Below are 112,940 nucleotides of genomic sequence, written 5' to 3'. Positions count from 1 at the left end.
GGCCTTGGGCATGCCGCGCGCGTTGTCGCGCCGGTCGAACGACAGATCCTCGCGCGGACTTCCGGTGCGATAGGCGAAATGCGCGTCACTCCAGACCAACCGCCCGGAAAGCCGCTTGGCATAGGGGTCGAGCAGCAGCTTGTTGGCGTTGAAGCGGTGGCCCTGCTCGGGCTCGTAGGGGCCATGCACGCGGTAGCCGTAGAGCTGGCCCGGTGAGACGTCGTTGAGATAGCCGTGCCAGACATCTTCGGTGCGCTCCGGCAGCTCGACGCGCTCGAGTTCGCGGCGGCCCTGCATGTCGAACAGGCACAGCTCGACCTTCTGCGCGTTGGCGGAGAACAGCGCGAAATTGGTGCCGCGTCCGTCCCAGCTTGCGCCGAGGCGTGCGGGCGATCCAGCAGTCAGGCGCATCGTTCAGCTTTCCGGAACGAGGAAGATCGCGGCGAGCGGCGGAATGGTGAGCCGTAGCTCGCCATTGACGGCGTGGACTTCGCCGATGTTGCCGACATTGCTGCCGCCGTAATGGGCGGAGTCCGAGTTGAACACTTCCTTCCACTTGCCGCCGAAGGGCGCGCGAACGCGGTAGTTTCGATAGACGTTGGGTGAGAAGTTGACGATCACCATGCACCGGGCCTGCTCGTCAAATCCCTTGCGCAGCCAGGCGAACACGTTGCGGTCGGCGTCGTCGGTGATCAGCCATTCGAAGCCGGCCGGCTCGCAGTCCATCTGGTGCAGGGCGGGCACCGCGCGATAGAGCCGGTTGAGATCGCGGATCAGCGCCTGGATGCCTGAATGGGGCTTGTACTCGAGCAAGTGCCAGTCGAGCGACTGGTCGTGATTCCATTCGCGGCTTTGCGCGATCTCGGCGCCCATGAACAGCAGCTTCTTGCCGGGATGGCCGAACATGAAGCTGTAATAGGCGCGCAAATTCGCGAAACGCTGCCATTCGTCGCCGGGCATGCGCCCCAGGATCGAGCGCTTGCCGTGCACGACCTCGTCATGCGACAGCGGCAGGACGAAGTTTTCCGAAAAGGCGTAGTGCAGGCCGAACAGGATGTCGCCGTGATGATGCTTGCGGTGGATCGGGTCCTTGCTGATGTAGTTCAGCGTGTCGTGCATCCAGCCCATGTTCCACTTGTAGCCGAAGCCGAGCCCGCCGAATTCGACCGGACGCGAGACCTGCGGCCAGGCGGTGGACTCTTCGGCGGCCGTGGTCGCCTGCGGGAAACGCGCGAACAGCTCGGTGTTGAAGCGGCGCAGGAACGCGATCGCCTCGATATTCTCCCGGCCGCCATGCTGGTTCGGAATCCACGCGCCGGGCGGACGGCTGTAGTCGAGGTAGAGCATGGAGGCGACGGCGTCGACGCGCAGTCCGTCGATCGCGTAGCGCTCAAGCCAGAACAGCGCGTTCGACACCAGGAAGTTCGTCACTTCGGTGCGGCCATAATTGTAGATCAGCGTGCCCCAATCGAGGTGACGGCCCTGGAGCGGATTAGCGTGCTCGTACAGCGCTGTGCCGTCGAAACTGCCGAGCCCGTGCGGATCGTCCGGGAAGTGGCCGGGCACCCAGTCGAGCAGCACGCCGACGCCCTCGCGGTGGCAGGCATCGACCAGCGCGGCAAAATCCTCCGGCGTGCCGAAGCGGCTGGTCGGCGCATACAGGCCGGTCGGCTGATAGCCCCACGAGCCATCGAAGGGATGCTCGCTGACGGGGAGGAATTCGAGATGGGTGAAGCCCATGTCACGGGCGTAGGCCGGCAGCTGCTCTGCCAGCTCGCGATAGGTCAGCCATTCATCGCCGTTCTTGCGCCGCCACGAGCCGAGATGCACCTCGTAGATCGACATCGGCGCGGACAGCGCGTTGATGCCGTCGGGCGCCGGTCGCGGCCGCGGCAGATGCGCTTCGTCGAACACGATGGAAGCGGTCTTCGGCCGCACCTCGCTCGCGAAGGCCATCGGATCGGACTTCAGCGGAAGCAGATGGCCATGCGGTCCGATGATTTCGAACTTGTAGTGGTCGCCGGCCTTGGCGTGCGGGATGAACAATTCCCAATAGCCCGCGCCGCGCACCCGCATCGGATGGCGCCGCCCGTCCCAGAAGTTGAAGTCGCCGACCACGGAGACACGCCGGGCGTTAGGCGCCAGCACCACGAAGCCGATGCCATCGATGCCTTCGAGCCGCATCGGATGTGCGCCGAGCTTGTCGTAAAGGCGTTGGTGGGTGCCTTCGCCGAGCAGATAGAGGTCGAAATCGGTCAGGATCGGCGGAAAGCGATAAGTGTCCTCGAATTCGATGACGTTGTCGCCGAACTTCGCGCGGAGCTGATAGTGCTTCGCGCCGTTCGGCAGAGCGCCGATGAACAGGCCGGAATCATGGACGCGATCGAGCTTCGCCACCTCGCCGTGCTCGCCCACCGCTTCGACGTTGGAAGCATCGGGAAGAAACGCGCGCACCACGCTCTTGTCGCCCTCGGGATGCAGCCCGAGATAGTGGAAGGGATCGGAGTGGCGACCCTCGATGATCGCATAGGCCTCGGCAGGGAGTTTAGGCATGGGCTTCGCTCTCGATACTGGACAGAATGCGAAGCAGTCCGGACAGCGGCGCATGGAGCCCCTCAGGCCGGTTGGACAGCTCGTACTCTACTTCCTTAAACGCATGATCAAGCAGGAAAAAGCTTAACAGGCCTGCCGCGGATTGCGGATCTTCCGGCCACAGCCGCCGATCGGTCATGGCGTCGCGGTAGGCGGTGAGGAACGTCGCGGTGGTGCGCTCGCGCCATTCGTCGAGCGCAGCCGTAAGCCGGCCCTGTTCGTCGGAGGCGCCCGTGAGCGCGCGATGGAGCGCCGCGTTAACCGAAAGATCAATCGAGCGGATCAGGCCGGCAACGTCGCGCGCCGCAGGCAGCTTGCGCCGCTTGTCGGCCTGCGGCAAACGCGGATCTCCGTCGAAGTCGATGATGAAGATATCGTCCTTCACGATCAGAGTTTGCCCGAGGCGGAAATCGCCATGATGACGGATGTTCAACCCGCCGATCTCGGAAGGTAATAGCGCATTGAGCCGGCCGGACAGGGACGCGCGCTCCGCGACGAGCTGATTGATCAGCGGTCGATCCGCCTCCCGCAGGCCGTCGGTGCTGGCGGCCAGCCGCTCGAAGACGCGCTCGGCCCGTGCCTTGAGCTCGGATGACCAGCGCTTGATTTGTGCGGAGCCAATCGGCTCCGGCGCGAGATCGCCGGGCTTTGCGGCGGCCAGAGCCACATGCAGCTCGGCGAGCCGCCGGCCGATCTGCGTAATGAAGTGCAGATAGGGCGCTTGCTCCTGGGTCTCGCGGGGCATCTCGCCCGGAGGCAGCACCCGCTGCTCGTCGATATAGCGGTCGAGATAGCCCGCGGTGACGCCCCAGCCGTCGCCCTGGTTCTCGACATAGGCGTGCAGCACGCCGACCGCGCTGCGGCGGTCGTCTTCGACCAGCTCGACGCTGCCGAGCAGTGCCGGCGTATTGGCAAAGCGGGCGATTTCGGTGAGATAGGAGCCGATCTCGATCTCGGGATGGATACCGGCTTCGAGCTGGCGATAGATCTTGGCGACATACTGGTTGTCGACCAGCGCGGTGCTGTTCGACTGTTCGATCGCGCGGATGCGTTCGGGCTCCTTGATGGTGTACTCGGCAAACCGGCTGGTCGCCTTGAACTCCAGCCGCAGATTGTTTTCCTCCACCACCAGGTTCTGCGACAGATTGCGCAGGAACAGGCCAATGAAGATCTGCTCGGTTGCCACATCCAGCAGCGTGCCTTCGCGGGCACCCTGGCGTACGGCGGCGAGCGCCCTGGGATTGAAGCGTTCGCGGTCGAAGCGAACCCATTCGATCTGCATCGGCAGCACGTAGCGCGTGGTGACGTCGCCCTGCGCCGCCTCGAAGAACGCGATCCAGGGCCTGTTGTCGCCGATGTCGCAGAACGGCACCGCCGAGGTCAGCGTCGGTTTGATGTGCTTGGGATTGTGCTCCGGATACCAGCGTGTGCGCGACAGGAAGCCCGGCAGCACCTCATGCTCGAACACGCCGCGCTCGCGCGCCAGCGACACCCAGGTCGAGTTCACCGGCACCACCAGCGTCTCGAATTCCGGCACAGCGCGCGGTGTCACCGGCTCGGACTTGTCGCGCTCGGCGAGCTGGAACCAGTAGAAGCCATAGGGCCCCAGCGTGACCATGTAGGGCAGTTCGCCGATCGCCGGAAAACGCGTGCGGCCGAGCATCTCCTGCGGGATGCGGTCCTTCCAGGGCGACAGATCGAGCTCGGTCGCCTGGGCTGCGCGCGACAGATTGGCGACGCAGAGGATCACCTCGTCGCGGTACTGCCGGACATAGGCCAGCACGGCGCGGTTGTCCGGACGGATGAAGGTCATGGTGCCGCGGCCGAAGGCGAGCGTCGATTTGCGCACCGAGATCAGGCGCTTGGTGGCGCTGAGCAGCGAGGACAGGCTGCGCGACTGCGCCTCCACGTTCACTGATTCATAGCCGTAGACGGGATCCATGATCAGCGGCGCATAGAGGCGGGCAGGGTCGCAGCGCGAGAAGCCGCCATTGCGGTCCGGGCTCCACTGCATCGGCGTGCGCACGCCGTTGCGATCGCCGAGATAGATGTTGTCGCCCATCCCGATCTCATCGCCATAATAGATGATCGGCGTTCCCGGGAAGGACAGCAGCAGCGAGTTCATCAGCTCGATCTTGCGCCGGTCGTTGTCCATCAGCGGCGCAAGGCGCCGGCGGATGCCGACATTGATGCGGGCGCGCGGATCGTTGGCGTAGGTGGTCCACAGATAGTCGCGCTCGACGTCGGTCACCATCTCCAGCGTCAGCTCGTCATGGTTGCGCAGGAACAGCGCCCATTGGCAGCTCGCCGGAATGTCCGGCGTCTGGCGCAGGATGTCGGTGATCGGAAAGCGGTCCTCCTGGGCGATCGCCATGTAAATGCGCGGCATCAGCGGGAAGTGATAGGCCATGTGGCACTCGTCGCCGCGGCCGAAATATTCCTGCACGTCCTCCGGCCATTGATTGGCCTCGGCCAGCAGCAGCTTGCCCTTGGAGTAGGAATCCAGCTCGTGGCGCAGCCGCTTGATGATGGCATGCGTCTCCGGGAGGTTCTCGTTCGAGGTGCCTTCGCGCTCGCAGAGATAGGGAATGGCGTCCAGACGGAAGCCGTCGACGCCGGCGTCGAGCCAGCGCTTCATCACCTGGATCAGGGCGCTGACGACGCGGGGATTGTCGAAATTGAGATCCGGCTGGTGCGAGAAGAAGCGGTGCCAGTAGAACGCGCCGGCCTCGTGGTCCCAGGTCCAGTTCGACTTCTCGGTGTCGGTGAAGATGATGCGCGTGCCCTGGTATTTCTGGTCGGTGTCGCTCCAGACATACCAGTTGCGGGCGCTCGAGCCCGGAGGGCTGCGGCGCGCGCGCTTGAACCAATTGTGCTGGTCCGAGGTGTGGTTGACGACGAGCTCGGTGATGACGCGCAAGCCGCGCTTCTGCGCCTCCTGGATGAAGCGCTTGAAATCCTTCATTGTCCCGAAATCGGGATTGACCGCGCCGTAGTCGGCGATGTCGTAGCCGTCGTCGCGGCCGGGCGAAGGATAGAACGGCAGCAGCCACAGCGCGGTGACGCCGAGCTCCTGGAGATAAGGCAGCTTCTCGGTCAGCCCGGCGAAGTCGCCGATACCGTCCTGATTGCTATCGGCAAACGCCTTGACGTGGAGCTGATAGATAATGGCGTCCTTGTACCAGAGCTCATCCACGATCTCGGCAGCCTCGGCTTTCTTGGTGTCGACGGAAGACAATACGTTCATGGCGTGCGCCCTTACGCCAGGCAGCGGAACAGCAGCGCCGGATCGCGCTCGGGATCGATACGCAACCTGATCCCGCCCCATTCGATGCGGGCCTGTTCGCCGGTGAGGAGGTTTTCGAGTGCCGACACATGGTGTCGCTTCCCGCCGGCGTCAACCGTGACGTCGCCGAGCGGCAACCAGAATTCGCGAACGTCGCGCGAGAGCGCAACCACGGCCACGACGATGTTGGCTGGGTCGGTCGCTTCCTTGACGAAGGCGATCGTCTCGCCGTCTTCGATGCCGAGGAAGCGCAGGTTCGCCGTCTGCTGAAGCGCAGCATTCTCATTGCGGATGCGATTGAGCTCCGTGATGTAGGCCTTGATGTTGCCGGGCTTGTTCCAGTCGCGCTGCTTGATCTGGTATTTCTCCGAGTCGAGATATTCCTCGCGGCCGGGGACCGCGTCGTGCTCCAGCAACTCGAATCCGCTGTAGACGCCGTAACTGCCGGACAAGGTCGCCGCCAGCGCGAGGCGGGATTTGAACGCCCATGTCTCGCCGCCCTGGAGATGATAGGGCAAAAGATCGGGCGTGTTCACGAACAGGTTCGGCCGATAGAAGTCACGTTCGGGATAGCGCGTCAGCTCGCCGAGATATTGCTCCACCTCCCACTTTGCCGTGCGCCAGGGGAAATAGCTGAAGGATTGTGCAAAACCGAGCTTGGCGAGCCCCTTCATCAACTTCGGGCGCGCGAACGTCTTGGAGAACAGGATCACCTCGGGATGCCGGCGGCGGATGTCACGGATCAGCCACTCCCAGAAGGCGAGCGGCGCGGTGTCGTGATTGTCGATGGCGAAGATGGTGACGCCGTGGTCGATCCAGAACAGCATGGCGTCGCGAAACGCGTTCCACAGTCCAGCCCGGTCGACGGACGTGAAATCGGGGATGACGATATCCGAATAGGGCCCGTCAGCCGTCCGCACCGAGCGATCCGGGCGCCATTTGAACCATTCCGGATGTTGCGTCAGCCACGGGTGGTCCGGCGAGCATTGCACGGCGAAGTCGAGCGCGAGCTCGAGGCCGTATTCCAGGCAGGTCGCGACCAGCGCGCGAAAATCCTCGATCGTGCCGAGTTCGGGGTGCAGCGCATCGTGCCCGCCCTCGATGGCGCCGATCGCATAAGGCGAGCCGGGATCGCCGTCGCCCGCCACCGGCATGTTGTTGCGGCCCTTGCGCCGGGTGCGGCCAATGGGGTGGATCGGCGTGAAGTAGAGCACGTCAAAGCCCATCGCGGCGATGTCGGGCACGCGCGCGATGCAGTCGCGGAGCGTGCCATGCTGTCCCGGCACCACGCTCTGGCTGCGCGGCATCATCTGATACCAGGCGCCGAAGCGCGCCTTGTCGCGGTCGACGAACAGCGGGAATAGCGCCGAGCGCGAGAGATCAGGCCGCGACTGGCTCTCGGCCATGGCTTCGCCGAGCTCGGTTGCCAGCAGGGGGGCAACGTCGCCGGTTTGAAGATAGTCCTCGCATTGCCTGACGATGAGAGCGGCGGCGTCCTGCTGCGCGCCATGCGCCTTGGTCAGAAGGCCGGCGCCCTCGATCGCATCGAGCGTGACGTCGGCGCCGGAGCGCTGCTTGCGCGCGACCCCGTGCGACCACGTCGCGAACTCGTCGGTCCAGGCTTCGATCGCATAGACATATTTGCCGGGCTCGACGGGTGTGAACGCGCCGGACCAGCGGTCATTGCCGTGAGGGATCATCGGCTCGCTCTGCCATTCGCGGTCCTGCTCCTGTCGCCAGATCAGCGCTGCGCCGATCACGGCGTCGCCGTCGCGGTAGATGTCGGCCCAGACCTCGACCGGTTCGCGCGCAATCCGCTTCACCGGGAAGCGCCCGCCGTCGATCAGGGGATAGACGTCTTCGATGAGGAAAGTGCTGCCCGCTGCGGCACTCTCGACAGTTTGAATTGTCTTGTTCACGGTGATGCCATTGACAAGAAAGCAGGAGCCCGTTTCCCTTGCCGGGAACCTACGCTTGATACCACTATAGAAAGCCGCTTGTGTGTCATTGGTTCCGTTGGGAACGGCAGGCGCGGCTCGCGAGTTAACCCTGACTAACCTCTTCCGCGACCTCGTTAAAATCGATGCCCCCGGCCAAAAAATGGCCTGCAAGCTGCGTGCCGAATGGATCTTTTAGCTCAAGCCCGGATCAAGGGCGTTCAATCCGAATTCGTCGATGCCCTCGGAAAGCTGCGGGTCACCGATCCCGTGGCCCTCAAATCCATCCTCGACGCCCTGCCGGAGAAGCGGGTTTACCGCTTCGTCGGCGGGCCCGTGGTGGTGCGCGCCTTGGGACATCCGCGCACCGAATTGGTGACGATCGGTACGCCGCCGCTCAAATGGAAGATCAGCGGCAACGGCAATTTGATCGCGCAAGGCGAGACGCGCGAGCCCGTGATTGCCTGGCCCGCCGGCCTGCCGCTCGGCTATCACCGCCTGACGCTGACCGATGCCGAAGGCGTGACCGAAGAAGTGCCGATGATCGTGGCGCCGGAGCGGGCCTTTGGCGGCGATTTCGACCGCGGCTGGCTGCTTGCCGTGCAGCTCTACAGCGTCCGCTCGGACCGCAATTGGGGCATCGGCGATTTCACCGACCTCGCAGGTCTCGTCCGGCTCGCCAAGCAGTTGGGGGCCGACGGCGTCGGGCTCAATCCCCTACATGTGTTGTTCGACGACCATCCGGCGGACTGCAGCCCCTATTCGCCGAACAGCCGGCTGTTTCTCAATCCGCTCTATATCGACGTCGAGGCGATCCCGGAATTTTCTCCCGACCTCGTCCCCGACGCGGCCGCGACCGCCGCGCGGCTCCGTAAAGGCGATCGTGTGCCGTATCCGGACATGGCGGCCTTGAAATGGTTGGCCTTGCGTGCCGCCTTCGACAGCTTCGTGAAAACCGCGAGCGGCGTCCGCCGCAACCAGTTCGACGCCTTCCGCGCGGCTCGCGCCCCGCTGTTGTCCCGTTTTGCCTGCTTCGAGGTGCTCCGTCATCGCTTCGCGGCGCCGTGGTGGGAATGGCCGATGGAATGGCAGCAGCCGGACGAGGCGAAATGCGCCGAGCTGCGCAGCGGGCCCGACAAGCACGAGGCCGAGTTCGTCGAATTCGTGCAATGGACGGCCGATAGCCAGTTGCATGCGGCCAAGGAGCTGGCCGGCCAGCTCGGCATGCGGGTCGGGCTTTATCTCGACGTTGCCGTCGGCGTGCAGTCGAACGGCTTCGATGCCTGGAACGAGCAGGGGGCGATCTCCCGTCATCTCGCCGTCGGCGCGCCGCCGGACGTGCTCAACACCGTCGGCCAGGATTGGGGCCTCGCCGGCTTCAATGCCGGCGGCCTGGAGGCGCAATCCTTCGTGCCGTTCGCCGATATGCTCGCGGCTTCGATGCGCCATTCCGGGGCGATCCGTCTCGATCACGTGCTGGGCCTGAAGCGGCTTTATCTGGTGCCGCGCGGCTTCAAGCCCGACAACGGCGCCTATGTGCAGATGCCGTTCGAGGCGCTGCTGGCGACCGTGGCGCGCGAGAGCGCGGCCCATAAGTGCATCGTGATCGGCGAGGACCTCGGCACGGTGCCGGAAGGATTTCGCGAGACCATGCAGGATTTCGGCATCTGGTCCTACCTTGTCATGATGTTCGAGCGCGACGATGCCGGTCACTTCCGGCCCGTCGATCACTACCGGCCCAACGCGCTGGTGACGCTGAACACCCATGATTTGTCGACCTATGCCGGCTGGCGCTCCTTCAGCGATCTCAAGATGAAGCGCTCGCTCGGGCTCGATCCCGGCGAGAACGATCAGGCCCGCTGGGATGCGCTCGGCCTGCTCGACGAGATCCTGCGTGCCAACGGCATCCGTGCCAATGATGTCTATTCGGTGCTCGCCTTCCTGTCGCGCACGCCCTCGCGGCTGCTTGCGGTGTCGCTGGAGGATCTGCTCGGCGTGATCGACCAGCCGAACATTCCCGGCACGATCGACGAGCATCCGAACTGGCGCCAGCGCCTGCCAGTGACGCTCGACAAGATCGCCTCGAAGGTCGATCTCGCGGCCTTGAAGGCCGCCACACGCGAACGCTCGTTGCCCGGCGGGCGTTGATCGCCGGGTCGTCCAGGACGCCGTTTTCGAGGCTCGCACGACATTGTCTCAGAAAATCGAGGACTATGCGCTGATCGGCGACTGCGAGACCGCGGCGCTGGTCGGCCGCAACGGCTCGATCGACTGGCTGTGCTGGCCGGCCTTCGATTCCGACGCCTGCTTTGCCGCGCTCCTCGGCACGCACAAGAACGGCCGCTGGCTGATCGCGCCGGGCGAGGACCTGACCGCGACGTCCCGCCGCTATCTCGGCGACACCCTCATCCTCGAAACGCGCTTTGAGACTGACAGCGGCACGGTTGCGCTGATCGACTTCATGCCGCCGCGCGGCAAGGCCTCCGACATCGTGCGGCTGGTCCGCGGCGTCAGCGGCACGGTGAAGATGCGGATGGAGCTCGTCATCCGCTTCGGCTTCGGCGTCGACATCCCGTGGGTGCGGCGGATCGACCATTCCCTGCTGGCGGTCGCCGGCCAGGACATGACCGTGCTGCGGACGCCGGCGAAGACCCGCGGTGAGGATCTGACCACGGTTTCCGATTTCGAGGTCAAGGCCGGCGAGACCGTACCGTTCGTGCTGACCTACGGCCCCTCGCATCTCGAGCCGCCCCCGCCGATCGACCCGGAGCTCGCGCTCCAGGAGACGGAAAAATTCTGGCAGGACTGGTGCAGCCACTGTAATCGCGATGGCGACTATCGCGACCTGATCGTGCGCTCGCTGATCACACTCAAGGCGCTGACCTTCGGTCCGACCGGCGGCATCGTCGCGGCGCCGACCACCTCGTTGCCGGAGAAGCTCGGCGGCGCCAGGAATTGGGACTACCGCTTCTGCTGGCTGCGCGATGCCACCTTCACGCTGCTGGCGCTGATGAACTCGGGTTACACCGAGGAAGCCTCGGCCTGGCACAATTGGCTGTTGCGCGCGGCGGCAGGCTCGCCGTCGAACATGCAGATCATGTACGGCATCTGGGGCCAGCGGCGGCTGCTGGAATGGGAGGCGACCTGGCTCGACGGCTACGAGGGCGCGCAGCCGGTGCGCGTCGGCAATGCCGCGCATGCGCAGCTCCAGCTCGACGTCTACGGCGAACTGATCGACGCCTTCCACCAGTCGCGGATGGCCAAGCTCAAGCTCGACGACGAGAGCTGGGCGCTGGAATGCGCCGTGCTCAAGCATCTCGCCGAAGTCTGGGACCAGCCCGATCATGGCATCTGGGAGCGGCGCGGACAGCCGAAGCACTATGTCTTCTCCAAGGTGATGGCCTGGGTCGCCTTCGACCGCGGCATCAAGAGCGCCGAGACCTTCGGCTTCAAGGCGCCGCTGCTGCACTGGCGCACCTTGCGCGACGCCATTCATCGCGACGTCTGCAACCAGGGCTTCGACGCGGAGGAGAATGCCTTCGTGGAGTCCTACGGCTCGAAGCTGCTCGATGCCAGCGTGCTGCTGCTGCCGTCCGTCGGCTTCCTGGAAGCGTCGGATCCGCGCATTCGCGGCACCATCGCGGCGATGGAAAAGCACATGATGCCTGACGGCTTCGTGCTGCGGCACGATCCGCGCGAAATGTCCGAGGAGAAGCAGCCGATCGAGGGCGCCTTCCTCGCCTGCAGCCTGTGGCTGGCCGATGCCCATGTGCTGTCGGGCGATCTCGACAAGGCGCAGATCCTGTTCGACCGCATGGTCGGTATCGCGAACGATGTCGGGCTGCTGGCCGAGGAATATGATTCAGGCGCCAGGCGTCAGACCGGAAATTTCCCGCAGGCGCTGACCCATATCGCGCTGGTCAACACCGCGCATAATCTGTCGGCGGCAAGGCAGGGCAGCCAGAAGCCTGCAATGCAGCGGTCGAAGTAGTGACCTAGGCGACTCCGTTCCGCTTCAAGATCATCTCCATCGCCTCGGCAAAACCGTCCTGCTCGTTGGACGCGGTGACGTGGGTCGCCTGGTCCTTGACGTTGTCGGCCGCATTGCCCATCGCGATCGAGGTGCCGCTGACGCGGAACATTGCGAGGTCGTTCTGCATGTCGCCGATGGTGGCGACTGCGTCCGTTGAAATGCCGAGGCGCTTGGCCATGGCTTGCACGAATGTGCCCTTGTCGAAGCCGGGCGGGGTGATGTCGAGATAATAGGTTTGCGAACGCACGGCGGTCGCCTCGCTGCCGAGCGCCTGCTGCATCGCCTTCTCGCAAGCTTCGAGGCCAGCTGCATCGGCGCTGGCGCCGACGATCTTGCAGGCGCTCGCAAGGTAGGGCGAGAAGTCCGTCACGATGGTGGGATCGGAGCGGATCGTGTGCTGCTCGTGAGCGACGTATTGGCCATCAGGCTTGTCGATCAGCCATTGGTCCGTGGTGAACAGCCAGATGTCGGCGCCGAAGTCCCGGAGAATTTGCAAGCTTCGCTCGGCCGCGCCGGCCGGGATGAGATGCTGTTCGACCGGATTCATCTCGGGGTCGACGATCGAGGAGCCGTTGAACGGGCCGACCGGCAGCCAGAGCGCCAGCGGCTCGATCAGGAAGCGCATGCCGATCGCGGGGCGGCTCGACGTAATCGTGAAGCCGATGCCGGCCTGGTGCAAACGCTGCACCGCGGACCTCGCGCGGTCGGTCAGCGTCTTGTCCTTGGTCAGCAGCGTACCGTCGACGTCCGAGACGACGAGTGAGATTTTTGTCATGGCGGTCCCTTGGGTGTTTGGCCTCAGCGTTTCGCGCCGCCCAGTTTCAACTGCCGCACCGCGCCGTCCACGATCGCTTCCACGGATTCGTCGATCGAGACGGTGATCACGTGCTCGCCAGCCTCCGGCGGCTCCAGCGTGTTGAACTGGCTCGTCAGCAGGCCGGGCGGCATGAAGTGCCCCTTGCGTTGCGCGAGGCGGGCGGCGATCAGCTCCTTCGTGCCCCTCAGGAACACGAAGCGGACGTCGTCGCGTCCGCGCAGGAGCACGTCCCGATAAGTATGCTTCAGCGCCGAGCAGGCGATGATCACGTGCTCGCCCTTGTCGCAGACCCGCGCGATCTCGTCGGCAATGGCATTGAGCCAGGGCCAGCGGTCCTCGTCGGTGAGGGGATGGCCGGCCCGCATCTTCTCGACATTGCTGGCGGGATGAAAGCTGTCGCCGTCCTCGAAGCGCCAGCCGAGGCGCTCGCCGAGCGCTTTTGCAACCGTACTCTTGCCCGAGCCCGACACGCCCATCACGATCAATGCACAAGGTGCTTCAACGCCCGCCACGAATTCCCTCCGGAAGCGCGGCTTGGTCGACCAGCCAGACGGTCTCGCCATTCGAGCGCGCGCGTACAGCCGGCAGAGTCTCGCCATTGAGCAGGCGCGTCAAGATCGGCTGCTTGTCGTGCCCCGCTATCTCGAACAGCATTTCGCGGCAGGACGCCAGCGCGGGCAGGGTGAGCGAGACCCGCGGCACGAAGGGGGCAACATTGGTCTTGGGCACGCCGACCACCCAGCGTTCCGTCTCCCCGATCGCGGGGTAGCCTGGGAAGAGCGAAGCCGTGTGGCCGTCCGGGCCCGCGCCCATCAAAACCATGTCGAACAGCGGCCGTGCCGGATCCAGGCGTGCAGTGCCGTAGAAAGACTGCAGCTCGCGCGCATAGGCCTCGGCGCTCTGATCAGGGTCGTTGGCCGCGGTCGGGATCGGGTGAACATGGCCGGAGGGCGCGTTGCGATCGAGGAAGGTCGCGCGCGCCACCGCCATGTTGTTGAGGGGATCGCTTTCGGGCACGAAGCGCTCATCACCGATGAACCAGTGCACGCGCTCCCACGGGATCTTTTCGCGCCAGGCGTCGCTGCCGAGCAGCTGATAGAGCCTCTTTGGGCTGGAGCCGCCGGTCAGGCAGATCGCGATCCGCCCGGAATTGGCCGCGATTCGCGCCATCACCCGTTCGGCCGCGGCCCGCGCGAGAGCCTCGGCGTCGGCCTCGACGATCAGCTTCGGCTGTTCGGCCGCCGTCACGAAAACTTACGCCAGCTTCGGCCGTCGCGGCGGAGCAATTCATCGGCGCAGGCGGGGCCGTCGCTGCCGGCTTGATAGGTCTCGATGCCGTTGCTGCCCGCCTTCTTCCAGGCGTCCAGGAATGGCTGCACCGCCTGCCATCCGGCTTCGATGCCGTCGGCGCGCTGGAACAGGATGTTGTCGCCGATCATGCAGTCGTAGATCAGCGTCTCATAGCCGGTCGAGGGATCGGCCCGGAAATAGTCGCCGTAGCGGAACTTCATCTCGACGCCGTCGATGGTGACGCTCGGCCCCGGGACCTTGGCGTTGAACTGGAGCTCGATGGTCTCGGTCGGTGCGATGCCGATGGTGAGGAAGTTCTGCGAGAGGCGATCGACAGCCGTGCCTGAGAACATCGACAGCGGCGCCTGCTTGAACTTGATCGCGACCTCGGTGCGCTTGTGGCCGAGTGCCTTGCCGGTACGCAAATAGAACGGTACGCCGGCCCAGCGCCAATTGTCGATCATCAGCTTCAGCGCGACATAGGTCTCGGTGGTGCTGCCGGGCTTGACGTCCTCGGTCTTGCGATAGTCCGGGATCTCGTCGTCGCCGATGCGCCCCGAGAGATATTGTGCGCGCACCGAGCTCTTCAGCGCCTCCTCTTCGCTCGGACGCTGAATCGAGGTCAGAATTTCGGCCTTCTCGGAGCGCACGGAATGGGCGTCGAAACGCGCCGGCGGCTCCATCGCGACCAGCGACATTAGCTGGAACAGATGGTTCGGCACCATGTCGCGCAGCGCTCCGGTGGCGTCGTAAAAGCCGCCGCGATGGCCGACGCCGAGCTTCTCCTCCACCGTGATCTGGATGTGGTCGATATGGTTGCGATTCCAGATCGGCTCGAACATGCCGTTGGCGAAGCGCAGCACCAGGATGTTCTGCACCGTCTCCTTGCCGAGATAGTGATCGATCCGGTAGATCTGGTGCTCGTCCATGATCTTCAGCAGTTCGCCGTTCAGCGCTTGCGCGGAGGCGAGGTCGGTGCCGAACGGCTTTTCGATCACCAGCCGCCGCCACGCGCCGTTCTCCTTCATCATGCCGGTGCGGCCGAGCTCACGCGCGGTCGGCGCGAACGCAGCCGGCGGGGTCGCGAGGTAGAACAGCCGGTTGCCGCCGGTACCTTCCGAACATTCCAGCTGATCGAGATGCGCGCGCAGGCGGTCGAACGACGGCGGGTCCTTGGCGTCGGCCTCGACGAAGGTGACGCATTGCAGGAGCTGCCGGGCGACGACGTCGTCTACGGGGCGGGTCGCGAACTCGCGCAGGCCTTTCATCAGGCTGTCGCGCAATTCGTCATCCGACTGGCCCTTGCGGGCCACGCCGACGACGCAGAATTTCTCCGGCAGCATTTTCTCGGCCGCCAGATTGTAGAGCGAGGGCATCACCAGCCGATGGGTGAGATCTCCGGTCACGCCAAAGATGACGAAGGCGCAATTTTCCGGCTTGCGCTTTGGCTGCGGGTCTTTTGTCACGAACTATTGGCCTTCGCTTGTTACGTTTTACTTCGGCTCGCTATTTGGGCTTCGAAGCAGCCGGCTGTTTCGGCTCCTTGTGGCCGCCGAAGCCGGCTCGCATCGCTGAGAGAATTTTCTCGGCGAAGGTGTGTTCCTTGCGGGAACGGAAACGTGCGAACAGCGCCGCGGTCAGGACTTCGGCCGGCACGGCCTCGTCGATTGCGGCGTTCACGGTCCAGCGTCCTTCGCCGGAATCCTCGACGAAGCCGGAATACTCCGTCAGTGCCGGGCTGTCGGCGAGTGCGGTCGAGGTGAGATCGAGCAGCCAGGACGGGATCACGCTGCCGCGCCGCCACACTTCGGCGATATCGGCGAGATCGAAATCGTAACGATGATCCGCCGGCAAGGCCTCGATGTTGGCGTTCTTGAGGATATCAAAACCTTCGGCATAGGCCTGCATCAGGCCATATTCGATGCCGTTGTGGATCATCTTGACGAAATGCCCGGCGCCGACGGGGCCGGCATGGATGTAGCCCTGCTCGATGCGGGGATCGCGCCCCTCGCGTCCCTCGGTGCGTGGAATGTCGCCGGCGCCGGGCGCGAGCGCGGCGAAGATCGGATCGAGCCGATCGACCACCTGTTTCTCGCCGCCGATCATCATGCAATAGCCGCGGTCGAGGCCCCAGACTCCACCGGAGGTGCCGACGTCGACATAGTGGATGCCGCGCTCCTTCAGCGCCTTGCCGCGGCGCACGTCGTCCTGCCAGAACGTGTTGCCGCCGTCGATGATGACGTCGCCGTCCTGCATCGCGCCCGCGATCGTGTTGATCGTGGTCTCGGTGATGTGGCCGGCCGGCAGCATCACCCAGGCCGTGCGCGGCCGCTCCAGTTTCGCAATGAACTCTTCGAGCGTCGCCGACCCGACAGCGCCGTCTGCGGCAAGGCCCGCGACGGCCTTGGCGTCCTTGTCGTAGACCACGGTCGAATGTCCCTGGCGCATCAGCCGGCGAACGATGTTGCCGCCCATCCGGCCGAGGCCGATCATGCCGAGTTGCATTTGAGGAATTCCCTTAATTCAGTGCGTCGTTGAGCGCCGCATTGAGCGCCGCGAGACCCTTCTTGAGCCCACCCTTCAGGTGGACCCGCAGCGCGCGCCGGCCGCGCTCGGTGAGCACGTCGAAGTCGCCGCGCGCCTGCGCGGCCTTGATGACGCCGAAGCTGGCCTTCTGACCCGGCACCGGCAAGTCCTTGGCATCGTCGGCGGTGATCTGGAGGAACACGCCGCTGTCGGGGCCGCCCTTGTAGGCCTGTCCTGTCGAGTGCAGGAAGCGCGGTCCGAACTCGGCGCAGGTTGCGACATGTCGCTTCTCGCGGACTTCGAGCCGCATGGCCTGGAGTGCGTCGATCGTCGCCTTGTCGCGGGCGATGTAGCCGAGCAGGGCGACGTAATCGCCATGGTTGGAGCGCGACAGATGCGCTTTCAGCCATGAGGTGAGGTCGCCGTTGGCGCCGGCGGCGCGTAGGGCCGCGGCATTGGTCTCGTCGGTGTAGAGATCAGCCTCGGTGGTGCTGACCACCGGCCGTTCGGCCGGTAGCGAGCCGGTCTTCTCGAACGACGCCGTGAGCTCCCGGGTCTTGATCTTGGCCGCTTCCACGTCCGGCTGGTCGAACGGGTTGATGCCGAGGATGCTGCCCGCCACCGCCGTTGCCATTTCGAAGCGGAAGAACTCCTGGCCGAGATGGTCGATCGACTTCATCACGATGCGCACGACGGGATGGCCGGCCGCTTCGATCGCAGCAAGCTGTGAGTCATGGGCGGCGTCCGCTTCGCCCTCGATACGGATGTCGATGAAGAGCCGGTCATTGCCGTAGACCGCGGGCTCGCCCAGCGGCTCGCCGTCGATCGGGATCAGGCCCTTGCCGTCCTTGCCGGTCGATTCCGCGATGAGCTGCTCGGCCCAGGCGCCGAAATCGGCGATCTTCTTCGACGACAGGATCGTCACCTTGTCGCGGCCTTCGAGGGCTGCATGGCCCATGGCAAGGCCGAGCTGCACGCCGGGGTTCTCGGCTGGCGGCACGTCCGGTCCGCAGGAGCGGGCCATCGCAAGCGCATGCTTGACGAAGGTCTTGATATCGATGCCCGCGGTTGCCGCCGGCACAAGGCCGAACGGCGAGAGCACTGAGTAGCGTCCGCCGATGGAGGGCTCGCCGTGGAAGATGCGCGCATAGTTCAGCGTCTTCGCCGCCTTCTCCAGCGACGATCCGGGATCGGTGACCGCAATGAAGCGATGGCCGGTCTTGACCTTCGGCCCGACGGCCTGCGCGACGCGCTCGTGGAAATAATCCTTCATCGCATTCGGTTCGGTGGTGCCGCCGGATTTGCTGGAGACGATGAACACGGTGTTGGCGATGTCGATCCTGGCCTCCATCGCCCCCACCTGCGCCGGATCGGTGGAATCCAGCACGTGCAGCTTCGGGAACCCGGGCTTCTTGCCGAAGGTCTCGGCCAGCACCTCCGGCCCGAGGCTTGACCCGCCCATGCCGAGCACGACGGCGTCGGAAAATTTCTGGCCTTTCACGCGGCTGGCATAATCCTCATAGTCGGCGACGTCGGCCTTGGCGGCGCTGTCGAGCCAGCCGAGCCATTTGTCCTCGTCGGTGCCGGTCCAGACCGATTTGTCGCGTTGCCACAGCCGGCGGATCTTTGCCGACGCACGCCATTCCTCGGTGCTCTTGGCCACGGCCTTGCCGAGACCGTCGCCGAGCGAGAGCAGCTGGCGGTCGATCGCGGGCCCGAGCACGGTGACGCGCTTGTGGGCGACCGCGCCATAGAGCTTGTCGGCGGCGTCGGCAAACTGCTTGACGCCGTCCTTGACGAGCTCCTCGGTGATGGCATCGAGCGAGACGCCGGAACGCTCCAGCTCTTCCAGCACGCGCCTGGCGTCGTCGACATTCTCTTCCAGGCTGTCGCGCGGGGTGCCGTGGTCGCGGAACGCATCGAGCGTCGCCGGCGGCACGGTGTTGATGGTGTCGGGACCGATCAATTCCTCGACATAGAGAACGTCGCTGTAGTCCTTGTTCTTGGTGCCGGTCGAGGCCCACAGCATGCGCTGCGGCTTGGCGCCTTTGGCCGCGAGCTTGTCCCAGCGGGGACCCGAGAACAGGCGCTTGTAATCCTGGTAGGCGACCTTCGCATTGGCGATCGCCACCTTGCCCTTCAGCGCGGCGAGCCGTTCCTTCTCACTCGGGTCGTTGGCGCGGGCGATCTTGTCGTCGAGCTGCTTGTCGACCACCGAGTCGATGCGGCTGACGAAAAAGCTCGCCACGCTCGCCACGTGCGAGGGGTCGCCGCCACCTGCGACGTATTTCTCCAGACCGGCGAGATAGGCCTCGGCGACCTGCAGATAGACGTCCCTGGAGAACAACAGCGTGATGTTGATGCTGATGCCGTCGCCGATCAGGGTCTCGATCGCCGGCAGGCCCTCCGGCGTTGCCGGCACCTTCACCATCAGGTTCTTGCGATTGACGTCCTTCCAGAGCCGCCGCGCCTCGGTGACCGTGCCGCTGGTGTCCATCGCCAGATAGGGCGAGACTTCCAGGCTGACATAGCCGTCGCCGCCCTTGAGGCGGTCGTAGACCGGGCGCAGCACGTCGGCGGCGTTCTGGATGTCCTCGACCGCGACGGCCTCGAACAGGTCGGCGACCGACCGGTCGCCGCGCTTCAAGGCCTTGCCGATCGGCGCGTCGTACTCGTCCGAGCTGCCGATCGCTTTCTCGAAGATCGAGGGGTTGGAGGTGACGCCCTTGACGCCATCGGTGTCGATCAGCCGCTTCAGGTCGCCCTTGGCGATGAAGCCACGGGCCAGGAAGTCCAGCCAGACGGCTTGTCCGTGCTTTTCCAGTTCTTTGACGGGATTCATGATGCTAATTTATCTCCAAGCCTGCGGGCGAGGGGTTTCCGCGCCGGTCCTGACGCGCTATCCTCTAGCTTACATGCTTCCTTGAGGGAACCAATCAAGGGTATGGGCGTCATATCCTCCAGTGTAACTCCGTCGCGATCATGGCGATCGGCGTAGAGGTAGCGCAAGTTGCGTAAAGGGTTGTCGGCCGTGAGGAATCGGCCGGGCCTCGTTGTGTAACGTCAGCAGCCTCGCCTCGCCGCTAGCGGCTGCGCGGAGTACTCATCAGCGGATTCCGGTCCGCCTGATGCATTGTGGCTCGGTCGCGAATGGCCATGCTGGGGGAAGGCATGCAAGCACATCATGACCGTCCGGCGCTCGCTGTCACGGACAGACCCCGATCGGTCACGTCGACCGGATGCGTCGATGCGTCCCACGATCTCGAAATCGGTCCATGTACGACCCGACTGCGGCTGCTGGTCGTAACGGGCTTCGCCATGACGCTGCTCAGCGCAACGCTCGCCTTGGGCTGGTGGAATGCTTTTGGCCATTACGACACGATGCTCGGCTATGCCGGCGTGGTGGTGTTCGCCCTGATGACCGGTGGGCTGATCTGGGTGCTCCCCGCCGAACGGGGATCGGTGGTGATCGTCACCCCCTACGGCATTCGCGATCTCCGCATCGGCAATGAATTTCTGCTGTGGGACTCGATCGCGGAGATTTCGGCTGAAGAACGCCGCGGGCGCAAGGTGATCGTGCTGACCCCGACGCCGGCTCTGCAGCGGCAGCTCAGCAGCATCCGCGGCTTGGCCCGCTGCGTGAGGGACGACCGCATCGTCATCCGGTCGGAGGGCCTGGCGACCGATTTTGATACACTGCTGCGCGCTTGCCGCGACTGTCACGCCGCCAGCGGTCCACGCACCGCATTGCAGCAGGAAGATGAACGCGGCACCCAAGGCTTCGCCGTACAAGCGTCATAAGATCGCCGTTCGCAGACGGCTATGATGCAGCGCCGGATGAACGCATCCCCGGTAATGCCCGGATGTTGCGAGCGAGTGACATTTTCTGGAAATGAGCCAATATAGACAAAGATTCGCTCAAATATCAGGCAGGTGCCTGTTCGTAACTCACCCTGTGCCTACGTTGTGCGTTGCGCCGAGAAGGCGCCCGGGTGTCGAATGATCGTCATGTGCTCACGCTGATTCGAGAGTGGCGCTAAGGAACGGTCCGGTCGCTGCTTTCGTTCAATTGTGTAGCGGAACTCACGCGGAGAGGGATCATGTATAACGATTCTCTATTCAACGCTTTCGCTAAGTCGTTCGAGGCGAGAAGCCAACACGACATGTCGATGGCGGAATATCTGGAATCGTGTCGAAGCGATCCCATGAAATACGCGAACGCGGCCGAACGACTGCTAGCAGCGATCGGTGAGCCCCAGACGATTGACACGGCCAAGGACCCACGCCTTGGCCGTATTTTTTTGAACCGCACGATCCGCACCTATCCGGCCTTCGCCGGCTTCTACGGCATGGAAGAAACCATCGAGCGCATCGTCGGTTTCTTCCGTCACGCGGCGCAGGGCCTCGAAGAGCGCAAGCAGATCCTGTATCTGCTCGGTCCGGTCGGCGGCGGCAAGTCCTCGCTCGCCGAGCGGCTCAAGTCGCTGATGGAAGTGCATCCAATCTACGTGCTCAAGGCCGGCGACGAGCTCTCGCCCGTGTTCGAAAGCCCGCTCAGCCTGTTCGATCCGGATCAGCTCGGCCCGATGCTGGAAGAGAAATACGGCATTCCGCGCCGCCGTCTCACCGGCCTGATGAGCCCGTGGTGCTACAAGCGGCTGGAAGCCTTCGGCGGCGACATTTCCCAGTTTCGGGTCGCAAAGATCCAGCCGTCGCGGTTGCGCCAGATCGGGATCGCCAAGACCGAGCCGGGTGACGAGAACAACCAGGACATCTCCTCGCTGGTCGGCAAGGTCGACATCCGCAAGCTCGAAACCTACGCGCAGAACGATCCCGACGCCTACAGCTATTCCGGCGGCCTCAATCGCGCCAACCAGGGCGTGCTCGAGTTCGTCGAGATGTTCAAGGCGCCGATCAAGATGCTGCATCCGCTGCTCACCGCGACGCAGGAAGGCAACTACATCGGCACCGAGAATATCGGCGCTATCCCGTTCACCGGCGTCATCCTCGCGCACTCCAACGAGGCCGAGTGGTCGAGCTTCAAGGCCAACAAGAACAACGAGGCCTTCATCGACCGCATCTGCGTGATCAAGGTGCCTTATTGCCTGCGGATCACGGAAGAGCAGAAGATCTACGAGAAGCTGATCCAGGGCTCCGAGCTCGCGGCCGCGCCTTGCGCGCCCGCGACGCTGGAGACGCTGGCGCGGTTCTCGGTGATGTCGCGCCTGCGCAAGCACGAAAATTCCACGACCTACGCCAAGATGAGGGTCTACGACGGCGAGAGCCTGAAGGAGACCGATCCGAAGGCGCGCAGCGTCCAGGAATATCGCGATGCCGCCGGCGTCGACGAGGGCATGGACGGTGTCTCCACCCGCTTTGCCTTCAAGATCCTGGCTGCGACCTTCAACCACGATCCGCAGGAAGTCGCCGCCGACGCCGTGCATCTGATGTACGCGCTGGAGCAATCGATCAAGCGCGAGCAGCTGCCCGAGGAAGTCGAGAAGCGCTACCTCGAATTCATCAAGGCCGACCTTGCACCGCGTTATGCCGAGTTCATCGGGAACGAGATCCAGAAGGCTTATCTCGAATCCTACTCGGATTACGGCCAGAACCTGTTCGACCGCTATGTCGACTACGCCGATGCCTGGATCGAGGACCAGGATTTCAAGGATGCCGACACCGGCCAGCTGCTTGACCGCGAACTCTTGAACCAGGAGCTGACCAAGATCGAGAAGCCGGCGGGCATCGCCAACCCGAAGGATTTCCGCAACGAGGTGGTCAAATTCTCGTTACGGTCGCGCGCCCAGAACGGTGGCAAGAATCCGACCTGGATCTCCTACGAGAAGATTCGCGATGTGATCGAAAAGCGGATATTCTCCCAGGTCGAGGACCTGCTTCCGGTCATCTCCTTCGGGTCGAAGAAGGACGGCGAGACGGAGAAGAAGCACGGCGAGTTCGTCGCACGCATGGTGGAGCGCGGCTACACCGAGCGTCAGGTTCGCCGGCTCGTCGAATGGTACATGCGCGTGAAGCAGGCCGGTTGAGGCGGATGGAAAAGTGCCGATTCACATTATTGACAGGCGCCTGAATCCAGGCGGCAAGAGTCTCGAGAACCGGCAGCGGTTCTTGCGTCGGGCCAAATCCCTGGTGCAGGGCGCCGTCAAGAAGACCTCGCAGGAACGCGACATCAAGGACGTCCTGGAGGGTGGCGAGGTCACCATTCCGCTCGACGGCATGCACGAGCCGCGTTTCCGCCGCGACGGCGGAACGCGCGACATGGTGTTGCCCGGGAACAAGAAGTTCATCGAGGGCGACTATCTCCAGCGCTCCGGCCAGGGCAGCGCCAAGGATTCCGGTCCCGGCGAAGGCGACAGCGAGGACGCCTTCCGCTTCGTGCTCAGCCGCGACGAATTCGTCGATCTCTTCCTCGATGATCTCGAACTTCCCGATCTCGCCAAGCGCAAGATCGCGCAGACCGAGAGCGAGGGCATCCAGCGCGCCGGCTACACCACGTCGGGCTCGCCCTCCAACATCTCGGTGAGCCGGACGGTTCGGCGCGCAATGGCGCGCCGTATCGCGCTCAAGCGTCCCAGCAAGGAGGAGATCGAGGAGCTGGAAGCCGCCATCGCCGCATGCGCGGATGAGGACGAGCGCCTGGTGCTGCTGGCCCAGCTCGAAAAACTGAAGGCGAGGTCCAAGCGCATTCCCTTCATCGATCCGCTCGACATCCGCTATCGCCGCTTCGAGACGGTGCCCAAGCCCGTTGCCCAGGCCGTGATGTTCTGCCTGATGGACGTGTCGGGCTCGATGTCCGAGCACATGAAGGATCTCGCCAAGCGCTTCTACATGCTGCTCTACGTATTCCTGAAGCGCCGCTACAAGCATGTCGACATCGTCTTCATCCGCCACACCGATCGCGCCGAGGAGGTGGACGAGCAGACTTTCTTCTACGGCCCGGCTTCCGGCGGCACGCTGGTCTCAAGCGCGCTGCAGGCCATGCACGAGATCGTGCGCGAACGCTTCAGCCCGTCGGACTGGAATATCTACGCCGCGCAAGCCTCCGATGGCGACAATTCCTATTCCGACGGCGAACTCGCGGGCATGCTGCTCACCGACAAGATCCTGCCGGTCTGCCAATTCTTCGCCTACCTCGAGGTCGGCGAGTCCGGCGGCAGCGCCTTCGATCTGTCCGATTCCTCGCTCTGGACCCTCTACGAGCGCCTGCGCAACAGCGGCGCGCCGCTCTCGATGCGCAAGGTCAGCGAGCGCAGCGAGATTTTTCCGGTGTTCCACGATCTGTTCCAGCGCCGCGACACTGCCCAGGAGAAAGCCGCTCCATGACGGAACGCTTGTTCGAAGGCGCCGATTGGGATTTCCACACCTTGCAGCGCATCACGGATGCCTGCGAGGAGGTGGCGACGAAAGATCTTGGGCTCAACGTCTATCCGAACCAGATCGAGGTGATCACCGCCGAGCAGATGCTGGACGCCTATTCGTCCGTCGGCATGCCGCTGTTCTACAAACACTGGTCGTTCGGAAAGCACTTTGCATATCACGAGGCCTCATACCGCAAGGGCCTCATGGGGCTCGCCTATGAGATCGTGATCAACTCCTCGCCCTGCATCTCCTACCTGATGGAGGAGAACACGGCGACGATGCAGACCCTGGTGATCGCGCACGCCGCCTTCGGCCACAATCATTTCTTCAAGAACAACTATCTGTTCAAGCAATGGACCGACGCCGACGGCATCCTGGACTATCTGGATTTCGCCAAGAACTACGTCATGCAATGCGAGGATCGCTACGGCCGCGTCGAGGTCGAGCGCACCCTCGATGCCGCGCACGCGCTGATGTCGCACGGGATCGACCGCTATCCCGGCAAGAAGAAGCTCGATCTCCGCGCCGAAGAGAAGCGGGCAGGGCGCCGCCGCCAGCATGAGGAGGAGGTCTTCAACGACCTCTGGCGCACCGTGCCGGCGGGAAAGAGCAAGACCCGGTCCGCGCTCAGCATCGAGCGCCGCCGCAAGCTGCTCGGCCTGCCGCAGGAAAACCTGCTGTATTTCCTCGAGAAGAGTGCGCCGCGGCTGGCGCCCTGGCAGCGCGAGCTGTTGCGCGTCGTCCGACACATCGCGCAATATTTCTATCCGCAGAGCCAGACCAAGGTGATGAACGAGGGGACGGCGACCTACGTCCACTATCGCATCATGACCAAGCTGCATCAGCAGGGCCGCATCAGCGACGGCAATTTCCTCGAATTCCTGCAGTCGCATACCAACGTCGTGTTCCAGCCCGAATTCGACGACCAGCGCTTCTCCGGCTTCAACCCCTATGCGCTCGGCTTCGCCATGATGCAGGACATCGAGCGCATCGTCACCCGGCCGGAAGACGAGGACCGCGAGTGGTTCCCGGACATCGCCGGCAAGAACGACGTAATGGGCGTGCTACGCGACGTCTGGGCCAACTACCGCGACGAGAGTTTCATCGCCCAGTTCCTGAGTCCGAAGCTGATGCGGCACCTCCGCATGTTCCACTTGCATGACGATCCCGAGGAACGCGCCGGCATCCGGGTCGACGCCATTCACGACGAGCGCGGCTTCCGCCGCGTCCGGCGCGAGCTGGCACGGCAGCACGATGTCGGCTACATCGACGCCAATATCGAGGTGGTCGACGTCGATCTCTCCGGCGACCGGCGGCTGATCCTGCATCACCATGTCATCAAGGGCGCGCAGCTCAACGAGACCGACGCCAAGCGCGTGCTCCAGCATCTGGCCGATCTCTGGACCTACGACGTTGCGCTGATCGAGGTCGACGCCAACGACAAGGTGCTGCGCGAATATGTCGTGAGCCCCCGCCCGATCACCGCGGCGGCCTGACGCTGCTGACAATGCGGAACAATGCGCGTTGATGTGCCCTCGCCCCTTGTGGGAGAGGGCGGCGACGCCGGGAGACACAAGCTCACTGCGGTGAGGGGTATCTCTCCACGTTTCCTGTGCCGATAGAGACCCCTCATCCGACGCTTCGCGCCACCTTCTCCCACAAGGGAAGAAGGAAAGCGTTCTGGCTCTACAACGGCTGTTCTATCCGGAACGTTTCGCTGGCTTCTTCTTGGCTTTGGACGCATTCAGCCCCACGGCCGCGCGGATCAGCGCCTTCAACGCCTTTTCGTTGATCTTCTCGCCTTCGCGAATATCGATCGCGCGGCGCACGTTGCCGTCGAGGCTCGAGTTGAAAAGGCCGGCGGGATCCTCCAGCGCGGCGCCCTTGGCAAACGTCATCTTCACCACGGCCTTGTAGGTCTCGCCGGTGCAGATGATGCCGTCGTGCTCCCACACCGGCACGCCGCGCCATTTCCATTCCTCGACAACATCAGGATCGGCCTCCTTGATCAGGGCACGGATTCGCCCGAGCATGTCGCCGCGCCAGTCGCCGAGCTCCTTGATCCTGCCGTCGATCAGCTTGGAGGGCGACGATCCATTCGCGTCCTTCTTTGTCGCGGTCGCGGCCTTTGTCACGATCACGCCTCCTGTCGCGTGCCGTCGCGTCGGCCGAGATAGGGCTGCGCGAACATATAGAGCCCGGTCGCGAGCAACGGGATCAACGGGACGAGCGCGAGAAAGCCGATCCAGATGGCCTGGAGCTGCATGGTCATGGCGACGATGTTGGCGATGACGGCCAGCGTGAAAGCGATCGACAGCCAGCGATGGATCTGCCGAACCCACATGTTTCCGGTCAATGAAACCTCCTCTTGAGATGATCGAATGAAGGCCGGTGGCCGAGCTAGTCTGCCCTTGCCAGCAGTTCGTCCAGCTTGGCGAAAAACTGCTTCCAGCCGGCATGCGCGCCGCCAAAAGCCTGCTTCTGCGTCGGGCTGAAGCCCGCTTGCTCGACACGTAAGTGAGTGCCTGCGCCCGTCGGCGTCAGCGTGAAGGTCACGACGCTCTTGAGATCGAACGCCGCGTCGTCATGCGAGAAATTCCAGGTGTAAGCGAGCGTCTTCTGCGGCTCGATGGTGAGGACCTCGCAGTCCAGCACGCCGCCCCACTCGCCGCGAAGGTTGAAGCGGTGGCCCACGTTCGGCTTGAAGTCGTTCTTCATCAGCCATTCCTCGATCAGATGCGGCTGCGTCAGCGCGCGCCAGATCCGCTCTGCCGGAAAGGCAAATTCGCGCTCGACGACGACAGATCGGGTTTCGGCCGTGGATTCGTTCATTGGTCCATCCTCTTCAGGAGATCGTCGAGCGCGTCGAGCCGGTTCTGCCAGAACCCTGCCATCTGGCTGGTCCAGTCGATCAGCGGATTGAGCGCGCCGGGCTGGGCGCTGTAATGCGTCTGCCGTCCTTGATGCCGGTCGCGCACGAGGCCAGCCTGCTTCAGCGCGCCGAGATGCTTTGAGACCGCCGGCTGGGACACGCCCGACAGTGCCGTCAGGGCCCCAACCGTCTGTTCGCCCTCGCGGCACAATCGCTCGAAGATCGCCCGACGGGTCGGGTCGGCGAGCGTCCTGAACAGAAGGTCGTGAGCGGCAGCGGGCATACATTCATAACCTGTGAGTTATGGATACATTCATAACCGTGGAGTTATGGGTAAGTCAAGCGCGTTGCGAGGCAGTGGCACTCGCTCGCGCAACCCGCTCCGCCGTCATTGCGAGGAGCCCTTGCGACGAAGCAATCCAGTCTGCTTCCGCGGAGGGACTGGATTGCTTCGCTCCGCTCGCAATGACGGACAACGTAGCGGCGCCTCCCGCGCCCCTACGGCCGCAGATAGAGATAGCCCTGCGACTGGAGCTCGGCCAAACGAACCACGCCGCCTTTCTCCGCGCTGACGAAGCCCGGCAGGAGATCCGTGAGCGTGACGTTCTGCGCCTTCATCGTGTTGCCGCAGGCGGCAAGCTCGACCCCATCCTTGGAGAAATCGCCGACGCGCTTGCTGATGTCAGGGTTGGCTTGCGCCGAGTGAAACGCCTTCAGCGCCGGCCCGTGGATCACCAGCGCAATCGTCACATGGTCCGGACCGCCGACGCCGTCGATATGGTTCTGGATGTTGCCGAGCACGAAATTGACTTTTTCGGCATCGCTCAAATGATAGACCACCTTCAGCTTATTGCCCGTGCCGGCTTCGGTCGCGGCCTTCGCGCTGGAGGCGCCAAGCGCCGCGCCCAGACCCGAGACGGCGCTCCACAACATGTTCCGCCGGTTCATGATGATCTCCCTCGATTGCGCCGGACACATATCATTTGTGGCGGAGCGCGGCGAGTTCCTTGCGGTCGGTCACGAGTGAGGCGCATTCCTTGTTGTCCGTTCGATCTAGGCGGAAAATCCCGTCGTCGGCCCCGGCGACCAGTGACAGTTCGGCATCCTCATCCGGCTTGTTGTTCTGCCAGACCCTGACCTGCGCCAGCCGCACGATCGCCGATTTGTCGTCCTTTGAGAGCGCGACGCCGATGCCGCCGCCCTCGCAGTCGACGCCGCAACCGAGGCGGATTTCGGTGCCGTTCTTGGTGAACACGGCGTGATGACAGGAGCCGCTGGAATCGAAATCGCCGGAGCGGTGACGATATCTGAATCCCAGGCGGAAGGAGTTGTGGAGCTGCTTGTCCTCCGTGTCCAATTCCGCCGAGATCAGCAACTTCATCGAGGCGACCTTCTGCTTCGGATGGCGCGCCAGATGCTCGGCATCGTAGCGCCGCACGAAGCAGGCATAGGCCTTGTTGCCGGGTGCACCCGCATACATGCGCGCGTTGAAGGTCTCGGCTTCGGCCTTGCTGGCCTCACGGATATCGTCGGCCTCTTCGCCGTAAGCAGCGCCGCCAAGCGCGGCAAGGAAGACGGCAGCAAAAAGAGAAAGCTTCATGATGGCCTCGCGTGCAGCAGCTGAGCTGTACGCTGTAGACGCGGCCCGGGTGCGACGCGTTCAACGTCCGCACATCTGACAGGATCATCGCTGGGCGGAGCCAGGTGATCAGTTCCACGCCGGGCTTTAGTCATCGGTGGGGTCATGAAGGTTCATTCGACGTGACCCCTTCGCCTTTCGGAACCTGACGCCCTGCGGTTCTTACGAGATTACCCGACGTCATCGATGTGATAGCCTTCACAGACGATCGCCTCTGGCGGTCGTAGGCTGGGGCTTGCCTTGTAAGTTTGTGGAGTCCCCCCGCGATGGGCGAAATTCGCAACTTCAGATCCGGGAATGACGAGCCGCCTTCGCACGGCCCTATGCCTCGTCGCCTCGCGGCCATCATTGTCGGTGACATCGCTTCCTACAGCCGCCTGATGCAGGCCGACGAGGAGGGCACGCACGTCCGCGTCAAGCGGATCGAGCGGGATCTCATCCGGCCCAGCATCGTCGAGCACAATGGAAGTCTGGTGAAGACGACGGGCGATGGCTTCATCGCGATTTTCGACAGTCCGGTCGAGGCCGTCCGATGCAGCATCGTCATCCAGCAGAATCTCATCGGCCGCAACGCCTCGCTTCCGAAGGAGACCCGGATCGAGTACCGGATTGGCGTCAACCTCGGTGACGTCATCGTGGAGCCGGACGACGTCTACGGCGACGGCGTCAACATCGCAACGCGCATCGAGGGCATCGCCGAACCAGGCCAGGTCTTTATCTCCGGCGCGATCTACGAGCAGATCAAGCACAAGGTCGTGTGCGGTTACGAGTCGCTCGGGGACCGCAAGGTCAAGAACATCACCGATCCCGTGCGCGTCTATAAAGTGCTGCCGGATGCAGACGCGGTCGGCAGGACGCGGGGGCGGCGCGAGAATACTCTGATCTTTCTCCTGGGTATCACGCTGTCGGTGATTGCCGCCGGTGTGCTGTGGTATCTGCTGGCTCAGACACCGGGCAGGGTGAGCGAGCAGGCCGCCGTCACTACCGTTTCTCCTGCCGCATCGCCAAGCCCGCAGCCTCCGCCGCGCGAAGCCGCGCCGCAGACGCCGCAGCCTTCTCCCTCGTCGGCTTCGTCATCCCCGTCGCCCGCTCCGGCGCCAACTCCATCGCCAATTCCCGTCCGCGAACCCGAAATGGTCGCCATCCGCGGCGGCAGCTTTGCGATGGGAAGCAACGACGACCCGACCGAGCGTCCTGTCCATCAGGTGACGGTGAAGCCGTTCTCGATCGGCAAATATCCGGTGACCGTGCAGGAATGGAACGAGTGCGCCGCTGCAAAGGCGTGCGGCTTCACGGCCATCGGCAAGGACGATGCGCCGGTCAGTAATGTGAGTTGGACCGACGCGCAGCAATATGCGGCCTATCTCGCTCAGGCGACAAAGAAGACTTATCGGCTTCCGAGCGAAGCCGAATGGGAATATGCCGCGCGGGGCGGAACGCAGACCAAATATTGGTGGGGCGACAAGCTGCAGCCGGGCATGGCCGGTTGCAAGGATTGCGGTGATCTCGCGGCCGAGCAACCAGCGAAGGTCGGCAGCTTCAGGCCTAATCCGTTCGGGCTCCACGACATGGGCGGCGGTGTCGATCAGTGGGTCGAGGACTGCTGGCACAAGACCTATCAGGGCGCGCCCGGCGACGGCTCGGCATGGAGCAGTGGGGACTGCAGCGCCCATGTCCTGCGCTCGGGCTCCTGGAAGAACGATTCCAGATATGTGCGGCCGTCCAACCGCGATGGCTACGACACCCATGTTCGTTATCCGACGCACGGCTTCCGCGTGGCGCTCAGCCCTTGAGTGGAGGAGTTGGTTTGATGCAGATCCTTCGTTGCGTCGCACTGGCGGCGGCGCTCGCATTGCTTCCGGCGACGGCCTTTTCGCAAGGCAAGATAGCTCCCAAGGACGCAAAGCTCTATTTCATCACCCCGCATGACGGGCAGAAGGTCCGCGGCGGATTCTGGGTCCGGTTCGGCTTGCGCAACATGGGTGTGACCCATGCCGGCGACGAGTATCAGAATGCCGGTCATCATCATTTGCTGATCGACGTCAACGACCCCATCGATCCCAAGGAGCCGATCCTGCAGGACAAGTCGCATCTGCATTTCGGGGCAGGGCAGACCGAAACGCTGCTCGAGCTTCCGCCCGGGACCCACACGCTGCAACTCGTGCTGGGCGATGCCAAGCACTATCCGTTCGAGCCGCCCATCGTGTCGGAGAAGATCACCGTACGCGTCCGGCAGCCCGCAACGGCGCGGTAGCAATCACCGCAGGCTGGCGTTGAACTTGTCAAGCATCGCCGAGCCCGGGCAGAGCGTGTCCGCTTCCAGCGTATTGAGCGGCGTTTCGACCGTGTTGAGATGCTCGTGCAGATCTTCCGCGTCGGGATCGACATAGAGCAGGCCGGTGACGATCTGTCCCTTTGCGGCGTGCTTTTGCAGGAAGGTCTGGGCGCCGAGCCGGTCGTGCGGATCGTAGTCGGCGTCGATCTTGCGCAGCGCGATCCTGCTGCCGTCATGCTGCTCGACCATTTGCACCGTGCCCGGTGCGTAATCCACCGCAATCGGATCGCGGCCGACCAGCACGTCGAGCCGGTTCACCGCGTCATTGTGCTCGCGGACATAGTCGAAGCTCTTGGTCGAGCCGGCGTGGTTGTTGAAGGCGATGCAGGGGCTGATGACGTCGATGAACGACGCGCCCTTGTGGCCGATCGCGGCCGCGATCAGCGGCACGAGCTGGGTCTTGTCGCCGGAGAACGAGCGCGCGACGAAGGTGGCGCCCAGCTGCAGCGCGATGGCGACGAGGTCGATGGCGTTGTCCGTGTTGGTGACGCCCTTCTTGGACTTCGAGCCGCGGTCGGCCGTCGCCGAGAACTGGCCCTTGGTCAGACCGTAAACGCCGTTGTTCTCGACGATGTAGGTCATGTTGACGCCGCGCCGGATCGAATGCGCGAACTGGCCGAAGCCGATCGAGGCGGAATCGCCGTCGCCGGAGACGCCGAGATAGATCAGGTCGCGATTGGCGAGGTTGGCGCCGGTCAGCACGCTGGGCATGCGGCCGTGCACGGAGTTGAAGCCGTGCGAATTGCCGAGGAAATAATCGGGTGTCTTCGACGAGCAGCCGATGCCCGAGATCTTGGCGACCCGGTGCGGCTCGATCGAAAGCTCATAGCAGGCCTCGATGATCGAGGCCGTGATCGAGTCGTGACCGCAACCGGCGCACAGCGTCGAGATCTTGCCCTCGTAGTCGCGATGGGTGTAGCCGAGCTCGTTCTTCTTGAGGCCGGGATGGTGGAATTTCGGCTTTGCGATGTAGGTCATGACACGGCCTTGCGGAGCGGGGTCACTTTAAGGTGATCCTGGTGGTCGCCAATGGCTTTCGCGATGAAACGGGCGGTGATCGGCGAGCCGTCGTAATGCACGATCGGCACCAGCCGCACCGGGTCGATGCCGTTCTCGTTGACGATGAGCTGGCGCAGCTGGCTGTCGCGGTTCTGTTCGACGACGTAGACGAAATCGTGCTCGGCGAGGAAGCTCGCCACGCTCGAATGGAACGGGAAGGCGCGGATGCGCAGGCGATCGAGCTGATGGCCTCGTGTCTCCAACAATCCGATCGCCTCGTCCATCGCCGGCGTGGTCGAGCCGAAATAGATCACGCCGTATTTGGTCGGCCGTTCCGCATTGGCCTGGAGCGGCCGCGGCACCAGATCCTGCGCGGTCTCGAACTTGCGCATCAGGCGCTGCATGTTGTCGGCGTAGACCGAGCCTTCCTCGGAGTAGCGCGCATAGCGATCACGCGAGGTGCCGCGGGTGAAATAGGAGCCCTTGGTCGGATGCGTGCCGGGATAGGTTCGGTAGGGAATGCCGTCGCCGTCGACGTCGAGGTAGCGGCCGAAGTCGCGGCCTTCCTCCAGCATCTCCGCGGTCATCACCTTGCCGCGGTCATATTGCTTGGAATCGTCCCATTTCAGCGGACGGCAGAGCCGGTGGTTCATGCCGATGTCGAGGTCGAGCATCAGGAAGATGGTGGTCTGGAGCCGCTCGGCGAGATCGAAGGCCGCGGCCGCGAACTCGAACGCCTCGGCGGGATCCTCCGGGAACAGCAGCACATGCTTGGTGTCGCCATGCGAAGCATAGGCGCAGGCGATGATGTCGCATTGCTGGGTGCGGGTCGGCATGCCGGTCGAGGGACCGGCGCGCTGGATGTTCATGATCACGGCCGGGATTTCGGCGAAATATGACAGGCCGATGAACTCGGTCATCAGTGAGATGCCAGGGCCGGACGTCGCGGTGAAGGCGCGCGCGCCGTTCCAGGAGGCGCCGATCACGATGCCGATCGAAGCCAGCTCGTCCTCGCCTTGCACGATGGCGTATTTGGCCTTGCCGGTCTGGGGATCGTGCCGGTACTTCTTGCAGTGGGCGGTGAAAGCCTCCGCCACCGACGAGGACGGCGTGATCGGATACCAAGCGCACACCGTGGCGCCGCCATAGACGGCGCCGAGCGCGGCGGCGCTGTTGCCCTCGATGAAGATGCGGTCGCCGACCTTGTCGGACTTCTTCACCCGCAGCCCGGTCGGGCATTTCAGATTCTGGAGCGCCCAGTCGCGGCCGAGATGCAGCGCGTGGACGTTGGACGAGAGCAGCTTCTCCTTGCCCTTGTACTGCTCGCCGATCAGCTGCTCGATCAGTTTCGGATCCATGTCGAGCAGCGCCGAGAGCGCGCCGAGATAGATGATGTTCTTGAACAGCTGGCGCTGGCGCGGATCGGTGTAAGTCGAGTTGGTGATCGCGGTCAGGGGGACGCCGATCACGGTGATGTCGTCGCGGAATTTCGTCGACGGCATCGGCTTGGTGGAATCGTAGAACAGATAGCCACCGGGCTCGATGCCGGCGACGTCCTTGTCCCAGGTCTGCGGGTTCATGGCGACCATCATGTCGACGCCGCCGCGCGCGCCGAGATGGCCGTCTTCGGTCACCCGCACCTCGTACCAGGTCGGCAGTCCCTGGATATTGGAGGGGAAGATGTTGCGCGGGCTCACCGGAACGCCATGGCGCAGGATCGCGCGCGCAAACATCTCGTTGGCGCTGGCCGAGCCCGATCCGTTGACGTTGGCGAAGCGGACGACGAAGTCGTTTACGCTGCTGATCGGCTTTTTGTCGGACATGCTGAACCTGCGTGAGTCATCTCGATCAAATATTTTTGCATGTCCCAGGCGCCGGTGGGACAGCGCTCGGCACACAGCCCGCAATGCAGGCAGACATCCTCGTCCTTGATCATCACGCGCCCGGTCTTGAGATCGCTGGACACATAGAGATCCTGGTCCGGATGCAGCGAGGGCGCTTTCAGGCGCTGACGGAGATCGCCTTCCTCGCCATTGTCCGTGAAGGTGATGCAATCCATCGGACAAATGTCGACGCAGGCATCGCACTCGATGCAGAGCGAGGTCGAGAACACGGTCTGGACATCGCAGTTCAGGCAGCGATGGGCTTCGCCCAGCGCCAGCTTGACGTCGTAGCCGAGCTCGACCTCGGTGCGGATGTCCTTCAGCGCGATCACCTTGTCGCGATGCGGCACCTTGTAGCGCTTGTCGTTGGAGATGTCGTTGTCATAGCTCCATTCGTGGATGCCCATCTTCTGCGAGGAGACGTGCACCTCCGGCAATGGCCGCTCGGTGACGTCCTCGCCCGAGAGCATTTTGTGGATCGACAGCGCGGCATCATGGCCCTGCGCCACCGCCCAGATGATGTTCTTCGGCCCGAACGCGGCGTCGCCGCCGAAGAACACTTTCGGATTGGTCGAGACGAAGGTTTGCGGATCGACCTTGGGCATGTGCCATTTGTCGAACTCGATGCCGCAGTCCTGCTCAATCCAGGGGAAGGCGTTCTCCTGGCCGACTGCGACCAGCACGTCGTCGCATTCGATGGTCTGGTCCGGCTCGCCCGAGGGCACGAGGTTGCGGCGGCCCTTGGCGTCGTATTCGGCCTTCACCTTCTGGAAGGTGATGCCGGTGAGCTTGCCGTTGTCGTGGACGAAGGCTGTGGGCACGAGGAAGTTGAGGATCGGGATGTCCTCGTGGAGCGCGTCTTCCTTCTCCCAGGGCGAGGCCTTCATTTCCTCGAAGCCGGAGCGCACGACGACCTTCACCTCTTCGCCGCCGAGGCGGCGCGCGGTGCGGCAGCAATCCATCGCGGTGTTGCCGCCGCCGAGCACGATGACTCGCTTGCCGATCTTGTCGGTATGGCCGAACGAGACCGAGGACAGCCAGTCGATGCCGATATGGACGTTGGCGGCTGCTTCCTTGCGTCCGGGAATGTCGAGCTCGCGGCCGCGCGGCGCGCCGGAGCCGACGAAGATCGCGTCGTACTTCTCCGCGAGCAGCGCCTTCATGCTTTCGATGCGGTGGCCGCCCTTGAAGTCGACGCCGAGACCCAGGATGTAGCCGGTCTCCTCGTCGATGACTGAATCCGGCAGGCGGAACTTCGGGATCTGCGAGCGCATCATGCCGCCGGCTTTCGGATCGGCATCGAACACCGTGCAGTGATAGCCGAGCGGCGCGAGATCGCGCGCCACCGTCAGCGAAGCGGGACCGCCGCCGACGAATGCAACGCGCTTGCCGTTCTTGGCCGAGGGCCGCGGCAGGCGTTGCGTGATGTCGTCCTTGAAGTCGGCGGCGACGCGCTTCAGGCGGCAGATCGCGACCGGCGTCTCCTCGACGCGTCCGCGGCGGCACGCCGGCTCGCATGGACGATCGCAGGTGCGTCCCAGAATTCCGGGAAACACGTTCGATTTCCAATTGATCATATAGGCGTCGCTGTAGCGGCCTTGGGCGATCAGTCGGATGTATTCGGGAACGGGAGTGTGCGCAGGACAGGCCCATTGGCAATCGACCACTTTGTGAAAGTAGTCGGGGGCCGCAATATCGGTCGGTTTCATTCCTACCCTGTCCGCGCAGGCTCAAAGACCCCGCGGCCTTTTCTTGAGCTTGGCGAACGCTAACGCGCGGCGATCTGGTTTCTGAATGACGTCATTGGGTTAGCTTATTAGAACCGTTCCGAAGTACAACGGCAAATTTGGGGGATCACCGGCTTTCATGGGAGCCCAGCGCGCACATCATTAATGGTCGCGCGAGATGCGTGCGGTGCAGCATGTTGCGATGCGTCCGATGGGTTAGTTGCGCGCGATGTCGCTCTTCGCGAGGTCCCACATCAGGCTGTAGGTGCCGACCGACACGGGAAGCGGGAATGGCGCGGCGGCAGGGCCGGTGAAGCGCGCGGCGATCACGGCGGAGACCGCGCCGACATGCGTGCCGTCGATCAGCACGAACCAGTCGCGCGCGCCTTCGTTGCGCACCGCCGGAATGTCCGCCGTCGCGCCCGACAGTTCCGGCTCGCTTTCGAGCAGATGCATCGAGATGATGCCGTCGTGCTTTTCCGGCGTCAGCCTGTCTTGCAGTGCGTCACGCCATGCGACTGCATTGTCCGGCGTACGCCGCAGCCGCACGAGCCCGAGCGCCGCGCCACGTCCGGTACCATTGCTGATCGTGATGCGGGCGACCACTCGGAGCATGTCCTTGAAATGCGCCATGCTCCGCCGCGACCATTCAGTCTGGTTGGCGAGTCGCGCCCGGTAGGCGGGACTGTCGAGCACGTCGAGCGTCGCGGTCGAATACAGCGAGAGATATTTGGGATTGGCGGCGTGCGCGACATAGCGCCGCGCCTCCAGAAAACCCTCGATCGCAACGCGCTCTTCCAGATGCTCGCGATCGTACCAGCGATTGAAATCGGCTTCATCTGAAACGTCGACGTTCATCGACGTCAGCAGCATGCCTTTCCCGGCGAGCGGCATTTTCTTGTTGTCCTACTATCGCGAGATCTTCGAGGCGATATCCGCGATCGACTTCATGACCGCGTCTCGCACGCCGGTATCATAGAGCGAATGGCCGGCTTCTTCCACGATACGAATCTCGGAACCCGGCCACGCTTTCGCGAGCGCCTGCGATGTCTCGGGAGGACACAACAGATCGTAGCGGCCCTGAACGATGATGCCAGGAATGCCGTCGAGCTTGCCGGCGTTCCGCAACAACTGGTTCTCCGTCATGAAGCTGTCCTGCACGAAATAATGCGCCTCCATGAACGGCGTCGCCGGCAATGTGCGCCACACGTTCAGCGACGCCAGGTCGATCCGCGTCTTTGCCGCCTTGTGCTCCGACAAGGCGCGCTCGGTGTCGTGCCATGCGCGCGAGGCCGGGCCATGCACGGCCGGATCGGCATCGAGGATGCGGCGATAGTAGGCTTCCACCGGCCGCGCGCGCTCCTCCAGCGACAGCACGCTCAGAAAATCCTCGTAGAGCGCGGGGTAGAATTGCGACAGGCGCGAAGTGAAGGCGATCTCGACTTCAGCACGCGTGCCGAGAAACGTCGCGCGCAGCGCAATTCCGGAGACGCGCGCGGGATGCGCCTGCGCATAAGCCAGCGCCAGCGTCGCGCCCCAGGAGCCGCCGACCACCATCCAGCGCGCGACGCCGAATTTCTCGCGGATCTTTTCCATGTCCGCAATCAGATGCTGCGTGGTGTTGTGCTGGCGCGATCCCTTCGGCCGGCTGCGGCCGCAGCCGCGTTGGTCGAACAGCACGGCATGGAAACGGTCGGGATCAAACAGCCGGCGATGGTCGGGCTGGCAACCGCTGCCGGGGCCGCCATGCAGATAGACCGCGGGGAGGCCGTCGGTGCGGCCGACGCTCTCGACATAAAGCTCGTGGCCGTCGCCGACGTCGAGCATTTCGGAGGTCAGCGGCGCAAAGGGATCGGCGCGCTTGACTGAGCTGGCCGCGTCGGCGTCAGGCATCATTCCCGGATTCCAGAGTGCCGCCGGCGAAATTGCGATAGAGGAAGCGGTTGGTTTCGCCCTCGGCCTCGCGCTCGGCCTGCTTGAAGATGGTCTCGTGCAGCGGCGACAGCGCACAGGCAGGATCGGTGTTGGCGGCGTCGCCGGTCAGCGCAAAGGCCTGGCAGCGGCAGCCGCCGAAATCGATCTCGCGGAATTCGCAACTCTTGCACGGCTCCTTCATCCAGCCGGTGCCGCGATAGCGATTGAAGGCCTCGGAGTTCTGCCAGATCCAGGCGATCGAATGGTTGGAGCGCACCGATTCGAAGTCGAGCCCGGTGATGCTCTCGGCGGCGTGGCAGGGCAGCACCTTGCCGGCCGGCGAAATATTGAAGAACTGCCGGCCCCAGCCGCCCATGCACTTCTTCGGCCGCAGCGCGTAATAATCGGGCACGACATAGTCGATCGTTAGCCGGCCCTTCAGCCGCTCGCGCGCCTCCTCGACGATGCGGGTGCACTCGTCGAGCTGCGCCACCGTCGGCATCAGCGCGGCGCGGTTCTTCAGCGCCCAGCCGTAATACTGGACATTGGCGACCTCGAGCCGGTCGGCGTCGAGATCGACGGACATCTGGATGATCTCAGGCAGCTGGTGCAGGTTCTGCCGGTGCATCACCGCGTTCACGGTGAGCGGCAGGTCGAGCTCGCGGGTCCATTTTGCCACTTCGAGCTTCTTGCGGTGCCCGTTTTTGTAACCGCCAACGCGATCGGCGAGGGCTTCTTCGACGCCCTGGAAGCTGATCTGGACGTGGCAGAGCCCGGCATCGGCAAGCTCGCTCAGCCGCTCGCGCGTCAGCAGCACGGCCGAGGTGATGAGGTTGGTGTAGAGGCCGACGTCGCTGGCGTGCTTGACCAGCTCGACCAGGTCCTTGCGCGCGGTCGGTTCGCCGCCGGAGAAATGCACCTGGAGCACGCCGATCTCGGCGAGCTCGCTCAGGACTTTCTTCCATTCCTCGGTGGTCAGCTCCTTGCCCGAGCGGTCGAGCTCGACCGGGTTGGAGCAATAGGGACATTGCAGCGGGCAGCGATGGGTGATCTCGAGCAGCACGGCGAGCGGAATGCCGAACGTCTCTGCCGTCGAGCGCTGCTTCTCCAGCACCGCGAGGCTGTCGCTGGCATCGGGCGGGATGGTGGGATTGCCGAGCACATCGCTCATGACGTTTTCTCCCGGGCCTCCGTGAGAAAGCCCTTGTCGGCGAGATCCTGCAGCATGACGATGACGTCGGCCAGGATCGCCTCGCGCGGCGCGGCGTATTTCGCCGCGAGCTGGTCGGACATTTCGCCGACATTGCGCTCGCCGTCGCAGAGCTGCAAGACCTCGACCGCGATCTCGTCCGGCGCCAGCACGCGTTCGGGCGCCAGGATCACCCAGACGTTTCGCGTCTCGTCATATTTCAGCTTGGCGTGCCGCGGCAGAACCGGCCGGCTGGTCTCGCTGACGCTGATGTGACGCGGCCCGGCCATCGCTTGTTCCTCAGCTCGCTTTTTGGTGTTCTTGGGGCACGAACGCGCCCGGCGGAATGTGGCCCTCGACATAGGCGTGTTGGAGCGCGTCGAGCTGCACCCAGAGCACGTTGGTCTTGAAGATCAGCGCGTTGCAGACCGACGCGCGTTGCTCGGGCGTGGTGGCATGCGCCTTGACATAGTCGAGCGCAAAGCCGGCGTCCCGCGGCGCCTGCGCCAACCGGCGCTTGAAGTAGCTCATGATGTCAGGATTGACGAAGTCGTAGTGCTCCAGCATTCCGGCAATGCGCACTTCGTGCAGGTTCGGCGCGAACAATTCGGTAAGCGAGGAGGCGATCGTCTCCAGCGGCGACTTCTCGCGGCAATAGTGCACATAGGCTTCCACCGCAAAGCGCGTCGCCGGCAGGATGCCTTCGGTCGATTCCACGTAGGCCGTGTCCAGCCCGAGGCCGTCGGTCAGCTTCAGCCAGCGCTCGATACCGCCTTCGGAGCCGATATCGCCGTCATGATCCTCGATGCGATGGCGCCATTCCACGCGCGTGGCGCGGTCGCGGAAGCGCGAGATCACCACCGCGTCCTTGATCGGGATCGTGCTCTGGTAATAGTAACGGTTCAACGCCCAGGCCTGGACCTGGCCCTTGTTCAGCTTGCCGCCGTGCAGCAGCTTATGGAACGGATGCAGGCTGTGATAGCGCGTCGCACCGATATGGCGCAGCGTCGCCTCCAGCTCCTCGGCCGAGTTGAGCCTGATGTCCTTGCCGATCGAGAGCGCGGTCATTCCAGTCAGTGACGCGGCATTCACAGCACGATCTCCGTTCCGTCGGCGGGTATCTGCCAGCCCGCCGCTTCAGCGGCCTTGCGCTCGGGAGAAGCGGGCAGCAGCGCCGGGTTCGAGTTATTGATATGCAGAAATATCTTCCTGTCGAGAGTGAGGTCGGCGAGCCGCGCGATGGCGCCGTGGTCGCCGGACATCGCGACATGGCCCATGCTCTTGCCGGTCTTGTGGCCGAGCCCGGCCCTGATCATCTCGTCGTCCCGCCACACCGTGCCGTCAAAGAACACCAGCGCGGCGCCGTCGATCTCGGTCTTGAGCGCGTCGGTGACCTCGGCGCAGGCGGCGATGAAGTAGAAGCATTTGCCGGTCGCTTTGTCGGTGATCTTCAGCCCCAGCGTATCGCCTTCGCCGGTGTCGCCGCCCGGATGCGCCTTGCCTTCCAGGTACCAGGCCGATTTGCCCGAGACCGCGAAGGGCAGCACCTCAAGTCCTGAGCGCGCCCCGTCCGGCAGCCGCGGCTCGAACGGCTCATTGATCTCGACCGGCTGGCGCTGCACGTTCTTCTCGTTCAGCACGTTGAAGATGCTGTTGGCCTTCAGAATCGCCAGCACCTTCTCATGCGCATAGACCGTGAAGGGCGAGCCCTCGCGCATCGACAGCAGGCCTGCCACCGCATCCACTTCGCTGTTGGTCAGGATCACGCCTGCGATCGGCGTATGGCGCAGCGCGCCTGCCTTCGGATGCAGCTGTGGCGTCGCATTCAATTGCTGGCGGAGGTCGGGGGAGGCGTTGATCAGGAACCAGTGCTCGCCGCCGCCGCTGAAGGCGACCGAGGCTTGGGTCCGTTGCAGCTCTTGGCCGTTTTCACGGGCCGTCCGGCAGCCCTCGCAGCCGCAATTCCATTGCGGCACTCCGCCGCCGGCTGCGGCGCCCAGGACGACGACGCGAAGCATGATCCGTCTCCTGGAAGGAACGCTGCGAGGTGGATCTCAGGCCAACACAGTTTCCGTCGTTCGGAAACCTGCCGTGACCGAAAGACCCACCTGCGCTGAACGCAGATCGCCAGCCACTTACTTGCGGGTGGCGCTCACATACATGTTGATTTCCATGCCACAGGGCACTTCGACGATCTTCGGGGCTTTCCAGGCCATTTCGGCTCTCCATTTTCGAGAATTCGGACGTATCCGCCCAACCCCTAAGTTAGTGCGGGTGGAAAAGTTCGCCAGTGAAATTTTCCCGAGAAGCCCATGTTGCGGCGCGAAAAATGCTGGCGGAACAATACTTGCTGGTGATGCTGCCTTGCGCATGGCGCATTCGGTCGCGAACCCTGTCCTGATAAAGCAGTTGTGAGTGCAGTGCAGCTTTCAATCCGGTACAGGCGACCCAACTGGAACTTCGTGATGCCCAGATATTTCTTCAACACCCGTATCGGCAACGAACTGATCGTGGATCCTGAGGGAGAGGATCTGCGCAATCCCGACCGTGCCTGGGAGGTTGCCCGCCAGATGATTCTGGAGGTGCTGCGATCGGAAGGCACCCAGCCGGCCCTGCTCGAAGCCGTCATCGAGGTCACCGACCGCGAAGGCGAGATCGTGCTCGAATTCCCCTTCACCGAGGCCCTGCTGGACATCCCGGACCAGTCCGCCACGCGGCATTGAGCCCCGACTCTCTCCCCGTCATTGCGAGGAGCCCTTGCGACGAAGCAATCCAGACTGCTTCCGCGGAGGCAGTCTGGATTGCTTCGCTTCGCTCGCAATGACGGGGAATGAGCCTCACCCGGCTCTCGCCCTTCGTCCCTGCGAAATCCGCATGGCTTTGCCGCGTTCCCGGGGCTAAAAGACGCCGGTTAAACGGAGCAAGCCATGCAAGATCTCTGGCGCCTGTCGGCGGCCGACCTCGCCAACCTCGTCAAAACCAAAAAGGTCTCCGCCAGGGAGGCCGCGCAGGCCGGCCTGGCCCGGCTCGACGCCGTCAATCCCAGCCTCAACGCCGTGATCGACCACCGGCCGGAGGACGTGCTCAAGCAGGCCGACGCCGTCGATGCCGCCATTGCCAGGGGGGAGGACCCCGGCGCGTTGGCCGGCGTGCCCGTCACCATCAAGGCGAATGTCGACCAGGAGGGCTTTGCCACCACCAACGGCCTGAAACTGCAGCGCGATCTGATCGCGCGCGAGGACAATCCGGTGGTCGCCAATTTCCGCAAAGCCGGCGCCGTTCTGCTTGGGCGCACCAATTGCCCGGCCTTCTCCTATCGCTGGTTCACCACCAATCTGGTCCACGGCGACACCAAGAACCCCCGCGACGCCTCGCTGACGCCGGGCGGCTCCTCCGGCGGCGCCGGCTCGGCGGTCGCGGCCGGCATCGGCCATATCGCCCATGGCACCGACATTGCGGGCTCGATCCGCTATCCCGCCTATGCCTGCGGCGTGCATGGTCTGCGCCCGACGCTCGGCCGCATCCCGGCCTTCAATCCGGCCCTGCCGGAGCGCCCGATCGGGCCGCAGATCATGGCGGTGTCGGGCCCGCTGGCCCGCACCGTCAACGACATCAGGATTTCGCTCGCGGCCATGTCGGCCCGCGACATCCGCGACCCCTGGTTCGTGCCCGCGCCGCTGGAAGGCCCCGCGCGGCCGAAGCGCGCCGCGCTGTGTCTCAATCCGGACGGCCTGGCCACCGCGCCCGAGGTGAAGGCCGCCGTCATCGACGCCGGCAAGCGGCTCGAACGGGCCGCCTGGACCGTCGAGACAATCGAGAACACCCCGCCGATGCGCGAAGCGGTCGAGTGGCAGATCAAGCTCTGGCTCGGCGACGGCTATGAGGCGCAGCTGGAGATGGCCGAGCGTGAAGGCGATCCCGGCGCGCTGGCGTGCCTGCGCGGCAACCGCGCCAGAGTCACGCCAATGGACCAGGCGAATTACGCCAAGGCATTGACCCGCCGCGCCACGCTGACCCGCGATTGGATGCTGTTCTTCGAGACCTATGCCGTGCTGCTGACGCCGGTCTCCGGCGAATTGCCGTTCCCCGATCATCTCGACCGCAAGGACGACGACTCCTTCAACCGCGTGTGGGAAGCGCAGCTGCCGCAGATCGCCATTCCCTTCATGGGCCTGCCTGGCCTCGTGGTCTCCACCGGGCTCGTCGGCAAGGCGCCGGTCGGCGTGCACATCGTGTCCGGCCGCTATCGCGAGGATCTCTGCCTGCTCGCAGGCGAGGCGATCGAGGCGGGCGGCGTGCCGCCGTCGCCGATCGACCCCGTGGGTTAGCGATGTCGGTGATCTACGACTTCAAGGCCAACTCGCTTCTCGGCGAAGAAGTCGCCCTGCGCAGCTTCGAGGGACAGGTGCTGCTGATCGTCAACACCGCGAGCAAATGCGGCTTCACGCCGCAATATCGCGGGCTGGAGGATCTGCATCGCGACCTCAATCCGCGCGGCTTCTCGGTGCTCGGCTTTCCCTGCAACCAATTCGGTGCGCAGGAGCCTGGACCGGCGAGCGAGATCCAGGCGTTCTGCTCGACCAATTACGACGTCACCTTTCCCCTGTTCGAGAAGATCGACGTCAACGGCAGCAATGCGCATCCGTTGTATGAGTACCTGAAACGCCAGCAATCCGGCCTGCTGGGCGCCTCCATCAAATGGAATTTCACCAAATTCCTGGTGGATCGCGCCGGCAAGGTGGTCGCGCGCCACGCACCGACCGCCCGGCCCGAAGGATTGCGGCAGCAAATCGAGACCCTGTTATGAGCGAGACAATCATGAGCGACGAATTTCCGGACCGCCTCTCGGTCGATCCGAACAGCCCCTATTACAACGCGGACATCCTGGCGCGCGACGTCGGCATCCGCTTCAAGGGTGTCGAAAAGACCAATGTCGAGGAATACTGCATCAGCGAAGGCTGGGTCCGCGTCACCGCAGGCAACGCCAAGGACCGCCACGGCAACCCGCTGACCATCAAGGTGCACGGCCCGGTCGAGCCGTATTTCAGGGATAAGAAGTAGGAGCGCGCTCTCTCCTCGTCATTGCGAACGCTCTCTTCTCCGTCATTGCGAGCGAAGCGAAGCAATCCAGAATCTTTCAACGGCGGCAGTCTGGATTGCTTCGTCGCTTCGCTTCTCGCAATGACGAAAATGAAAGGCCAAGCCCATGTCCGTCCGCATCGTCGACGTCCGCGAGATCACGAAACCGATCTCTTCGCCGATCCGCAACGCCTATATCGATTTCACCAAGATGACGACGAGCCTGGTTGCGGTCGTCACCGATTTCGTCCGCGACGGCAAGCGCGTCGTCGGCTACGGCTTCAACTCCAACGGCCGCTACGGGCAGGGCGGCCTGATCCGCGAGCGCTTTGCCTCTCGCATCCTGGAGGCCGATCCGAAATCACTGTTGAACGTGGCCGGCGACAATCTCGACCCCGACAAGGTCTGGGGCGCGATGATGACCAACGAGAAGCCGGGCGGTCATGGCGAGCGCTCGGTCGCGGTCGGCACCATCGACATGGCGGTGTGGGATGCCGTGGCGAAGATCGCAGGACAACCGCTGTTCCGCCTGCTGGCTGAGCGTCACGGCGTCAAAGCCAATCCGCGCGTGTTCGTCTACGCCGCCGGCGGCTATTATTATCCGGGCAAGGACCTCTCGATGCTGCGCGGCGAGATGCGCGGCTATCTCGATCGCGGCTACAACGTCGTGAAGATGAAGATCGGCGGCGCCGATATCGAGGACGACCGCACCCGCATCGAGGCGGTGCTGAAGGAGATCGGCAAGGACGCGCAGCTCGCCGTCGACGCCAACGGCCGCTTCGATCTCGAGACCGGGATCGCCTATGCCAAGATGCTGCGGGATTATCCGTTGTTCTGGTACGAGGAAGTCGGCGACCCCCTCGACTACGCGCTGCAGGCAGCCCTCGCCGAATTCTATCCGGGCCCGATGGCGACAGGCGAAAACCTGTTCAGCCACCAGGACGCCCGCAATTTGATCCGCTACGGCGGCATGCGCCCCGACCGCGACTGGCTGCAATTCGACTGCGCGCTGTCCTACGGCCTGTGCGAATACCAGCGCACGCTGGAGGTGCTGAAAACTCATGGCTGGTCACCGAGCCGCTGCATCCCCCATGGCGGCCACCAGATGTCGCTCAACATCGCAGCCGGCCTCGGCCTCGGCGGCAACGAGAGCTACCCCGACCTGTTCCAGCCCTATGGCGGCTTCCCCGACGGCGTCCGGGTCGAGAACGGTCACATCACCATGCCGGAGCTGTCAGGCATCGGCTTCGAAGGCAAGTCGGATCTCTACAAGGAGATGAAGGCGCTGGCGGAGTAGGCCGCGCTGCGGCCCAAACTCAGTGTCGTCCCGGCGGAGGCCGGGACCCATAACCCCAGGGAGAGGTTATGGATTGAGTTGGCAACTCCGAGTCTTCATCAAACTGCGTTTAGTGGCTATGGGTCCCGGCCTCCGCCGGGACGACAGCATAGCTACGACAGCCGCATATCCAGCAGCCGCCGCCCTTCGCCTTTCAGCAGCTTCTTCACCGCGCTCGAGGCCACGACCTCGCCGTCATTCGCATAAGCTTCGTGGTTCTTCTCGATGTCGTCGAGGCGGTAGAGGTAGTTGACCATCACGCCGGCGGACTCGCGCACGCCCTTCGGCGAGAGATCGCCCAACCAGTTGATGCGCTCGAGGCGGGCGCCGTTGCCGAGATGGAAGCGGGCGACGGAGTCGATCAGCTTGCCTTTGGGCGTGCGCGCCTTGAGGAAGTAGTGCGCCGCGAGCGGTTCGATCACGCCACGCAGCAGTGTCGTGGTCTCGGGGTTCTCGAACCATTTGGGATCGTCGAGCCGCTTCAGCACTTCGCGGTCCTCGTCCGACAGCGGCAGGTCCTTGTCCTGCTTCACCCATGGCATGAAGCCCGGCACCGGCGACAGCGTCACGAAATTGTCGAGCTTGGGCAGTTCGCGGCGCAGCTCCTCCACCACCTGCTTGATCAGGAAGCTGCCGAAGGAGATGCCGCCGAGACCGCGCTGGGTGTTGGAGATCGAGTAGAACACGGCGGTGCGGGCGCGCTCGATCGGGACGGAGGGGCGATCGACCGCGAGCAGCGGCGCGATCGCGCCGGGGATCGTCTCGGTCAGCGCCACCTCGACGAAGATCAGGGGCTCGTCCACCATCGCGGGATGGAAGAAGGCGTAACAGCGGCGGTCGACCGGATCGATGCGGCGGCGCAGATCGTCCCAGTCGCTGATCTCGTGCACGGCTTCGTAACGGATGATCTTTTCGAGGATGTTGGCCGGCGTCGACCAGTCGATCCTGCGCAGCACGAGAAACCCCCTGTTGAACCATGACGAGAGAAGATGCGAGACATCGCGATCGAGCGCGGCGAGATCGGTATGCCCGTTCATCATGTCGAGCAGATCGGCCCGCATCTTGACGAGATCGCCGGTGCCGCCGGGCGCGCGGTTGAGGCGGCGGATCAGCTCCTGCCGGCGCGGCTCGGAGGCAAAATGAAGGGCGCTGGCATCCTCGTCGGCCGGCTTGGCGCGCCATGTCTCGATCGCCTTGGACAGGCGCTCCCGATCCGGGCCGAAATCGCGCACCAGGGCTTCGAAAAAGGCGCGACGTCCCGCCGCATCCAGGTCCTGGTAGATGTCGAGCACCTCACGCGCCATGGCGGTGCCCGACGCTTCGCCCCGGCCCGACAGCAGCGCGCCGCAGAGCTCGATGAGCCCATCGGCGTCCGGCTTGGTGTCGGCAGAATCCCCGCGGCGAAGCAGCGTGCGGCCGCGCTCGGAGATGGTGGTGAGCAGGTCGGAGAAGAAGGCGTTGGCCATCGGGGCTTTCGTGTCGGGTTTGTGCGATGCGGGAATCTTACACGGGATTTGGGCGGAAGCCGATCACAATCAAGCGGGGGATTTTGGCAAGTTTAGCGGGGGGTGTGCGATCCAGGATTGCTGTCATGCCCCGCCACGGCGAGGCAATTGCGCATGAAAGTTTGGGGCGCTGCAGCTTCCACATCGTCATGGCCGGGCTTGTCCCGGCCATCCACGACCTTCGTTGGCACCCCAGAGAACGTGGATGCCCGGGACAAGCCCGGGCATGACGACCTCTTGTGTTGTGAACGTTCGCGGCCCTACCTCCCCGCAAACTCCGTCGGCGTCCGCCCTGTCACCTGGCGAAACGCGGCGGAAAACGCCGGCACGCTGGCATAGCCGAGCTGGGTCGCGAGCTGCTTCACCGACACGTTGGCATCGGTCGACAGCCGCTGGATCGCCGCCGCAATTCTTGCGCGCTGGCACCAGCTCTTGAAGCTCAGCTGCGTCTCAGTGGAAAACAGCCGCGACAGCGTGCGCGCTGATGTTCCGACCTCGCGCGCCAGCGTGTCGATGTCGTGCAGGCCGGTGGGATCGTCGAGCACGATCATGGCCGCGCGCCGGCAGCGCGGCTCGTGCGGCAGCGGCACGAAGGTCGCGGAATCCTCGGCCTGGACCAATTCCAGCATCACCAGGCGAACCAGCAGATCAGTCCGCTCCTCGGTATTGCGCGCGTCGAACAGTGCGAGGATCGCCTGGTTCAGCAGCGGCGACACCCGCACCACGAATTCCTTGGTCAGTCCCTCATGGCGCTGCTCGCGCTTCAGCCAGGACAGGTCGAAATACAGCGTGCGCATCTCGATGTCGGCGAGCAAATCGATGGCGTGCTGGAGCCCGGCCGGCACCCAGACCGCGCGGTCCGGCGGCACCAGCCAGCGCCCTGCCGGCGTCGTCACCTGCATGGTGCCCTTGGCGGCATAGATCAGCTGGGCCTCGCGGTGCATATGCGGAGCGATCCGCATGCCCTTGGGGTAGTCGCGCGCGACCAAATGCACGCCCGCAGGGGAGCGATGGTTGCTTCGGACCGCCCGGAGGATTGGCGTCTCGACGACAGTCATTGGCAGCATCCCGTCATGCCCAAGACATATAACTCATTTCGGAGCAGGAGAGGATTCCCATGAACAGCCCCAGCCGGGTGATCAGTTTCGTCAATGCGGGCCATTTCATCGACCATTACGCGATGCTGATTTTCGCCGCCGCGGTGATCATCATGGGACCGGCGCTCGGCATGGCCTATTCGGAACTCTTGCCTTACGCGACGCCGGGCTTCGTCGCCTTCGGCGCGGGCTCGCTGCTCACCGGCTGGCTCGGCGATCGCTGGAGCCGCCGCCACATGATGCTGATCTTCTTCGTCGGCATCGGCGCCTCCATGATCTCGGTCGGCTTCGTGCAGACCCCGGCGCAGCTCGGCGCGGCGCTGTTCGCGATTGGCATTTTTGCCTCGATCTATCATCCCGTCGGCACTGCCATGATTGTGTCCTACGCTGACAGGCTCGGCCGCGAGATGGGTATCAACGGCGTCTGGGGCAATCTCGGGGTCGCGTCGTCGGCGCTGGTCACCGGCGTGATCGGCCAATATCTCGGCTGGCGCTTCGCCTTCATCGTACCCGGCATCGTCACCATCCTGATCGGCATCGCCTTTGCGATGATGGTCGTGCACGAGGACCGCAAGGGCTCGAAGCAGGCGGCAGCGCAGGCGCGGGTCGCCAAGCAGGACATGTGGCGCGTGATCCTGTCGCTGCTGATCGTGGTGATCGCGATCTCCACCACGTTCAATGCCGTCACCGTGGCGCTGCCAAAGCTGTTCGCGGAGCGGCTTGCCGATCTCACCAAAAGCCCGGCGCTGCTCGGCGTCATCGCCGCCTGCGTCTACGTATTCGGCGCGATGACGCAGTACACGATCGGCCGGCTGCTCGACCGCTACTCGCTGAAGACAGTGGCGCTGCCGCTGTCCTTCATGCTGGCGCCGTTTCTGTATCTGGCCGCGAGCCTGTCCAATTTGCCGCTGATCCTGGTTTCGATCGGCATCGTCATGGGCGCGTTCGGGCAGGTCACGGTCAACGATGCCATGGTCGGCAAATACACCAGCGAGGAATGGCGCTCGCGCGCCTATGCCGTGCGCTATTTCATCGGCTTCACCGCGGCCGGCGCCTCGGTCGGCCTGGTCGCCTGGCTCTACGAGCAGGGCGGTTTCGTCACCATGCTGCACGCCTTCGCCGCACTCTGCCTGCTCGCGATCGCAGCCGCGATCATTCTCCCGCGCGAGATCAGGACACCGCAGGCGGTGTGAGGGATCTGCGTGAGGCGCGCGCCCGTTTCAACCGCGTCATTGCGAGAAGCGTAGCGACGAAGCAATCCAGAATCCTTCCGGGGAGGGACTCTGGATTGCTTCCGCCTTCGCTAAAGCTTCGGCGGACAAGTCGCTGCGCTCGCAATGACGGCGGATGTGGCGGCGGCTCGCTTAGTCTGCCGATGATGCCATCATGCCAGTGTTTTGCCCGACGGAGCAAGCAATTTCGGCAAAGACGAAATTCTGGCTTCGGCGCACACAAATTTTTCTCCAGCCTTTTCAACCCCATCTCTACTGTGCATGGGGTTGTTTTCGCGCTTTTTGGTGTTGCCTCCCTAACCACCTGCAAGCGACAGGAACCTGCTGCGCCTGCCGCGGGTTCTATCCCCGTCATCCCGGCACCTCGCCGGGGCAGATGAAGGGGTAAAATTCCTGCATGCAGTGGAGCCTGCTCCGACCGGTCGGCCTTGTCCCCGCGGCGCTTGTCCTCACCACCGTTGCGGCCAGCGCCGAGGGCGGCAAATCGGCCGGTCCGTCGGAATTCCTGCTGGTGGCGCAGATCGTGCTGTTGATCGCGGTCGGCCGCGGTCTCGGCGAGATCATGCAGCGCCTCGGCCAGCCCTCGGTGATCGGCGAACTGCTCGCCGGCATCCTGCTCGGTCCCTCGCTGTTCGGTTGGGTCTGGCCTGACGCACAGCACGCAATCTTCCCCAAGACGCCCGAGCAGAAAGCGATGATCGACGGTATCGCGCAGTTCGGCATCCTGCTGCTGTTGCTGCTGACCGGCATGGAGACCGACCTCAAGCTGGTCAGGAAGGTCGGCAAGGCCGCGATCGCAATCTCGATCGCCGGCATCCTCGTGCCCTTCGCTTGCGGCTTCGCGCTCGGCGAGTTCCTGCCCGACTCACTCTTGCCGAATTCGCAAGCCCGCCTGGTTGCGTCGCTGTTCATGGGCACGGCGCTGTCGATCTCCTCGGTGAAGATCGTCGCGGTGGTTGTGCGCGAGATGAACTTCATGCGCCGCAATGTCGGTCAGATCATCGTCGCCACCGCCGTCATCGACGACACCATCGGCTGGATCATCATCGCCGTCATCTTCAGCCTGGCCTCGCACGGCACGCTGGATATCGCCTCGGTGGCGAAAGCCGTGCTGGGCACGCTGGCCTTCCTCGCCATCAGCTTCACCATCGGCCGCCGCCTCGCATTCCAGTTGATCCGCTGGGCCAACGACAATCTCGTCAGCACCGCGCCGGTCATCACGGTGATCTTGCTGATGATGTGCGCGATGGCGCTGATCACGCATCTGATCGGCGTCCACACCGTGCTCGGCGCCTTTGTCGCCGGCATTCTGGTCGGCGAGTCCCCGATCCTGACGCGGCAGATCGACGAGCGCCTGCGCGGGCTGATCTCCAGCTTCTTCATGCCGGTGTTCTTCGGTCTGGCCGGCTTGAGCGCCGACCTCACCGTGCTCCGCGATCCCAACCTGCTGATGCTCACCGGCCTGCTGGTCGTGATCGCCAGCGTCGGCAAGTTCGGCGGCGCTTTCATCGGCGGAACCGTGGGCGGGTTGAACACACGGGAGTCGCTGGCGCTCGCAAGCGGGATGAACGCGCGCGGCTCGACCGAGGTCATCATCGCCACCATCGGTCTCTCGATCGGCGTGCTCAGCCAGAACCTGTTCACGATGATCGTGACCATGGCGATCGTGACCACGATGGCAATGCCGCCGATGCTGCGCGCGGCGCTGGCGAAGCTGCCGATGAGCGAGGAGGAGAGGGAGCGCCTGGAGCGCGAGGAGTTCGAGAAGCGCGGCTTCGTCGCCAATCTCGAACGTCCCTTGCTGGCAGTGGACGAAAGCGTCAATGCCAGCTTCGCCGCCCACATCGCTGGCCTGATCGCGGGCATGCGTGGCCTGCCGATCACCGTGCTGCACATCGGCAAGCGCGCCAAGGAGCAGGAGAAGGGCCGCGACGAGGAAGAAAGCCCCGAAGCGGTGGTGAAGAAGGCGGCTGAAGCGGTATCAGCGAGCGGTGACCAGGATGTCCGCAACGTCGATGTCACGACGCGAGTCCGCAAATCCGGGCTCGGTGAGACGATAGGAGACGAAGCGAAGAAGGGCTTCGATCTCCTTGTCGTCGGTATCGACAAGGTCGCGGCCACCAAGGATCGATTCGACCGCAAGATCGAGGATATTGGAGCGGAGTTCGAAGGGCCGCTCGCGATCGTCGCGGCCAAGGGCAAGCACCTGAAGCAGCCGATGCCCGAGGCGCTCAACATCCTCGTTCCGGTCTCCGGCAGCGGCGTCTCCAAGCGCGGCGCCGAGGTCGCGGTCGCGCTGGCGCAGGCGGGATCAGGCTCGCTCCGGGTGATCTATGTCGCGACGACGCGCGACAAGGGCGCGCAACGCGGCGCCTCTCGTGGTCTGAGCCAGGAGGCCGGTATCCTGAAGGACGCTAGCGATCTCGCCGCCCGCTACGAAGTCGACATCACCACGACCTTGCGCGCGAACCGGGCGCCTGAAGCGGCGATCCTGCGCGAGATCGAGACCACCGACGTCGATCTGGTGGTGATGGGCGTCGATCGCATCCAGGCCGATCACCTCTCCTTTGGCGGCGTCGCCGACGCCGTGCTCAGGCAGGCAAAGGTCTCGGTGCTGCTGGTCTCAAGCGGCGAGGCGCGGCCGAATTCCACGGAGAAAGCCTAGGACTTCACCTCGGCCACTGCCACCGTCTTGGACGTCTTCTTCGACGCACGCCAATTCTCGAAGCGCTGCACCACCACGAAGAACGCCGGCACGAACAGCACCGCGAGGCAGGTCGAGGCCAGCATGCCCGAGAACACGGTGATGCCGATCGACTTGCGCGCGCTGGCGCCGGCGCCGGTTGCGAGGACCAGCGGCACCACGCCGAGGATGAAGGCGAACGACGTCATCAGGATCGGGCGGAAGCGGGCGCGCGCAGCTTCGATGGCGGATTCCAGCACCGGCTTGCCGTCGCGGCCGTGCAGCTCGAGCCCGACCTCGACGATCAGGATCGCGTTCTTGGCCGAGAGCGCGATCAAGAGGATCAGGCCGATCTGGCAATAGAGGTTGTTGTCGATCTTCAGGCCGTTGAGGATCAGCATGGGGCCGAGCAACGACAGCGGCACCGCCAGGATGACCGAGATCGGCGCGTACCAGCTCTCGTACTGGCCGGCGAGCACGAGATAGACCAGCAGCATGGCGAGCCCGAACACCCAGTAGATCTGGTTCGAGACGGCCTTCTCCTGATAGGACATGGCAGTCCATTCGTAACCGGTGCCCGGCGGCAGCGTCTTGTCCGCGATCTCCTCCATCAGCTTCAGCGACTGGCCGGAGGAGTAGCCCTGCGCGGGCAGGCCGATGACGGTCGAGGACGGATAGAGATTGTAGAGGCTGATCAGCGAGGGGCCGGTGGCCGGCGTGATCGTCGCGACGGTGCCGATCGGGATCATGTCGCCGTTCGAGTTGCGCACCATCATGTTGGCGATGTCGCGCTCGGTGACGCGGAAGGCGGGATCGGCCTGGGTGTAGACCTGGAACACGCGGCCGAACTTGTTGAACTGGTTGACGTAGGACGAGCCGAGATAGGTCGACAGCGCCGCGAACACCTGGTCCGTCGTGACGTGCAGCGTCTGGGTCTTGATGCGGTCGATCTCGACGTTGAATTGCGGCACCGAGGAGCGGAACGAGGACTGGACGCGCTGCAGCGCGCTCTGGCTCTGGCCGTTGGAGACCATCGCGCCCGTGATGGCCTGGAGCTTGGCGAAATCGCTGTTGCCGTCGCGCAGCTCGACCTGCATCGAGAAGCCGGCCGCGTTGCCGATGCCCTGGATCGGCGGCGGCGGCAGCACCAAAGTGCGTGCCTCCATGATCACAGCGAGCTTGTCGTTCAGCCCGTAGACCAGCGAGCGCAGATCTTCGCCCGGTCCTTTGCGCGCGTCCCAGTCCTTCAGGATGATGTAGGCGACACCGGCATTGGCAAGGCTGGCGCTGTTGTCGAGTGCGGAGATGCCGGCGATGGTGATGACCTGCTGGACTCCAGGCGTGTCCTTGATCAGCTCGCTCGCTCTGTCGAGCACCTTCTGGGTCCGCTCCAGCGCGGCGCCGTCCGGCAGTTGCACGGCGGCGATCAGATAGCCCTGGTCCTCGATCGGCAGGAAGCCGGTCGGCACTCGCGACAGCCCGTAGCCGCCGATCCCGATCAGCACCAGCGCGAATGCGACCGAGATCGTGGCATGCCGGCACAGGAAGCCGATCAGCCTCGTGTAGCCACGCTCGACGCGATCATAGACCGCGTTGAAACCCCGGTAGAAGAAATTGCGCTGCTCGGGGGGCACGGTCGGCCGCAGCCAGAGCGCACATTGCGTCGGCTTCAGCGTCGCGGCGTTGATAGCAGACAAGAGCGCGGTTGCCGCGATCACCAGTGCAAATTGCGAATAGATCCGGCCCGTGAGGCCCGCGAGGAACGAGGCCGGCAAGAACACCGAGATCAGCACGAGCGTGATGCCGACGATCGGCGCGAACAGCTGGTCCATCGCCTTGATCGCGGCGTCGTGGCCATTCATGCCCTGCTCGATGTTGTGAGCAGCACCCTCCACCACGACGATGGCGTCGTCGACGACGATGCCGATCGCGAGCACGATCGCGAACAGGGTCGACATGTTGATGGTGAAGCCGAGCGCCGCCATGGCGGCGAAGGCGCCGATGATGGTGACCGGCACCGTGGTTGCCGGCACCAGCATCGCGCGCCAATCCTGCAGGAACACCAGGATGACGACCAGCACCAGCAGGCCGGCCTCGATCAGGGTCGTGTAGACCTCGTGCACCGAGGCCTGCACGAATTTGGTGGTGTCGAACGGCGTGTCGCATTTCATTCCTTGCGGGAAGGCCTTTGCAAGCTCCGCCATCTTCTTCTCGACGGCCTGCTCGACCTGGAGTGCATTGGCGCCGGGCGACTGGAACACGCCGATGCCGGTGGCCGGCTGCTTGTTCAGCGAGAAGATCTGGCTGTAGGTCTGCGCGCCGAGCTCGACCCAGCCGACGTCGCGCACCCGCGTCACGTCGCCGCTGGTGCCCGATTTGACGATGATGTTCTCGAATTCGGTGGTGTCGTCGAGCCTGCCGTTGACGTTGAGGGTATACTGAAACGCCTGTCCCGACGGTGTCGGCGGTGCGCCGACCTGGCCGGCGGAGACCTGCTGGCTCTGCTGCTGGATCGCCTGAATGACATCCTGCGGCACCAGGCCACGAACCTGCAGCTTGTTCGGATCGAGCCACACCCGCATCGAATATTGGCCGGCGCCGAACACGGTGACGTTGCCGACGCCGGGCAGGCGCGAGAGTTCGTCGCGGAGGTTGATGGTGGCGTAGTTGCTCAGATAAAGGCTGTCGAACGTCTTGTCGGGCGAGGTCAGCGTCACGAACAGCAGGATCGACGTCGACCGCTTCTGCACGGTGACGCCCTGGTTCTGCACCGACTGGGGCAGTTGCGACAGCGCGCTGGAGACGCGGTTTTGCACCAGCACCTGCGCGAAGTTGAGGTCGGTGCCGATCTTGAAGGTCACGGTCAGCGTATAGGTGCCGTCGGAGCCGCTGTAAGACTGCATGTAGAGCATGTCCTCGACGCCGTTGACCTGCTGCTCGATCGGCAGTGCCACGGTGTCGATCACGGTCTTGGCGCTGGCGCCGGGATAGCGCGTCGTGACCTGCACCGTCGGCGGCACCACATCGGGATATTGCGCGATCGCGAGGTTGAACAGCGCGACGCCGCCGATCAGGATCATCAGCAGCGCGATGACGTTCGAGAGGACCGGCCGCTCGATGAAGAACTTTGAGATCATGGCTGGCGCTCCTACTTACTTGGCAGACGCCTGCGGCTGCTCGATCTTCGTCACCTGCGGATCGATCTTCTGGCCCGGAATCACCCGCAGCAGCCCTGCGGTCACCACGCGATCGTCCGGCTTCAAGCCGCTTTCGATCACGCGCAGGCCGTTGTCGACGGGACCGATCTGCACCTTGCGTTGCTCGACGACGTTGCCGCCGTTGACGACGAGGAGATAGCGGCCGCCCTGGTCGCTGCCGAGCGCGGTGTCGGGCACGAGCAGGGCGTCCTTCTCCTGGGTGAAGGGCACGCGAACGCGGACGAAATAGCCGGGCAGCAGCACCCGCTTGTCGTTGGGCACGAGACCGCGCACCGCGAGCGTGCCGGTCGACTGGGTGAGGGTCGGGGCGACATAGTCGAGCTTGCCCTCATGCGGATAGCCGGCCTCGGTCTGCAAACCGACTTGAATCGGAAATTGCTTCATGTCGGCGGCGGTCAGCCCCCGGCGAGCGGCCTCGGCACGGATGCGCAGCACGTCCTGCTCGTTGACGGTGAAGTTCACATAGATCGGGTCCATCGCAACGATGGAGGCGAGTTGAGTCGGGGAGGAGACCCCGACGAGTTCGCCGATCGAGACCATGTGCGCGCTGACGATGCCGTCGAATGGTGCGCTGACCTTGGTGTAGCCGTAGTTGACTTCGGCGAGGCGGGTATTGGCCTGGGCCTGCTGGAGGTTGGCTTGTGCGTTGTCGCGGTTCGAGGTCGAGTTGTCCAAGGTCGCTTGCGAGGCCGCTTGCCGCTGCACAAGATCGCTCTGCCGCTTGTAATCGGCTTCCGCCTGCCGGAGCGAGGCCTGCGCGCCGGCCTCGGCCGCCTGCGCCTGGTCGAGCTTGAGCTTGTAGGTCTCGGGCTCGATCGTGAACAGCTGGGTGCCTTGCTTGACGAACGCGCCGTCCTGGTAGTCGATCGATTGCAGGAATCCCTGCACGCGCGCGACGAGATCGACATTCTTGACCGGCGCGGTGTTGCCAGTGGCCTCAACATAGCGGGTCACCGGGCGCTGCACCGGCGCGGCCACGTCCACCTTGGGCGGGGGCGGCGCGACGAACGTATTTTTGTCCTCGCAGCCGGTGAGCGCGGCCACCGCCATCGCGGCGGCCAGTGCCTGCCCGACATGTCTCCACGCTCCGTTGCGCCGTGCGGGAGATGCGGGATTCGCGCAGGTCATTCGGTGGCCCCCGGTTGCTGTCTGTCGGGGCGGGAGGCTACCAACAAATGCCCGGACGTGGAACACCATAGCCATGGCAGTCGTCGGCCTTGTGCTACAGCCTGCGCTGTGGCCTTTGGCAGTTTTGCCATCACAAACCGCTTTTCATCGCGCGCAGGATCGACCAGAATTATGTCAAAGGCCCTGCGGCGGCACGCGGAGTAGTCGGGACGAACAAGAGAAGAATAAAAGAAGAAAAGGTCGGGAGATCATGACATGCCCACGTCTCTCCAGTCGGTGCTTGAGTCGGTCCTTGCCGGCCTCGTTCTCGCAGCGGCGGTTGCCATGCCCGCGCTAGCCGATGGTCTGAAGGACGAGATCGCGCCGACCGGCAAGCTGCGGGTCGCGATCGCGATCAGCCCGGCGGGCGGCGCGTTCTGGTCCACCAAGACCGAAGCCGGCTATGCCGGCGTTCCCGTCGATCTCGGCAAGGAGATGGCTGCGCAGCTCGGCGTGCCCATCGAATATGTCGTGCACCAGAATTCCGGCCAGATCACCGATGCGGCGTCGAAAGGCACTCTTGAAAAAGGTGCTTGGGACGTCACCTGGCTGCCCAAGGACCCCGAGCGCGAGTCCAGGATGATGTTCGGCCCGATCTACGAGGTCGCGGACGCCACCTACATCGTCAAGCCCGGCTCGAGCGTCACCAATTTCGTCACGCTCGACCAGCCCGGCATCAAGGTCGCGGCCGTCAACGCCACCACCACCATGCGCGGCGCGGTCGCGCATTTGAAGAACGCGAAGGTCACGGGCTATCAGACCTACGACGAAATCTTCGGCCTCCTGAAGAGCGGCGAGATCGACGCCTTCGCGCTGTCGCGCGACCAGCTCAACAAGATGGCGCAGAGGATTCCGGGCACGCGAGTGCTCGACGAAACCTTCAAGAAGACCGTCACCGCAGTCGCTGTGCCGCTCGGTCATCCCCAAGCGCTCACCTTCGTCGCCAAGTTCATGAACGAGGCGGTGACGAATGGCACCTTACGCAAAGCCTATGATAACAACGGCCTGAAGGACACGCCGATCCGCACCGAATAGGACGGGCCAGTGCGATCGGATACGAACAGCTGGGAGGCTGCCGAACGTGCTCGGTCTGCATGGTTCGAGACGCCGCTTTGGCGGGCTCCTCGCCATGAGCGTTTGATGTCGCAAACCGCGACCTCAGCGCGGTTTGATCTCTGCGTATTTCGCCATCGCCTTCTCGAACTTCCGCTTGAACAGCCACATCGCCGCGAGGATCTCGCGGAAGCTTGCGGAGGTGCGCGCCCGGTCGGCCTGTCCAAAAGCAAAAATGCTGTTGTTGCGCAGGTGCTTCATGATGGTCGGACTGGACACCCTGTAGTTCAGGAGATCGCCGGACTTGAGCGCCGACCGCGTCGGCGTGGGAACGATCTGGATCAGCTCGAACAGCTTCATCTGGTCGATCGGGTCGGGCAGCGTCTTCACGATTCCCGGGATATCCCGGAAAACATCCGCATGCGCGTTCATTAGGCCGTCGCGCACATTGGTCCAGTGATTGAAGCGATAATCGGTGCCGCGGGCCCGCGCCTCCTCTTTGTCATCGCGCGCGCTCAAGTCGGGATCGGCGGCCGCGATCTCGGCCTTGATGGCCTCCCATTTCCTGCGCCCGTTGCGGTCCTCGGACGGGCCGGTCTGGAAGCTGCCCATATAGGTGTTCGAGCGCCCGTTGCGGACGTTCTGCTTGCCGTTGGTCTCGGCGAAGAACAGCCCGAGGCTGATGCGGCCCGCGGCTTCGGCGTGGTCAGGCGCAAGCCCCTTGGCGCGCGCGATCGCGACCGCGAGATCGACGACGTCCTTGAACGGCGTCCCCGAGTTCTGCGCGCCGGCCGGCGGCGCTTCCATGATCTCGAACAGCTTTGAGTATTCGTCCACCAGCGGCTCGATGTCGGCATCGAAATAGGCCGGAGGTATCTCGAACTTGTTGGGCCTGCCGATCCGCGACGGCATGGCGTCGGTGAGATCCTTGTAGGCACTGATCACGGCGACGCGTGCCAGATACAGCGCCTGGCCCGGCAGGTTCGGCAGCGGCTGCTTCGCCTCGATCTGGCGGCGCCGCTCGGCCAGGATCGCCTTGAAGTCGTCGAGCGCACGCTCGTAGGAGGCAAGCGCTTCCGCTTGCCTGGCCGTGAGCGTTTGCGCCCGGCTCGGGACGAACGTCGTAAGGAGCAGCCCAAGCGCCGCGGTGATTGCGAGGAGTTGACGTCGTGCAGGCATGGCCGGTTCCCCCAACGATTCGTCGGTCGGGGGATCGTAGCCTAGTCGTTGGCTTCGGGCGGCAGGAAGTCGACCTCGTGCAGCGCCGAGATGCGCACGACCTCGGCCGGGTCGGTCAGGTCATGGAGCTGGTTGAACAGCGCCTCCAGCTTCTGCATCGGCGAGACCCAGAACAACGCGCGGGCGGGCTTGTCGGATTTGTTGAAATAGCCGTGCGGGATACCGCGCGGCAGGCGCACGAGGTCGCCGGCATGAGCCTTCACCCATTTGCCGTCGAGCTTGAGGTCGAGTGTGCCTTCCTGCACCAGGATGAATTCGTCCTGGGTCGGATGGATGTGCACCGGCACGAACTGGCCGGGATCGCTGTTGGTTTCGAACGCGAAGGTGGACTCGGTGACCGCCTTCGGGAAGTAGACCTGGCCGAGGATGTTCCAGGTCTTGCCGCCATACCCCGTACCGTTCGCGGTGATGCCTTTTTCGAGTGCAGTCATGGCTCGCCTCCAATGGGATTGTAACTGAGACGGAGTGTTGCGCAGCAGCCATGCGCTGTCCATGCGCAAGACTCGCACTAATGCCCGTCGCGTTCAGCCGCCTGCCTGCGCAGAAAGCCTTCGAGATCAGCCTGCACGGAATAGGGCGTCGGGATCGGATCGCCCGCGTCGTCGACAGCGGTGTCGAGAGAGCGGCGCAGCATGCGCGCGAGCTCGGCCTTGCGGTAGGGCTTGGTCAGAAGCGGCGCGCCCTTGGTGGCGCGTCCCTGCGAATGCGGGGCGTCGTAGGCATAGCCCGACGTGAAAAGCACCCGCAGCGAGGGGTGCGCTGCCACCATCTCGTCGGCGAGCTCTCGTCCGTTCAAGCTGCCGGCCATCACGATGTCGGTGAATAGCAGGTCGAAGGGCGTGCCTTCGGCCGCGATGGCCAGTGCCTCGGCCGCATTGGCGGCCGGGATGACCTTGTAGCCGAGGCTTTCGAGCTGGACCGTGACGTACTGGCGGACGTCGCGGTCGTCCTCGACACAAAGGATGGTTTCCGTCCCGCCCACGACCTTGCGCTCGTCATAGCCGGCGGGGCGAAGCGTGCTCGCCTCCGCCTTCGGCAGGTAGATCGTGAAAATCGTGCCGCGTCCTTCCTCGGACGAGACCTTGATGCCGCCGCCGGACTGCTTGACGAAACCGAACACCATGCTGAGCCCGAGCCCCGTGCCCTTGCCGACGTCCTTGGTCGAGAAGAAAGGATCGAAGATCCGCTCCAGAATGGCCGGCGGAATGCCGGTGCCGGTGTCGGCGATCTCGATCTCGACATAGTCGCCGGCATAGCCGGCCCCGACCGCCACGGCCTCGCGGACGCCGAACACGACGTTGCGCGTCGTCAGCGTCAGTCTGCCGCCATCGAGCATCGCGTCGCGGGCGTTGATCGCGAGGTTGAGAAGCGCCGAGCTCAATTGGCCGCGATCGACGAGGGCGAGCCAGACGTTGCCGTCGAGCCGTGTCACGATCTCGATCTTCTTGTCGAAGGTTGCCAGCAGCAGCTTTGCGAGCTCTTCGAGCAGTTCATTGATGTCGCTCTCGGCCGGCTTGAGCGCCTGCTTGCGGGCAAAGGACAACAGGCTCGACGTCAGCGCGGCGCCGCGATCGGCGGCGTCGCTGATCAGCTTGGTGATGGTCGCGAGCGGCGGATTGTCCTTCACGGCGTCGGCGAGGATCTCGATCGTGCCCGTGATCACGGTGAGCATGTTGTTGAATTCGTGCGCGATGCCGCCGGTGAGCTGGCCGACCGCCTCCATCTTCTGGGCCTGGATCAGCTGCTCCTCGGCGGCGCGCTTCCGGGTGACGTCCTTGACGAAATTGTTGATGAGGGTGCGACCCCCGATGTGGAGCGCCGTGCTGGACGCCTCGATCAGGATCTCGTCGCCGTTCCGGTGCAGCAGGGTCGCTTCGAACCGGATGCCGATCGGCGTATCCGACAGTTCCGGCAGCAGCCGCATCATGCGTTGCCTGAAGCCGTCGCGCAGTGGCTCGGCAATGAGGAGGTTGACGACGTCGGTGCCGAGCGCCTCCTTGCGCGTCCATCCCGTCAAGGCCTCGGCCTGAAGGCTCCATTCCAGCACGATGCCGTTCTGGTCGGTCTGAACGAAGGCGTCGAGCGCGGTCTTGATGACGGCTTGCGTCATCTGTGCGCTGGCCCGCGCCTGCTCGGTCAGTAACGCGGCGGCGCGTTTTTCCTGCGCCATTTCGATCGCGCGCGTGCACAGACGAGCGAGCAGGACGGCAGTGGCGCCGCTTGCGAGCAGGGCGACGATCTGAGCAATGCCGAACCCGATTCCGGTCGCGGCATAGGAGACGAGGAGAGCCGCCGCGGTCACGATGACCTGCGTGGCCATCGCGAGTGTCAGAAGCCCCCTGAGTTTCATGGTCTCACACCAGCGCGTCAGTCGCGGACCCCTCGTGTCCGCCCTGTCAATGTCCGGCTCCACGTGAGCTACAGATGTCAGCTACAGATTCCGCGCGGCGGCGTCGAGGGGCAATTTGCGGTGGTGTCGGGTGGTGGTGCTTCAACCTGCCGGCGAATCGGTCTGGCGTAGCGTCGTCACCCAGATCACGCGCGCCGTCTGCTGGGTCGGGTTGTCGAACATGTGCGGCACGATGCTCGGAAAGCGAAAGCTGTCGCCGGCCTCGAGCAGGTGGGCCTGGTTGTCGAGCCACAGTCGCAGGCTGCCGGAGAGGATATAGCCCGCCTTCTCGCCGGTGTGCTGCAGGAAGTCGGTGCCGGACGAGGCGCCGGGATTGAGCGTGAGCTCGTAGAGTTCGAGCTGGCCTTTGTCTGCCGGCGTCAGCGCCTCCTTGACGACGCCGCTGGCGGTGAGCCGCAGCAGGCGCCGGCTGTTCTTGCGCACGATGTAGCGCTGCACGTCGGCGGGATCGGTGGTCTCGAAGAAATAGGAGATGGGAACGTCGAGCGCGATGCTGAGCAGGCGCAGCGTGCGAATCGACGGCATGGCACGCGCGCGTTCGAGCTGGCTGATCATGCCGTTGGAGAGGCCGGTCTTGTTGGCGACGTCCTGGATCGACAGGCCCGCACGCTGGCGCAGCAGCCGCACGGTCTCACCGAGGCGCTGGTCGACGGCGTCGTCGGCTTCGATCGCCGGGGCATCCTTCGGATCGTTGATCTCGCCGCGACCATCCATGTCGCTCTCCCATGCATCATCTCAGCCCGGAGGACGACGGTCCGGAGCTTCAGTCGAAGTGAAAAGGTCGCGCATCCTAGCAATGCGATTGACAGCTGTATTTAGTCGTGATGAACTTTTGATAGAAAAATTTAGAAGCACTAAAGCCCACTCCTGTCCCTTGCCGGGGATCTCGGGGGCGCGGGAGACGGTGCCGCGTGCGACAACGGAGAGTGGTCATGGCGGACGACACCGGGAAGTTCGGCGTTGGGGCACTGCATCTCGGCAATCCGAATCGCCGTCAGATCTTTCAGCTCGGTGCGGGCGCCGCGGCGGGATGGACGCTATCGGGCAACGCATTTGCGCAGACCGAACGCCCGACCCAACCGCCGGACAAGCCGCGCGGGCAGGTGATCGCGGCGCTGTCGCAGGAGCCGACGGTCTTTCATCCCCTGATGCCGGGCATCGAAGTCGATCAGGGCATCTGGTGGCAGGTGTTCTCGCCGCTCTGGTTCATCGATCCCGACGGCAAGTTCGTTCCCGACCTCGCCCGCGAAGTCCCGACCCTCGAGAATGGCGGCCTGTCGGCCGACGGCCTGACCTGGAAGATCAAGCTCCGCAGCGACGTGAAATGGCACGACGGTACGCCGTTCACGGCCGAGGACGTCAAGTTCTCGCTCGAGCTGATCAACAATCCCGATTTCCGCGCGCGCAGCCGCGTCGGCCATAGCCTCGTGAAGGACATCAAGGTCGTCGCGCCCGACGAGATTCACTGGCGCATGGAAGCGCCCTATTCGCCCTATATGTCGATCCTGGGATCGCTGACCTTCATCGTGCCCAAGCACATCCTGGAAAAGGTGACCGATCCGAACGCCTCGCCGTTCCACAACGCGCCTGTCGGCACCGGGCCGTTCCGCTGGGGCGAGCGCGTTCCCGGCGACCACATTCAGTTGAATGCGCATGCCGGTTACCACGGCAAGGGACCTTACGTTGAGCGCGTGGTCTTCAAATACATTCCCGATCTCACCGTGCTCTACACTCAGTTCCGTACCGGGCAGGTCGATTACACCGGCCTGCAAGGCATTTTGCCGAACTTCGTGCAGGAGGCGAAGACGCTGAAGGGGCGCAAGATCTTCGTCTCCTCGACGTCGTCGGTGGAGCACATCGCGCCGAATCTGGAGTTCGGCGCGTTGGCGGACCGCACCGTGCGCGAGGCGCTTTATCTTGCGATCAACAAGCAGGCGATCATCGACGCGCTGAACTACGGCTTGCCGACGCAGACCGAAAGCTTCGTGCCGCAACAGGCCTGGTCGTTCCAGCAGGGACTGCCGCAGCACAAATACGATCCGGCCAAGGCCAACACGCTGCTCGATGCGGCCGGTTGGGTCCGCGGCGCTGGCGGCGTGCGCGAGAAAGGCGGCGTCAAGCTCGAGTTCGCCAATTCCACAACGTCGGGCAATGCGGTGCGGGAGCAAACCCAGCAACTGCTGATCCAGGACTGGCGCGCGATCGGTGCCGCGATGCGCGTGAACAACATGCCGGCGGCCGTGATCTGGGGCGATTTCTGGCAGCAGTCGAAATTCAATTCGGTGATCGTGGGGGTGAATTTCATGCTGGGCAGCGACCCCGACGTGACGCCTCGCTTCGGCTCCGGCGCCATTCCTGCCAAGGGTGGCCGCGGCTACAACACCTATCAGTATCGCAACCCTGAGGCGGATCGGCTTCTCGCAGAAGGTGCCAAGCAATTCGATCTGACGCAGCGCAAGTCGACCTATGGCAATCTGCAAAAGCTCATCCGCGACGACCTCGCGATCCTGCCGCTGTTCCAGGGCTTCATCGCCGAGGGCGTGAAGGAAGGGCTCCAGGGTTTCCGTCCCAACATCAACATGTCGATCAACTGCTGGAACATCCGCGAATGGTACTGGGCTTGATGGTTCAGGTGCGCGAGATCGCCTGAGATGGCCCGTTACGTCGCCAATCGCCTGGCGCAGGCGATCATGTTGCTGGTGATCGTGTCCGCGATCGGCTTCGCCATCCTGCATCTGGCGCCCGGCGGTCCGCTCTCGCAATTCGCGGCGTCCGCGCAGATGACGCAGGAGGACCTCGATCGCGTTACCCGGCAGCTCGGGCTCGATCGGCCGCTGCCGATCCAGTATCTCGACTGGTTCGGCCGGATGCTGAGGGGCGATTGGGGCCGCTCGTATCGCGACGGCGAGGCGGTGCTGTCGGTGATCTCTTCTCATCTCGGCGCCACGCTGGAGCTGATGGCGACCGCGACCATCATCGCCGTCCTGCTCGGCTGCTGGATCGGTGTGCTCGGTGCGCTGCGCCGCTATTCGCTGTTCGATACGCTCGCAACCGTCGGCGCCATGATCGCGCTGTCGATCCCGACCTTCTGGTTCGGACTCGTCACCATCTACGTGTTCTCGGTGAAGCTCGGCTGGCTGCCGGCCGGCAACCGGCAGACCGTCGGCGATGGCTCCTTCCTCGACTTGCTGCATCATCTGATCGCGCCGGCCCTGGTGCTGGCGCTGGTCGAGACCGCGATGTGGGGCCGCTTCATGCGCTCCTCCATGCTCGAGGTGATCAACCAGGACTACATCCGCACCGCGCGCGCCAAGGGCATGCCGGAATGGCGGATCCTTACGGTTCACGCCTTGCGGAACGCGCTGCTGCCGATGATCACGGTGGCCGGCCTTCAGTTTCCGACGCTGCTCGGGGGCGCGCTGGTCGCCGAGACCGTGTTCACCTGGCCGGGCATGGGCCGGCTGTTCCTCGATTCCATCGGCTACCGCGACTATCCCGTGGTGATGGGCATCCTGATGTTCTCGGCGATCATGGTGCTGATTGGGTCGCTGCTCGCCGACATCCTCTATGCCGTCGTCGATCCCAGGATCCGGGTGGGCTAGGCGATGACGAGCGCAGCCCTCACGACCGTTCAGCTCGCGCCGGGCCAGGCCGCCTGGCGGCGCTTCCGCCGGCACCGGCTCGCGCTCGCGGGCGCCGTGATCATTCTGCTGCTCATCCTCGGTTCGGCATTCGGCCCGTACCTCCTGCCGTTCGACGACACCTATATCGACATCATGAAGCGCTTCGCGCCGCCGTTTTCCGGTGCGCATATCCTCGGCACCGACGAACTCGGCCGCGATGTGCTGGCCCGGTTGATGATGGGCGCGCGTGTCTCGCTGTCGATCGGCTTCATCGCGATGGTGATCGCGATGGCGGTGGGCATCGCCGTCGGCGCCTTCGCCGGCTTCTATGGCGGCGTGGTCGGTGCGGTGCTGATGCGGCTGGTCGATGCCATGCTCTGCTTTCCGACCATCTTCCTGCTGCTTGCGCTCGCGGCGCTCATCGAGCCCGGCTTCGTCACCACCACCGTGCTGATCGCGGCAACCGCCTGGATGTGGGTGGCCCGCGTCGTCGAGGCCCAGGTGCGCTCGCTGCGGGAACGCGAGTTTGCGGTTGCTGCACTCGCGTTCGGCTCGTCGAACCTGCGGATCATGTTCCGCGAGCTCGTGCCCAACGCGGTCGCGCCGATCGTGGTGGCTGCGACGCTGAACGTGGCCAAGGCGATCCTGCTGGAGTCCTATCTGAGTTATCTCGGTTACGGCATCCAGCCGCCGGCCGCGAGCCTGGGCAACATGCTCAACAACGCGCAGATCTATCTCACCAGCGCGCCTTGGCTCGCGATCGCGCCGGGCGTCGCCATCACGCTGGCGGTCACGAGCTTCAACTTCCTCGGCGATGGCCTGCGCGACGCGCTCGATCCGCGAATGAACATCTCATGACAAGCCGACGAGCTTCCATCGAACTGAATATCTGGAGTGTCCCATGTCCCCGCCGCTCACCCGTATAAACAGCGACGAACGCCTGCCGGCGCAGGTGGATGTCGTCGTGATCGGCGGCGGCGTCATCGGCGTCTCCGCGGCCTATCACCTCGCGAAGAAGGGCCTCTCCGTCGCCCTGGTCGAGAAGGGCCATGTCGGCGGCGAGCAGTCGAGCCGCAATTGGGGCTGGTGCCGCCAGCAGGGTCGCGCGCGTGAGGAGATCCCGCTGGCGCGCGAGGCGCTGCGGTTATGGGAGGATATGCAGAACGATGCCGGCGTCGATGCCGGCTTCCGCCGTACCGGCGTGCTGTTCCTGACCAAGAGCAAGGACGAACTCGCCAGCTGGGAGCGATGGGCCGCAACGGCACGCGAGATGCAGGTCCACTCGACCGTTCTGACGCCGGCGGAAGTCGCCGAGCGCCTGCCCGGCAATTCCGAGACATGGGTTGGCGGCCTGCACACGCCGAGCGACGGGCGCGCCGAGCCCTCGATGGCGGTGCCGGCGCTTGCGACCGCCGCGCGAAAACACGGCGTCACCATTCATCAGGGCTGCGCCGCGCGTGGGTTGGAGACGCAAGGCGGGCGGGTGAGCGCCGTCGTCACCGAGAAGGGCACCATTCGCACGCAATCGGTGCTGCTGTCCGGCGGAGCGTGGTCGTCGCTGTTCTGCCGCCGCCATGGCATCGAGCTGCCGATCGGCCTCGTCAACGCCACCGCGTGCCGGACCACGCCGGGGCCGGAGATCACCTCCGGCGCGCTCGGCACCGATTTCTATTGCATCCGCCGCCGCCTCGACGGCGGCTTTACGCTGGCGCTGCGCAACCGCGGCACGGTCGAACTGTCGCCCGATCTGTTCCGCTACGCGCGGACCTTCTGGCCAACCTATCTGCATCGCAAGAACGGCTTGAAACTGTCGTTCGGCAAATCCTTCTTCGACCAGCTCATGCGCGGCACGAGCTGGAGCCTGGACAAGCCGTCGCCATTCGAGACCGAGCGCGTTCGCGATCCCGCGCCTGACATGTCTCTGGTCAATGCCGCGCTGGCTTCGTTGATCAAGTCGAACCCGGAGCTGAAAGAGATCGAGATCGCGGAAGCCTGGGGCGGGACGATCGACTGCACGCCGGACACCATCCCCGTCATCTCGCCGGTCGACGCCATGCCCGGCTTCTTCCTCGCCACCGGCTTCTCCGGCCACGGCTTTGGCATCGGTCCTGCGGCTGGCAAGCTCGCCGCCGACATCGTAACGGGCGCGACGCCGCTCGTCGATCCCGCGGCCTACAGCCACAAGCGCCTGATCGACGGCCGCCGGCTCGCGCCGGTCAGCCCCTTCTGAGGGTTTTGCGGCATGACGGTCCTCTACAAGGCCAACATGGTTCGGGGCGCTGAGTGGGCGGGCTTCTTCGCCGAGCGCGCGCCCGATGTTCCGTTTCGGCTCTGGCCCGACATCGGCGATCCCGCTGATGTCCGCTATCTCGTGGCGTGGGTGCCGCCGGACGACATCGCGACGACTTTCCCCAATCTCGAGCTGGTCTTCTCGGTCGGTGCGGGGGTCGACCAGTTCGACGCGTCAAAAGTTCCGCCACACATTCCGCTGGTGCGCATGCTGGAGCCCGGCATCGCCGAGACCATGGTCGAATACGTCACCATGGCGGTGCTCGCTCTGCATCGCGATCTCCTGCACTTCATCAACCAGCAGAAGGAACAGGTCTGGCGCGAGATCCGGATCACGCCGGCGAGGCGGCGGCGCGTCGGCGTGATGGGCCTTGGCCAGCTCGGCCAGGCCGTGCTGGAACGCCTCACGGCGTTCGGCTTTCCGCTTGTCGGCTGGAACCGCTCGCCGCGCGAGCTCGACGGCGTCACCTGTTATGCGGGCATGGAGTCGTTGCCGGATTTCCTTGCGCAGACCGACATTCTCGTCTGCCTGCTGCCTTTGACCGACGAGACCCGCGGCATCCTGAATGCAGACTTGTTCGCGCGCCTGCCGCGCGGCGCGTCGCTCGTCAACGTCGGGCGTGGCCCGCATCTGGTCGAAGCCGACTTTCTCGCGTCGCTCGACAGCGGCGCATTGTCAGGCGCCGTCCTCGACGTCGCCGAACCGGAGCCGCTGCCCGCAGGCCATCCGTTCTGGGGCCACCCGCGCATCCTGGTCACGCCGCACAATGCCAGCATGACCACGCCGGACACGGCGGTCGATTTCGTGCTGGACGTGATCGCGCGTCACCGCCGCGGTGAAGAATTGCCGGGGCGTGTCGACCGTACTCGTGGCTATTAGGACACTGGCATGAGCATGGGCGCAAGCGGAGCTGATCAAGTCGCTGTCAACGCGCAGTCGCCGGTGCTGTCGGTTTCCGGCCTGACGACGTCCTTCATGCGCGAGCGGCAATGGATTCCCGTCGTCCGCGATGTATCGTTCGATATTGCCTCGCGGGAAACCGTGGCGATCGTCGGCGAATCCGGTTCGGGCAAGAGCGTCACCGCGCTCTCGATCATGCGGCTCATCCCGAAGGAGACCGGCCGCGTCGAAGGCAGTGTCCGGCTTGCCGGTCGCGACCTGCTGACGCTGCCCGAAGCGAGCATGAAGGATGTTCGCGGCAACGACATCGCCATGATCTTCCAGGAGCCGATGACGAGCCTCAATCCGGTGCTCACCATCGGCTTCCAGATTGCGGAAGCACTGATTCAGCACCGCGGCCTGTCGCGCGCGGCGGCGGAGGCCGAGACCATCCGCCTGCTCGACCGTGTGCGGATACCCGCGGCGAAGTCGCGCTTCCACGAGCATCCGCATCGCTTTTCCGGCGGCATGCGCCAGCGTGTGATGATCGCGATGGCGCTGGCCTGCAAGCCGAGGCTGCTGATCGCCGACGAGCCGACCACCGCGCTCGACGTCACAATCCAGGCCCAGATCCTGGAGCTGTTGAAGGAGCTTCAGCAGGAAGAGGAGATGTCGATCCTCTTCATCACTCACGACATGGGCGTGGTTGCCGAGATCGCGGATCGCACCGTGGTGATGTATGGCGGCCAGGCGGTGGAAACCGACCATACCTCGCGCATCTTCGCAGCCCCTTCGCATCCCTACACAAGGGCACTGCTCGCCGCCGTGCCACGCCTCGGCTCGATGGACGGGCGGACGCGGCCGATGCGCTTTCCGATCGTCGACAAGCTGACGGGAACCTCGGACGAGCCGGCGGAGACGCCCGATACGGTCTCGATTGCCGAGCGACCGCTGCTCGAAGTCTCCAACCTCACGACGCGCTTTCCGATCCGCTCGGGCCTGTTCGGCAAGGTCTCGGGCCGCGTTCATGCGGTCGAGAACATCTCCTTCACCTTGCGCGCTGGCGAGACGCTGGCGCTGGTCGGCGAATCCGGCTGCGGCAAGTCGACGACGGGCCGCTCCATTCTCAAGCTGACGGAGCCGGACAGCGGCACCGTCCTGATCGACGGGCAGGATGTGCTGGCCATGAATGCCCGCACTTTGCGCCACTTCCGCAAGCAGATGCAGATCGTGTTTCAGGATCCGTTCGCGAGCCTCAATCCGCGCATGTCGGTGGGAACGGCGATTGCGGCCCCATTGCTCGCCAACGGGCTCGCCACGGCGTCGCAGGCGCGGGAGAAGGTCGCCGACCTGCTCGTTCGCGTTGGTCTCACCGCCGACATGGCCGCGCGCTTTCCGCACGAATTCTCCGGTGGCCAGCGCCAGCGCATCTGCATTGCCCGCGCGCTCGCTCTCGGACCGAAGCTGATCGTCGCGGACGAAGCGGTCTCGGCGCTCGACGTTTCGGTCAAGGCGCAGGTCGTCAATCTGATGCTGGACCTTCAGGCCAGTATGGGACTTGCCTATCTCTTTATTTCGCACGATATCGCGGTGGTCGAGCGCATGAGCCATCGCGTCGCGGTGATGTATCTCGGTGAGATCGTCGAGACCGGTCCACGCGCGGCCCTGTTCGGAAATCCGCAGCATCCCTATACGAAGAAGCTGATGGCGGCCGTGCCGGTGCCGGATCCAGCGCGCCGCGGCACCAGGCGCGAGGTAGCGAACGACGAGATCAGAAGCCCGGTGCGCGCGCCCGACTACCAGCCGCCCGTTCGGCAATATCGCGAGGTGTCGCCGGGCCACGTCGTGCAGGTCTGGGGCGAGGAATGGTCCGCCTGACGAAGGCCATGAGCGCATGGCTCTCTGTCTACGCATCATTTCCAAAATGCACGATGGAGTCGCGCGGCGATCTGCCGGGGAGGTCAACGATGGTGTCCTTCGCGGCGCCGGGCCTGTGACATCACGCTGAAATCACAATGAAATCATCGCGGCGCGATCCAGTGCGACAGCCTGCCGCGCCAGCCTCGTGTTATGCGCTGCGGCTGGACCGTCGGCCGGCGATCTCCGATAATGTGCGGATCTCGGGAAGGCCGGCGAAGACGTGCCTTTACGGATGGATTTACTGAAATGACACAAGCAGGCGTCTACGGGCAGAGGCTCGGGCAGGGCCTTCGCTCGGAGCAAGCACCGGTCCTGATCACGCGTTCGCTGCACAGCTCCGAACTCGCGGTCACCGAAGTCCGCAACGACGATCCGACGCCGGATATTTCCGGCTCGCTGGCTGCGGAAGATGCCTATCTCGTCAGCCTGAAACTCCGCGACTATCCGGATTGCGAATGCTGGGAGGAGGGCCGCTGTGTCACCAAGGCGGATGTTCGCGCAGGTGCGACCTATCTGTACGACCTCAAGCGCGACCCGCGCTATGTGATCGACAAGCCGTTTCACTCGCTCTTCTTCTATTTGCCGCGCTCGGCGCTCAACGGCGTTGCTAGGCAACCGGGCGGGCCGCGCGTTGGCGAGCTGAGCTACGAGCCAGGTGTCGGTCATGACGACGAGGTCGTTCGACATGTCGGTGCCTCGTTGCGGCAAGGACTGTGTAGGCCCGACGAGACCAACCAGCTTTTCGTCGATCACATGATGCTTGCGCTCACCGCCCATGTGGCCCAGACCTATGGTGGGCTGAAGCCAGCCGCAGAACCGAGCCGCGGCGGTCTCGCGCCATGGCAGGTGAAGCGTGCGTGTGACCGGCTCGATTCCGATCTCTCGGGCAAGATCGCGCTGCAGCTGATCGCGACCGAGCTTGGCCTGTCGGTCAGCCACTTCTCACGCGCATTCCGGATCTCCACCGGCCTGCCGCCGCATCAATGGCTGCTCCAGCAGCGCGTGAAGGCGGCCAAGCAACTAATGTCGGTCCGCGACCTGCCGTTGTCCGAGATTGCCATCTCGGCCGGATTCGCGAATCAGAGCCATTTCACGCGGGTGTTCTCGTCCATCGTCGGCGTCAGTCCGGGCGCATGGCGCCGCGACACGGATGGCGGACGGGACAAGACTTGAACTTACCGGCGTTTCGCCAGTGAGATCGTGTAGGCCGTGCGGCGCGCGGCAAAGATCTCGTCCGGCGGATGGCCGATGCCGTCGGCAAGATTGACCGGATTGAAGATGGAGCCGTCGCAGGCCTCGTTGGCCTCGAGGCTGGTGATGACGATTGTCCCTAGCCGCACCTGCTCACGGTTGTCCTCGTCCGGCCATCGCAGGGTCACGTCCATGGTGGGATCGCCGGGACGGTCGAGCAAGGCCATCACGTTGAAGCGGATATCGCCGGCTGCGATCCTCCGCGCGAGATCGTCATGCAGGAAATCGGCCGACTTCCCCCTGGCTTCGTCCTCGCTCAAGGTGACGTCACCGCCCACAGGCGCGACCTTGAACTTGATGAAGCGGGTCTCGCCCTTCGCGTTCGTCGCGGGAAAGGCGTGCACGCCCCAATAGGTCGTGCCGGCAAAGCTGCCGGGCAGCCGGCGTGCCGCGACGTAATTCGCCTGGTTCAGTGTTTCAGGATTGGCCGCGGAAAAGGCTCGGACCTTCTCGATGTCAGGCTTGCCGTCCGCGCCTGGGATGCGCGCCTCGAGGAAGGCGAGCATCTGGTCGAGCGTCCGTGCAAAATGCACCGGAGCGGTTTCCGTCAGGATGTCCGAACGATGGGCATCGTCGCCAAGCCTAAAGCTGAAGCCGCGCAGGACGAGATTGTTGGTGTCGGTCACCCCGGGATTGCCGCCGCCAACGGAGAAGCGCGCCAGCACGCGCGACGGTCTTGTGAAGCTCAGCGATCGCGTGATCTCTGCCGCGTGGTCGGACGGCGCATAGGTCCCGCGCACACATCGACCCTTGGCGAAGATCGCGCGCACCTTCGGCGGATTGCCTGCGACCGCCTTCAATGCATCGACGATCGCGGCGGGTGTTGCAGCGAGGGTGGGAAGTTCGGACATGGCTTGGCCTCCGGCGCGAGCGGCATGGCCAGGTTTTAGGTCTGGTGCAGCGCCGACGTCTTTCCCAAAGCCGCGCTGCCTTGTCCGACCCTGCTGATTGCTTGCTCGCGCTTCGGGAATTCACGTGCGCAAAACATGGTATGAGTGGATAGATCTGATGTCGGCGAGACGCGGGACAACTTGTTTACTGATGGCTCTTTCAGCTCCCGCGCTCCCGGGTCTCGCGACGATGCAGACTTGTCCTCCGGAAATTGTGATCGGATAGAGCGACGGCAAACCGCGTTATGTGAACCGTCTCATATTTCATCACTCTCTTTTCGAGCTATCACTCCCGCAAGAAATTGCCGCACCCGGACTTAACTGACAGACACGGGTGAGATGCAAGGCCTGCGTAGCCGCGTGCTCGCAGCTTTGGATTGGCTCTCGTCTAGCTCACGAGCAAGCCAGCCCCATCACTCAGCACAGATTTTTCAGAAATTGGAATCCAGGCAATCGCAAAACGCGTCCACGAGGCTGCCTCTATTCGGGGTCGGCCGGTAGGCCGCTACTTACCTAAGAAGGAGACCCCCAATGAAAATTAGTGATGCAATTTCTAGCGCATTTTCCCTAACGAGGGGCTCCGGCAATCTTCGGATCGCTCGTTCCGGTCTGATCAGGTCGGCCCATCTTCTTGAAAGAATTGGGCTCGCAGCCGTTGGGGCCTCTTGCGGCCTCTATGTGGGTGCGGCCCTGTTGCGTGAGAAAGGCGGACTGTTTGAAAGCGGCTGGATCGTGCTGATAACGATGCTCTACGGAGCTTTTAGCTATTACGTTGGAATTGATTTGTCTCGCAGTGTCGCGCGGAAGTCGATTTCGAGCACCTCGGAAGAGTGGAATGGTTCCGAGCCGGCTGAGATCATGAGCGCGGCCGGAACGTTCGGCGCCGCGATTGCCGCAACTCTGTCCGTCAGCATCCTTGTCCTTGATCATAACCCAGCCAATGGCCTGATAGCCTTTGTTGCCGGCTGTTGGGTGGTTGGTTCTTCGCTCCAAGTCGCGGCGGGCACGATGGCTCGCAACTACGAAGCGCGCATGGACAAGCAATGAAGGAATTGTGCTCACCCAAGAACGTCTGCTTGGCGTCATGACGAGAGCACAAGCCGCAGCGTTGGATTCGGCTCCAGGTCCCGAGTGAGTCGTGACCACTCATCGCAACCTCTGTCGTGCAACGCTGCGTGAAGACGATGTTTGGTAGCGGAGTCGTTCGCATCGGGCGGCGACCCGGCTTAGAAGCCGTGTCGGTACTGAGTAACCTAAATTATCGCACAACAAACAAGACGTGCCATCATGGCGATGTTGGGATATCGTCCCCGCGCCGTGGTCCAAAATCCTGCTAACCGCCAACCACACGATCGGTGGAGCCAATGCAGATTGCGGAGTGGCTCGACAAACTGGGGCTTGGGCAATACGCAGAGCGTTTTGCCCAGAATGCAATCGACGTGGGCATCCTCCCCGAACTGATGGACGAGGACTTTGATAAGCTCGGAGTCCTGCTAGGCCATCGCCGCAAAATGCTGCGTGCTATTGCCGACCTCGATCCAGCCGCGTTGATCGCATCGCCGACGCCTCCTCAGGACGCCGAGCGGCGCCACCTCACCGTTATGTTTTGCGATCTGGTCGGCTCGACCGCGCTCTCGGCGCGTCTCGATCCCGAGGATATGTGGGAAGTGATCCGGGCCTACCGCGCCGCCTGCGCGAGCGTCGTTGCGGCTTATGACGGCAGGATAGCCAGGTTCGTCGGCGACGGAATACTCGTCTATTTCGGCTATCCTCGCGCCCACGAGGATGATGCGGAGCGCGCAGTGCGAGCGGGTCTCGACACTATCTCCGCAATTGGGCAGCTCAAAACAGGCGCCGACGAACGGGTCGAACTGCGCATCGCAATTGCGACAGGGCTTGTGGTGGTCGGTGACCTCATCAGCGGAGATGCGTCAGAGGAACAGGCAACCGTCGGCGACACACCAAACCTTGCCGCTCGGCTCCAGAGCCTGGCGGAACCGGGCGCGGTCGTCGTTGCTTCGTCGACGCGCCGGCTGCTTGGTGATCTCTTCACGTTTCGCAATCTCGGCCGCCGTGAGGTCAAGGGCATAGCCGAACCCATCGCAGTCTGGGCGGTGGAGGGAGCGATCGCATCCGAGAGTCGCTTCGAGGCGGTCCGCGCGGTACGCTCGACCGGTTTTGTCGGCCGCAGGGATGAGATCGAGTTCACTCTCTCGCGCCAGCGGCTGGCATGGCAGGGGCAGGGGCAGATGGTATTGATTTCCGGCGAAGCGGGCATCGGCAAGTCGCGCATTGTCGCAACGCTGTCCGAAAGCCCCTCGTTGGGGGCTCACCGCCGGGTGCGATATCAGTGTTCGCCCTACCATATCAACAGTGCGCTCCATCCCTTTGTCGCGCAGCTCGAGCGCGCCGCCGGCATCCGGTCGCACGACACGCCTGGGCAAAAGCTCGACAAGCTCGAGGCAATGCTGGCGCTTGGAACACAGCAGGTCGCCCAAGCGACACCGCTCATTGCGGCTCTCCTTTCGATTCCCACCGGCGACCATTGTCCGCCGCTGAGTTTGAGCCCGGCGCAGCAGCGGCGACAGACATTTGCCGCCCTTCTGGATCAGCTTGAAGGGTTGGCGCGAGAGCAACCCCTGCTGATTATCTGCGAGGATATGCATTGGACCGATGCCACGACACTTGAACTGTTCGATCTCGCGGTCGATCGGATCAGAGGCCTGCCGATACTCGTGCTCATGACATCCCGGCCAGAGTTCGAGCCCTCCTGGTCGGGCCTTGCCAACGTTAGTCTGTTGCGGCTCGACCGACTCGATCGGCAGGACTCGCGCGCGCTGGTCGAACAGGTGGCCGTTGGTCGCCAGCTGCCACGCGAGATGATGAAGCAGATCATCGATAGGACGGATGGCATCCCACTATTCGTCGAGGAATTGACCAAGATGGTGCTGGAGTCCGGGCTACTCGTCGAAGATGCCGGGCGCTATCGCCTCGATAATCCGCTCCCGCCGCTCGCTATTCCCGCAACGCTGCAGGATTCGCTGATGGCGCGGCTTGACCGGCTGGCCCCAGTCAAGGAGTTGGCGCAGATAGGCGCCGCCATCGGTCGCGATTTTTCATACGCGCTGCTGAGATATGTGGCGGGACGCGATGATCTGACGCTGAGCGCTGCGCTAGCACAACTCGAAGAGGCCGAACTGCTGGTGCGTCGCGGGGCTCCGCCCGAAGCAAACTATAGTTTCAAGCACGCTCTCGTTCAGGAAGCGGCCTACGAGAGCCTGCTCAAGAGCAAACGGCAGGTGCTTCACAAGCGCATCGGCGATGTCCTGCGCGAGAAGTTTCCAGTCGTCGCCGAGACTGAGCCGGAAGTTCTGGCACACCACTTCACTGAGGCGGGGCTGAACGAGGTCGCCCTCGAATGGTGGCGCAAGGCGGGCCTGCAGGCGCTGAAACGCTCCGCCTATTCCGAGGCGATTGCACATCTCGGCAAGGCGATTGCCGTCGCCGATGAGCTGCACGATGAGCACGACCGGATGATGAGTAGGCTACATCTTCAAATCGCATATGGCCGTGCATTACGGGGCAGCCTCGGGCACAGCGCTCCCGAAACGGTAGCCGCATGGACGCGCGCCCGACAGTTCGCAGCCGACATCAATGATCCGGTTGAACTTGCGCCAGTCCATTCGGGTCTCTTCAATGCCTGCCTGACACACGGCGAACTCGCGCCGATGCGGGCGCTGGTGGATGCCATCGTGAACGCCGCTGAACGGCGACCGGACTCACCGGTGGCCGCCGTCGTTGCACATTGGACGGGCGGGGTTACCTGCTGGTTCGGGGGCGACTACTTGAACGCGAGAGTACATCTTGAGAAGGCACTAGAGATCTATGGTGACGAGCCGGATCCCGCGACGTTTAGGGGCTCGGCACTGGATCTCCCATTCGTGATCATGAGGTTTCTTGCCCTGGTGCTTTGGCCGCTTGGCAGGATCGCTCGCGCACGTCGCCTCGCCGTGGAAGCGATAAGTGCTTCCGGAGAAAAACGGGCGCTTTCTCAGGCCAATGCGCTTGTTCATCGAGCTGTGTTCGACGGACTATGCGGGGGCATGTTGCAGCAAACAGAGACGATCCTGGCGCTCGGTCTCGCTCGCGACCACACGATGCCGCTGTATGTGGCCGCCGGCACCTACCTGAATGGCCTGGCCAAGTGGCGTGCCGGCGACGGAATGGCCGCGCTAACGGAAATGCGTCGCGGCTGGACCTTGCTGCACGAGAATGACTGCTACCTCTGTGAGCCGTTTTGGGGGATGCATGTCGCGATGGCGGATGCAGAGTCGGGCCGACTCGAAAACGGGCTGGAAATCTTGAGCGGATTGATCACATGGGCGGGGCAATCCGGTCAGCATTGGCTTGATGCCGAGCTGCATCGCGTCTACGGGGAGCTTTTGTTGCGTCATGATCCTTCGGACCTAGCCAGTGCCGAAAATGCGCTAAACCGAGCGCTGGAAATCGCACGGCACCAACGGGTGAAGACTTTCGAGCTGCGCAGCGCCCTTGGACTTGCACGCCTGCACAAGACAAATGGCCGAGCGGGCGCGGTATCCGAGGTGCTCGCTCCCGTGCTCGCTGAATTCGATGCGGAGCGCAATCTTCCCGAAGTCGTTGAAGCCAGAGAGCTGCTCAAGCAAGTGCATTAGGCACGTGCGGTTTCTCTAGCTAGCCGTTTGGTCAGGAGAGGCGTCGAGATCCTGCCCCAGCATCTCCGGTCGCCTCACTGCAATGCGCGTTCGCTCGTGACGTACGGGCCAGGGGCTGACGGGTTACGAATTCACGTGCACGAAATCCCGCAGCAGCGGGTAGATCTCGTTATTCCAGCGCTTGCCCGAGAACACGCCGTAATGGCCGACGCCGGCCTGCATGTGGTGGACGCGGCGGTAGGCGCGCACGCCGGTGCAGAGGTCTTGCGCGGCCAGCGTCTGGCCGATCGAGCAGATGTCGTCCTTCTCGCCCTCGACCGTCATCAGCCCCATGCGGCTGACGGCCTTGGTGTTCACCGGACGTCCCCGATGCATCAGCTTGCCCTGGGGCAGAAGGTGCTCCTGGAACACGTCGCGGACCGTCTCGATGTAGAATTCCGCGGGCAGATCCATCACGGCGAAATATTCGTCGTAGAAGGTCTTGATGCTGGCCGCCTTCTCCTTCTCGCCCTTGGCGATGTGATCGGCGAGATCGATGTGCTGCTTGATGTGGCGCTCGAGATTCATCGAGACGAAGGCGGTGAGCTGCACGAAACCTGGATAGACTTTCCGCAAGGCACCGCGGCACTGCACCGGCACGTAGTTGATCAGGTTCTGCTCGAACCAGTCGATCGGCCTGCTTTTGGCGAATTCGTTGACCCTGGTCGGCTGGATGCGCGTGTCGATCGGGCCGGCCATCAGCGTCAACGTCGCCGGCCGTGAAGGATGGTTGCCCTCGCACATGATCGCGGCGGCCGCGAGCGCCGAGACCGAGGGCTGGCAGATCGCGACCATATGCGGGCGCGGGCCCAATTGGCCGAGGAAGTCGATGAGATGCTCGGTGTAGTCGTCGAGCCCGAAACGGCCCTCGCTACGGGGAATGTCACGCGGATTGTGCCAGTCGGTGATGTAGACATCGTGATCCTGCAGCAGCGTCTTCACGGTGCCGCGCAGCAGCGTCGCGAAATGGCCGGACATTGGAGCCACCAGCAGCATGCGCGGCTGCTCGCCCACGCCCTCCTTCTTGAAACGCAGCAGCGAGCCGAACGGGGTCGCGTAAGCGATCTCCTCGGTCACGGCGACTTCGCGATTGCCGACCATGACGCTGTCGATGCCGTAGGCGGGGCGGTGGTAGGTGAGGGTGGAGCGGGAGATCAGCTCAAGCGCGGCCGACAGACGGCCGACGACCTGATCCGACAAGCCCTGCGGCACCAGATTGAGGAATCTGAGTGCGGACGAAGCCCCCGACCGCCACGGCGCCGTCAGGTCCATATGGTTCTGAAAGGCCTGATAATACATCGACATCATACTGAAACGCCCACCTGTCCCCGTGCTGCTATGCAATATCGGAGCCAAACCTGGGATGGGCCGCCCTCAAGATTGGCACGTCGCTTGCTGCTCTTTTCGCGGGAAGCACAGGCGGTGCGCACTCCCGCAGAGTCCGGCAGGGTGCGAGTCACAGGCGTGAGGGAAGGCCACATGGCGAAGGCGACACTGACCATCAGCAGCAAGAACTATTCGTCCTGGTCGCTGCGTGGCTGGCTGCTCACGAAATTTTCCGGGCTCGATTTCGAGGAGATCGTCACCGCGCCGGACGACGCGTCGGCGCGCGCCGAAATCCTGCTGTTGTCGTCGTCGATCCTGGTGCCGTGCCTGCGGCACGAGGGCGCGATCGTCTGGGACACGCTGGCGATCGCCGAATATCTCAACGAGGCGATGCCGAACGCCGGGCTGTTGCCCGCGGATCGCATCCAGCGCGCGCATTGCCGCTCGATCTGTGGCGAAATCCATTCCGGCTTCACCACCTTGCGCGCCTCGCTGCCGGTCAACCTGAAGGGGCACTTCCCCGGCTTCAAGATCTGGTCGCGCGCGCAGGCCGACATCGATCGCGTCTGGGCGATCTGGCGCGACTGCCTGGACAAATCGGGCGGGCCCTTCCTGTTCGGCGAGACCCGTACCATGGCTGACGCGATGTACGCCCCGGTGGTGACACGCTTCGTGACCTATAACGTCAAGCTCGAGCCGCAGCTGCAGGCTTATGCCGATACCATCATGGCCATGCCGGAGATGAAGGAATGGATCGCGGCGGCCAAGGACGAGCCGGCCGAGATCGAGGAGCTCGAGGTCGAATATTAGGCAGGCCGGGTGCCATCTGCCTGTTTTGGGAGCGAACATCCAGCCGCCGCATCCCGCAGTCATGTCATTGAAGCCGTTAACTTTTGACGCCCGTAGCTGGCTAAGCCTGCTCACGTGCTGCGCAGATATTGTATGCGCGCGCTGGCCAGTTGCGACATCTAGCCGTGAACAGACGCGTACAGGGACCTACGGCTGATTCGGACGTGATTCGTTCGGGCCGCGTTCCGAAGGTTAAGCCGGGACGCGGCACCGTTGCATTTTGAGACAGACGCCGGTGCTCAGGCTACGCCCGAATGCTTCATGCGCGGGACGCGCCAGCCGATGACGGTAGCTTCAACCGCGACGCCGGCCGCGTGGTTCTGCCAGCGTCCCTCGACATAGCGGCAGGCGAACGGCAGCTGATAAGTCCCGCTGTGGTCCTCGCACAGCACTTCGACTGCAAGGCCAGGCGGCGGTTCTCCGGCGCCGTCGAATTCCGCCAGTCGTCTGTCGCGCGTTGCCATCAAAAAACTCCCCTAAACAAAGCCGCAGAAGGAGCGCCCATTTCCTCCGCGTGCAGATCATCGCTCCCCGTCCGAGGGAACAGCTGCAAGCTCAACGCGAGAATGCGGTGCGAGTGTGGTAGCCTCGACAGGCGGCGTGCAAAAAGCGCACATTGCCGTGATTGATTTGACGAGGAACTTGCATGCTGCTTCGAAGCGCCGGCGTCTGTTTCGCGATGTTGCTGCTCGCTACGCTGGCGATTGTGCCGGTCCGCGCGCAGGACGTGCCCGGCATCGAGATCTGCACCGTCGAGAAGACCATGGAGCGCCGCACCAGCTGCCTCCAGAGCAACGTCGACTTCCTCCAGAAGACTATCACCAAGCTGAACCTCGATCACCAGCAGAAGCTGGATGCCGCGGGGCGCCAGATCGATGCGTTGAAGACGACGGTGGCCGGCTTGCAGAAGATGCTCGGCGATCTCCAGGCCGCGCAGGCGAAGACCGCGGAGGATGTGAAGAAGAAACAGGATGCGCCGCCGCCGAAGGATGCGGCGAAATAGGCGCCGCGCTCAGGCGACGCGATATCGCTCCATCACGCTTCGGTCGGGCTCATAGCCGAGTCCAGGTCCGGTCGGCACCGCGACATGGCCGGTGGCATCGACATCGGCGCGGCCGCCCCAGAGGCAGGCCTCGCGCTTGAGGTAAAACATCTCGACCAACCCGTCGCCGCGCCCCGCCAGGAGATGCAAGGTCGCCAGCAGGCCGGGGCCGAAATATGGGGAGTGCGGAACGATCTTGACGCCGAGCCGATCTGCGAGCGCCGCAACCTTGAGAAATTGCGTGATGCCGCCGACCTTGATCACCGACGGCTGGGCGTGGCTGACCGCGCCCGCATCCATCATCTGGCGGAATTGATATTCCGTGCAGGCGTTCTCGCCGGCAGCGACGCCGAGCCCGCCCTTGCTGCGGACCTCGGCGAGCGCCGCAAAATCCTCCGGCGGCCAGACCGGCTCCTCCAGGAACATCGGCTGCGCGTCGCGGCATGTCCTGGCGAACGCGATCGCCTCTTCGCCTGACAGCGGGCAGTTCATGTCCACCATCAGCGGAATGCCGGGCCCGATCGCCGCGCGCGCGGCAAACACCGCCGGTGCCGTGGTCTCGTGCAGCTTGATGGCGCCATAGCCGAGGGCGAGCGCCTTCCTGCATTCGGCAGCGATGTTGTCGGGCGAACCGATCCGCAACAGGCTCGCATAGGCCGGAATGGCCGGGCGCCTGGTGCCGCCGAGCAGGCGGTGCAGCGGCAGGCCCTTGATCTTGGCGGCAAGGTCCCACAGCGCGATGTCGAGCCCGGAGATCGCGAACATGGTGATGCCGTAACGCCCGAACAGATGCAGATTACGCTGGATCTGCTCCATCACCGCAGGAATGCCGGCGGCATCGGGAACCTCCAGTCCGCGGGCCTGGGGTGCGATCATTTCCTCGACGGCACTGCGCGTGGTGCGGGGGCAGACATAGGCGAAGGCATCGCCCCAGCCGGTCAGCCCGGCGTCGGTGCTGACCTCGACCATCACCATGTCAAGGGCGGTGATCGCGGAGGCGCCTTGGCGGAAGCTCGCGACACCGGCGTCATAGGGGATGCGGATATGGTGCGCCCGCACGTCGGTGACTTTCATGACGCGGTTCCTCCTGCTTTCTGGTGAGCGGTTTCAAGGATGTCCCGAGTGTAGCCATGAACGCCCGGACGTTGCCAGTGGCTGCTCCGGCGTTATCCTCTTGCGGGACCGCAACACCGATCAAGCGAAACCCGCGGACTTCCGTGCATCATGGTCGCGCTTCGAACGAGAAACGCCATGAACCCAGCCCAGCGCGCGCTCTGGTATGTCGAGAGCCATCTGGCCGAGCCGATGACGCTCGACGAGATCGCTACGATATCGGGCGTGTCGCGGTTCCACATCGTGCGCGCGTTTGCCGCAGCCACCGGGCTGCCGGTGATGCGGTACGTGCGCGCGCGGCGGCTGACCGAAGCGGCGCGCAGTCTTGCGAACGGCGCGCCGGACATCCTGTCGCTGGCGCTGGAGGCGGATTACGGCTCGCACGAAGCATTCACCCGCGCGTTCCGCGACCAGTTCGGCACCACGCCCGAAGCGGTCCGTGCCGCGCAATGCGCCGGTCATCTCAAGCTTCAGGAGCCGATCCTCATGGACTCAACCATCGCAGACAAGCTCGCCGCCCCGCGCTTCGAAACCACAAAGGCCTTCCTCGTCGCAGGCATCAACGAGCGCATCTCCTGCGACAACGGCGCGGCCATTCCTGGACTGTGGCAGCGCTTCCACCAGGAGGTCGCCGACATTCCCGTGCGCGTAGGATCGGTCGCCTATGGCGTCTGCTGCAACGGCGACGATGCCGGCAATTTCGACTACATCGCCGGCGTCGAGGTCGACGATTTCTCCGAGCTGCCGCGCCGCTTCGGCCGCATCCGTATCCCCGAGCAGCGCTATGCGGTGTTCACCCACGCCGACCACGTCGCCTCGATCAGGCGCACCGTCAACGCGATCTGGAATCAGTGGCTGCCGGCCTCCGGCCTGAAGGCTGCCGATGCGCCGAACTTCGAACGCTACGATGAAAAATTCGATCCCGCCACCGGCAATGGCGGCCTGGAGATTTGGATACCCGTGCGAGATTAGCGCGCAACGCTGGCATACCATCCCGCTTGCTTGGCAAGCCCCGGCGACTTTGTCATAACCGCAGGCAATCTTGCGTGTGGGGCCCGTGCCGGACATCCCGTGCAAGTCATAACAAGCAGCCGGGAGGGTCCCCACATGTCCAACGTCCGCGTTCTCGCCACCGACCTCGAATTTCCCGAAGGACCGGTCGTGATGCCGGACGGCTCGGTGGTGCTGGTGGAAATCCGCGGCCAGCGCCTGACCCGGATCCATCCCGACGGCCGCAAGGAGATCGTCGCGAAGATTCCGGGCGGCCCGAACGGCGCGGCCCTCGGCCCCGACGGCAAGATCTACATCTGCAACAATGGCGGCTTCTCCTGGATTCCGACCCGCAACATGATCATGCCGGGTCCGCAGCCCGACGATTATCTCGGCGGCTCGATCCAGCGCGTCGATCTGCAATCCGGCCAAATCGAAACCGTCGTGACCAGTTGCGGCGAGCACGATCTGCGGGGGCCGAACGATCTGGTGTTCGACAAGCAGGGCGGCCTCTGGTTCTCCGATCTCGGCAAGCGCCGCGCACGCGAGATGGACGTCGGCGGCATGTACTATCTCAAGCCTGGCATGAAGGAGATCGTCGAGGTCGTGCACGGCATACTGCCGGCGAACGGCATCGGCCTGTCGCCGGACGAGGCCACCGTCTACATCGCGGAGACGCCCACCGGTCGGCTCTGGGCCTACGAGCTCTCCGCGCCCGGCACGCTCAAGCCGCGCGATGTGATCTATCGCGGCGAGCGGGGCAAACCGATCTGCGGCCTCGGCGGCTACCAGATGTTCGACTCGCTGGCGGTCGAAGCGAACGGCAATGTCTGCGTCGCCACCCTCGTCTCCGGCTGCATCTCGGTGATCGCGCCTGACGGTACCCTGGTCGAGCAGGTGCCGACCGGCGACCGCGTCACCACCAACATCGCCTTCGGCGGCCCCGAGCTGAAGACCGCCTACATCACGCTCTCAGGCAAGGGCGAGCTGATCGCCATGGACTGGCCGCGCGGCGGATTGCCTCTCAATTTCCTAAACAAATAAACGGTGCTAGTGACCGTCATTGCGAGCGAAGCGAAGCAATCCAGGAATGCGTCCGCGGTGACAGTATGGATTGCTTCGTCGCTTCGCTCCTCGCAATGACAAAGGAGAGAGTTTCAAATGCCCTGGCCTGATCCCATCACCCTGCGCGGACAGCATGCCGGTCTGGAGCCGCTGTCGCATCAGCACCGCGAGGGGCTGATCGAGGCCGTGAAGGACGGCGAGCTCTCTACCATCTGGTACACCGCGATTCCGACGCCGGACAACATGGGCAAGGAAATCGACCGCCGGCTCGGTCTTCAGGCCGCGGGCTCGATGCTCCCCTTCACCGTGCTCGATGGCAGCGGCAAGATCGTGGGCATGACGACCTATATGAACATTGATGCCGCCAACCGCCGCGTCGAGATCGGCTCGACCTGGTATGGCAAGAGCGCGCAGCGCGGTCCGCTCAACACGCAGTGCAAGCTGCTGCTGCTCACCCACGCCTTCGAAACCCTGGACTGCATCGCGGTGGAATTCCGCACCCACTTCTTCAATCACCAGAGCCGCCGCGCCATCGAGCGTCTGGGCGCCAAGCAGGACGGCATCCTGCGCAGCCACCAGGTCGCGCCGAACGGCACGCTGCGCGACACGGTGGTCTACAGCATCACCGCGGCCGAATGGCCGACGGTGCGAACGCATTTGAATTATCAACTCAACGACAAGCCGCGCTAGAGGCGGCCGAGGCACCATGGAAAGATTTGATTATGTGATCGTCGGCGCGGGCTCCGCCGGTTGCGTGCTCACCAGCCGGCTGAGCGAAGACCCCGCTACCAGCGTCTGCGTGCTCGAGGCGGGCCCGAGCGACTGGCATCCCTACATCCATCTGCCGGCCGGCTTCATCAAGACCTTCCACATGAAGAGTATCAACTGGGCCTACCAGCAGGAGGTCGGGCCCTGGACCGGCGGGCGCAGCATCTATGCGCCGCGCGGCAAGACGCTCGGCGGCTCGTCCTCGATCAATGGCCATATCTACAATCGCGGCCAGCGCATGGATTTCGACACCTGGGCGCAGATGGGCAATCGCGGCTGGGGCTATGCCGACGTGCTGCCCTACTTCCGGCGGCTGGAGAAACGCGTCGGCGAGGGCGAGGACATTTATCGCGGCCGCGATGGCAATCTCACGGTCACCACCATGAACTGGCGCGATCCGCTTTGCGAAGCCTTCATGGAAGGCGCGGTGAGCCTCGGCATTCCGCGCAACCCCGACTACAACGGCAAGACCCAGGAAGGCGTCTCCTACTGCCAGCGCACCATCGACAAGGGCCTGCGCGTCTCTGGCGCCACCGCATTCCTCAAGCCCGCGATGAAGCGGCCGAATGTGCATGTCCACACCCACGCGCACGCGACCGAGATTATCTTCGAAGGCAAGCGCGCCGTCGGCGTGCGCTACATGAAGGGCGGCTCTGGCGGCACGCCGGTTGAGGTCCGCGCCAACAAGGAAGTGATCCTCTCCGGCGGCACCTATAATTCGCCGCAGCTCTTGCAGCTCTCCGGCATCGGCTCGCCTGATTTGCTCGGCGCCCACGGTATTGCTGTGCGTCACGCGCTGCCGGTCGGCGAAGGCCTGCAAGATCATTACGCCCCGCGTACGGTTGCCCGCGTCAAAGACATCAGGACCATCAACGAGCTTCGTCGCGGTTGGCGTCTCTGGGTCGAGGCGATGAAATGGGCGACGGCGCGCAAAGGCCTGCTGTCGCTGTCGCCGACCATGGTCTATTGCTTCTGGCATTCCGGCGAGAGTGCGGAGAGCTCCGATCTCCAGCTCACCTTCACACCGGCGAGCTACAAGGAAGGCGTGCAGGGCCAGCTCGAGGACGAGCCCGGCATGACCGTCGCGTCCTGGCAACAGCGCCCCGAGAGCCGCGGATATGTCCGCATCCGTTCGTCTGATCCGTTCGCGCCGCCCATCATCCAGACCAATTATCTCGACGCCGAGCTCGACCGTCGCGTCATCGTCGGCGGCATGAAGCTCGCACGGCGCCTGCTGAAGAGCGCGCCGCTCTCGCCCTATTACGCCTACGAGGATTTCCCGGGTCCCAACATCAACACCGACGACGAGTTCCTGGCCGCCGCCACCGAGCGCGGCACCACCACTTTCCACCCCGGCTGCACCTGCCGCATGGGCCCGGCGGATTCCACCTGGGCGGTGGTCGACGACCAACTCCGCGTCCACGGATTGGAGGGGCTGCGCGTGATTGACGCGTCAGTGATGCCGCGCATGATCTCGGCGAACCTCAATGCCTCAACCATGATGATCGCAGACCGCGCCTCGGACCTGATCCGCGGCAAGCAGCCGATGGAAGCCGCACGCGTGCCGGACGCGGCGGTGGCGTAGCAACGTCTCGTGCCCCGGACGCAGCGCAGCGCTTCCCCGGCGATGCGAAGCATCGTCCCGTGCAGCGGTGCGCTGCAGAGCCGGGGCCCCATCTCGCTCGACCTTCGTGCGCCCCTCGCGGTTTGAAGCGCGAGTTGGAGAGGGCGATGCTCGCCCTTGCTCCGTCATTGCGAGCGCAGCGAAGCAATCCAATATCTTTCCGCGGAGGCAGTCTGGATTGCTTCGCTGCGCTCGCAATGACGAGGTGGAGAGAGTGCGCCACACTCTCCGTGTCATCGCCCGGCTTGACCGGGCGATCCAGTATTCCAGAGGCGGTTATGATTGAGTCGAGAAGCCGCGGCGTACTGGATTCCCCGCCTTCGCGGGGAATGACACCGGAAGGTGGGGCGGCAGCGGAGTGCGCTCGAACCTACACTTCTCTCCGGCTCAGGAACGCCAGCCGCTCGAACAGATGCACGTCCTGCTCGTTCTTGAGCAGCGCGCCGTGCAGCGGCGGGATCAGTTTGCGCGGATCGCGCTCGCGCAACTGCTCGACGCTCATGTCTTCGTTGAGCAGCAGCTTGAGCCAGTCGAGCAGCTCCGAGGTCGACGGCTTCTTCTTCAAGCCGGGCACCTCGCGGACCTCGAAGAAGATGCGCAAGGCTTCCTCGACCAGCCGCTTCTTGATGCCGGGGAAGTGGACATCGACGATCCGGGTCATGGTATCGGCGTCGGGGAACTTGATGTAGTGGAAGAAACAGCGGCGCAGGAACGCGTCCGGCAGCTCCTTCTCATTGTTGGAGGTGATCATCATGATCGGGCGCTGCTTGGCCTTGATGGTCTCACCGGTCTCGTAGACATGGAATTCCATGCGGTCGAGTTCGAGCAAAAGATCGTTCGGGAATTCGATGTCGGCCTTGTCGATCTCGTCGATCAGCAGCACCGGGCGCTGCTCGGCGGTGAAGGCATCCCACAGCTTGCCGCGCTTGATGTAGTTCTTGATGTCGGACACGCGCGCATCGCCGAGCTGGCTGTCGCGCAGGCGCGACACCGCGTCGTATTCGTAAAGGCCTTGCTGTGCCTTGGTGGTGGACTTGATGTGCCAGGTCAGAAGCGGGGCGCTCAGCGCCTTCGCCACTTCCTCCGCCAGCACCGTCTTGCCGGTGCCGGGCTCGCCCTTGATGAGCAGCGGGCGCTCCAGCACGATCGAGGCATTGACCGCGACCTTGAGATCGTCGGTCGCAACGTAGTCCTTGGTGCCGGTAAATTTCATCGTGCGTCCTTGTTGGTCGTCGTCCCAGGGATTCCAGTTTCGGCCCCCTGGTCCAACAAACGGAACGGCCGCGCGTGGCGGCCGTTCCTGGTTCAGTCAGGCTTTCAGACCCGTTTTATCAGCGAAAGGATGACGAGCACAATCACCGCGCCGATCGTGGCATCCACGATGGCCCCGACCGTGCCGGTTGCGAGCTGGATATGCAGCTGAGGCAGAATCCAGCTGGCCACAAGTGCACCGATGATGCCGACGACGATGTTGCCGATCAGCCCAAATCCCGCCCCATGGACAATCTTGCCGGCAAGCCAGCCTGCGATCGCGCCAATGATCAGCGCTGCGAGAATTCCCATTGCAAACGTCCCCAAAACAACCCCGTGAGACCGCCAATTCTAGAGCAAAAAGCCTCCCGGTCCAGCGCAGAGCGATGGCCTCCGCCCCTTGACGTTCGCCCCCCGACGGGCAATCTGTCACCCATGTTCCTGCAATTCTTCACTTCTCTGCGCGATGCGCAGGTCCCCGTGACGCTGCGCGAATACCTCACGCTGATGGAGGCGCTCGACGCTGACCTCGCGGACTACTCGGTCGAGAATTTCTACTATCTCTCGCGCACCTCGCTGGTGAAGGACGAGCGCAACCTCGACAAGTTCGACCGCGTCTTCGGCACCGTCTTCAAGGGGCTGGAAAGCCTGCTCGACGCCATGGAGGGGGCCGAGATCCCCGAGGAGTGGCTGAAGAAGCTCGCCGAGAAATACCTGACGGACGAAGAGAAGAAGCAGATCGAGGCCATGGGCTGGGACAAGCTCATGGAGACCCTGAAGAAGCGCCTCGAGGAGCAGAAGGGTCGACACCAGGGCGGCTCGAAATGGATTGGCACCGCCGGCACCTCGCCGTTCGGCGCCCATGGCTACAATCCCGAAGGCATTCGCATCGGCCAGGACAAGAACCGCAACAACCGCGCCGTGAAGGTGTGGGACAAGCGCGAGTTCAAAGATCTCGACGGCAATGTCGAGCTCGGCATCCGCAACATCAAAGTGGCGCTGCGCCGCCTGCGCAAGTTCGCGCGCACCGGCGCGCCTGACGAGCTCGATCTCGACACCACCATCCGCGAGACCGCCAATCACGGCTATCTCGACGTGCACATGCGGCCCGAGCGCCGCAACGCGGTGAAGCTGCTGGTTTTCTTCGATATCGGCGGCTCGATGGACGCGCATATCGAGCAGGTCGAGGAGTTGTTCTCGGCTGCGAAGAGCGAGTTCAAGCACATGGAGTATTTCTACTTCCACAACTGCCTCTATGAAGGCGTGTGGAAGCAGAACAAGCGCCGCTTCACCGACCGCACCCCGACCTGGGACGTGCTGCATAAATACCCGCACGACTACAAGATCGTGTTCGTCGGCGACGCATCGATGTCGCCCTACGAGATCATGGTGTCCGGCGGCTCGGTCGAGCACGTCAACGAGGAGCCCGGCTCGGTCTGGCTCGACCGCATCATCCGCACCTATCCGCATTCGGTGTGGCTCAATCCTGTGCAGCAGAAGCACTGGGACTATTCGGAATCCACCACGATCATCAAACGCATCTTCGCCAACCGCATGTATCCGATCACGATCGAGGGGCTCGAGGGTGCGATGAAGGAATTGACACACTAGCTCGCGCTCCGCGCGCCCCGGAATGACAACAAGAGGGAGAACCACATGCCCCAGACCATCACCCGCGGCATCAAGGCGCTGATCGACGAGGCCAATGCCGAGATCGAAACGCTCACCGCCAAGGACGCCATCGAGCTATCGAAGAACGGCGACGTCGTCATCGTCGATATCCGCGATCCCCGCGAGATCGAGCGCGACGGCCGCATCCCCGGCGCGTTCGCCTGCACCCGCGGCATGCTCGAATTCTGGATCGATCCGCAGAGCCCTTACGCGAAGCCGGTGTTCCAGGAGGACAAGAAGTTCGTGTTCCATTGCGCCGGCGGCTTGCGCTCTGCGCTCGCCGCCAAGACCGCGCAGGACATGGGCCTCAAGCCCGTCGCCCACATCACCGGCGGCTACGCCGCCTGGCGCGACGCCGGCGGGCCGGTGGAGCAGTGGGAGCCGAAGAAGAAGGGATGAGGTGAATACCTCTCTCGCCACACACTCCGTCATGCCCGGGCTTGTCCCGGGCATCCACGTCTTCGCCGCAAGAACGTGGATGGCCGGGACAAGCCCGGGCATGACGACTGAGACAATTGCCGGAGCACCCTAATGACCACCCCCACCGATCCCCTCGTCTCCACCGAATGGCTCGCCGCCCACATCAACGACGCCAACGTCAAGGTGCTTGACGCCAGCTTCAAACTACCCGGCGTGCTGCCATTGCCGAAGGACGACTATCTCGCCGCGCATCTGCCGGGCGCGGTGTTCTTCGACGTCGATGCGGTCTCGGACCATTCCAACCCGCTGCCGCACATGTATCCGACCGCCGAGCAGTTCGGTCGCGACGCAGGCCAACTCGGTATCTCCAATGCCGACACCGTCGTGATCTATGATGCCGGCGGCTGGGTCGCTGCTCCCCGCGCGTGGTGGATGTTCCTGGCTTTCGGCCATGGCAATGTGCGCATCCTCAATGGCGGCCTGAAGAAGTGGCGCGCCGAGGGGAGTCCGGTCGAGAGCGGCGAGGTCAAGCCGAAGCCAGCGACATTCAAGGCGAGCTATGATTCAAAGCGCGTGCGCAGCATGCAGCAATTGATCGCCAACATCGAAAGCCGTGCCGAGCAGGTGATCGACGCGCGCGCCGCCGACCGGTTCGAGGGCCGGGCGCCGGAGCCGCGCGCGGGCATCCGCTCCGGCCATATCCCCGGCGCGCGCAACGTGCCCTACAATCTCCTGTTCGATGCCGCGACCGGCACGATGAAGCCACTCGATGATCTCCGCGCCGCCTTCACGAACGCCGGTGTCAGGCTCGATGCGCCGATCGTGACGAGCTGCGGCTCCGGGGTCTCTGCCGGCGTGCTGACGCTGGCGCTCTATCGCCTCGGCATCACCGACACCGCGCTCTACGACGGCTCGTGGTCGGAATGGGGCCAGGAAAAGGGACCGCCGATCGCAACCGGCCCGGCGTAACCTTACTGACGTGCGCGCGTGGTCGTTGCGGCGAGCGTGGGTTGCGGCTGCCCGAACGGATCGAGTTGCTGAACCGGCGGCGGCGGACGCCGGACGATGCGGCGGCGCTTCTTCACGCGATGCGCCCGCGGCTTGGTCGCCTTGCTCTCCGGCGAACTGCTGTCGGCCTTAGAGTCGGCCTTGGCCTTCGCAGGCGGATCCTTCCAGGCCGTGGTCGCCGGGTCGTTCAATGCGGCGAACTTCGCGCTCGCCATGTCGAACGAGGACGAAGCCGAGGCTCCGCTGGGGGCGGTAGGTGCTGGTTTGCTCGTGAGAGCGATCGAAACGGGCTTGGTCTCGGCGATGGATGCGCTGGCGTCGGCCGGAGTAAGCGTGTTGCTTGAGACCGGCGTGGCGTCGTCCGTCGTCGTCTCGGCCTTGGTCTCCGCATTGGCCGGTTCGGTCGGGACGTCAGCCGGAGCTGCAACGACCTGCGGCGGCTGACGGTCGGTCTCGGTCGTCAGCGCGAAGACCGGCTCGGGCTCGTTCGCCGGTAATCCGATCGTCGGCACCTGGTCACGCAGCGACGGCGCCGGATCGGTGGCTGCTTCCGGCTCGGCGCGCAGAACCGCGAGCACGGGCTGGGCCGGCTCGGGAGCTTGTGCAAACACCTGCTCCTGCGGACCATTCCGCCAGGAGGGGTTGCTGACATACTGCTCGTGGCTGGCCCGCAGCAGCGCGGCGGCGCCCAGGCCGAATACCAGGATGGAAGCTGACAGCAGGATCGCGGCAAACAGGAAGCGAAAGCCGGGAAGCATCGAGGGATTGCGAATTTCCGCCCCGGCGGCGAAGTGGCCAGGGCCCATGAGCCATCTGAACGCGGTGACGGTACTGCTTGCCGCGTTCGCCACGCGGGGATCGAAGCTCAAAGCGGGGGCGAATCAGGCTGATTCGAACATACCGCAACGATTCCCCGCCGTTCCGTAAAAAACGGAGCCGGCGACTCCGGCAATCTCAGTCGTGGGCTGATTTTCGTCCCGTGATGCAAGGAGGCAACGGTAGTCTTGCGGATCACAAATCGGCAAATCAGGCACAAATCCGCCTGCAATGTCTTGAATGTGCCGCTATCTTCGGTCATCTGGCCGTTAACGGTCCGGACGGGGCCCGGGGACTATACAAGAGCGATGATGATCAAACATTTTCTGACGATATGCGCTGCCGCAACAGTCGCTGCGGCGGGAACCTCGCTCGCGCAGGCCCAAAGCTATCCGGTCCAGCAGGCGCCGAGCTATGGCGCGCCGGCCGAATATCGGCCCGGCGACCGCGCGCCGAACTTCGACGCTATGGACGATGAAGACGATTCGATGCCGCAGGCGGCGCTGCCGCCGCCCGGCCCGGATCCGCGCTACTACGGTCGTCCAGCCGGCGCTCCCCCGGTGTATTCCGCCGCGCCGCCGCAGGGTCCGGTGATGTCGCCCGATGATCCCCGTTATGGCCGTCCCGCAGGCGCCCCCGTGTACTCGGCCGCGCCGCCGCAGGGTCCCGTGACGTCGCCCGACGATCCGCGCTACGGCCGCCCCGCCGGCCCGCCTGCGGTGATCTACGCCGATCGTCCGGGTCAGGCGCCCGGCAGTGACGGCCTGCGTCCGCCGGAGGCGGTCGGTGGTCCCGGCGCGACCGGAACGGTCCAGGCCGGTCAGCCGCCCGTTGGCGCCGACGGCCGGCCGATGGCGATCGCCTCGCTGCCGCCCGAAGAGCAGCCCGACGCCGCTCCGGCGCAGTTGCCGCAGAACCTGCGCCGTCAGGAGGTCTCGCTGGCGACCAAGGAGCCGGCCGGAACGCTCATTGTCGATACCCCGAACACCTATCTCTATTACGTGCTCGGCAATGGCCGTGCGATCCGCTACGGCGTTCGCGTCGGCCGCGACGGCTTCACCTGGACCGGCGTGCAGAAGATCACCCGCAAGGCCGAGTGGCCGGATTGGCATCCGCCGACTGAGATGATCGAGCGCCAGCCCTATCTGCCGCGCTTCATGGCCGGCGGTCCCGGCAATCCGCTCGGCGCCCGCGCCATGTATCTCGGCTCGACCGTCTACCGCATTCACGGAACCAACCAGCCCTCGACGATCGGCAAGTTCGTGTCCTCCGGCTGCATCGGCATGCTGAACGAGGACGTCTCCGACCTGTTCGATCGCGTCAAGGTCGGCACCCGCGTGGTGGTGATGCCGGGTGGTCCGCCGCCGGGAACTGCGACCGCATCCGCCGCGCCCGTGCCCGGCGCTGCCGGCCCCGCGCCGATGGCTGCGCAGGCCGGCCCGGTCGGAGGCACCCAGCCGACAGTGGTGCCGCCGCTGCCCGCGCCCGTCACCGTGCGCTGAACCGGCTTCGCAAGAATTGATCTGATGACGGCGCGTGATCTTCGGTCACGCGCCGTCGTCATTTGACCCATGCGCGCATGTCGCGCTTGCGCATGCTTGAACGGCTCCGCACCTCGATTACGTCCGGGAGGATTGCAACGAATTGAGGAGCACAGGATGCGCATCCTTGTTGCGGGCGCGACCGGCGCGGTCGGTCAGTATCTTGTTCCGGCGCTGGTCGCCGCGGGTCATTCGGTGATCGGCACGACACGGAGTGCGGCGAAAACAGAGCTTGTGCGGCGATTGGGTGCGGAGCCGGTCGTCGCCGACGGCCTCGATGCCGACAGTATGCGCGCTGCGGTGATTGCGGCAAAGCCCGACGCCGTCATCCACCAGATGACAGATCTCGCGGCTGCTACGGACCTCCGGCATTTCGATCGGGCTTTCAAGCGAACCAACGAGCTCCGCACCCGCGGAACCGACAATCTGCTCAACGCCGCACGCGAGGCCGGCGCTAGGCGCTTCATCGCGCAAAGCTTCTGCGGCTGGACCTTCAGTCGCGCCGGGGGAACGGTGAAGACCGAGACCGATGAGCTCGACCCGCATCCGCCGCGAGAGCTACGACGCACGCTTGAGGCAATCCGGTATCTGGAGCGAAGCGTCAGCGCTTCGACGAAGCCGGAGGGCATCGTGCTGCGCTATGGATTCTTCTATGGACCTGGCACCGGAACGCTCTCGCCGGCGATGATCGACCAGCTGCGTCACCGGCGTGTGCCAGTGATCGGCGATGGCGGCGGCACGTGGTCGTTCATTCACACCGAAGATGCCGCCTCTGCCACGCTTGCCGCGCTCGAACGCGGACGCGCCGGCAGCATCTACAATATCGTCGACGATCATCCGGCGCCGGTGAAGGATTGGTTGCCCGCGCTGGCCAAACTGCTTGGTGCGAAGCCGCCGCGTCACATTCCCGCCTGGCTCGGGCGCCTGCTTGCGGGCGAGCACATGGTTGCAATGATGACGGAGGTGCGCGGAGCATCCAACGGTAAGGCCAAGCGCGAGCTCGGCTGGCTGCCGGCGCATGCCTCCTGGCGCGGCGGCTTTGCCGATGCGGCACGGCAGCCCACCAGCCACCGCTCGGCGGCCTGAGGCTTCAGGCCAGCTTCCGCGGCAACTCGCTGTCCTTGGTGAAGGCGTCGATCGCCTCGACCATCTGGCCATAATGGATGCGCAAGCCATCCTCGGTGGCGTAGCCGAGATGCGGCGTCAGCACGAGATTGTCGAGCTTGCGGAAAGGATGGTCCGTCGGCAGCGGCTCGACCGAGAAGACGTCGATGCCGGCGCCTGCAATCCTCTTCTGCTGCAACGCCTCGAGCAGCGCCTGCTCGTCCACGATCGGCCCGCGCGCGGTGTTGACGAGGAAGGCCGTCGGCTTCATCCGCGCGAGATCGGCGGCCCCGACCAGCCCGCGCGAGCGCTCGCTCAGCACCACATGGATGCTGACGATATCGGCCTTGGCGAACAGCTCCTCCTTGGTGGCGTAGCCGACGCCGGCGTCCTTGCACTTCTCCGGGGTCAGGTTCGGGCTCCAGGCGATCACGTTCATTCCGAACGCCTTCGCAATGCCCGCCATCTTGCTGCCGAGCTTGCCGAGCCCGACGACGCCGAGCGTCAATCCCTCGATCTCGACGCCGGCAAAGGCCTGCCATGGCTCGCCCGCATGCATGCGCGCGTTCTCGCGGCCGATGCCGCGGGTCAGTTCCAGGATTAGGCCCATGGTGAGGGGCGCGGTCGGATCTCGTGAATATTGCGTGCCGCCGATGGTGACGCCGCGCGCCTTGGCGGCCTCCATGTCGATCGAGGCGTTGCGCATGCCTGAGGTCAGCAGCAGCTTCAGCTTCGGCAGGCTCTCGAAGAGGCTCTTGGGGAACGCGGTGCGTTCGCGCATCGCGCAGACGATCTCGAAATCGGCCAGCGCGCTCGCCGCGGCCTGCTCGGAGGCGAAGGGATGGCTGAACACGGTGACGTCGATGCGGTCGGACAGGCTTTGCCAATCGGCGACATCGAGGGCGAGGTTAAAATAGTCGTCGAGAATTGCACAGCGCAGCCGCGTCATCAGCGTTCTTCCATGGCGAGAGGTGGAACCAGGCCATGGTTGCGCGCAATCAGGACCGTGCGCAAGCCGTTCGCGTCTTCAAAAGTCCGACAGGTGGTGAGGCTCAGAGGTCGCGGGGCTTGAGCCGGATCGGCGCATTCATGCCGTGCTTGGCGCGCCAGGCGGGGCCGGGGCCGCGCATGTAATGCAGTTCGGGCCGGTAGGGGTTGAAAGCGGTGGCGAAGAAGCGCTTCCAGAAGCCCTTGATCTCCGAGGCGAACGCGGAGGCGCTGCCGGCTTCCGCCGGAACGGGAAGGGAATTGGTCTCGATCATGGCCATGACGCTGTCTCGCTGTGCTCCCGTTCATTCTGAGCGGGTGGCGCTGTTTCCGCGCGAAACCGAGCTTTGGCCTGATTTATTAAAAGATGGTTTCAATTGTCCGGATCGGCGGCGGGATGGTGTCCGTCCCGTATTCATCCGTGGTGAACGGAGGGAAAACATTGCCCTTTGGGGGCGGGATCGCTACATCGGCGGCAAGCAAATTTCCTCAAATCGAAGGTTTTCGGGACCGATGGCGCGCCAGTTCATCTATTTCATGCAGGGCCTGACCAAGAGCTACCCGACCCGGAAGGTGCTCGATAACATCCATCTGTCGTTCTACCCGGACGCCAAGATCGGCGTGCTCGGTGTCAACGGCTCGGGCAAGTCGACGCTGCTCAAGATCATGGCCGGCCTGGACAAGGAGTATAACGGCGAGGCCTGGGTCGCCCAGGGCGCCCGCGTCGGCTATCTCGAGCAGGAGCCGCATCTCGATCCGGCTCTCAGCGTGCGCGAGAACGTCATGCTGGGTGTCGCCAAGCAGAAGGCCATCCTCGATCGCTACAACGAACTGGCGATGAACTACTCCGAGGAGACCGCCGACGAGATGACCAAGCTGCAGGACGAGATCGAGGCCCAGGGCCTCTGGGATCTCGACAGCAAGGTCGACCAGGCCATGGACGCGCTGCGCTGTCCGCCCGACGATGCCGACGTGTCGAAACTCTCCGGCGGTGAGCGCCGCCGCGTCGCGCTATGCAAGCTGCTGCTCGATCAGCCCGAGCTCCTGCTGCTGGACGAACCGACCAACCATCTCGACGCGGAATCGGTGTCGTGGCTGGAAGGCCATCTGCGCAACTATCCCGGCGCGATCCTGATCGTCACCCATGACCGCTACTTCCTCGACAATGTCACGAGCTGGATTCTCGAGCTCGATCGCGGCAAGGGCATCCCTTACGAGGGCAATTACTCGTCCTGGCTGCAGCAGAAGCAGAAGCGGCTCGAGCAGGAGGGCCGCGAGGACGCTGCGCATCAGAAGACGCTGGCCCGCGAGCAGGAATGGATCGCATCCTCGCCGAAAGCCCGCCAGGCTAAATCCAAGGCGCGCTATCAGCGCTATGACGAACTGCTGAAACAGGCGAGCGAAAAGCAGACCCAGACCGCGCAGATCACGATTCCAGTGGCCGAGCGCCTGGGTCAGAACGTGGTCGACTTCGAAGGGCTCAGCAAGGGTTTCGGCGATCGCATGCTGATCGACGATCTCACTTTCAAGCTGCCGCCCGGCGGTATCGTCGGCGTGATCGGCGCCAACGGCGCCGGCAAGACCACGCTGTTCAGGATGATCACCAAGCAGGAACAGCCGGACAAGGGCACCATCACGGTCGGCGAGAGCGTTCATCTCGGTTACGTCGACCAGTCGCGCGACGCGCTCGACGGCAGCAAGAACGTGTGGGAGGAGATCTCCGGCGGCAACGAGCTGATCCTGCTCGGCAAGAGGGAAGTCAATTCGCGCGGCTATTGTTCGTCGTTCAACTTCAAGGGCGCCGACCAGCAAAAGAAAGTCGGCGCGCTCTCCGGCGGTGAACGCAACCGCGTGCACCTTGCGAAGATGCTGAAATCAGGCGCCAACGTTCTGCTGCTCGACGAGCCGACCAACGACCTCGACGTCGACACCTTGCGTGCGCTCGAAGAGGCGCTGGAGGATTTCGCCGGCTGCGCCGTCATCATCAGCCATGATCGCTGGTTCCTCGACCGCATCGCGACCCACATCCTGGCCTTCGAGGGCGACAGCCATGTCGAATGGTTCGAGGGCAACTTCCAGGACTACGAGAAGGACAAGATGCGCCGGCTCGGCCAGGACAGCATCATTCCGCATCGCGTGAAGTACAAGAAGCTGACGCGGTGATCTCAGCATGATGCGGCGGGTGCTCATAGCTGCGGTGATCGCTATCACCTGTGGCCTGTCGCCCGTCCGCGCCGCCGACGCCGCCTTCACCCAGTTCATCGCCTCGCAGTGGCCGGAGGCGGAGGCCGCCGGCGTGTCGCGCGCGACGTTCGAGCGAGAGACGCGCGGGCTCGAGCCTGATTACAAGCTGCCGGATCTCATTCTGCCGGGGCGCCCAGCGACCGGTGCGCCGTCGCAGGCCGAGTTCGTGCAGGTGCCGGCCGACTATGTCAGGGAAGCCTCGATCGCGCGGCTTGCGGGCGAGGGGCAGCGGCTGCTCCAAAAACATCGTCAGGCGCTGACCGAGATCGAGAAAAACTCCGGCGTGCCCGCCACCGTCATGCTGGCGATCTGGGGCCGCGAGACCGACTACGGCCGCTACACGCTGCCTTACGATCTCGTGCGCGTGCTGGCGACGCAGGCCTATGTCGGCCGCCGCAAGGACACCTATCGCAACGAGTTCATCCTCTCGCTGAAAATTCTCGGCGACGGCGTGGTGACACGCAAGGACATGCGCTCGTCCTGGGCCGGCGCGACCGGGCTCACGCAATTCCTGCCGTCCGAATATTACAAGCACGGCGTCGATTTCGACCGCGACGGCCGCATCGACATCTGGCATTCGGTGCCGGATGCGCTGGCCTCCGCCGCGCAGCAGCTCGTCAACAAGGGCTGGCAGAGCGGCGTGCGCTGGGCTTACGAGGTGCAGGCACCGGCCAAGGTCGATTGCACCGCCGGCGTGCCCGAGGTGACGAAGCCGATCGGCCAGTGGCTGCGCGAAGGCTTTGTGCCGGTGCGTGGACAAAAGCTCACTGCCGCCGAGCAGGCTCACCCGGCCTCGCTGTTGCAACCGGAAGGCATCTACGGCCCGTCCTTCCTGACCACAAAGAACTACTTCGTCATCAAGGAATACAATTTCTCCGATCTCTACGTGCTGTTCGTCGGCCATCTCGCCGACCGCATGACGAGCCCGCAACCGTTCGCGACGCCGTGGTCTGCCTCGAAGCAATTGCGAACCAAGGACGTCGAGGCGATGCAGCGCGGGCTCACGCGCGTCGGACTCTACAAGGATAAGATCGACGGCAAGGCCGGCATGCAGACGCGCGCTGCGCTGGGCGCCTACCAGAAGTCGGCAGGGCTCAAGGTCGATTGCTGGCCAAGCGAAGAGGTGCTGCGCTCAATCCAGGCGGCGCGATAGCTGCTGCAGGGCCAGCTAAAAGAAAAAGCCCGGCCGAGGTGCTCGGCCGGGCTTCGATCGCGGCGCTCATGAGCGCCGTGCGATCAGATCAGTAGCAAACGCGAACCGGGCGGACGGTCCAGCCGTAGCCGTCCCAGTAGCGCTGGCGCTGCCAGTAGCAGGGCGGGGGCGGCGGGCCGGGCTCGGCCACATAAACCGGTCCACCATAGGCGGGACGGCTCGATGCGATGGCGCCGCCGACGATCGCGCCGCCGATCAGGCCGGCTGCGATGCCGACGCCGACGCCGTCATGGGCCTGGGCGGACGGCGTGGCGGTCACCAGCGAACCGGCGATCGTCGCAACCGTGAGGGCGGCAACTAAAGTCTTCTTCATACGCTTAGCTCTCCTGAGAGATGGATGCTCCTTGTTAGGAGCGCCCGGGGTTCAAAGGTTCACGCAGACTCTGATGGATCTGGCCTTGCAGCTAGGAAGCGCGCAAATGGTCAATCCGCGGTAAACGCACACGGAGCTGTGACGAGAAAAAGCGGTCTTTTTCAGGCCCCTGGATGAACGGCGCATCCGGAATGAACCGGCCTGCGGCGACTTCAGCCACAGACTCTGGCGCGGCGGACGCGCCAGGCATAACCGTCCCAGAAGCGCTGCTTCTGCCAGACGCAGCCGTCGCCGTAATAGTCGTCGGCGACGTAGCCCGGGCCCGGTGCGTAGTAGCGCGGCGGATAGTAGCCCGGGCTATATCCCGGACCATATGCGTAGCCGGGGCCAGGGCCGGGCCCGTAATAGTACGGAGAGGCCAGCGCCCCACCGACAATGGCGCCGCCGATGATCCCCGCCGCCACGCCCGCGGCGACGCCGCGTTGCGCCTGGGCTGGTGTAGCGGCGCTAAGGGCCACAGCGGCGACGGCAGCGATTGCCAGGAGCGACTTCTTCATTGGCTGACCTTTCGAGCAAAACACGCGGGAACTCTTTGGCGGTAAAGTTCCATATTTCGATTGAATGATCAATGAACGGCACCGTTGCTGGGGACGACCAATTAGCATGGACCGCAGCTCAGCCAGGGGAGGGTGATGGTGGGCAACGCGATGATAAATGCATTGATCGCTGCCGGGATCGTCTCCGCGATCGGCTACGGCTGGATCACCCATCTCCAGAACCGCGGCCAGCGGCGCTCCCGCGCCGGGGCCAGCGGCAACAGCGGTGGCGACACCTCCACGGGCACCAGCGACGGCTTCTCGTTGGGGAGCTGGTTTTCCAGCGATAGTTCCGGCAGCCCGGCCGACAGCGGCAGCTGCTCCAGCAGCGATAGCGGCAGTAGTGGCGGAGATTGCGGGGGCGGCGGCGATGGTGGAGGCGGCGGGGGCGACTAGATCCGCCGCAATCTTGATCCAGCGCAAGGCCCTATTTTAGAGCCGTTCTAGGCTGTTCCGGGCTAGTTTGGAATAGCTTCAAATTCCGCTTTTTCCTTTTGCATCCGGCCGGCCCCTTAAATATCGATGATGGCGCATCACCAAAGGGCCTGCCGCTTCCATGATCGTTTGTTCCTGTAACGTGCTGAGCGATGACGACATCCGCGCCGCCGTCGCCGAGTCCGACGACGCTGTGCGCCATGCAAAGCAGGTTTATGGTTGTCTCGGCTGTAGCGCCGAATGCGGCCGCTGTGCTCGGACGATCAAGACCATTATCGACGAAGCGCTCGGCCCCTGTGCCTCGTCCTGCTGCTCCGGCTGCCCGCACAACCACACTGTGGCTGCCAATGACGAGACGGCTCAGCCGGCCGAGTTCGCCCTCGCGGCCTGCTGAAATCTTCCGCAACCCTGGCTGAGCTTTTCCCCGGCTGCGTCCCCGTAGCCGGTTGCTCCAGTCTTTAAACTCATTTAGAAGCGTTCTAAATTCGGTTTACGGCCGATTTGGACTGCAAGAGCTGGAGTGAACCATGCAGGGCGACGCAAAAGTTATCGACTATCTCAACAAGGCACTGCGTCACGAGCTGACTGCGATCAACCAGTATTGGCTGCACTACCGCTTCCTCGACAATTGGGGCCTGCGAGACATGTCCAAGGTCTGGCGCAAGGAGTCCATCGAGGAGATGGAGCACGCCGACAAGCTTACCGAGCGGATCCTGTTCTTCGACGGCTTCCCGAACATGCAGGTGCTCGATCCCTTGCGTATCGGCCAGAACGTCAAGGAGATCATCGAGTGCGATCTCGCCGCCGAGATGAGCGCGCGGGCGCTCTACCAGGAAGCGGCGACCTACTGCCACAGCGTCAAGGACTACGTCACGCGCGACCTGTTCGAGAAGCTGATGAGCGACGAGGAGCACCACATCGACTTCCTCGAGACCCAGCTCGACCTGATCGGCCGCATCGGCCTCGAACTCTACACCCAGAAGCACGTCGGTGGGCTCGAGGGCGAGGGACATTAGTTTGGCGCGTTAGCGCTGCCCACAATTCCGTGTCGGCCTGGTGCGCAATTGCGCACCAGGCCGGGACGACAGCCTGGACGCCAGCTACAACTGCGTCTTGTAGAGCTCTTCCACGATCTCCTGACTCTGCGGCTCACCAAGGCCGGTCTGCTCGTGGACCACCTCGACGATGCTCGGCATCACCGAGCGCGGCACCTTGTCAGATGACCACAGCTTCGAGCGCATGAGGGCCTTGCCGCAGTGGAAATAGACTTCGCTGACGGCGACGTTCAGCACCGCGCGCGGCGACTTGCCAAACTCAACCATCGAGGCGAGCAGGTCCGGATCGGCCGACAGCGTGCCGCGGCCGCCGACGCGCAGCGTCTCGTCGAATCCAGGGACGAAGAACAACAGATGCACGAAGCCCGAGCCCTCGACGACATTCCGGAAACTGTCGATCCGGTTGTTGCCGGAGCGATCGGGCATCAGTAGCTGGTTGGGGCCGGCGACATGGACGAAGCCGACGCCGCCGCCGCGTGGTGAGGCATCGACGCTGCCGTCCGCTCCCGATGTCGCGAGCACGCAGAACGGCGACATCTCGATGAATTTCTTCGCATGGGTGTCGATTGCGGGACGCGCTTTCGCGATCACGCGCGGGCTCGGCTGGGCATAGATGGTGGCGAGGTCTTCGGCGCAAAGATCAGTCACGAAGGTCTCCCTGATTGAATGCCCGAGAATATCATCTCCCGGCCCGATCGCTATCCCCCTTTGTCGCGCCGCCACGGCCAGTCGATCACGCCCGCGCAGTACAGGGCCCACCAGATCAGCATCGGCTGAAGCGCCAGCCGGGGCCCGTGGTAGAGCCAGCTGTTGGGGATGGGTGGAAGGTCGATGCCTTCCAGGGCATGCTTGATGTTGGCCGGCCACACGAAAAGTGCATAGAGCGCCAGCGCAACGCCCGCCCACCAGCGCAGCGGCTTCGTCACCAGCGCAATCGCGCCCGCGATCTCGCAGACGCCAGTGATGAGGATCAGTTGTGTTGCGAAGGGGACCCAGGCCGGCGTGATCGCAAGCAGCTTGTCGGGAACAAGGAGATGCGCGATGCCAGCCGCGATGTAAAACGCCGCCAGCACAAAGCGCATCACAGCGCGCGTTCTGTCGTTCGAAAAAGCCATCGGCCGACCTAGCACGCGCGGCGCCGAGGCGCTATCGCGCGCTACACCGCATCCGCCGGCACGAAGCAACTGATGATGATGGCGCCGCGGTGACGGACGTACCACACCACGGCGTGACCGACCGGATTGCCGCGGTCGCGGATGATGGCGCGCTCGGGCACCTCCATCCATTGTCCCTCGATCGGCACCCAATAGGCGCCACTGCGCACGTCGTACTCCGTGCGATGGCCGTCGGAGACGTCGCAGCAGGGCACGCCGTTCGGTGCGATCACGCTCTTGAACCAGGCGCGGACGTCGGGGGGGACGTGATCATATTGCCCGTTGTCGAACGCGAACGCGGCGCTCGTCAGCGCGGTCAGCCAAACGCACAGTACGAGCCTGTGCATGCGATCCTCCTCATCGCGTGTCGTGCCATACGCGTGATTGTCTCACGCGTCGATTCGTACATCGATGCGATTAAGCCCGAGCCGCCGGCGTAATGCATGCTCAAATAATATGCGGGGTAGACGGCCGGTGATGCGATGCAAAATCAGCGGCGCGCAGATTCGATCGTTTGCTGCGGCGCGGCTTGCAGCAATTGCTGGACCTGCTCGCTGTAGAATTTTGCGTTTCCGGTGGTGCCGTGGCCGCGCGTTTGGGTGCTGGCGGGGATGAGATACAGTTTGCCGTTCTTGACCCGCGTCATCGCAGCGTCCGTGATGCCGGTCTCCGGCGGGTTACGCTCGTCGTCGGCGGAATTGATCAGCAGCAGAGACGCTTCGATCGCCTCCAGCTTCTCGCCGGCATTGTAGTCATGCGAGGACTCCCACTGGTAGACGAAGTCGTTGGCATCTGCCGTGATCGGCATGGCCAGCCGCTCGTCGACGATCTTGTCGGCCTTGGCCGCCGTCGGCGCCTGCGATTGATAGGCCAGCGTTCCGCCGATGCTCGCGATGCCGTAGGCGGTGATCGCGTATTTCATCATGCGCGGCTGGCTGGTGTAATTGCCGCCATTGTAGTCGGGATCGCTGCGGATGGTGTCGAGCATGATCCGCCGCAGCATCCAGTTGCGGGACGCCATCTCGGTCGGCTGCGAGGCCATCGGGATCAGCGCGTCCATCGCCTTCGGATATTTCTCGCCCCATAGCCAGGTGTGCATGCCGCCCATCGAATTGCCGATGACGAGCCGCAGGTGCTTGACCCCGAGCCCTTCCGTGACCAGGCGATACTGGGCTTCGACCATGTCGTCGTAATTGTATTTCGGGAAGCTCGTCTTCATCCCGTCGGACGGCTTTGACGATTTGCCATGGCCGACATTGTCGGGAATGATGATGTAGTATTTGGAGGCATCGAGTGGCTGTCCCGCGCCGAACAGCTCGCCGGCAAACGCTGATGACAGCATGCTCGCGCCCGAGCCGCCGGTGCCGTGCAGCACCAGGACCGGCTGGCCGCTGGGCTCACCCACGGTGGTGTAGTGCAGCTTCAGCTCCGGCATGGTCTCGCCGGTGTGGAACTTGAAATCCCTGACGACCCAGTCGCCCTGTTTCGGCGCCGGATAATCGGCCGCCCATGCGGCTGTCGAGATGGCCGACAACGAGACGGACAACAGGATGGCTGACAGTGCCGCGCAAGAAGCTTTCATGTTTATTCCCCCGTGCGGCTCTGGTCGGCGGCCGCGTTGCGGCGGAACTTAGCAGAACTGCCCGGGAGGATGTAGGATTTCGTTTTCGCCGGTCGTCCTTGAGGGAAAGGTCAGGAGAGACTGCATGTGCCGCAACATCAAGACGCTGTTCAACTTCGAGCCGGAAGCGACGGAGGACGAGATCCACGCCAGCGCACTCCAGTTCGTTCGCAAACTGTCCGGCTTCAACAAGCCGTCGCAGGCCAACGAGGCGGCCTTCGATCGTGCGGTGGCGGAGGTCTCGGAGGCTGCGCGAAGACTGCTGACGTCGCTGCACACCCATGCCCCGGCACGCGACCGTGAGGTCGAGGCGGAAAAGGCGAAGGAACGTTCGCAGCTGCGCTTCGGTTAGGCGGCTCGCGCGTCCGTTCCGTGACTTGGCTCACGGTGAAAGCGGTCTCAACGCGCGATGATGTTCGCCGGGCTTTTGACACCCCGGAGCACGACCATGAGCCGCCCCCTTCTTCCGCTGAAAGCAGGTGCCATCGTTTTCACGCTGCTGTGGACTGCGTGGATGACGTGGTGGAGCGGCTCGTTCTCGAGCGCGAACGTCGTGATCCTGGCCTTGTGCGGCGCAGCGGTCGGCTATCTGTGGTACCGCGCCATGCGCTGGCAGTTCGAGCGCATGGGCATGCTGCCGCGACGCGAGAACGGGACGAAATAGATTCGTCTGTCAGTCCTTGCCGTGCTTCTTCTTTTTCTTCTTTTTCCTGTGATCACCTTCGCTGTCCTCGTCCTCGTCACCGAGGGGCGCATCGTCGGTCTCCTGCACGGCTGCCTCGAGCGCCTCGCGCTCGGCGGCTTCATGCTCGCGCTGGCGGCGGCGCTCGTCCCAGGCGTCGAACAGCTGATCGAGCCAGGGCAGCACCTGCTCGATTGACGGCAATGGGCCGGGCGGGCCGGGCTCGCCGCGCGGACCTTGCGGCCCCGCCGGCCCTTGCGGTCCGACAGGTCCCTGTGCACCAGCCGCGCCGCGCGGTCCGGCTTCGCCCTGCTTGCCTTGCGGACCGGGCTTGCCCAGCGGTCCGGCCTTCCCGACCGGACCCGCCTTGCCCTGCGGACCCGGCTTGCCGCGCGCGCCATCCGGCCCGCGCTTGCCCGGATGACCCTGCGGTCCCGGCCGCCCCGGTTCGCCCTGCCGTCCGCGCGGTCCCTGAGGTCCCTGCCGTTTTTGTTCGTCTGCCACGCCGCTGCTCCCTTGACCGGAAGCAAGCTAATTAGCGGCGTTTGACGACAGCAGCAATTCCGCCCGGGCTCGCGCCTGAGCATGATCAACACCAATCGGCGGCACTTCGCGCGCTAGTCGTGATAGGCGGGGACTTCGATGCCGGAGGCGGCATAGAGCCTGATCTTGTTGCGCAGCGTGCGCACCGAGAGGCCGAGCACGCGCGAGGCGCGCGTGCGATTGCCGTCGCAGCGGGCGAGCGTCTGCAGCACGAGCTCACGCTCGACCTCGTCGACGGTCGCGCCGATCAGCAGCGGAACGATCTGGTTCGGTGAAAGGACATACGCGCCCGGTTCGGACGCAGCGACATGAACAGTGGTCATCGACACACTCCCCGATCAACGCCCGCTTCCGTTTTTGGAAGCGGATCGAGAACAAACGACCCCCAAGCCGTAAATCTACGGTGGGCGGGTTTGGTTAACGAAAGGTTAACCGCGGGGCGATCGCACCAATTGACCTTGGGAATGCCGCCGCACCGCCGCGATTGGCACGGACTGCATATTTCTGCGAGCATATTCCGCATTACAAAGCAGGCATCATCCCGCTTACACCGTCCGGTATCCGCCATCCACCATCACGATCGTTCCCGTGACGTAGGCCGACATGTCCGACGCAAGGAAGATCGCTGGACCCACGATGTCCTCGGGCTTGCCGGTGCGCGCCAGCGGGGTGTGATCGACGAAGGCCTGCACCAGCGCCGGATTGGTCGCCCGCACATTGGCGTTGATGTTGGTCTCGATGAAGCCCGGCCCGATCGCATTGACGCGCACGCCCTCCTTGCCGAGCTCGACCGCGAGCGCCTTGGTGAAGCCGAGCACGCCGTGTTTCGAAGTGGTGTAGGCCGCCGAGCTCGGCGTGCGCAGATGCACGAAGGACTGGATCGAGCCGATATTGACGATGCGGCCCTTGGCTGCGCGCAACGGGCTGAGGAACGCCTGCGTCATGTTGAAGACGCCGTTGAGGTTGAGCGCGATGATGTCGTTCCAGTCCTTTGCCACTGTCTCCGGCTCGGCGGTGAAGGCGTTGCGGCGGGTAATGCCGGCATTGTTGACGAGGATCGAGACCTGTCCGACCTTGTCGGCGACCTGCTTGGCGAGCGCGAAGCAGTCGTCGCGTTTGGTCACGTCGAGCGCAAAGCTCTCGGCCTTGCCCCCGGACTTGCGGATGCCCTCGGCGGCTTCCGCGACCGTGTCGGCGTTGACGTCGAGCAGCACCACCTGCGCGCCCTCGCGGGCGTAGCCGGTCGCGATGGCCCGCCCGATGCCCGAACCGGCGCCCGTGACGATCGCAATGTGGTTTGCGAGCAATGCCATGACAATTTCCTCCCGATTTCTTTTCGAAGTTTCATGAAAGGCTAACTCGAAATTAAGGGGTCGGAAACGGCGGCCTTGGCATACTGGTCTCGATTGGTAAACGTTGCGCGCATGATGGAACGGCTTGAATCCTGGAAACTGGCACTCGAACGCCTGCGGTCGGCGGACGGCGCCGATTGGGCCGAGGCGGGGCGGCTGGTGGCCGAGATCGCGCGGATGAGCACCGATACCATGCTGCGTCAGGCTGCCGAGCAGGCGCTTCCTGTGCTGCGCCAGGCCGTGGACAATGACGATCACAGCGTCACGCTGGCGGCCCGCCGCCGTCTCGGCGTGGTGCTCGATGTCGTTCACGACCTGACCGCGCCGCGCTTCGGCCGCCGCAATGCTGCGCCGAAAAAATTGTCCAGCGAGGATCGCGCCCGCAAGGTGCTCGGCCTGCCGCTCGCGGTGCAGCTCACCTGCGAGGACATCAACCAGGCCTATCGCCGCGCGGCCAAGGGCATGCACCCCGACCACGGCGGCAGCGCGCAAGCCTTCATCGACCTCGCCGCCGCGCGCGATATCCTGATCCATCCCCGCGCCTACAAGGACGCGTGAGGGCTCAGCTCTTGTTCACGCAGCTCGGATAGGGCGCGGCTTCACCTGCTACGATCGGGCAGAGCTCGATCGGGCTGAGCGCGCGCAAACGCGCCTGCCAGCGGTCGTCGTTCACCGGCGGCTCGTCGGTTTCGGGGCCGCGCTCGGCCCACTGGATTGTGTAGTAGTCGGTCGTGCCCTTGAGCGTGACCAGGAGTGCGGTCTCGCTGTGCCGGGTCGGGCCCCTATCCACGCGGCCGCAGCCGATCACGGCGACGAAAGCTTCGAAGCGGCCGAACGTGGTGGCGCCGAGCGGCCTTGCCGCGAAGCTGTCGGGGCAGGCGGATTTGAAACCGCCCGCGATGGAGCCCGCGAACTTCTCCGGCGATGACCCTGGAGTGAGCGTCATGCCCTTCTCGCCGGTCACGGTGATCATCTCGGTCCAGCGTTCAGGCGTCTCGCCCCTCAGCACGGCCTCGCGGATGTAGTGGCCGCCCGTGGTGTTCTCGAACACCACGGAAAAATTCGAAGGCATCGCGAAGCTGACCAACTGGCCGAACACCGGCGAGATCACGCGGAAGGATTGCGGGGCCTGCGCGTGCGCCGTTGCAGCGAGCAGGAGCGATGCGGCGAGAATGGTTGCTGTCGCCGGTGCGCGCATCGATGGCTCCAAAGCCGCGAGGTGGAAAAAACGAGCGGGCAAAAACAAGCAGGCAACGATGCTGGCATCGCATCCCTGCCCGGATCTTGTCGTCCGCCGATCGGACGTGATGCGCCTCCCGACAATGATGGGGAGGGATGGCGCGGGACGCTTGGGGGCGCGCCCCGAACAAGATGTGAGTAGGTCCGCCAACCGGCCAGGTTCAAAGCGCGTGCGCGGAATTGCGTGATTTCGCCCGGAAAGCCAGTTGTCCGTCCAAAAAGAAAAGGACGGACCGCTCGCGCGATCCGCCCCTTCAAATCCGATCTGTCGCGTCACGCCTAGAGCGTGCAGCGGCGTTCCGCGCGCAGCTTGATCTGGAGCTCCGAGGCGGCCGTGAAGGTCGGGAGCGGTTTGCTGACGACCTTGTAGGTCGACACGCCCCACTGGAACGGCTTGTACTTCAGGTCCTCGTTCCAGACCTGGCAGATGCCGGTGTTGTCCCAGCGGATCACGTAATAGCCGACCGCGGCAGAGGCCGGCACGGCGAACACGGAGGTGGCGATGCCGGCAACGGCACAGAGGGCGAGAACGCGACGCATGAAATATCTCCTGATGGGAACGTGAGACGGAAACTGGTGCGGCAAAATGGTGCGGCTGGCAAGCGGGGCGGCGACCGTTCACGGACATGTCAGCCGTTCGTCGGCTGTTCGAATGACCCTTATGCCTTGACTGTCGCCTGACTATCACACGTCACCCCTTCGCCAGCGACGCCACCGCCTCGATCTCGATCAGCATCTTCGGATCGGGCAGCGCGTGGACCACGCAGGTGGTGCGGGCGGGGTAGGGCGGCGGGCCGAAGGCGCCGGCGTAGAGTGCGTTCATGGCGGCGACGTCGGAGGCGCGGGTCAGCAGCACGTTGACCTTGACGAGATCGCGGATCTCGGCGCCGGCCTCCGCCAGCACGCGCTTGATGTTGACGACGACATTGGCGAACTGCGCCTCGAAGCCTTCGGGCAGCGCGCCGCTCGCGTCGAAGCCCGGAATGCCGGAGACGAACAGGAGATCGCCGGCGCGCGTGGCAAAGGACAGCGGCGGCGCCTTGACGTGCGGCGGGGGCGCGAAATGCTGGATCGGCATGAGGTCACCTCGAATGGACGGCTGGGAGCGCAAGCCTAGCGGCAGCTCGGGGCGCCTCCAACAAAAAACGCGAAAACAACCCTATGCACAGTAGGCATCCGGCGGAAATCATTGATGTTTCTTTTTGACTTCGGGAAAAGCAAAATAATTGTTGCTCCGTCGGGCAAAACAGGGGCAGAATGGCATGATGGCGGGTAAGCGTCTTGTCGCGCCAAACTCCGCCGTCATGCACCGGCTCGACCGGGGCATCCAGTACGCCGCGGCTTCTCGGTTCACCATCGCCCTCTCTTGAATACTGGATCGCCCGGTTAAACCGGGCGATGACAGTTGAATGCGCTGCTGCACCTCGCGCCTCAATGCCGCCCCCATCATGTTGCCGCCGCGATGCATCGGATACATTCGCTGCGTCTGATTCGTTTCCCTCCTTGAAGAATAGCCCCCGGAGACCCCTCATGAAGTTCGCATCCACCCTTCGCGCCGCGCTGGTCGGCATCGCCGCGCTTGCCGGCCTCTCGACCTCGGCGCTGGCCGACGGCGGCACGGTGGTGCTGACGATCTACAAGGCGGGCTGGATCATCGGCGGCTCCGGCGGCTCGGGCGTGCTGAACTTCCGCGGTCGCGCCTATTCACTCTCGACCGGTGGTCTCGATTACGGTCTCGTCTTCGGCGGCTCCAAGACCGTGCTGCGCGGCCGCGTCTCCAACATCAACCGGCCCTCCGACATCGCCGGCGTCTACGGCGCCGCCGGTGCGGGCATCGCGGTGGGCCGCGGCGCGCGTGCGATCGTGCTCACCAATCAGAAGGGCGCCGTGCTCGAGCTGTCCGGCACGCAGGTCGGCCTGATGGCGAATGCGGATCTCAGCGGGCTCGCGATCACGATGCGGTAGGGCGAGTGCCGGAGGACTCGGTGCCGTAGGGTGGGCAAAGGCGCGCAAGCGCCGTGCCCACCACGGTGTCAGCGGCATACGAAAAGTTGGTGGGCGCGCGTCGCTTTGCCCACCCTACGAGACCTGCGGCCTAGGCGCTCACCATCGCATGTACCCGCTCGCAATGCGCGACGAGGTTTGCATGCGCGTCGACGAAGGCCTTCAGCGGCGTCGGGATCGGGAAGTAATAGATGTTGGCGATGAAGCCGTAGATGCCGGCATCGATGCTAGCAGGCGTCGCGCCGTGGACAAAGCCGCCTGCCGGCACGATCTCCGCCAGCACCTGCAGATCGGCGAGCCCCCGCGCATAGGCCTGCTCGGGCGTGTAGCGGCCGATGCCCTGGAAATGATAGCGCTGCGCATTATACGCTTTCGCCTTCTCGAACCCGGCCGCGTCGATCTGCTTGTGCTGCGCAATGAAGGCGTCGCGAAACGCGGGATAATAGCGTTCGTCCTTCCAGCGCGAATACGACATCACCCAATAGAGATCGTCGAGCATGCGCGTGACGAAGTGGTTGATGCGGCGCTGCTCCGCTGAAAGCCCCGCGTCGATAGTCAGGCGGTATTTCGCGGTCGCGTGCGCGATGATGGTCTCGCTGTCGCCGATCGTCTCGCCGTCATCCACGATATAGGGCAGCTGCCCGCGCGGCGCGGCGGAGGCATCGAACACATGCTCATGCAGGAACGGGACGCAAGCGAGCTTCAGGAAGGCATAGACCTTGAGGCCGTAGCCGTTATTGTCGGCGACGCCGAACAGGTCTGGATAGGAATAGAGGGTCAGCATGGGACACGCTCCTCAAGCTGAAGTCGTATCGCCGCAGTGACGCCCTTGCAACAGTCTCGCGCTTTGTGCGCCGCCTCCTTCGATCGGAGGACGATAGATGTCGCCCGTTCGCAGTATGGAATCGCTCGACATTCCTGCAGCGATCCAAGGCCCGACATGCGACATTCATCGACCCGCCGAGTGATTGCCGCCCTGTGCTGTGGCACGGTATTTTTGGCCGGACTGGCTCTCGTAGCACCGTCGAAGGCCGCAGACATCGTGCCGGGACCGTACACGAAAGCGCCGCCGCTCGTGGCCTCGTCATGGACCGGCTTCTACGCCGGGCTCGGTCTCGGCTTTCGATCGACCAGTGCCGATCTCACCACCACATCGGTGCTGCAAGACGGCGTTGCCCGCGACCTGACGCGAGCCGTGCTCACCCAGCCGTTCGACGGCACCGGCTTTCGCGTCAATCCCTATGCCGGCGTCAACTGGCAGGTCGCACCCAGCTGGGTCGTCGGCGTCGAAGGCGATATCGGCTTCGGTGACAAGACCACGGCACTCCCCGGGTTTCGCGCCTCGCCCCGGGCCGGCTCGTCCACCTTTGGGGTCGACAGCCTGTCGGTCAAAGCGGGCTGGGATGCGACCTTGCGCGGCCGCGCCGGCTATCTGCTGACGCCGGCGACGCTGATCTATGCCACCGGCGGCCTCGCCTGGCAGCACTATGACGTCTCCCTGGTCTGCGTCAGCGCCAGCTGTGCCAGCAACGGCCTCGCACCCAAGCTGATCTCGAAGTCCGCAACCAGTACCGGCTGGACGTTGGGTGCCGGCATTGAGACCGCGCTTTGGGGCAACTGGCTCGTGCGCGCCGAATATCGCTACGCGGATTTCGGCGCCGCGCCGTTCAATTTCACGCGCACGGCGACCGCAGGCCCGGCGCTCACGGTCGACAATTTCGACGCGAGCTTGCGGACCCACTCCGCAAGCGTCGGCCTCGCCTGGAAGTTCGGCGAGCCCGTCATCGGCGGCCGTTCGGATCCGCTGGCCGCGCAGGCCGCGATCCTGCCGTCCTGGACCGGCGCGTATGTGGGCTTGGGCCTGGGTGCGCGCGCCACGCGCACCGATCTCATCACGACGTCGGAATCGCGTGCCGGCTTCCCCGAGGATCTGACGCGGCGCGCCACCATTCGCCCGATGGACAACACCGCGTTCCGCGCCAACCCCTATGCCGGCTATCTCTGGCAGTTCGCCCCGCAATGGGCCGCGGGCGTCGAAGGCGATTTTGGTTTTGCCGACAGCACCACCACGCGCGAAGGCTTCACCACCATATCGCTCGCCGACTCCCAGTCGCGCGGCGAGAGCCTGGCCATTCGCACCAAATGGGACGCCAGCCTGCGGGGCCGGCTCGGCTATCTCGTGATACCGCGGACACTGCTCTACGCGACCGGCGGCGTGGCCTGGCAGAACTACGAGCTGACCTCGACCTGCGTCAGCGTCGTCTGCGGCCTTTTCGGGTTGACGCCGGCGATCATCACCGGGTCGACCACAAAAGCAGGGTGGACGGCCGGCGGCGGCATCGAAACCGCGCTCTTCGGCCACTGGCTGGCACGCGCCGAATATCGTTATGCCGACTACGGCAGTTCGTCCTTCACTGTCGCCAGATCCGCCACCGACGCCGGGCGCAATCCGTCCGCCAGCACCTACGACGTCGCGATGCGGACGCATCTGGCGACGTTCGGGGTGACGTATCGGTTTGATTGAGAAGAGCGACAGCCGCTTGCTGTGATCCCGCGGCGCTGGTTTGGCCCCGACAACGCCGCCCGAAATCGCTACACTCTGCATCCTGGTGACGTCAGCAGGATGGGATCCCATGGCGAGAGAATTGGAAGGCAAGGTGGCGGCCGTGACCGGGGCCGCGTCGGGCATCGGATTGGCCAGCACCGAGGCGATGCTGGCCGCGGGCGCGCGCGTGGTGATGGTCGACCGCGACGCCGCGGCGCTGAAGGCGCTCTGCGACAAGCACGGTGACGCAGTGATCCCGCTGCTCGTCGACCTGCTCGACCCAAAAGACTGCGCAACGCTGCTGCCGCGCGTTCTGGAACAGGCCGGCCAGCTCGACATCCTGCATGCGAATGCCGGCACGTATGTCGGTGGCGATCTGGTCGATGCCGACACCATGGCGATCGACCGGATGCTGAACCTGAATGTCAACGTCGTGATGAAGAACGTGCACGATGTGCTGCCGCACATGATCGTGCGCGGGACCGGCGATATCATCGTCACGAGCTCGCTTGCGGCGCATTTTCCGACGCCGTGGGAGCCGGTCTATGCGTCGTCCAAATGGGCGGTCAACTGCTTCGTCCAGACGGTGCGGCGCCAGGTCTTCAAGCACGGCATCCGCGTTGGATCGATCTCGCCCGGGCCCGTCATCAGCGCCCTGCTGGCGGATTGGCCACCGGAGAAGCTGAAGGAAGCCAGGGACTCGGGAAGCCTGCTGGAGGCCAGCGACGTGGCTGAGGTCGTGATGTTCATGCTGACGCGGCCGCGCGGCATGACCATTCGTGATGTGGTCATGCTGCCGACCAATTTCGATCTTTAGGGCCCTAACGGTCCTGCGAACCCTTCGATGCGGCGGTGAATATCGCCAATTGCGCGTCGAAAGCGCGCCTGAACGCCGGCCGCGCTTCGCCGCGGGCGACGTAGGCGGCGATTTCTGGATATTCATCCAGCAGGCCTGACGCGTTCAACCGGCGCAGCACCGTCACCATCATGAGATCGCCGGCGCTGAACGCGCCTTCGAGCCAGTCGGCATCGCCGAGGCGGCGGGACAGTTCGCCGAGCCTGACACGAACGCGATCCCTGAGCATCGGCAGCCGCTCCGCGTACCAGCTCTTGTCGCGCTCGAACAGCATGGCCATCCCGAGCTCGATGATCGGCGGCTCCAGCGTGCTCAGCGCGGCAAACATCCACGCGATCGCGCGGGCGCGGGAGTGCGGCCCCGTCGGCAGCAGCCCGTTATGGCGGTCGGCGATATGGAGCACGATCGCGCCGGACTCGAACAGGGTGAGGTCGCCGTCCTCATAGGTCGGAATCTGCCCGAATGGATGCAGGGCGAGATGGGTGGGTTCTTTCATCGCTGTGAACGAGACGAGGCGAACGTTGTAAGGCTGGCCGATCTCTTCCAGCGCCCAGCGCACCCGCATGTCGCGCGCCTGTCCCTTGCCGCGGTCGGGAGAGTTTGCGAAGGCGGTGATGGTGGGGGGCATCGGGAGGGCTCCGGGGTTGATCGCGTTTTGCGTTCGGAGGACGAATGGAATGAGTGGATTCCGACAGGTTAATGGGTTTTCGTGGACCCCGTAGCCCGCATGAGCGATAGCGATATGCGGGGCAGCTGCCGGCCCCGGATGTCGCTGTCGCTCATCTGGGCTACAAGAAAATCCCGCCGCCACTGTCGGATCGTTGCCTCCTGCCTCGTCCTTGGAACATCGGCGCGCCGCCGCGCGTCCGCCCGAGGCAAGAGGATTTCCATTCATGACCTCCATCACGCCGTTTCTCTGGTTCGACAACAACGTGCCGGAGGCCGTCGCCTTCTACAAATCGGTGTTTCCCAATGCCAAGGTTGAGACCGTCAGCGACTTCATGGCGGCGTTCGAGCTCGAAGGCCAGCGCTTCAACGCGCTCAACGGCGGCCCGCAATACAAGTTCAACGAGGCGGTGTCGTTCTTCATCAGCGTGGAGACGCAGGCGGAAGTCGATTATTTCTGGGACAGGCTCACCGCCGACGGCGGCGAGGAATCCCGCTGCGGCTGGCTCAAGGACAAGTTCGGGCTATCCTGGCAGGTGATCCCATCAGCGCTCGGCCGCTACCTCGGCGATCCCGACCGCAGCAAGGCGAACCGCGTCATGCAGGCGATGATGCAGATGAGAAAGATCGTGATTGTGGATCTGGACAGGGCGTATGCGGGGTGAACTTGTCGCGGGATGCGTTGCCAAATCGGCGGTGTCGTCCCGGCGAAGGCCGGGACCCATACCGCGGAATCCATCGGTTGCGGACGCTCGCTGTACCGGACCTCGAGTCTCCGCCAAACCCCACCCGGGGGTTGTGGGGCCCCGCCGTAGCCGGGACGACC

The 112,940-nt window shown here is 64.2% G+C and carries 105 protein-coding genes (1 of these 105 running past the window's edge); 48 read left to right on the top strand and 57 right to left on the bottom strand.

Features of this window, described 5'->3' with window-relative positions; all coding sequences use genetic code 11:
- The 4 genes in view from glgX to AC0L27_RS23295 are tightly spaced (at most 11 nt apart) and all read right to left on the bottom strand, a layout consistent with a single transcriptional unit that may run on beyond the window.
- Positions 1-411 carry the 5' end (the start) of a glycogen debranching protein GlgX gene (glgX, locus tag AC0L27_RS23310; RefSeq protein WP_354205064.1) on the bottom strand. 1,668 nt of this gene lie to the left of the window's left edge, so 411 of the gene's 2,079 nt are visible here — the first part of the coding sequence; the start codon lies at positions 409-411; its stop codon lies beyond the left edge, outside the window.
- 3 nt (positions 412-414) lie between these two features.
- Positions 415-2,553, bottom strand: coding sequence for a 1,4-alpha-glucan branching protein GlgB (gene glgB / locus AC0L27_RS23305; RefSeq protein ID WP_354205066.1), 2,139 nt, complete (start codon positions 2,551-2,553; stop codon positions 415-417).
- A complete protein-coding gene (gene treS, locus AC0L27_RS23300; RefSeq protein ID WP_473320495.1) occupies positions 2,546-5,839 on the bottom strand; it encodes a maltose alpha-D-glucosyltransferase in 3,294 nt (1,097 codons plus the stop codon). Before treS ends, glgB begins: the two co-directional genes overlap by 8 nt.
- Before the next feature lie 11 nt (positions 5,840-5,850).
- Complete coding sequence (locus AC0L27_RS23295; protein ID WP_354205070.1) at positions 5,851-7,797, bottom strand: maltotransferase domain-containing protein; 1,947 nt, start codon at positions 7,795-7,797, stop codon at positions 5,851-5,853.
- Positions 7,798-8,001: 204 nt separating this feature from the next.
- Here AC0L27_RS23295 and malQ point away from each other — a divergent pair, with 204 nt between their 5' ends.
- Together malQ and AC0L27_RS23285 are read left to right on the top strand one after the other, a co-directional pair.
- On the top strand, positions 8,002-9,963 hold the full coding sequence (gene malQ / locus AC0L27_RS23290) for a 4-alpha-glucanotransferase (RefSeq protein ID WP_473320493.1): 1,962 nt from the start codon (positions 8,002-8,004) through the stop codon (positions 9,961-9,963).
- 43 nt (positions 9,964-10,006) lie between these two features.
- Complete coding sequence (locus tag AC0L27_RS23285) at positions 10,007-11,806, top strand: glycoside hydrolase family 15 protein (RefSeq protein ID WP_354205074.1); 1,800 nt, start codon at positions 10,007-10,009, stop codon at positions 11,804-11,806.
- A 4-nt stretch (positions 11,807-11,810) separates the two neighbouring features.
- Here the strand turns inward: AC0L27_RS23285 and AC0L27_RS23280 are convergent, their stop codons facing one another.
- The 6 genes from AC0L27_RS23280 to AC0L27_RS23255 are packed head-to-tail and all read right to left on the bottom strand — an operon-like array spanning position 11,811 to position 19,323.
- Positions 11,811-12,623, bottom strand: coding sequence for an HAD family hydrolase (locus tag AC0L27_RS23280; protein WP_354256073.1), 813 nt, complete (start codon positions 12,621-12,623; stop codon positions 11,811-11,813).
- Between the two features lie 23 nt (positions 12,624-12,646).
- Positions 12,647-13,177: a gluconokinase gene (locus tag AC0L27_RS23275; protein WP_106945853.1), complete on the bottom strand. Its 531-nt coding sequence runs from the start codon at positions 13,175-13,177 to the stop codon at positions 12,647-12,649.
- Positions 13,164-13,913: a 6-phosphogluconolactonase gene (gene pgl, locus AC0L27_RS23270; RefSeq protein WP_473320491.1), complete on the bottom strand. Its 750-nt coding sequence runs from the start codon at positions 13,911-13,913 to the stop codon at positions 13,164-13,166. Before pgl ends, AC0L27_RS23275 begins: the two co-directional genes overlap by 14 nt.
- A complete protein-coding gene (gene zwf, locus AC0L27_RS23265) occupies positions 13,910-15,421 on the bottom strand; it encodes a glucose-6-phosphate dehydrogenase (protein WP_354205080.1) in 1,512 nt (503 codons plus the stop codon). Before zwf ends, pgl begins: the two co-directional genes overlap by 4 nt.
- A 40-nt stretch (positions 15,422-15,461) precedes the next feature.
- On the bottom strand, positions 15,462-16,460 hold the full coding sequence (gene gnd, locus AC0L27_RS23260; RefSeq protein ID WP_354205082.1) for a phosphogluconate dehydrogenase (NAD(+)-dependent, decarboxylating): 999 nt from the start codon (positions 16,458-16,460) through the stop codon (positions 15,462-15,464).
- Positions 16,461-16,473: 13 nt separating this feature from the next.
- Entirely contained in the window at positions 16,474-19,323 is a 2,850-nt protein-coding gene (locus AC0L27_RS23255) for a bifunctional transaldolase/phosoglucose isomerase (RefSeq protein WP_354205084.1), read from the bottom strand.
- Positions 19,324-19,631: 308 nt separating this feature from the next.
- On the opposite strand from AC0L27_RS23255, the gene AC0L27_RS23250 reads away from it, so the two are divergent.
- The 4 genes from AC0L27_RS23250 (at position 19,632) to AC0L27_RS23235 (ending at position 25,354) form a co-directional block, all read left to right on the top strand.
- A complete protein-coding gene (locus AC0L27_RS23250) occupies positions 19,632-20,282 on the top strand; it encodes a hypothetical protein (protein WP_354205086.1) in 651 nt (216 codons plus the stop codon).
- Between the two features lie 299 nt (positions 20,283-20,581).
- Positions 20,582-22,525 carry a PrkA family serine protein kinase gene (locus tag AC0L27_RS23245; protein ID WP_007595704.1) on the top strand — a complete coding sequence of 648 codons (1,944 nt, stop codon included), beginning with the start codon at positions 20,582-20,584 and terminating at the stop codon, positions 22,523-22,525.
- Between the two features lie 19 nt (positions 22,526-22,544).
- Positions 22,545-23,822 (top strand): YeaH/YhbH family protein, encoded by a 1,278-nt coding sequence (locus tag AC0L27_RS23240; RefSeq protein ID WP_354205520.1) that lies wholly within the window; start codon positions 22,545-22,547, stop codon positions 23,820-23,822.
- Complete coding sequence (locus AC0L27_RS23235) at positions 23,819-25,354, top strand: SpoVR family protein (protein WP_354205088.1); 1,536 nt, start codon at positions 23,819-23,821, stop codon at positions 25,352-25,354. Before AC0L27_RS23240 ends, AC0L27_RS23235 begins: the two co-directional genes overlap by 4 nt.
- Positions 25,355-25,558: 204 nt before the next feature.
- Here AC0L27_RS23235 and AC0L27_RS23230 read toward each other — a convergent pair whose 3' ends face one another.
- The 6 genes from AC0L27_RS23230 to AC0L27_RS23205 form a co-directional block, all read right to left on the bottom strand.
- A complete protein-coding gene (locus AC0L27_RS23230; protein ID WP_354205090.1) occupies positions 25,559-25,993 on the bottom strand; it encodes a DUF1801 domain-containing protein in 435 nt (144 codons plus the stop codon).
- 2 nt (positions 25,994-25,995) lie between these two features.
- Positions 25,996-26,202 carry a hypothetical protein gene (locus tag AC0L27_RS23225; RefSeq protein WP_473320517.1) on the bottom strand — a complete coding sequence of 69 codons (207 nt, stop codon included), beginning with the start codon at positions 26,200-26,202 and terminating at the stop codon, positions 25,996-25,998.
- A gap of 56 nt (positions 26,203-26,258) precedes the next feature.
- On the bottom strand, positions 26,259-26,690 hold the full coding sequence (locus AC0L27_RS23220) for an SRPBCC family protein (protein WP_354205094.1): 432 nt from the start codon (positions 26,688-26,690) through the stop codon (positions 26,259-26,261).
- Positions 26,687-27,013 (bottom strand): ArsR/SmtB family transcription factor, encoded by a 327-nt coding sequence (locus AC0L27_RS23215; protein ID WP_007595691.1) that lies wholly within the window; start codon positions 27,011-27,013, stop codon positions 26,687-26,689. The genes AC0L27_RS23220 and AC0L27_RS23215 overlap by 4 nt, the downstream gene beginning before the upstream one ends.
- Positions 27,014-27,228: 215 nt before the next feature.
- Positions 27,229-27,678 (bottom strand): DsrE family protein, encoded by a 450-nt coding sequence (locus AC0L27_RS23210; protein WP_354205096.1) that lies wholly within the window; start codon positions 27,676-27,678, stop codon positions 27,229-27,231.
- Between the two features lie 31 nt (positions 27,679-27,709).
- Positions 27,710-28,330 carry a hypothetical protein gene (locus AC0L27_RS23205; RefSeq protein WP_354205098.1) on the bottom strand — a complete coding sequence of 207 codons (621 nt, stop codon included), beginning with the start codon at positions 28,328-28,330 and terminating at the stop codon, positions 27,710-27,712.
- A 305-nt stretch (positions 28,331-28,635) separates the two neighbouring features.
- On the opposite strand from AC0L27_RS23205, the gene AC0L27_RS23200 reads away from it, so the two are divergent.
- On the top strand, positions 28,636-30,162 hold the full coding sequence (locus tag AC0L27_RS23200; protein ID WP_354060291.1) for an SUMF1/EgtB/PvdO family nonheme iron enzyme: 1,527 nt from the start codon (positions 28,636-28,638) through the stop codon (positions 30,160-30,162).
- A gap of 17 nt (positions 30,163-30,179) precedes the next feature.
- Positions 30,180-30,623, top strand: coding sequence for a DUF4399 domain-containing protein (locus AC0L27_RS23195; protein WP_354205101.1), 444 nt, complete (start codon positions 30,180-30,182; stop codon positions 30,621-30,623).
- 3 nt (positions 30,624-30,626) lie between these two features.
- Here the strand turns inward: AC0L27_RS23195 and AC0L27_RS23190 are convergent, their stop codons facing one another.
- The 10 genes from AC0L27_RS23190 to pqqA form a co-directional block, all read right to left on the bottom strand.
- Positions 30,627-31,682: a 2-oxoacid:ferredoxin oxidoreductase subunit beta gene (locus AC0L27_RS23190; protein ID WP_275169264.1), complete on the bottom strand. Its 1,056-nt coding sequence runs from the start codon at positions 31,680-31,682 to the stop codon at positions 30,627-30,629.
- Positions 31,679-33,526 carry a 2-oxoacid:acceptor oxidoreductase subunit alpha gene (locus tag AC0L27_RS23185; RefSeq protein WP_354205103.1) on the bottom strand — a complete coding sequence of 616 codons (1,848 nt, stop codon included), beginning with the start codon at positions 33,524-33,526 and terminating at the stop codon, positions 31,679-31,681. The genes AC0L27_RS23190 and AC0L27_RS23185 overlap by 4 nt, the downstream gene beginning before the upstream one ends.
- The gene (locus tag AC0L27_RS23180) at positions 33,496-35,295 is read right to left on the bottom strand and encodes an FAD-dependent oxidoreductase (protein ID WP_354205105.1); all 1,800 of its coding nucleotides are present in this window, start codon (positions 35,293-35,295) and stop codon (positions 33,496-33,498) included. Before AC0L27_RS23180 ends, AC0L27_RS23185 begins: the two co-directional genes overlap by 31 nt.
- Before the next feature lie 234 nt (positions 35,296-35,529).
- Positions 35,530-36,207, bottom strand: a complete 678-nt coding sequence (locus tag AC0L27_RS23175; protein WP_354205107.1) for a hypothetical protein — start codon at positions 36,205-36,207, stop codon at positions 35,530-35,532.
- A gap of 15 nt (positions 36,208-36,222) precedes the next feature.
- Positions 36,223-37,209: a prolyl aminopeptidase gene (gene pip, locus AC0L27_RS23170; protein WP_354205109.1), complete on the bottom strand. Its 987-nt coding sequence runs from the start codon at positions 37,207-37,209 to the stop codon at positions 36,223-36,225.
- A complete protein-coding gene (gene pqqE, locus AC0L27_RS23165; protein ID WP_354205111.1) occupies positions 37,199-38,398 on the bottom strand; it encodes a pyrroloquinoline quinone biosynthesis protein PqqE in 1,200 nt (399 codons plus the stop codon). Before pqqE ends, pip begins: the two co-directional genes overlap by 11 nt.
- Positions 38,395-38,706, bottom strand: a complete 312-nt coding sequence (pqqD, locus tag AC0L27_RS23160) for a pyrroloquinoline quinone biosynthesis peptide chaperone PqqD (RefSeq protein WP_085351888.1) — start codon at positions 38,704-38,706, stop codon at positions 38,395-38,397. The genes pqqE and pqqD overlap by 4 nt, the downstream gene beginning before the upstream one ends.
- A 10-nt stretch (positions 38,707-38,716) precedes the next feature.
- Entirely contained in the window at positions 38,717-39,484 is a 768-nt protein-coding gene (pqqC, locus tag AC0L27_RS23155; RefSeq protein ID WP_473320516.1) for a pyrroloquinoline-quinone synthase PqqC, read from the bottom strand.
- A gap of 20 nt (positions 39,485-39,504) precedes the next feature.
- Positions 39,505-40,434, bottom strand: a complete 930-nt coding sequence (pqqB, locus tag AC0L27_RS23150) for a pyrroloquinoline quinone biosynthesis protein PqqB (RefSeq protein WP_473320482.1) — start codon at positions 40,432-40,434, stop codon at positions 39,505-39,507.
- A 117-nt stretch (positions 40,435-40,551) separates the two neighbouring features.
- Complete coding sequence (gene pqqA / locus AC0L27_RS23145; RefSeq protein WP_007595659.1) at positions 40,552-40,632, bottom strand: pyrroloquinoline quinone precursor peptide PqqA; 81 nt, start codon at positions 40,630-40,632, stop codon at positions 40,552-40,554.
- Between the two features lie 249 nt (positions 40,633-40,881).
- On the opposite strand from pqqA, the gene AC0L27_RS23140 reads away from it, so the two are divergent.
- The 5 genes from AC0L27_RS23140 (at position 40,882) to tarD (ending at position 44,792) form a co-directional block, all read left to right on the top strand.
- The gene (locus tag AC0L27_RS23140; RefSeq protein WP_007595657.1) at positions 40,882-41,139 is read left to right on the top strand and encodes a DUF6894 family protein; all 258 of its coding nucleotides are present in this window, start codon (positions 40,882-40,884) and stop codon (positions 41,137-41,139) included.
- A 204-nt stretch (positions 41,140-41,343) separates the two neighbouring features.
- Positions 41,344-42,744 carry an amidase family protein gene (locus AC0L27_RS23135; protein ID WP_354205118.1) on the top strand — a complete coding sequence of 467 codons (1,401 nt, stop codon included), beginning with the start codon at positions 41,344-41,346 and terminating at the stop codon, positions 42,742-42,744.
- Positions 42,745-42,746: 2 nt separating this feature from the next.
- On the top strand, positions 42,747-43,223 hold the full coding sequence (locus AC0L27_RS23130) for a glutathione peroxidase (RefSeq protein WP_354205120.1): 477 nt from the start codon (positions 42,747-42,749) through the stop codon (positions 43,221-43,223).
- On the top strand, positions 43,220-43,477 hold the full coding sequence (locus tag AC0L27_RS23125) for a DUF3297 family protein (protein ID WP_018318553.1): 258 nt from the start codon (positions 43,220-43,222) through the stop codon (positions 43,475-43,477). Before AC0L27_RS23130 ends, AC0L27_RS23125 begins: the two co-directional genes overlap by 4 nt.
- 145 nt (positions 43,478-43,622) lie before the next feature.
- Positions 43,623-44,792: a D(-)-tartrate dehydratase gene (gene tarD, locus AC0L27_RS23120; protein ID WP_354205122.1), complete on the top strand. Its 1,170-nt coding sequence runs from the start codon at positions 43,623-43,625 to the stop codon at positions 44,790-44,792.
- Between the two features lie 152 nt (positions 44,793-44,944).
- Here the strand turns inward: tarD and AC0L27_RS23115 are convergent, their stop codons facing one another.
- Together AC0L27_RS23115 and AC0L27_RS23110 are read right to left on the bottom strand one after the other, a co-directional pair.
- Positions 44,945-46,297: a malonyl-CoA decarboxylase gene (locus AC0L27_RS23115; RefSeq protein ID WP_354205124.1), complete on the bottom strand. Its 1,353-nt coding sequence runs from the start codon at positions 46,295-46,297 to the stop codon at positions 44,945-44,947.
- Positions 46,298-46,596: 299 nt separating this feature from the next.
- Positions 46,597-47,394 (bottom strand): AraC family transcriptional regulator, encoded by a 798-nt coding sequence (locus AC0L27_RS23110; protein WP_354205126.1) that lies wholly within the window; start codon positions 47,392-47,394, stop codon positions 46,597-46,599.
- A 59-nt stretch (positions 47,395-47,453) separates the two neighbouring features.
- Between AC0L27_RS23110 and AC0L27_RS23105 the strand changes: the two genes are divergently transcribed.
- Both AC0L27_RS23105 and AC0L27_RS23100 read left to right on the top strand, forming a co-directional pair.
- Positions 47,454-48,626, top strand: coding sequence for an MFS transporter (locus AC0L27_RS23105; RefSeq protein WP_027519745.1), 1,173 nt, complete (start codon positions 47,454-47,456; stop codon positions 48,624-48,626).
- 436 nt (positions 48,627-49,062) lie between these two features.
- Complete coding sequence (locus tag AC0L27_RS23100) at positions 49,063-51,330, top strand: cation:proton antiporter domain-containing protein (protein ID WP_354205129.1); 2,268 nt, start codon at positions 49,063-49,065, stop codon at positions 51,328-51,330.
- Here the strand turns inward: AC0L27_RS23100 and AC0L27_RS23095 are convergent.
- Complete coding sequence (locus AC0L27_RS23095) at positions 51,327-54,485, bottom strand: efflux RND transporter permease subunit (RefSeq protein WP_473320477.1); 3,159 nt, start codon at positions 54,483-54,485, stop codon at positions 51,327-51,329. The two genes, AC0L27_RS23100 and AC0L27_RS23095, sit on opposite strands and share 4 nt — an antisense overlap.
- A 15-nt stretch (positions 54,486-54,500) precedes the next feature.
- Complete coding sequence (locus AC0L27_RS23090; protein ID WP_354205133.1) at positions 54,501-55,694, bottom strand: efflux RND transporter periplasmic adaptor subunit; 1,194 nt, start codon at positions 55,692-55,694, stop codon at positions 54,501-54,503.
- 255 nt (positions 55,695-55,949) lie between these two features.
- On the opposite strand from AC0L27_RS23090, the gene AC0L27_RS23085 reads away from it, so the two are divergent.
- The gene (locus AC0L27_RS23085) at positions 55,950-56,768 is read left to right on the top strand and encodes an ABC transporter substrate-binding protein (RefSeq protein ID WP_354205135.1); all 819 of its coding nucleotides are present in this window, start codon (positions 55,950-55,952) and stop codon (positions 56,766-56,768) included.
- Between the two features lie 123 nt (positions 56,769-56,891).
- On the opposite strand, the gene AC0L27_RS23080 is transcribed toward AC0L27_RS23085, so the two are convergent.
- The 4 genes from AC0L27_RS23080 to AC0L27_RS23065 all read right to left on the bottom strand — a co-directional run bounded on the left by AC0L27_RS23080 (position 56,892) and on the right by AC0L27_RS23065 (position 61,149).
- Positions 56,892-57,965 carry a hypothetical protein gene (locus AC0L27_RS23080; protein WP_354205137.1) on the bottom strand — a complete coding sequence of 358 codons (1,074 nt, stop codon included), beginning with the start codon at positions 57,963-57,965 and terminating at the stop codon, positions 56,892-56,894.
- A 41-nt stretch (positions 57,966-58,006) separates the two neighbouring features.
- Positions 58,007-58,456 carry a cupin domain-containing protein gene (locus AC0L27_RS23075; RefSeq protein WP_007595617.1) on the bottom strand — a complete coding sequence of 150 codons (450 nt, stop codon included), beginning with the start codon at positions 58,454-58,456 and terminating at the stop codon, positions 58,007-58,009.
- A 77-nt stretch (positions 58,457-58,533) separates the two neighbouring features.
- Positions 58,534-60,375 carry an ATP-binding protein gene (locus tag AC0L27_RS23070; protein WP_354205139.1) on the bottom strand — a complete coding sequence of 614 codons (1,842 nt, stop codon included), beginning with the start codon at positions 60,373-60,375 and terminating at the stop codon, positions 58,534-58,536.
- Between the two features lie 141 nt (positions 60,376-60,516).
- Entirely contained in the window at positions 60,517-61,149 is a 633-nt protein-coding gene (locus AC0L27_RS23065) for a cupin domain-containing protein (RefSeq protein WP_007595614.1), read from the bottom strand.
- Positions 61,150-61,367: 218 nt separating this feature from the next.
- On the opposite strand from AC0L27_RS23065, the gene AC0L27_RS23060 reads away from it, so the two are divergent.
- From AC0L27_RS23060 to AC0L27_RS23030, 7 genes are all read left to right on the top strand, one after another.
- Entirely contained in the window at positions 61,368-63,059 is a 1,692-nt protein-coding gene (locus tag AC0L27_RS23060) for a peptide ABC transporter substrate-binding protein (RefSeq protein WP_354205142.1), read from the top strand.
- A gap of 27 nt (positions 63,060-63,086) precedes the next feature.
- Positions 63,087-64,037, top strand: a complete 951-nt coding sequence (locus AC0L27_RS23055) for an ABC transporter permease (protein ID WP_275169229.1) — start codon at positions 63,087-63,089, stop codon at positions 64,035-64,037.
- Positions 64,038-64,040: 3 nt separating this feature from the next.
- Complete coding sequence (locus AC0L27_RS23050; RefSeq protein ID WP_354205144.1) at positions 64,041-64,916, top strand: ABC transporter permease; 876 nt, start codon at positions 64,041-64,043, stop codon at positions 64,914-64,916.
- Between the two features lie 43 nt (positions 64,917-64,959).
- The gene (locus AC0L27_RS23045; protein ID WP_354205146.1) at positions 64,960-66,288 is read left to right on the top strand and encodes an NAD(P)/FAD-dependent oxidoreductase; all 1,329 of its coding nucleotides are present in this window, start codon (positions 64,960-64,962) and stop codon (positions 66,286-66,288) included.
- Between the two features lie 12 nt (positions 66,289-66,300).
- Positions 66,301-67,227, top strand: a complete 927-nt coding sequence (locus AC0L27_RS23040) for a 2-hydroxyacid dehydrogenase (protein WP_275169224.1) — start codon at positions 66,301-66,303, stop codon at positions 67,225-67,227.
- A 9-nt stretch (positions 67,228-67,236) separates the two neighbouring features.
- On the top strand, positions 67,237-69,105 hold the full coding sequence (locus AC0L27_RS23035; RefSeq protein WP_354205149.1) for an ABC transporter ATP-binding protein: 1,869 nt from the start codon (positions 67,237-67,239) through the stop codon (positions 69,103-69,105).
- A gap of 288 nt (positions 69,106-69,393) precedes the next feature.
- Positions 69,394-70,320 carry an AraC family transcriptional regulator gene (locus AC0L27_RS23030; protein ID WP_354205151.1) on the top strand — a complete coding sequence of 309 codons (927 nt, stop codon included), beginning with the start codon at positions 69,394-69,396 and terminating at the stop codon, positions 70,318-70,320.
- A gap of 2 nt (positions 70,321-70,322) precedes the next feature.
- On the opposite strand, the gene AC0L27_RS23025 is transcribed toward AC0L27_RS23030, so the two are convergent.
- A complete protein-coding gene (locus tag AC0L27_RS23025) occupies positions 70,323-71,249 on the bottom strand; it encodes a catalase family peroxidase (RefSeq protein WP_275169218.1) in 927 nt (308 codons plus the stop codon).
- 570 nt (positions 71,250-71,819) lie between these two features.
- On the opposite strand from AC0L27_RS23025, the gene AC0L27_RS23020 reads away from it, so the two are divergent.
- On the top strand, positions 71,820-72,335 hold the full coding sequence (locus AC0L27_RS23020) for a hypothetical protein (protein ID WP_354205153.1): 516 nt from the start codon (positions 71,820-71,822) through the stop codon (positions 72,333-72,335).
- Positions 72,336-72,652: 317 nt separating this feature from the next.
- The gene (locus AC0L27_RS23015) at positions 72,653-75,982 is read left to right on the top strand and encodes an adenylate/guanylate cyclase domain-containing protein (protein WP_354205155.1); all 3,330 of its coding nucleotides are present in this window, start codon (positions 72,653-72,655) and stop codon (positions 75,980-75,982) included.
- Between the two features lie 123 nt (positions 75,983-76,105).
- Here AC0L27_RS23015 and AC0L27_RS23010 read toward each other — a convergent pair whose 3' ends face one another.
- Positions 76,106-77,329 (bottom strand): polyhydroxyalkanoate depolymerase, encoded by a 1,224-nt coding sequence (locus AC0L27_RS23010; protein ID WP_275169215.1) that lies wholly within the window; start codon positions 77,327-77,329, stop codon positions 76,106-76,108.
- Positions 77,330-77,500: 171 nt separating this feature from the next.
- Between AC0L27_RS23010 and AC0L27_RS23005 the strand changes: the two genes are divergently transcribed.
- A complete protein-coding gene (locus AC0L27_RS23005; protein ID WP_275169214.1) occupies positions 77,501-78,157 on the top strand; it encodes a glutathione S-transferase family protein in 657 nt (218 codons plus the stop codon).
- Positions 78,158-78,435: 278 nt separating this feature from the next.
- On the opposite strand, the gene AC0L27_RS23000 is transcribed toward AC0L27_RS23005, so the two are convergent.
- Positions 78,436-78,660, bottom strand: coding sequence for a hypothetical protein (locus tag AC0L27_RS23000; RefSeq protein WP_027570609.1), 225 nt, complete (start codon positions 78,658-78,660; stop codon positions 78,436-78,438).
- A 182-nt stretch (positions 78,661-78,842) separates the two neighbouring features.
- On the opposite strand from AC0L27_RS23000, the gene AC0L27_RS22995 reads away from it, so the two are divergent.
- Entirely contained in the window at positions 78,843-79,199 is a 357-nt protein-coding gene (locus AC0L27_RS22995) for a hypothetical protein (protein WP_354205158.1), read from the top strand.
- A gap of 9 nt (positions 79,200-79,208) precedes the next feature.
- Here AC0L27_RS22995 and AC0L27_RS22990 read toward each other — a convergent pair whose 3' ends face one another.
- Positions 79,209-80,312 carry a mandelate racemase/muconate lactonizing enzyme family protein gene (locus tag AC0L27_RS22990; RefSeq protein WP_354205160.1) on the bottom strand — a complete coding sequence of 368 codons (1,104 nt, stop codon included), beginning with the start codon at positions 80,310-80,312 and terminating at the stop codon, positions 79,209-79,211.
- Positions 80,313-80,489: 177 nt separating this feature from the next.
- On the opposite strand from AC0L27_RS22990, the gene AC0L27_RS22985 reads away from it, so the two are divergent.
- The 4 genes from AC0L27_RS22985 to AC0L27_RS22970 all read left to right on the top strand — a co-directional run bounded on the left by AC0L27_RS22985 (position 80,490) and on the right by AC0L27_RS22970 (position 84,759).
- Entirely contained in the window at positions 80,490-81,323 is an 834-nt protein-coding gene (locus AC0L27_RS22985) for an AraC family transcriptional regulator (protein ID WP_354205162.1), read from the top strand.
- Between the two features lie 135 nt (positions 81,324-81,458).
- Positions 81,459-82,385, top strand: coding sequence for an SMP-30/gluconolactonase/LRE family protein (locus AC0L27_RS22980; RefSeq protein ID WP_354205164.1), 927 nt, complete (start codon positions 81,459-81,461; stop codon positions 82,383-82,385).
- 117 nt (positions 82,386-82,502) lie between these two features.
- On the top strand, positions 82,503-83,096 hold the full coding sequence (locus AC0L27_RS22975) for a GNAT family N-acetyltransferase (protein ID WP_275169207.1): 594 nt from the start codon (positions 82,503-82,505) through the stop codon (positions 83,094-83,096).
- A 16-nt stretch (positions 83,097-83,112) separates the two neighbouring features.
- Positions 83,113-84,759 (top strand): GMC family oxidoreductase, encoded by a 1,647-nt coding sequence (locus AC0L27_RS22970; protein WP_473320467.1) that lies wholly within the window; start codon positions 83,113-83,115, stop codon positions 84,757-84,759.
- A 409-nt stretch (positions 84,760-85,168) separates the two neighbouring features.
- Here AC0L27_RS22970 and AC0L27_RS22965 read toward each other — a convergent pair whose 3' ends face one another.
- Positions 85,169-86,011 (bottom strand): AAA family ATPase, encoded by an 843-nt coding sequence (locus tag AC0L27_RS22965; RefSeq protein ID WP_473309036.1) that lies wholly within the window; start codon positions 86,009-86,011, stop codon positions 85,169-85,171.
- A gap of 104 nt (positions 86,012-86,115) precedes the next feature.
- The gene (locus AC0L27_RS22960; protein WP_007613712.1) at positions 86,116-86,361 is read right to left on the bottom strand and encodes a GlsB/YeaQ/YmgE family stress response membrane protein; all 246 of its coding nucleotides are present in this window, start codon (positions 86,359-86,361) and stop codon (positions 86,116-86,118) included.
- 123 nt (positions 86,362-86,484) lie between these two features.
- Here AC0L27_RS22960 and AC0L27_RS22955 point away from each other — a divergent pair, with 123 nt between their 5' ends.
- The 3 genes from AC0L27_RS22955 (at position 86,485) to sseA (ending at position 89,109) form a co-directional block, all read left to right on the top strand.
- Entirely contained in the window at positions 86,485-87,660 is a 1,176-nt protein-coding gene (locus AC0L27_RS22955; RefSeq protein WP_473320465.1) for a vWA domain-containing protein, read from the top strand.
- Between the two features lie 45 nt (positions 87,661-87,705).
- On the top strand, positions 87,706-88,119 hold the full coding sequence (locus AC0L27_RS22950; protein WP_473320463.1) for a rhodanese-like domain-containing protein: 414 nt from the start codon (positions 87,706-87,708) through the stop codon (positions 88,117-88,119).
- A 132-nt stretch (positions 88,120-88,251) separates the two neighbouring features.
- Complete coding sequence (gene sseA / locus AC0L27_RS22945) at positions 88,252-89,109, top strand: 3-mercaptopyruvate sulfurtransferase (protein WP_275169200.1); 858 nt, start codon at positions 88,252-88,254, stop codon at positions 89,107-89,109.
- Positions 89,110-89,111: 2 nt separating this feature from the next.
- Here sseA and AC0L27_RS22940 read toward each other — a convergent pair whose 3' ends face one another.
- A complete protein-coding gene (locus AC0L27_RS22940) occupies positions 89,112-89,954 on the bottom strand; it encodes a hypothetical protein (protein ID WP_354205171.1) in 843 nt (280 codons plus the stop codon).
- A gap of 321 nt (positions 89,955-90,275) precedes the next feature.
- Between AC0L27_RS22940 and AC0L27_RS22935 the strand changes: the two genes are divergently transcribed.
- Positions 90,276-91,466: a L,D-transpeptidase family protein gene (locus tag AC0L27_RS22935; RefSeq protein ID WP_275169686.1), complete on the top strand. Its 1,191-nt coding sequence runs from the start codon at positions 90,276-90,278 to the stop codon at positions 91,464-91,466.
- Positions 91,467-91,622: 156 nt separating this feature from the next.
- Entirely contained in the window at positions 91,623-92,591 is a 969-nt protein-coding gene (locus tag AC0L27_RS22930; protein ID WP_473320460.1) for an NAD-dependent epimerase/dehydratase family protein, read from the top strand.
- A 4-nt stretch (positions 92,592-92,595) separates the two neighbouring features.
- Here AC0L27_RS22930 and AC0L27_RS22925 read toward each other — a convergent pair whose 3' ends face one another.
- Together AC0L27_RS22925 and AC0L27_RS22920 are read right to left on the bottom strand one after the other, a co-directional pair.
- Positions 92,596-93,558: a D-2-hydroxyacid dehydrogenase family protein gene (locus AC0L27_RS22925; protein ID WP_354205175.1), complete on the bottom strand. Its 963-nt coding sequence runs from the start codon at positions 93,556-93,558 to the stop codon at positions 92,596-92,598.
- Positions 93,559-93,661: 103 nt separating this feature from the next.
- Positions 93,662-93,877, bottom strand: coding sequence for a hypothetical protein (locus AC0L27_RS22920; RefSeq protein ID WP_275169192.1), 216 nt, complete (start codon positions 93,875-93,877; stop codon positions 93,662-93,664).
- Positions 93,878-94,109: 232 nt separating this feature from the next.
- On the opposite strand from AC0L27_RS22920, the gene ettA reads away from it, so the two are divergent.
- Complete coding sequence (ettA, locus tag AC0L27_RS22915) at positions 94,110-95,759, top strand: energy-dependent translational throttle protein EttA (protein ID WP_027519709.1); 1,650 nt, start codon at positions 94,110-94,112, stop codon at positions 95,757-95,759.
- Positions 95,760-95,766: 7 nt separating this feature from the next.
- On the top strand, positions 95,767-96,993 hold the full coding sequence (locus AC0L27_RS22910) for a lytic murein transglycosylase (protein ID WP_275169191.1): 1,227 nt from the start codon (positions 95,767-95,769) through the stop codon (positions 96,991-96,993).
- Positions 96,994-97,081: 88 nt separating this feature from the next.
- Here the strand turns inward: AC0L27_RS22910 and AC0L27_RS22905 are convergent, their stop codons facing one another.
- Positions 97,082-97,366, bottom strand: a complete 285-nt coding sequence (locus AC0L27_RS22905) for a hypothetical protein (protein ID WP_007613695.1) — start codon at positions 97,364-97,366, stop codon at positions 97,082-97,084.
- Positions 97,367-97,578: 212 nt separating this feature from the next.
- Positions 97,579-97,923: a hypothetical protein gene (locus AC0L27_RS22900; protein WP_275169189.1), complete on the bottom strand. Its 345-nt coding sequence runs from the start codon at positions 97,921-97,923 to the stop codon at positions 97,579-97,581.
- Positions 97,924-98,058: 135 nt separating this feature from the next.
- Here AC0L27_RS22900 and AC0L27_RS22895 point away from each other — a divergent pair, with 135 nt between their 5' ends.
- The 3 genes from AC0L27_RS22895 (at position 98,059) to bfr (ending at position 99,413) form a co-directional block, all read left to right on the top strand.
- Positions 98,059-98,358, top strand: a complete 300-nt coding sequence (locus tag AC0L27_RS22895) for a hypothetical protein (RefSeq protein ID WP_275169187.1) — start codon at positions 98,059-98,061, stop codon at positions 98,356-98,358.
- A gap of 160 nt (positions 98,359-98,518) precedes the next feature.
- Positions 98,519-98,791 carry a (2Fe-2S)-binding protein gene (locus AC0L27_RS22890; protein ID WP_027570626.1) on the top strand — a complete coding sequence of 91 codons (273 nt, stop codon included), beginning with the start codon at positions 98,519-98,521 and terminating at the stop codon, positions 98,789-98,791.
- A gap of 133 nt (positions 98,792-98,924) precedes the next feature.
- Complete coding sequence (bfr, locus tag AC0L27_RS22885; protein WP_007600720.1) at positions 98,925-99,413, top strand: bacterioferritin; 489 nt, start codon at positions 98,925-98,927, stop codon at positions 99,411-99,413.
- Positions 99,414-99,497: 84 nt separating this feature from the next.
- On the opposite strand, the gene AC0L27_RS22880 is transcribed toward bfr, so the two are convergent.
- The 4 genes from AC0L27_RS22880 to AC0L27_RS22865 form a co-directional block, all read right to left on the bottom strand.
- Positions 99,498-100,100: an MSMEG_1061 family FMN-dependent PPOX-type flavoprotein gene (locus tag AC0L27_RS22880; protein ID WP_354205179.1), complete on the bottom strand. Its 603-nt coding sequence runs from the start codon at positions 100,098-100,100 to the stop codon at positions 99,498-99,500.
- Between the two features lie 50 nt (positions 100,101-100,150).
- Positions 100,151-100,567, bottom strand: a complete 417-nt coding sequence (locus tag AC0L27_RS22875; RefSeq protein ID WP_354205181.1) for a DoxX family protein — start codon at positions 100,565-100,567, stop codon at positions 100,151-100,153.
- A gap of 41 nt (positions 100,568-100,608) precedes the next feature.
- The gene (locus AC0L27_RS22870; protein WP_354205183.1) at positions 100,609-100,953 is read right to left on the bottom strand and encodes a hypothetical protein; all 345 of its coding nucleotides are present in this window, start codon (positions 100,951-100,953) and stop codon (positions 100,609-100,611) included.
- A 143-nt stretch (positions 100,954-101,096) separates the two neighbouring features.
- Complete coding sequence (locus AC0L27_RS22865) at positions 101,097-102,188, bottom strand: alpha/beta fold hydrolase (protein ID WP_354205185.1); 1,092 nt, start codon at positions 102,186-102,188, stop codon at positions 101,097-101,099.
- A gap of 124 nt (positions 102,189-102,312) precedes the next feature.
- On the opposite strand from AC0L27_RS22865, the gene AC0L27_RS22860 reads away from it, so the two are divergent.
- On the top strand, positions 102,313-102,579 hold the full coding sequence (locus tag AC0L27_RS22860; RefSeq protein WP_354205187.1) for a DUF2277 domain-containing protein: 267 nt from the start codon (positions 102,313-102,315) through the stop codon (positions 102,577-102,579).
- A 96-nt stretch (positions 102,580-102,675) separates the two neighbouring features.
- The gene (locus AC0L27_RS22855; RefSeq protein ID WP_018454140.1) at positions 102,676-102,891 is read left to right on the top strand and encodes a hypothetical protein; all 216 of its coding nucleotides are present in this window, start codon (positions 102,676-102,678) and stop codon (positions 102,889-102,891) included.
- Between the two features lie 9 nt (positions 102,892-102,900).
- On the opposite strand, the gene AC0L27_RS22850 is transcribed toward AC0L27_RS22855, so the two are convergent.
- From AC0L27_RS22850 to AC0L27_RS22840, 3 genes are all read right to left on the bottom strand, one after another.
- Positions 102,901-103,413 carry a collagen-like protein gene (locus AC0L27_RS22850; RefSeq protein ID WP_354205189.1) on the bottom strand — a complete coding sequence of 171 codons (513 nt, stop codon included), beginning with the start codon at positions 103,411-103,413 and terminating at the stop codon, positions 102,901-102,903.
- Positions 103,414-103,526: 113 nt separating this feature from the next.
- Positions 103,527-103,775, bottom strand: coding sequence for a helix-turn-helix domain-containing protein (locus tag AC0L27_RS22845; protein ID WP_018454141.1), 249 nt, complete (start codon positions 103,773-103,775; stop codon positions 103,527-103,529).
- Between the two features lie 222 nt (positions 103,776-103,997).
- Positions 103,998-104,765: an SDR family NAD(P)-dependent oxidoreductase gene (locus AC0L27_RS22840; protein WP_354205192.1), complete on the bottom strand. Its 768-nt coding sequence runs from the start codon at positions 104,763-104,765 to the stop codon at positions 103,998-104,000.
- 111 nt (positions 104,766-104,876) lie between these two features.
- On the opposite strand from AC0L27_RS22840, the gene AC0L27_RS22835 reads away from it, so the two are divergent.
- Positions 104,877-105,362: a J domain-containing protein gene (locus AC0L27_RS22835; RefSeq protein WP_354205194.1), complete on the top strand. Its 486-nt coding sequence runs from the start codon at positions 104,877-104,879 to the stop codon at positions 105,360-105,362.
- Positions 105,363-105,366: 4 nt separating this feature from the next.
- Here AC0L27_RS22835 and AC0L27_RS22830 read toward each other — a convergent pair whose 3' ends face one another.
- From AC0L27_RS22830 to AC0L27_RS22820, 3 genes are all read right to left on the bottom strand, one after another.
- Positions 105,367-106,002: a hypothetical protein gene (locus AC0L27_RS22830; protein ID WP_354205196.1), complete on the bottom strand. Its 636-nt coding sequence runs from the start codon at positions 106,000-106,002 to the stop codon at positions 105,367-105,369.
- Between the two features lie 320 nt (positions 106,003-106,322).
- Positions 106,323-106,583, bottom strand: coding sequence for a hypothetical protein (locus tag AC0L27_RS22825; protein ID WP_007613673.1), 261 nt, complete (start codon positions 106,581-106,583; stop codon positions 106,323-106,325).
- 151 nt (positions 106,584-106,734) lie between these two features.
- Positions 106,735-107,121, bottom strand: a complete 387-nt coding sequence (locus AC0L27_RS22820; protein ID WP_275169169.1) for a RidA family protein — start codon at positions 107,119-107,121, stop codon at positions 106,735-106,737.
- 452 nt (positions 107,122-107,573) lie between these two features.
- On the opposite strand from AC0L27_RS22820, the gene AC0L27_RS22815 reads away from it, so the two are divergent.
- The gene (locus AC0L27_RS22815) at positions 107,574-108,008 is read left to right on the top strand and encodes a hypothetical protein (RefSeq protein WP_027519692.1); all 435 of its coding nucleotides are present in this window, start codon (positions 107,574-107,576) and stop codon (positions 108,006-108,008) included.
- Between the two features lie 130 nt (positions 108,009-108,138).
- Here AC0L27_RS22815 and AC0L27_RS22810 read toward each other — a convergent pair whose 3' ends face one another.
- A complete protein-coding gene (locus AC0L27_RS22810; RefSeq protein ID WP_354205199.1) occupies positions 108,139-108,831 on the bottom strand; it encodes a glutathione S-transferase family protein in 693 nt (230 codons plus the stop codon).
- Between the two features lie 258 nt (positions 108,832-109,089).
- Between AC0L27_RS22810 and AC0L27_RS22805 the strand changes: the two genes are divergently transcribed.
- Both AC0L27_RS22805 and AC0L27_RS22800 read left to right on the top strand, forming a co-directional pair.
- Positions 109,090-110,571: an outer membrane protein gene (locus tag AC0L27_RS22805; RefSeq protein ID WP_354256102.1), complete on the top strand. Its 1,482-nt coding sequence runs from the start codon at positions 109,090-109,092 to the stop codon at positions 110,569-110,571.
- A gap of 109 nt (positions 110,572-110,680) precedes the next feature.
- Positions 110,681-111,409: an SDR family oxidoreductase gene (locus tag AC0L27_RS22800; RefSeq protein WP_354205201.1), complete on the top strand. Its 729-nt coding sequence runs from the start codon at positions 110,681-110,683 to the stop codon at positions 111,407-111,409.
- A gap of 4 nt (positions 111,410-111,413) precedes the next feature.
- Here the strand turns inward: AC0L27_RS22800 and AC0L27_RS22795 are convergent, their stop codons facing one another.
- A complete protein-coding gene (locus tag AC0L27_RS22795; protein ID WP_354205202.1) occupies positions 111,414-112,076 on the bottom strand; it encodes a glutathione S-transferase family protein in 663 nt (220 codons plus the stop codon).
- Between the two features lie 265 nt (positions 112,077-112,341).
- Between AC0L27_RS22795 and AC0L27_RS22790 the strand changes: the two genes are divergently transcribed.
- The gene (locus AC0L27_RS22790; protein WP_354205204.1) at positions 112,342-112,779 is read left to right on the top strand and encodes a VOC family protein; all 438 of its coding nucleotides are present in this window, start codon (positions 112,342-112,344) and stop codon (positions 112,777-112,779) included.
- Positions 112,780-112,940 lie beyond the last annotated feature (161 nt).

Source organism: Bradyrhizobium sp. Ken51 (assembly GCF_055807435.1).
Note: the sequence above shows the minus strand (reverse complement) of the source record. Positions and strands in the feature narration are given on the sequence as shown.

Excerpts from the sequence above, each read along its gene's own strand:
- glgB (WP_354205066.1), bottom strand. The coding sequence starts at position 2,553 with ATGCCTAAACTCCCTGCCGAGGCCTATGCGATCATCGAGGGTCGCCAC.
- treS (WP_473320495.1), bottom strand. The coding sequence starts at position 5,839 with ATGAACGTATTGTCTTCCGTCGACACCAAGAAAGCCGAGGCTGCCGAG.
- malQ (WP_473320493.1), top strand. The coding sequence starts at position 8,002 with ATGGATCTTTTAGCTCAAGCCCGGATCAAGGGCGTTCAATCCGAATTC.
- AC0L27_RS23280 (WP_354256073.1), bottom strand. The coding sequence starts at position 12,623 with ATGACAAAAATCTCACTCGTCGTCTCGGACGTCGACGGTACGCTGCTG.
- gnd (WP_354205082.1), bottom strand. The coding sequence starts at position 16,460 with ATGCAACTCGGCATGATCGGCCTCGGCCGGATGGGCGGCAACATCGTT.
- AC0L27_RS23255 (WP_354205084.1), bottom strand. The coding sequence starts at position 19,323 with ATGAATCCCGTCAAAGAACTGGAAAAGCACGGACAAGCCGTCTGGCTG.
- AC0L27_RS23250 (WP_354205086.1), top strand. The coding sequence starts at position 19,632 with ATGGCCATGCTGGGGGAAGGCATGCAAGCACATCATGACCGTCCGGCG.
- AC0L27_RS23245 (WP_007595704.1), top strand. The coding sequence starts at position 20,582 with ATGTATAACGATTCTCTATTCAACGCTTTCGCTAAGTCGTTCGAGGCG.
- AC0L27_RS23235 (WP_354205088.1), top strand. The coding sequence starts at position 23,819 with ATGACGGAACGCTTGTTCGAAGGCGCCGATTGGGATTTCCACACCTTG.
- AC0L27_RS23225 (WP_473320517.1), bottom strand. The coding sequence starts at position 26,202 with ATGTGGGTTCGGCAGATCCATCGCTGGCTGTCGATCGCTTTCACGCTG.
- AC0L27_RS23220 (WP_354205094.1), bottom strand. The coding sequence starts at position 26,690 with ATGAACGAATCCACGGCCGAAACCCGATCTGTCGTCGTCGAGCGCGAA.
- AC0L27_RS23215 (WP_007595691.1), bottom strand. The coding sequence starts at position 27,013 with ATGCCCGCTGCCGCTCACGACCTTCTGTTCAGGACGCTCGCCGACCCG.
- AC0L27_RS23210 (WP_354205096.1), bottom strand. The coding sequence starts at position 27,678 with ATGAACCGGCGGAACATGTTGTGGAGCGCCGTCTCGGGTCTGGGCGCG.
- AC0L27_RS23205 (WP_354205098.1), bottom strand. The coding sequence starts at position 28,330 with ATGAAGCTTTCTCTTTTTGCTGCCGTCTTCCTTGCCGCGCTTGGCGGC.
- AC0L27_RS23200 (WP_354060291.1), top strand. The coding sequence starts at position 28,636 with ATGGGCGAAATTCGCAACTTCAGATCCGGGAATGACGAGCCGCCTTCG.
- AC0L27_RS23195 (WP_354205101.1), top strand. The coding sequence starts at position 30,180 with ATGCAGATCCTTCGTTGCGTCGCACTGGCGGCGGCGCTCGCATTGCTT.
- AC0L27_RS23190 (WP_275169264.1), bottom strand. The coding sequence starts at position 31,682 with ATGACCTACATCGCAAAGCCGAAATTCCACCATCCCGGCCTCAAGAAG.
- AC0L27_RS23185 (WP_354205103.1), bottom strand. The coding sequence starts at position 33,526 with ATGTCCGACAAAAAGCCGATCAGCAGCGTAAACGACTTCGTCGTCCGC.
- AC0L27_RS23180 (WP_354205105.1), bottom strand. The coding sequence starts at position 35,295 with ATGAAACCGACCGATATTGCGGCCCCCGACTACTTTCACAAAGTGGTC.
- AC0L27_RS23175 (WP_354205107.1), bottom strand. The coding sequence starts at position 36,207 with ATGCCGCTCGCCGGGAAAGGCATGCTGCTGACGTCGATGAACGTCGAC.
- pip (WP_354205109.1), bottom strand. The coding sequence starts at position 37,209 with ATGATGCCTGACGCCGACGCGGCCAGCTCAGTCAAGCGCGCCGATCCC.
- pqqE (WP_354205111.1), bottom strand. The coding sequence starts at position 38,398 with ATGAGCGATGTGCTCGGCAATCCCACCATCCCGCCCGATGCCAGCGAC.
- pqqD (WP_085351888.1), bottom strand. The coding sequence starts at position 38,706 with ATGGCCGGGCCGCGTCACATCAGCGTCAGCGAGACCAGCCGGCCGGTT.
- pqqC (WP_473320516.1), bottom strand. The coding sequence starts at position 39,484 with ATGACCGCGCTCTCGATCGGCAAGGACATCAGGCTCAACTCGGCCGAG.
- pqqB (WP_473320482.1), bottom strand. The coding sequence starts at position 40,434 with ATGCTTCGCGTCGTCGTCCTGGGCGCCGCAGCCGGCGGCGGAGTGCCG.
- pqqA (WP_007595659.1), bottom strand. The coding sequence starts at position 40,632 with ATGGCCTGGAAAGCCCCGAAGATCGTCGAAGTGCCCTGTGGCATGGAA.
- AC0L27_RS23140 (WP_007595657.1), top strand. The coding sequence starts at position 40,882 with ATGCCCAGATATTTCTTCAACACCCGTATCGGCAACGAACTGATCGTG.
- AC0L27_RS23135 (WP_354205118.1), top strand. The coding sequence starts at position 41,344 with ATGCAAGATCTCTGGCGCCTGTCGGCGGCCGACCTCGCCAACCTCGTC.
- AC0L27_RS23130 (WP_354205120.1), top strand. The coding sequence starts at position 42,747 with ATGTCGGTGATCTACGACTTCAAGGCCAACTCGCTTCTCGGCGAAGAA.
- AC0L27_RS23125 (WP_018318553.1), top strand. The coding sequence starts at position 43,220 with ATGAGCGAGACAATCATGAGCGACGAATTTCCGGACCGCCTCTCGGTC.
- tarD (WP_354205122.1), top strand. The coding sequence starts at position 43,623 with ATGTCCGTCCGCATCGTCGACGTCCGCGAGATCACGAAACCGATCTCT.
- AC0L27_RS23115 (WP_354205124.1), bottom strand. The coding sequence starts at position 46,297 with ATGGCCAACGCCTTCTTCTCCGACCTGCTCACCACCATCTCCGAGCGC.
- AC0L27_RS23110 (WP_354205126.1), bottom strand. The coding sequence starts at position 47,394 with ATGACTGTCGTCGAGACGCCAATCCTCCGGGCGGTCCGAAGCAACCAT.
- AC0L27_RS23105 (WP_027519745.1), top strand. The coding sequence starts at position 47,454 with ATGAACAGCCCCAGCCGGGTGATCAGTTTCGTCAATGCGGGCCATTTC.
- AC0L27_RS23100 (WP_354205129.1), top strand. The coding sequence starts at position 49,063 with ATGCAGTGGAGCCTGCTCCGACCGGTCGGCCTTGTCCCCGCGGCGCTT.
- AC0L27_RS23095 (WP_473320477.1), bottom strand. The coding sequence starts at position 54,485 with ATGATCTCAAAGTTCTTCATCGAGCGGCCGGTCCTCTCGAACGTCATC.
- AC0L27_RS23090 (WP_354205133.1), bottom strand. The coding sequence starts at position 55,694 with ATGACCTGCGCGAATCCCGCATCTCCCGCACGGCGCAACGGAGCGTGG.
- AC0L27_RS23085 (WP_354205135.1), top strand. The coding sequence starts at position 55,950 with ATGCCCACGTCTCTCCAGTCGGTGCTTGAGTCGGTCCTTGCCGGCCTC.
- AC0L27_RS23080 (WP_354205137.1), bottom strand. The coding sequence starts at position 57,965 with ATGCCTGCACGACGTCAACTCCTCGCAATCACCGCGGCGCTTGGGCTG.
- AC0L27_RS23075 (WP_007595617.1), bottom strand. The coding sequence starts at position 58,456 with ATGACTGCACTCGAAAAAGGCATCACCGCGAACGGTACGGGGTATGGC.
- AC0L27_RS23070 (WP_354205139.1), bottom strand. The coding sequence starts at position 60,375 with ATGAAACTCAGGGGGCTTCTGACACTCGCGATGGCCACGCAGGTCATC.
- AC0L27_RS23065 (WP_007595614.1), bottom strand. The coding sequence starts at position 61,149 with ATGGATGGTCGCGGCGAGATCAACGATCCGAAGGATGCCCCGGCGATC.
- AC0L27_RS23060 (WP_354205142.1), top strand. The coding sequence starts at position 61,368 with ATGGCGGACGACACCGGGAAGTTCGGCGTTGGGGCACTGCATCTCGGC.
- AC0L27_RS23055 (WP_275169229.1), top strand. The coding sequence starts at position 63,087 with ATGGCCCGTTACGTCGCCAATCGCCTGGCGCAGGCGATCATGTTGCTG.
- AC0L27_RS23050 (WP_354205144.1), top strand. The coding sequence starts at position 64,041 with ATGACGAGCGCAGCCCTCACGACCGTTCAGCTCGCGCCGGGCCAGGCC.
- AC0L27_RS23045 (WP_354205146.1), top strand. The coding sequence starts at position 64,960 with ATGTCCCCGCCGCTCACCCGTATAAACAGCGACGAACGCCTGCCGGCG.
- AC0L27_RS23040 (WP_275169224.1), top strand. The coding sequence starts at position 66,301 with ATGACGGTCCTCTACAAGGCCAACATGGTTCGGGGCGCTGAGTGGGCG.
- AC0L27_RS23035 (WP_354205149.1), top strand. The coding sequence starts at position 67,237 with ATGAGCATGGGCGCAAGCGGAGCTGATCAAGTCGCTGTCAACGCGCAG.
- AC0L27_RS23030 (WP_354205151.1), top strand. The coding sequence starts at position 69,394 with ATGACACAAGCAGGCGTCTACGGGCAGAGGCTCGGGCAGGGCCTTCGC.
- AC0L27_RS23025 (WP_275169218.1), bottom strand. The coding sequence starts at position 71,249 with ATGTCCGAACTTCCCACCCTCGCTGCAACACCCGCCGCGATCGTCGAT.
- AC0L27_RS23020 (WP_354205153.1), top strand. The coding sequence starts at position 71,820 with ATGAAAATTAGTGATGCAATTTCTAGCGCATTTTCCCTAACGAGGGGC.
- AC0L27_RS23015 (WP_354205155.1), top strand. The coding sequence starts at position 72,653 with ATGCAGATTGCGGAGTGGCTCGACAAACTGGGGCTTGGGCAATACGCA.
- AC0L27_RS23010 (WP_275169215.1), bottom strand. The coding sequence starts at position 77,329 with ATGATGTCGATGTATTATCAGGCCTTTCAGAACCATATGGACCTGACG.
- AC0L27_RS23005 (WP_275169214.1), top strand. The coding sequence starts at position 77,501 with ATGGCGAAGGCGACACTGACCATCAGCAGCAAGAACTATTCGTCCTGG.
- AC0L27_RS23000 (WP_027570609.1), bottom strand. The coding sequence starts at position 78,660 with ATGGCAACGCGCGACAGACGACTGGCGGAATTCGACGGCGCCGGAGAA.
- AC0L27_RS22995 (WP_354205158.1), top strand. The coding sequence starts at position 78,843 with ATGCTGCTTCGAAGCGCCGGCGTCTGTTTCGCGATGTTGCTGCTCGCT.
- AC0L27_RS22990 (WP_354205160.1), bottom strand. The coding sequence starts at position 80,312 with ATGAAAGTCACCGACGTGCGGGCGCACCATATCCGCATCCCCTATGAC.
- AC0L27_RS22985 (WP_354205162.1), top strand. The coding sequence starts at position 80,490 with ATGAACCCAGCCCAGCGCGCGCTCTGGTATGTCGAGAGCCATCTGGCC.
- AC0L27_RS22980 (WP_354205164.1), top strand. The coding sequence starts at position 81,459 with ATGTCCAACGTCCGCGTTCTCGCCACCGACCTCGAATTTCCCGAAGGA.
- AC0L27_RS22975 (WP_275169207.1), top strand. The coding sequence starts at position 82,503 with ATGCCCTGGCCTGATCCCATCACCCTGCGCGGACAGCATGCCGGTCTG.
- AC0L27_RS22970 (WP_473320467.1), top strand. The coding sequence starts at position 83,113 with ATGGAAAGATTTGATTATGTGATCGTCGGCGCGGGCTCCGCCGGTTGC.
- AC0L27_RS22965 (WP_473309036.1), bottom strand. The coding sequence starts at position 86,011 with ATGAAATTTACCGGCACCAAGGACTACGTTGCGACCGACGATCTCAAG.
- AC0L27_RS22960 (WP_007613712.1), bottom strand. The coding sequence starts at position 86,361 with ATGGGAATTCTCGCAGCGCTGATCATTGGCGCGATCGCAGGCTGGCTT.
- AC0L27_RS22955 (WP_473320465.1), top strand. The coding sequence starts at position 86,485 with ATGTTCCTGCAATTCTTCACTTCTCTGCGCGATGCGCAGGTCCCCGTG.
- AC0L27_RS22950 (WP_473320463.1), top strand. The coding sequence starts at position 87,706 with ATGCCCCAGACCATCACCCGCGGCATCAAGGCGCTGATCGACGAGGCC.
- sseA (WP_275169200.1), top strand. The coding sequence starts at position 88,252 with ATGACCACCCCCACCGATCCCCTCGTCTCCACCGAATGGCTCGCCGCC.
- AC0L27_RS22940 (WP_354205171.1), bottom strand. The coding sequence starts at position 89,954 with ATGGGCCCTGGCCACTTCGCCGCCGGGGCGGAAATTCGCAATCCCTCG.
- AC0L27_RS22935 (WP_275169686.1), top strand. The coding sequence starts at position 90,276 with ATGATCAAACATTTTCTGACGATATGCGCTGCCGCAACAGTCGCTGCG.
- AC0L27_RS22930 (WP_473320460.1), top strand. The coding sequence starts at position 91,623 with ATGCGCATCCTTGTTGCGGGCGCGACCGGCGCGGTCGGTCAGTATCTT.
- AC0L27_RS22925 (WP_354205175.1), bottom strand. The coding sequence starts at position 93,558 with ATGACGCGGCTGCGCTGTGCAATTCTCGACGACTATTTTAACCTCGCC.
- AC0L27_RS22920 (WP_275169192.1), bottom strand. The coding sequence starts at position 93,877 with ATGGCCATGATCGAGACCAATTCCCTTCCCGTTCCGGCGGAAGCCGGC.
- ettA (WP_027519709.1), top strand. The coding sequence starts at position 94,110 with ATGGCGCGCCAGTTCATCTATTTCATGCAGGGCCTGACCAAGAGCTAC.
- AC0L27_RS22910 (WP_275169191.1), top strand. The coding sequence starts at position 95,767 with ATGATGCGGCGGGTGCTCATAGCTGCGGTGATCGCTATCACCTGTGGC.
- AC0L27_RS22905 (WP_007613695.1), bottom strand. The coding sequence starts at position 97,366 with ATGAAGAAGACTTTAGTTGCCGCCCTCACGGTTGCGACGATCGCCGGT.
- AC0L27_RS22900 (WP_275169189.1), bottom strand. The coding sequence starts at position 97,923 with ATGAAGAAGTCGCTCCTGGCAATCGCTGCCGTCGCCGCTGTGGCCCTT.
- AC0L27_RS22895 (WP_275169187.1), top strand. The coding sequence starts at position 98,059 with ATGGTGGGCAACGCGATGATAAATGCATTGATCGCTGCCGGGATCGTC.
- AC0L27_RS22890 (WP_027570626.1), top strand. The coding sequence starts at position 98,519 with ATGATCGTTTGTTCCTGTAACGTGCTGAGCGATGACGACATCCGCGCC.
- bfr (WP_007600720.1), top strand. The coding sequence starts at position 98,925 with ATGCAGGGCGACGCAAAAGTTATCGACTATCTCAACAAGGCACTGCGT.
- AC0L27_RS22875 (WP_354205181.1), bottom strand. The coding sequence starts at position 100,567 with ATGGCTTTTTCGAACGACAGAACGCGCGCTGTGATGCGCTTTGTGCTG.
- AC0L27_RS22870 (WP_354205183.1), bottom strand. The coding sequence starts at position 100,953 with ATGCACAGGCTCGTACTGTGCGTTTGGCTGACCGCGCTGACGAGCGCC.
- AC0L27_RS22865 (WP_354205185.1), bottom strand. The coding sequence starts at position 102,188 with ATGAAAGCTTCTTGCGCGGCACTGTCAGCCATCCTGTTGTCCGTCTCG.
- AC0L27_RS22860 (WP_354205187.1), top strand. The coding sequence starts at position 102,313 with ATGTGCCGCAACATCAAGACGCTGTTCAACTTCGAGCCGGAAGCGACG.
- AC0L27_RS22855 (WP_018454140.1), top strand. The coding sequence starts at position 102,676 with ATGAGCCGCCCCCTTCTTCCGCTGAAAGCAGGTGCCATCGTTTTCACG.
- AC0L27_RS22845 (WP_018454141.1), bottom strand. The coding sequence starts at position 103,775 with ATGACCACTGTTCATGTCGCTGCGTCCGAACCGGGCGCGTATGTCCTT.
- AC0L27_RS22840 (WP_354205192.1), bottom strand. The coding sequence starts at position 104,765 with ATGGCATTGCTCGCAAACCACATTGCGATCGTCACGGGCGCCGGTTCG.
- AC0L27_RS22835 (WP_354205194.1), top strand. The coding sequence starts at position 104,877 with ATGATGGAACGGCTTGAATCCTGGAAACTGGCACTCGAACGCCTGCGG.
- AC0L27_RS22830 (WP_354205196.1), bottom strand. The coding sequence starts at position 106,002 with ATGCGCGCACCGGCGACAGCAACCATTCTCGCCGCATCGCTCCTGCTC.
- AC0L27_RS22825 (WP_007613673.1), bottom strand. The coding sequence starts at position 106,583 with ATGCGTCGCGTTCTCGCCCTCTGTGCCGTTGCCGGCATCGCCACCTCC.
- AC0L27_RS22820 (WP_275169169.1), bottom strand. The coding sequence starts at position 107,121 with ATGCCGATCCAGCATTTCGCGCCCCCGCCGCACGTCAAGGCGCCGCCG.
- AC0L27_RS22815 (WP_027519692.1), top strand. The coding sequence starts at position 107,574 with ATGAAGTTCGCATCCACCCTTCGCGCCGCGCTGGTCGGCATCGCCGCG.
- AC0L27_RS22810 (WP_354205199.1), bottom strand. The coding sequence starts at position 108,831 with ATGCTGACCCTCTATTCCTATCCAGACCTGTTCGGCGTCGCCGACAAT.
- AC0L27_RS22800 (WP_354205201.1), top strand. The coding sequence starts at position 110,681 with ATGGCGAGAGAATTGGAAGGCAAGGTGGCGGCCGTGACCGGGGCCGCG.
- AC0L27_RS22795 (WP_354205202.1), bottom strand. The coding sequence starts at position 112,076 with ATGCCCCCCACCATCACCGCCTTCGCAAACTCTCCCGACCGCGGCAAG.
- AC0L27_RS22790 (WP_354205204.1), top strand. The coding sequence starts at position 112,342 with ATGACCTCCATCACGCCGTTTCTCTGGTTCGACAACAACGTGCCGGAG.